Below are 115,343 nucleotides of genomic sequence, written 5' to 3'. Positions count from 1 at the left end.
CAACGCCGCCAGTAACCCCGGTAGCGCGCTGGTGGCGATGGGCGCGCCGATTAAGGATTCGGTTGCCGGATCTGGCCCACCATGTCCAGGACTGAAACGGACCACCAGCCCCACGACAATCCCGGTGAGAGTGAGGATGGCTATTATCCATAGCGGACTATCGGCGGCAATGCCGACATGTGCCGGCAGGTCGCTCCACAAGATGCTCTGCAGAATTGCGGCGATCTTCATCGCCACAATCAATACCAGGCTGGAAGCGATGCCAATAATAATGGCCGGTATTGATAACAACAGCATCGTTCTGGCGCGCGGGTGCAGCATGAAGGGTTCCTTTTAAATGTCCTGAAGCGCTACTTTGCCTGTCTCTGTAAAGAGCTTCGGCGCAAATGGTGCTGAAACGATAAACTTAAGGCCAAACCTGACGTTGCGTGTATGAAATAAGATGCCGTGTTACATAGATTACAGTCTAATTGTGACCAATGTCGCTAAACTACCGGCGGCTGTACGTTGGTCGTTGTTGTTATGTCGCCATGAATTTACAGTGTGCGAAAAGAATTATTTTGACTTTAGCGGAGCCGTAACGGAATGACAAAATTTGCTTTAGTAGGAGACGTCGGTGGAACTAACGCCCGTCTGGCGTTATGTGATATCGCAAGCGGGGAGATTTCCCGCGCTAAAACTTATTCCGGGCTCGATTACCCAAGCCTTGAGGCCGTTGTACGCGTCTATCTCGACGAACAAGCCGTGAAGGTTGATGATGGTTGCATCGCCATTGCTTGCCCCATCACCGGCGACTGGGTGGCGATGACCAACCATACCTGGGCTTTTTCTATTGCCGAGATGAAAAAGAACCTCGGATTCGCGCATCTGGAAATCATTAATGATTTTACCGCGGTGTCGATGGCGATCCCGATGCTCAAAGCCGAGCATCTGATCCAGTTCGGCGGCGCGCAACCGGCGGAAGGTAAACCGATCGCAGTCTACGGCGCAGGCACCGGTCTTGGCGTAGCGCACCTGGTACACGTTGATAAACGCTGGGTGAGCCTGCCGGGCGAGGGCGGCCACGTTGATTTCGCGCCGAACAGTGAAGAAGAGGGCATTATTCTCGAAGAGCTACGCAGCGAGTTGGGCCACGTGTCCGCCGAACGCGTTTTGTCCGGCCCTGGGTTGGTTAATCTGTATCGGGCGATTGTTAAATCCGATGGCCGTTTGCCGGAAAACCTACAGCCGAAGGACGTTACCGAGCGCGCGCTGGCGGATACCTGCATTGATTGTCGCCGCGCGCTGTCGCTATTCTGCGTCATTATGGGGCGCTTTGGCGGTAACCTGGCGCTGACCCTCGGCACATTCGGCGGCGTGTACATCGCAGGCGGTATTGTCCCGCGTTTCCTTGAGTTCTTTAAGGCATCGGGTTTCCGCGGCGGGTTTGAAGATAAAGGGCGCTTTAAAGCCTACGTGCAGGATATTCCGGTTTATCTCATCGTCCATGATAACCCAGGCCTACTGGGCTCCGGCGCGCATCTGCGCCAGACGCTGGGGCATATCCTCTAAACCACTCTCAGCCGGGCGGCGGTGTCTGCCGTCGCCCATCTCATTACAGATTCATCAACTGGCGAAACTCTTTCACCTTACTGCGGCTAACCGGTACCTGAAATTCAAGGTCGCGTAGCCGTAGGACGTAGGTGTTGTTGAACCATGGCTCTATTTCGCGAATTTTATTCAGATTGACGCAGTACGAGCGGTGGCAGCGAAAGAAGTGCGCAGCCGGCAGCTTGCTGCAGAATTCAGTGATGTTCATCGGCATGACGAATGATTCACGGCGCGTATAAACGAAGGTCATTTTTTCATGCGCTTCCGCGTAATAAATATCGTGAATGCTGGTGACGATGATCCGCTCGTCTTTAATCAGATTAATGGTGTCGTTTTCGCGGGTTGGATTGTGCACGGGCGTTCCGCTTACCGCCACCTGCTGCTGTTGCTGCCAGGCGCTGGACAGTTTCTGCAACATATTAATAATCCGCGATTCCTGATAAGGCTTGAGGATGTAGTCAAACGCTTCCAGTTCAAAGGCTTCCACCGCATGTTCTTTCCACGCGGTGATAAAAACGATGAACGGCTTATGCGCGAACTGGCTAATATTTTGCGCCAGCAGCACGCCATCCAGAGAGGGAATATTGATGTCGAGAAAGATGGCATCGACTTTATTGTGCTGCAGGAATTTCAGCACATCGAGACCGTCATCAAAGGTACCGACAATCTCCATCTGGCTGTGAGTATTAATCAACCAGGTGAGTTCCTGCTGCGCCGGGAACTCATCCTCAACAATAATGACTTTCATGTTTTCTCCGCTCATGGCAACAGCGATACCGGTTCAGTCGCCGGGGCGTGCTGGTTGGGGACGTAGAACGCAATCTCCGTTCCCGGCGTTAAGCGGCGGATATGCAGCCCTTCGCCGTAGAGCAGTTTCACCCGATGATGAACATTCAGCAGGCCAATTTTATTGCCCGGCATCTCGTCGGCTTCGACGCGGGCCACCACCGCCGGGTCAATGCCGTTACCGGTATCCCGTACGCTAATGCGCACCCGGTTTCCGCATTCGTTGATGGCGATGGTCACCACGCCCTTGCCCCGACAGGGTTGAATGCCGTGGACAATGGCGTTTTCTACCAGAGGCTGAATCAGCAGGCTGGGGATGACGCAGCTGACCTCTTCGTCAATATCATAAATCACCGTCAGCTTGTCGCCGAAGCGGGCCTGCTCGATCGCGATATAATCCTTAATTTGATACAGCTCGCGCTTGATGTCGATCTGCTCGTCATCTTTTAACTCAATGTTATAGCGTAGATAACGCGACAAATTGAAAATCAACTGCCGCGCGGTATCCGGATTCATGCGGATGGAAGAGGAGATGGCGTTAAGCGCATTAAACAGAAAATGGGGATTAATTTTACTTTGCAGGGCGCGTAGTTCCGCTTTATTGGCCATTTCACGCAGCTGTTCGGCCCGCGAGACCTCAAGCTGGGTGGAGATAATTTGCGACAGGCCGATCGCCATCTCCTGCAGCGAAGAGGTTATACGATGCGCGTGGCAGTAGTAAATTTTCAGCGTGCCGGTCACTACGCCTTTCTCGCGTAGCGGAATCACCAGCATGGAGTGGATCTCCGGCGTTCTGTAGGCTTCATCGTTGTTTTTAATGATGATGGTGTCGCTTTCAATGGCTTTGCGGGTGGTTGGGCTGATATCGTTGTTGCGATCGTTATAGTTATTTTCCCCGTAGCCAACGTAGGCCAGCACCCGGTCAGTGGTGGTAATCGCGACCGCGTCGGCATTGATGTCCCGGCGAATGATATCGCAAACCTGGCGCAGCGATTCGCTGTTGACGTGGCGGAACAGCGGCAGCGTTTTGTTGGCGATATCCAACGCCAGTTTTGCCTGGCGCGCCGCGCTGGCTTCTTTCTCGCCTTCCACGCTTTGGACCAGTAGAACAATAAAACCGATGCAGATGCTGCCAAGGATCATCGGAATACCGATTTTGGAGACAATATCGATCCCCAACGCCAGCGTCGGCGCCCACAGCACCACGAGGATCATGGTTAGCGTTTCGCACAGCATCCCGGCCAGAATCCCCACCTTCCAGCGCTGGGCTTTCGGGATTTTGCGGTTGATAAGCCCGGAAAGTAACCCGGCGACAATACTGGTGATAAAGCAGGGGATGGCGGTCACACCGTCAATATCAATGAGATAGCGGTGTACCCCGGCAATCACGCCGACAATCGCCCCCACCCACGGGCCAAACAGGATCCCGCCGGACATCACCGCGATAATACGTACGTTGACCAGCGAACCTTCTACCGGAACGCCGGACCAGGTGCTAAATAGCGCAAACATGGAGAAAATGGCGGTGACCGCCAGCAACTCGCGAGGCGTATGTGCCGATTTATGCAGCAGTTCGCGGAACAGGCGTAAGCGGATAAGAAAAAAGAGGCAAATGAGCATTAATGCCGCGCGGTCAAAAACCGCCAGCAGCATATTAAATATATCGTGCATGGATGCGCCCAGGATTCGCGGGAAAGCAATATGATAGAAAACCTCACGCCAGAAGGCTAGCAGCAGAGATAAATGAGGAACAAGCATAAAAATTAAAGGGGATAAGTCGCTCACTCCTGCTATCAGGGTGTTGATGAGTAACGATGATACATTTGAGTATTATAAATGATATCAATATGTTGATTGTTTATTTAAGCCGCGCTCGTATTGGGAAAACGTTCTGCCGCACACCGATGCGGGATGACCCGTTTTATGCGTGGGCGATTATTTTTTATCAACCCTCTCGACAGCGTGTTTTTTTTCAGGTTATTTTCTAAGCGAGCCACATCGGTGGCCGCGTCGCTCGGACGGTCCGGGCGCTAACGTTAATCTGAGGAATCTATGGCTGAATTCAGTCCTGAACGCCGTTTTACGCGTATCGATCGTCTCCCTCCGTATGTTTTTAACATCACTGCCGAACTGAAAATGGCTGCGCGTCGGCGCGGCGAAGATATTATCGATTTCAGTATGGGCAACCCGGATGGCGCCACGCCGCCGCATATTGTTGAAAAACTGTGTACCGTCGCCCAGCGTCCGGATACCCACGGTTACTCTACTTCTCGCGGTATTCCTCGTCTGCGCCGCGCGATTTCGCGCTGGTACCAGGAGCGCTATGACGTGGATATCGACCCGGAATCAGAAGCCATCGTGACGATTGGTTCGAAAGAGGGGCTGGCGCATTTGATGCTGGCGACGCTCGATCACGGTGATACGGTGCTGGTGCCAAACCCCAGCTATCCGATTCATATTTACGGCGCGGTTATCGCCGGGGCGCAGGTCCGTTCCGTCCCGCTAGTGGAAGGCGTGGATTTCTTCAATGAACTGGAACGCGCGATCCGCGAGAGTTATCCGAAGCCAAAAATGATGATTCTGGGCTTCCCGTCTAACCCAACCGCGCAGTGCGTCGAGCTCGATTTCTTCGAGAAGGTGGTGGCGCTGGCGAAACGCTATGACGTGCTGGTGGTGCACGATCTGGCCTACGCCGATATCGTCTACGATGGCTGGAAAGCGCCGTCGATTATGCAGGTGCCCGGGGCGCGCGATGTGGCGGTCGAATTCTTCACCCTGTCAAAAAGCTACAACATGGCTGGCTGGCGTATCGGCTTTATGGTGGGGAATAAAACGCTGGTTAACGCGCTGGCCCGCATTAAAAGTTACCATGACTACGGTACCTTCACGCCGTTGCAGGTGGCGGCGATTGCCGCGCTGGAAGGCGATCAGCAGTGCGTGCGTGATATTGCGGAACAATATAAACGTCGCCGTGATGTGCTGGTGAAAGGGCTGCATGAAGCCGGCTGGATGGTTGAATGCCCGAAAGCGTCAATGTACGTGTGGGCCAAAATTCCGCAGCAATATGCGGCGATGGGCTCGCTGGAGTTCGCCAAAAAGCTACTGCAGGAGGCCAAAGTGTGCGTCTCGCCGGGAATCGGCTTTGGCGACTATGGCGATACTCATGTGCGTTTCGCATTGATCGAAAATCGCGATCGTATCCGGCAGGCTATTCGCGGCATCAAATCCATGTTCCGCGCCGATGGACTGCTACCGGCAGCCAGTAAAACGGTAGCTGAACATCACGAATAAAAAATGGGAGCCGTCTGGCTCCCATCTCTTTACTGCATAGCAGGTTAAATCATCAGGGCGAAGGTACCGGCCCAAACGATGACCATAAAAGAAATTCCCATCAAAAAGTATTTCACGACATGTCACTCCGCATTTTGGCGAAACGCCTAAATGAATTTAACTTTAACCCTCGCAGGATTGTCGCAGATAAAACCAGACTATTCTGGCGACTGCGGCAGCCCGAAATTCTGTGCGTCAACTGCTCCAGATGGCGCTAATGTACGCTTAAAAAATGGTGGAAACAAGATCCATTTTTTTATTAATTTTTAGTTACTTACGACTGTCGTGAATAGGCGACACATTAATTTCATTCGGTAATAAATTCAATTACGGCGACGAAGATTTTTAGTAATACCCTGACATTCTGTAGTTATTTGATTTTGGGATTTTTTCTATTGGCGAAGAGGTGCAGAAATCACTTTCTGCACCCTAAACGATGAGGTTAGCGGGCGGTCGTCGGCGCGCGCCATTGATGCGGATAACGTGCGGGAACAAAACGCAAGGTAAGCGCCATTAAGAGGAAAACGCAGATGGCATGGAATTCCCAGTCTAGCTGGTAGTTTCCGCTCAGGCTGCGTAGCAGCCCTGAAAGCCACGGCGATAACCCGGCGATAATAAAACCGATGCCCTGCATAAACGCCACCAGTCTACCGGCGACGGCAGGCTGCGGCGAATGGTCCAGCGCCAGCACCAGACATAGCGGGAAGGCGCCGCCCAGTCCTACGCCGCAGCTCACGGCCCACAACAGCGGCAATTGTTGTGGCCACCAGATGAAACCGCAGAACCCGAACAGTTGTAGCGCAAGCGCCAGCATCAGCAGCTTACGGCGATCTTCATGGCGAGCGAGCATCGGTAGTACCAGCGCGCCGGCGGTCTGGCCGACGGTCATCAACGCCAGATGCGTGCCGCTAAACTGAGCGCTGTGGCCAAGCTGCATATAATAGGGTGGTAACCAGGCAATCAGGCTGGCGTAGCCGCCATTGATCAGCCCGAAATAAAGGCCAAGCGTCCAGGTCCGGTGGTGACGAAAAACCGACGGCGCGGCTTGCGCCGATGCGGCAACCGGCGCGGCGGGCAGCATTTTGCAGAGCGGCAACCAGCCAATGACCGCGGCCAGAGCCGGTAGCGCCCACCACGCCAGCGCGTGGTGCCAGAGCGCGCTATGCTGCGCAAGCCAGGGAGTGATCGCGGCGCCAAGCCCGCCCCCGCCCATCAGCGCCGCCGACCACAATCCCATCACCTGCGGCGTGCGGCGATGAAAAAGACGTTTAATGACGCTGGGTATAATCGCCTGAATCACGCCGATGCCAATCCCGCCGAGCAGCGCGCTGCTAAGCAGCAGGCCGCTTTGCGGCGCCAGCTCGCGCAGGATTGCGCCAATACCTATCGCCAGCAGACTTAACGCGATACTGAGGTTTTCACTAACGTGGCGATTAATCCATCCACCAGCGAGCGCCAGCAGGCCCATCGCGACGACCGGAAGCGCGGTCAACAGTGAAACCAGGGTAAAGCTCATGCCGGTTGCTCGCTGCAGTTGCGGCAGTAATGGACCTATCGAGGTCAGTAGCGGGCGCATATTAATGCCGATCAGCACCAGCACAAATAACGTCAGCATATTGCGTTGCGTCTGGCTCATTACGCTTTACTCGCCCAGCGCTGATACAGGGCCAACCCTTCGGGTTGCGGGCAATGGTGTATGGGGAGTGATTGGTTGTCTAACGGCTGCTGCAATTGCTGATAGATAGCGGCGGTAGAGAGATTGAAGCGCTCGCCATCCTCATTGCTGTTGGCAAAATAGACTTCGCGCACGCCGGTTAAATACATCGCGCTCAGACACATCGGGCAGGGTTGTCCGCTGGCGTAAACCACGCATTCGCGCAATACCTGATTGCCCAGACGTAAGGAAACGTCGCGGATGGCATTGAGTTCAGCGTGCGCGGTAGGATCGCCGCTCTGGTGCAAGGTATTCACCGCTTCGGCAATGACTTCACCGTGGCGCACAACGACGGCGCCGAATGGGCGGCCACCGTTTTCAACATTTTTGGCAGCAAGCGTAATGGCGCGCTGAAGATGGTTAGCATGAGTAGACATGAGCGGCTCCTGTAGAGGTCGGGTAGAAGAACTCAATCGGCGGCAGGCTGGAGATTGAATTCTGCTACAGGGTAGCGAGCTGATGCCATAAGCTAAAAGACTTATTTATAATTGAGTTAATCAGATTAACTTATGGGTTGAGAAATACCCGGGTGTTCTACCAGGTATATCCGACGCCGAGGATGCCATACAGCTCGCCGCTGTGCTGGACAATGGGACTATCGGCGATATCGTCATCATAGCGTTCGTAGTTTGCCGCCACCATACCGACCCAATGCGGGCTAAAGCGGTAGCTGGTTATGATGGCGACCATCGGCGATACCGTCGTGCCGGTATCCCACTGCGGGCGCTCGGGCGTTGCCTCGCCCGCAGAGACGCCGCCAAAATAGTAGTTCGCCATGTTATGACTACGCACCATCAGCCCCATACCGGGCATCACCAGCAGATTGTCTTTAACGATCGGGAAATCGGCCCATAACAGCAGCTCCTGGCCGTTGCTGCGACCGCTAATATCGGAACTGATGCGCGCGCTTATCAGCGCGTATGGCGTGATCCAGGTAGCGCCAATACCGCCCTCCAGCTCGCCTTTACGCTCGTCCATTCCCTTGAATGCCGCATCGTCGCTGGGATCTAAATTACCGAAACGCCAGCGCCCGTAGCCATAAAGCGCGATATTGTCATCAAGATGAAAATAGTAGCGGGCGCGATCGCCCAGATACATTAACTGGTCGCCAAAATACAATCCTCCGGGAATAAAGTGGGTTTCGTTGTCCTGCTTTTGGTAGCGAGCGGTACCGCTAATCGCGGCGCCGCCGAGAACCCATCCTTTAGGCACTGGGCTATTTGGCTTATCGGCGGAAAAAATGTCGATCGAGCCGAGGTCGACCTCAGCGCGAGTGGCACCACAATACAAAGCAAGCGAACCGAGAATGGCTATGGGATATCGGGATAGTTTCAGCATGGGCTCATAGTTGGTACGGGATGATGAAGTCGATGTGAATCGAGCATGATAAACAATAGACGATAGCGAATGCGGTAGGGGGAGATTTTTTGTTTTTTATCGTACTTTTTCTGTTTTGCTTTTGGGGGGAAAGCAGAGTGAGCCAGTATCGACACTATCCATAATGGCGGATTATTCGCGTGAATAATCCGCACAAAAAATGAATGTTATGAATTAAGAATCAGTTCAGAGAGTGAAGCCATCGAATGATTTTCGTTGGTGACGATGCCTTCTTTTTTTAATTTTTCCATAATGGATTTAAAGGCGAGCTGTTTACTGCTTTCTGTCGCGTTAAGCAGGTCGCGGTTAAAGGCGGGATTCGATTGAATGATATAATTAATGAATTCGAGCAGCAGTTTATTCTGTGGCGGCGTTGATGGCTCATTAATGGTTTTTTCATTATATGAATTCATCGCAGCTTCAGAATACTCAAGCGGACGACTGCTGATGGTGTGCTCGTAAATTTTTTCAATTTCTTTGCTGGTAATGTACAGCTTGCTGAGCTCAATCGTTGGCTTATCATCATTATCAGGAATGAAATTGCAGTAGATGACGTTTTTAGCCGGGGAGATAATGCTAAGCGTTTCTTCTTGCTGAATGTTATCCGGATTCTCCAGCACATCCATTAAATTTCTTGAGTGAGTGTGCCATAAACCAGAAACGGAAACGTTGAGCTTAATTTTGGCAATGGCGCTGTCGTGATCGGCATCAATGACCGACACATTTTCATTCAGGGTGATGATATTGTTTATTTTAGAGTGCTGAGACCAGGGCTTATTAGCTTTGGTAATATCATCAAAACCGCCGTAGCCATATGACGAGTCGCCAACCCCCTGATTCCGGGTCAGGGCGCTATTGAGCGTGCCGCGATTCTTTTTCAGTTTCAGGCACAGGCTGATAGCGCCGATATCGTGCCAGTGAAGTAAATCTTCCAGTTCGCACTGCAGGAGTTTTTGCGCACGAGCGATAGAGCAATACTCCAGCGGTGGGAGATTGTTCAACTTCCAAATGTTTCTTTCTATCTTATTCATGGCATTAATTTAATATAAATGTTTTTAATGGTCTGCGTTTCTGATTAACATAACGCGAGCGTTGTTATTTTGCTACACAACCCTTTTCATCAGAAACTATTCATCAGGGGAATGTATGTTCACGGTTTGGAACATTTATACGACGGAGGGTGGTGGTTAAAATACCCTCTGCGGATGATTATAATCACTATTTTATAAATAACAAATAGAGTAATGCTTAATTAACGATAAAGACAATGTAAACCATAATAAATTACTCTAAAACTGAATGCGTTAGATGTTAATGATTGTATTGATAAAAAAAGACGCCGCAGCGCCTTTTTATAATAATCATCGCAGGCTCAAATTAGCGGGCGCTCTTCTGAAGAGTAAAACCGCCATCCCCCACCTGGGCCGTGGCATACCACGCCATTAATTCCTCGGTACCCGGTGCGCCTTCAGCTGGCGCCCATGGCGCGGAATCTTGTTCGGCTACCGGCTGATAGCCTCCGTGCTTGACTTCAAAGATGATACCGCCGCGATCGAGCGACAATACCGCATGCCAGGTGCCGGCCGCCATTTCCAGCGCCGTGCACTCTTCACCTAATACTACACGCTGGGTCACGGTGCCTTGTTCATCGAAGTTCAGCACCACAAAACGGCCGCTTAACGGCAGTAGCAGCTCAAAAGTATGAGGATGACGGTGTGGGCGAATGTAGGTTCCCGGCTCCATGGCAATGGCCAGACGCTGTACCGGATCGCTTAATTCTGGATGAAAATTCCGATGCGCCCGTAGACGGGGAGCCGCGGCTGCTGCTGCGCTCTGCTGCTGCATATCACTGATGGTGATTTGTTTCATATATACCGCCTGCTAAAACTGATAACAAAGGCTTACGCCCGTTGGCACGACTCAGGTATCGGGAGTTTTGCGCGAAACAGCGCAGATTCCTCTCCCGGTTGCCTGATTATGCACATTCAGCGCCATTAGCATAGGGTGATTCATCAATTTCATATTGATGAATATATTTAAGTGATTTCTTATTTTTGCAGTGGTGTTGCTTAATTTTATCTCATCTCAATCATTATTCTTTTCTTGTTGGCGAAGGTGTGTGGCATAAAAAACGGGGAATAAATGATGTATTCCTTCTTCCGTGGTAACGCGGTTTTTTATCTCTAAGATGGTTAAGGGCATAAGTGTCCCTCCTGAAGTTTTAACAGGTAAAGGGTAACAATCAGGGACACTTTTATGTGTGTTTAAGATGCCGTTCCGTAGAAATGCGTATGCATGGAGTTTGGCGTTAAGTCTTATGTGACGTGGGTTTTGAGGGGGGAACTGGCAGAGGGGGAATCGTTAGGATTGTCCCCTGCAGGAATCGAACCTGCAACTAGCCCTTAGGAGGGGCTCGTTATATCCATTTAACTAAGGGGACAAGGCGGCGGGATTATAGCGTTTTTTCCGCCGCCCGTTAAGCGCATTGCGATTAATTGCTTAATTTGCAGCCGTTTAGCCCTTTTTATCTGCTTCGGCCTTCGCTTTGGCTTTCTGTTCCTGGGTCATGTCGTTGCGAATCTGGGCGTGGCTTAGCAGGGCGAAGATAAAGGTGCCGCCGCAAATGTTGCCGGCGAGCGTCGGCAGCGCGAACGGCCAGAAGAACTCCTGCCAGGGCAGGGCGCCGCTGAAAATCAGATAGAAAATTTCCACACTGCCGACGACGATATGCGTGGTATCCGCAAGCGCAATCAGCCAGGTCATCAGGATGATGACGATGACTTTCGCCGAGCCGGCTGCCGGGAACATCCAGACCATTGTCGCCACCAGCCAGCCGGAAATAATCGCGTTGGCAAACATTTCGGTTGGCGTGTTTTCCATGACTTTCTGGCTGATGCTGTGAAACGCCTCACGAGTGGCGTCATCGAAAATCGGCATGATATTAAACGCCCAGGCGGCGATAGCCCCACCCAGTAAATTACCTAATAACACCACGCCCCACAGGCGCAGCAATAGCGCAATATTACCGGCGCTGGGTTTATGCATAATCGGCAGTACGGCGGTGACGGTATTCTCCGTAAAAAGCTGCTGGCGGGCGAGAATGACAATAATAAAGCCAAAGGTGTATCCCAAATTCTCCAACAGATAACCACCGGGCAGGGCGCTGAGGTGAACGTGAAAAATTCCTTTGGCGACCAGCGAGGCGCTTATCGATAAGCCGGCGGCAATCGCTGACCACAGTAGCGCCATAGCATCGCGCTCGAGCTCCTTTTCACCCTCCTGGCGAATCACCTCATGTGTAGCCATTGCCTGTGAAGGCAGACGCTCTTCATCCACTTCTATTTTCTCGCCATGTTGCTTCTCTTCGCTTTCAACTTCTCGTTCATCGCTATCATGTGTGCCGGTGGCGGTATTTTGTCGGGTCATGGCTGCTCTCCCTTTGTATTTGTTACTAAGCGTAGAGAGAAATCAGCGCGGCGGCACAGGATATGCTCCTAAATTCAGCGCAATGGCAAGAATAGCAATACGAATATTGCAAAATATGTATAGAATCGGGAAGCTACATTGATGCCAAAGAAGGCTATGCTGAAAGCAGCTACCCAACGATAAAATGCTAATGGGGGCGCCGTCCCGGATGCCTCCAGCGATAGCCAGAATTAACAGGGAGAAACCTATGAATTATCGCCTGTCGGCGCTTGCGCTTGGCGCCACATTGCTGGTGGGATGCGCCAGTTCCAGCACTGACGATCGGTCGCAGGGGCGTTCAGATCCGCTTGAAGGGTTTAACCGTACCATGTTCAACTTCAACTTTAATGTCGTTGATCCTTATGTACTGCGCCCCGTTGCCGTCGCCTGGCGTGATTATGTGCCGCAACCGGCGCGTAATGGTTTAAGCAACTTCACCAGCAACCTTGAAGAACCGGCGGTAATGGTCAACTCCTTCCTGCAGGGCGATCCCTATAAAGGCATGGTGCATTTCACTCGCTTCTTCCTTAACACCATTCTTGGGATGGGCGGCTTGATCGACGTGGCCGGTATGGCGAACCCGCAGCTGCAGCGCGTTGAACCGCATCGTTTCGGTAGCACGCTGGGCCACTACGGCGTGGGCTACGGCCCGTACGTACAGTTACCGTTCTACGGCAGTTTCACCCTGCGTGATGAGGGCGGCGACATGGCCGATGGTCTGTATCCGGTACTCTCCTGGCTGACCTGGCCGATGTCCATCGGTAAATGGGCGGTAGAAGGGATTGAAACCCGCGCTCAGCTGCTGGATTCCGACGGCCTGCTGCGCCAGTCTTCCGATCCGTACATCCTGATGCGTGAAGCCTATTTCCAGCGGCACGACTTTATCGCCAACGGCGGTAAGCTGACACCGGCAGATAACCCGAACGCGCAGGCGATTCAGGATGAGCTGAAAGATATCGATTCGCAGTAATCCACGCGGGTCAGAAAAGAAAAAGGGTGAACATGATGTTCACCCTTTTTTTATATCGTTTGCTTATCAGAAGCGGTAGTTGAAGTTCGCGCCGTACAGCCAGGCGGTACCTTCAGAACGGAAGGTGTAAGGACCTTCTTTAATTTCTACGTGCTGACCGTGCATGTAAGAGACACCAACATCCACTGAAGCATCTTTATTGAACGCGTAGGTGGTACCGGCGCTCAGCCACAGGCGATCCTGATCCGGGATAGAGATGGAGCGGGTGCCAGCCGGGATCGGGCTATCATCGAAGGCGATACCGGTACGGAAGGTCCAGTTATCGTCATAATAATAGGTGGTACCCAGCGCGATGCGGTAAGCATCTTTAAAGCCTTCATCTTTATAGAACAGCGTCTGGCCATTGCTGCCGGTGGCCTTCAGCTCCTGGAACTGGCTCCAGCTGGTGTAGGTCAGGCTATAGTGAACCGCCCACTGCGGCGCGACGCGGTTATAACCCGACAGCTCCCACATCTCCGGCAGATTGAGGGTCAGCGCGCCGTTAGTGGTACGGCCATCGGTACCGGCCGGTAGACCGAAGTTGCCGAGGATCTGGTTATACGCGGACGGCAGATCGCTCTTATAGTTGCCGTCAAAGTCGATTTTAACTTCAGAGCGGTAGGTGAAACCGTAGCGGTTGTTTTTGTCCAGCTCATACAGGATACCGGCGTTCCAGCCGAAGCCCCATTCGTTGCCGTTCAAATGCGCAATCTGAGTGTCGGCAGGGATCTGCGAGACCCGGCCCGCCAGCGCTGGCGGCAGCTTGCCGGAACCGGCAACGATCTGTCCTAAATCACCGGCGTAGCGTTCGATTTTCGCTTTCGCATACACCGCATCAAACCCTAAACCAAAGCTCCAGTTGCTGTTCAGGCGATAGGCGCCGCTTAAATTGAGGTTAACGGTGGTGAGATCGGTTTTACCACCCATACTGCCGGCAGCATAGTCATCAGCGAATTCAGTCGCGAGACCATAGTTAGAGGTAATAGATGCGCCCCAACCAAACTGATCGTTAATTGGCGAAACAAAGTGGAAGTTTGGTACCCATGCCGTTGGGGCAATATTGTCTGCATTCAGACTTTTACCGGTCGGCGAGGTACCAGAAACATTAACGTCCGGGTCGACGAAGACGGCGCCTGCCGACATCATCGGGCGGTCAAACATCATGATTAACGCGGGGTTACGGCTGGCGTTGCCCGCATCGTCAGCGATTGCCCCTTCACCGGAATAGGCACGACCAAGGCCGGATGCAGAGAATTCATTTAACTGGAATCCTGCGGACCAGGCTTGGGTTGAAACAAGTGCTACAGCCACTGCAAGGGCAGATTGGGTAAAGCGGGTTTTCTGGCTCATGCCCATAACCTCATTGAGTTATTTTTATTTAAACTATGTTACATGCCGTAACAGAAGCGCGAAGTGTAGGGTCTGCTTTACGACAGAGAAATCAGACCAGTGGCCTGAGTATAGGTCTGACCAGATGAGTTGTTGCAAGTTTGTTTATAAGATTTTTCAATTGTGATAACAGAAACGCGATCCAGCTGGCAAAATTGCCCCGGTGCGTCATATCCAATTTGGGGCATTTTTGTTTTGGATCATTTTTAAGTGTGATTTCTGTCACTTAAACGTTTTCCTGCCATTAACAACTGGAGGGCGAACGAGGGCGGGCGTAAAATACGCGCATCATTTGTCTTGCACCGAAGGTGCATATACAGAGGAAATCTACGATGAGTAAATGTAGCGCTGATGAAACCCCGGTTTGCTGCTGTATGGATGTTGGCACCATTGTGGACAACACCGACTGCACCGCCTCATACAGCCGCGTGTTTGCTAACCGCGCTGAAGCGGAAGCGACGCTCGCCGCGCTGAGCGAAAAAGCCCGCAATGTGGAGTCTGAACCGTGCAAAATTAACTCGACGTTCACCGACGTTGACGGCGGCGTGCAGCTGAATATCGATTTTGTTTTTAGCTGCGAAGCGGAATCGCTGATCTTCCAGCTGGGTTTACGTTAATCCTCTCTCGTAACGCCTCTTTCCAGAGGCGTTATCTTTTCTATTCAATGTGTTTTGGCTCCCACTTTTTCTCTTCCCCGATTGGCTTAATGTAAAAAATTAGTTAAGACTAGTTATCAGGTCAGACCACTTGGTTTTATCGGTTAACAGGGGAGAGTTATGAGTCAGGCATTACCGCTTATCACCCGTCAGGGCGATCGCATTGCCATTGTCAGCGGTTTACGTACCCCATTTGCCCGTCAAGCGACGGCGTATCACGGCGTTCCGGCCGTTGATCTGGGAAAAATGGTCGTCGGCGAAATGCTGGCGCGCAGTGAAGTTCCCCCGGAAGTGATTGAACAGCTGGTTTTTGGCCAGGTCGTGCAGATGCCGGAAGCGCCGAATATTGCTCGAGAAATTGTCCTTGGCACCGGAATGAATGTGCATACCGACGCCTATAGCGTCAGCCGCGCTTGCGCCACCAGTTTCCAGGCGGTAGCCAATATTGCCGAAAGCCTGATGGCCGGCACTATCCGCGCGGGCATTGCCGGCGGCGCTGATTCCTCCTCCGTTCTCCCTATTGGCGTGAGTAAAAAACTGGCCCGCACCCTGGTGGATGCCAATAAAGCGCGCACGCTTGGTCAGCGGCTAAAACTCTTTTCCCGCCTGCGTTTGCGCGATCTTTTACCGGTGCCGCCTGCGGTTGCGGAATATTCAACCGGTCTGCGGATGGGCGACACCGCCGAGCAGATGGCGAAAACCTGGGGCATCAGCCGTGAAGATCAGGACGCGCTGGCGCTGCGTTCGCATCAGCTTGCCGCCCGCGCCTGGGAAGAGGGAAAACTGGCCGCCGAGGTGATGACGGCCTATGTGCCGCCTTATCGCGAGCCGCTGGAACAGGACAACAATATTCGTAAAAATTCAACCCTGGCGGATTACCAGAAGTTACGTCCGGCGTTCGATCGTAAACACGGCAGCGTGACGGCAGCAAACAGTACGCCGCTTACCGACGGCGCCGCCGCGGTGATCATGATGACCGAATCCCGGGCCAAAGAGCTGGGGTTAACGCCGCTGGGCTATCTGCGTAGCTATGCTTTCACCGCTATTGATGTCTGGCAGGATATGCTGCTGGGCCCTGCGTGGGCGACTCCGCTGGCGTTGGATAGGGCGGGAATTACCCTTGCAGACCTTACGCTAATTGATATGCATGAAGCTTTCGCCGCGCAGACGCTGGCGAATCTACAATGTTTAGCCAGCAATCGTTTCGCCCGGGAGGTTCTGGGGCGCCCACAGGCGACCGGGGAAGTCGATGCCAGCAAGTTCAACGTGCTGGGTGGTTCCATCGCCTACGGACACCCCTTCGCGGCGACCGGTGCGCGCATGATCACCCAGACGCTGCATGAACTCCGGCGCCGCGGCGGCGGATTTGGTCTGGTTACCGCCTGCGCGGCGGGTGGTTTAGGTTCCGCTATGGTTCTGGAGGCCGAATAATGGAAGCGGCAACAGCTTTTACGCTTGAAATTCGCCCGGATAATATCGCCGTTATCACCATCGACGCGCCCGGCGAAAAGATGAATACCCTGAAAGCCGAGTTCGGCGGCGAAGTGCGGACGATTATCCGTCAGCTCCGTGAGAACAAAGCGCTGCGCGGCGCCGTATTTATCTCCGCTAAACCCGACAACTTTATCGCCGGCGCGGATATCAACATGATTGCTCGTTGTACCAGCGCCTCAGAAGCCGAAGCGCTGGCGCGCCAGGGCCAGCAGATCATGGCCGAGATCAACGCGCTTTCTATCCCGGTGATTGCCGCCATTCACGGCGCCTGCCTTGGCGGCGGCCTGGAGCTGGCGCTGGCCTGTCATGGGCGAGTCTGTAGCGATGATGATAAAACGCGCTTGGGATTGCCGGAAGTACAACTGGGGTTGCTACCGGGCTCCGGCGGCACTCAACGCCTGCCGCGGCTGATTGGCGTCAGTACGGCACTCGAAATGATCCTCACCGGTAAACAATTGCGTCCGCGTCAGGCGTTGAAAGCCGGGCTGGTGGACGATGTTGTCCCGCAATCGATATTGCTGCGGACCGCGGTTGAGCTGGCGCTACAGGGCCGGCCGGCGAGCCGAACTGTACCGGTGCGCGAACGGGTACTTGCCGGGCCTCTGGGGCGTCAGCTGCTGTTCCGCATGGTGGCGAAAAAGACCCGGCAAAAAACGCAGGGTAATTACCCGGCGGCAGAACGTATTTTACAGGTGATAGAAAACGGGCTGGCGCATGGCTGCAGCAGCGGTTACGCCGAAGAGGCGCGAGCGTTTGGCGAACTGGCGATGACGCCGCAATCGCAAGCGTTACGTTCTATTTTCTTTGCCAGTACCGATCTGAAAAAGGATCGTGGCGCCGAGGCTGACCCCGCTGCGCTGAATAGCATCGGTGTGCTAGGCGGCGGTTTAATGGGGGGCGGTATTGCTTACGTCACCGCCTGTAAAGGCGGGCTGCCGGTACGCATAAAAGACATTCAGGCGAAAGGCATCAATCATGCGCTTAAGTACAGCTGGGATCTGCTGGATAAGCAGGTGCGTCGCCGCTATCTGCGCGCCAGTGAACGCGATCGTCAGCTGGCGCTGATTTCCGGCGCTACGGATTATCATGGCTTTGCCCATCGCGATGTGGTCATCGAAGCGGTGTTTGAGGATCTGGCGCTCAAGCAGCGGATGGTGGGCGAGATCGAACAATGCTGCGGGCCGCAGACGATCTTTGCCTCAAATACCTCATCGCTACCGATCGGCGAGATCGCGGCTCAGGCCGCCCGGCCAGAGAAGGTAATTGGTCTGCACTTTTTCAGCCCGGTCGAAAAAATGCCGCTGGTTGAGGTTATCCCGCACGCAACGACCGATGAGCAAACCATCGCCACGGTGGTGAAGCTGGCGAAGTTGCAGGGGAAAACGCCGATCGTGGTTGCCGACCATGCCGGTTTTTATGTTAACCGTATTCTGGCGCCCTATATCAATGAAGCCATGCGCCTGCTGCTGGAAGGTGAGCCGGTCGAACATATTGATAATGCATTGGTAAAATTTGGTTTCCCGGTTGGACCTATTCAGTTGCTGGATGAAGTCGGCATTGATACCGGCACTAAGATTATCCCGGTACTGGAGAGCGCTTTTGGTGAACGTTTTAGCCCGCCTGCAAACATCATTGACGCGATTTTGAAGGACGATCGCAAAGGGAGAAAAAATAATCGCGGTTTCTATCTTTATGAGACAAAAAGGCGTAAAAGCAAAAAACGGGCTGACCCGGCTATTTACCCATTATTGGCAGTAGCAAGTCCGCAGGCGCGTTTGTCTGCTCAGCAGGTCGCTGAACGCTGCGTGATGATGATGCTCAACGAGGCGGCGCGCTGTTTTGATGAACAGATCGTGCGCAGCGCGCGTGATGGCGATATTGGCGCCGTTTTTGGTATAGGTTTTCCGCCGTTTCTCGGCGGCCCGTTCCGCTATATGGATAGCCTCGGCGCGGGTGAAGTCGCCGCAATCTTGCAGCGTCTGGCCGCACAGTACGGCCCTCGTTTTTCTCCGTGCGACACCTTATTGCGCATGGCCGAGCAGGGGGCGACCTTTTGGCCCACTAGTGAACGGACGACCTAAGTTATGGTCAAAAGAAGGTAAATCCAACGTTGGCTGGCGCTGTTGATTGGCGGTTTTGTAAACAAATATTGACTATACTTACGCCATTGAGGTAAAAAACAGCGTTTCATTCGTTGGATGGATCAGGCACAATGCCCGGCCACCGGGTCGCCTGCGTATTGTTTACGCAGAGCGAGTTGCGGTGATTCTGGTTAACAAAAGCGGTGCAATATGCAAGTTTTTATCATGCGTCACGGCGACGCTGCCCTCGATGCAGCCAGTGACTCCGTTCGTCCCTTAACCGTTTGCGGTTGTGACGAATCTCGTCAGATGGCAACCTGGCTGAAAGGTCAAAAAGTGGATATTGAGCGGGTGCTTGTCAGCCCTTACCTGCGTGCAGAGCAAACTCTGGACATAGTAGGGGAGTGCATGAACCTGCCGAAAGATGTCGACGTGATGCCGGAACTCACGCCATGCGGCGATGTTGGGATGGTTAGCGCTTACCTTCAGGCGCTGGCGAATGAAGGCGTGAAAACGGCGCTGGTCGTTTCACACCTGCCGTTGGTGGGGTACCTCGTCTCAGAGCTGTGCCCGGGGGAAACGCCCCCGATGTTTACTACTTCAGCGATTGCCTGCGTCACCCTCGACGCCGACGGCAAGGGCGAATTCACCTGGCAGATGAGCCCCTGCAATTTGAGAATGGCGAAAGCCATCTAAGGCTTTCCCCCCTCGGAGCTTCCGCTTACGGGAGCTCCGGCGGCAACCACTCTTCAACTTCAATCAGTACTAATAGCGCGGCATCGCCTCCGTACTCTTTTGGTGCCTGATGGAACGCCATAATATGCGGATGTTGCGCCAGCCACAGCGGCGTTTGCTGCTTGAGGATATGTTTGCCGTGTCCGTGCATCACGCAGGCGCAGAAGATATGTTCGCGGCGGCAGGCGGCAATCAGCGCGCCTAATTCTTGTTTCGCCTGCTGCTGGGTTAAACCGTGCAGATCGAGAAACAGCTCCGGCGAATAGTCGCCGCGGCGCAGCTTTTTCAGCTCAAAATGGCTGACATCCGCGCGCACGTACTTCATCGCGCCTTCCGTATTGAGCAACGGCTGAAATTCGTCGGAAAAATAGTGGCTGTTATCCACCTGTTCCTGCAGCAATCGCTTAGGCGGAACCTCGCTGAGCTTCTTGCGCTGCGGGCGGTGTACGATAGTGTCCTGTTTAATTTGCCGGGTGCCGGTCATTAGCTGGCGGAACAGCGCCTGATCCTCCGCGCTTAGCGGTGTTTTCTTTTTCATTGCCCAATCTCACTATTTCTTTTCGCTAGTTTACCCGACTCGCCCGCGCTTCAGGCAAGGAAAACCTATTTTTCCCCACTCCGGCTGCGCAAGAATGCTGATTTATCGCCGCCGTCGTGGCAAACTAGCCGCCGAATTTATAGCAGAGCGTGCCCTGGAGGATTGCGTGGATAAAATTTTTGTTGATGAAGCGGTCAATGAGTTGCAGACCATTCAGGACATGCTGCGTTGGGCGGTAAGTCGTTTTAGCGCCGCCAACATCTGGTACGGTCATGGTACCGATAACCCGTGGGATGAGGCCGTACAGCTGGTATTACCCTCGCTGTACCTGCCGTTAGATATACCGGAAGATATGCACACCGCGCGCCTGACTTCCAGCGAAAAACATCGTATCGTCGAGCGCGTGATTCGCCGCGTCAACGAACGTATTCCCGTCGCTTACCTGACCAACAAAGCGTGGTTCTGCGGACATGAATTCTATGTCGATGAGCGCGTGCTGGTACCGCGCTCGCCGATTGGCGAACTGATCAATAACCAGTTCGCCGGGCTGATAAACCATAAACCGCAGCATATTCTCGATATGTGTACCGGGAGCGCCTGCATTGCCATCGCCTGCGCCTATGCCTTCCCGGAAGCCGAAGTCGACGCTGTCGATATCTCCCCGGACGCGCTGGCCGTTGCGGAACATAACGTTGAAGAACATGGCCTGATTAACCAGGTTACGCCGATCCGCTCCGATCTGTTCCGCGATCTGCCAAAGCTGCAGTACGATCTGATCGTGACCAACCCGCCGTACGTTGATGAAGAAGATATGGCCGATCTGCCCGATGAATATGAGCACGAGCCGGTTCTGGGTCTGGCTTCCGGTAGCGATGGCCTGAAGCTGACGCGCCGTATTCTTGGCTGCGCGCCGGATTACCTCAACGATGACGGTATTCTGATTTGTGAAGTCGGTAACAGCATGGTACATCTGATGGAGCAGTACCCGGACGTGCCGTTCACCTGGCTTGAGTTTGATAACGGTGGTGATGGCGTCTTTATGCTGACTAAACAGCAGCTCATTGACGCGCGCGCGCATTTCGGCATTTATAAAGACTAAAAAAACAACACGCAAACATAACGAAAAGAACGGAGCCGTGATGGCAGGAAATACAATTGGACAACTCTTTCGCGTCACCACCTTCGGCGAATCGCACGGCCTGGCGCTGGGCTGCATCGTCGACGGGGTGCCGCCAGGCATTCCGCTGACCGAAGCCGACCTGCAGCACGACCTGGATCGCCGTCGCCCTGGGACATCGCGCTACACCACCCAGCGCCGCGAACCGGACCAGGTGAAAATCCTCTCCGGCGTCTTCGAAGGCGTGACCACCGGCACCAGCATTGGCCTGCTGATTGAGAACACCGATCAGCGTTCCCAGGACTACGGCGCTATCAAAGATGTGTTCCGTCCGGGACATGCGGATTACACCTACGAGCAGAAATATGGCCTGCGCGACTATCGCGGCGGCGGGCGTTCGTCTGCGCGTGAAACCGCGATGCGCGTGGCGGCCGGGGCGATTGCCAAAAAATTCCTCGCGGCCAAATTCGGTATTGTGATCCGCGGCTGCCTGACGCAGATGGGCGATATTCCGCTGGCTATCAAAGACTGGGATCAGGTTGAGCAGAACCCATTCTTCTGCCCGGATCCGGATAAAATCGACGCGCTGGATGAACTGATGCGCGGCCTGAAAAAAGAGGGCGACTCTATCGGCGCGAAGGTGACGGTCGTGGCTGACGGCGTACCGCCGGGTCTCGGCGAGCCGGTATTCGACCGCCTGGATGCCGATATCGCCCACGCGCTGATGAGCATCAACGCGGTGAAAGGGGTAGAAATCGGCGATGGTTTTGAGGTGGTTAAACTGCGCGGCAGCGAAAACCGCGACGAAATCACCAAATCCGGCTTCCAGAGTAACCACGCCGGCGGCATTCTTGGCGGTATCAGCAGCGGCCAGCAAATCGTTGCTAACATCGCGCTGAAGCCGACCTCCAGTATTACCGTTCCCGGTCATACGATTAACCGCTTCGGCGAAGAAGTCGAGATGATCACCAAAGGGCGTCACGATCCGTGCGTCGGCATTCGCGCGGTTCCTATCGCCGAGGCCATGCTGGCTATCGTGTTAATGGATCACTTTATGCGTCAACGCGCGCAGAATGGCGACGTGACGACATCAATTCCACGCTGGTAACCGATGAAAAATACCGTTATCGCACTGCTGGCGCTTTTGGCCAGCACCGCCAGCCTGGCGGCGACGCCGTGGCAGAAAATATCCCAGCCGATTAGCGGCAGCGCCCAGTCTATTGGCGCGTTTGCCAATGGCTGCATCGTCGGCGCCCAGCCGCTACCGCTGAACTCCCCTGATTACCAGGTGATGCGTACCGATCAGCGTCGCTACTTCGGCCACCCGGATCTCGTGCAGTTTATTCAGCGACTGAGTTTGCAGGCGCACAATAAAGGTATGGGGACGGTGCTGATTGGCGATATGGGCATGCCTGCCGGCGGGCGCTTTAACGGCGGCCACGCCAGCCATCAGTCGGGCCTGGATGTTGATATTTTCCTGCAACTGCCGCAGACCCGCTGGACCTCCGCGCAACTGCTGAAACCACAGGCGCTGGACTTAGTCGCCCGCGATGGCAAGCGGGTGGTACCCTCACTGTGGAGCCCGCAAATCAGCAACCTGATTAAAATGGCGGCGGAAGATAACGATGTGACGCGTATTTTCGTCAATCCGGCTATCAAACAGCAATTGTGCCTTGATGCCGGTAACGATCGCCAATGGCTACGCAAAGTCCGCCCGTGGTTCCAGCATCGCGCCCATATGCACGTGCGCCTGCGCTGCCCGGCGGGCAGCCTCGAGTGCGAAGATCAAGCGCCGCCGCCGGCTGGCGATGGCTGCGGCGCCGAGCTGCAAAGCTGGTTTGAACCGCCTAAACCTGGGTCAACCCCACCTGTGAAGAAGACGCCGCCTCCGCTGCCGCCTTCCTGCCAGGCGCTACTGGATGAGCATCTTCTCTAATGGATAGTTTTGCCGAGCTGTTTATGGTGTCGCCAATGGTGCTGGTGGCACTCTTTTTTGTCGCGATTCTTGCCGGATTTATTGATTCCTTAGCCGGCGGCGGCGGGTTGTTAACCGTCCCGGCGCTGATGGCGGCGGGTATGCCGCCCGCTCAGGCGTTGGCGACCAACAAGTTACAGGCCTGCGGCGGTTCCATTTCCGCGACGCTCTATTTTATCCGTCGTAAGGTAGTGAATCTCGCCGATCAGAAACTCAATATTCTGATGACTTTTATCGGCTCGACGGCGGGCGCGCTGCTGGTGCAGCACGTGCAGTCCGATATTTTGAAGCAAATCCTGCCGCTGCTGGTGATTGGCATCGGGCTGTACTTTTTGCTGATGCCTAAGCTCGGGGAGTCCGATCGTCAGCGTCGCCTGTATGGCTTGCCGTTCGCGCTGGTCGCTGGCGGCAGCGTGGGTTTCTACGACGGTTTTTTTGGCCCCGGCGCCGGTTCGTTTTATGCGCTGGCCTTTGTGACGCTCGCCGGGTTTAATCTCGCGAAATCAACCGCTCACGCCAAACTGCTAAACGCCACCTCTAATGTTGGCGGCCTGCTGCTGTTTATTATTGGCGGCAAAGTGATTTGGGCCACCGGTTTTGTGATGATGGCCGGACAGTTTATCGGCGCTCGCGCCGGTTCGCGGCTGGTGCTGAGTAAAGGACAGTCGCTGATTCGGCCGATGATCGTCATCGTCTCCGCGGTGATGAGCGCTAAACTTCTTTACGACAGCCACGGGGCTGAGATTTTGCAGTGGTTGGGAATTCACTAATGCAACAGCAACACCATTATCAGCAGTTGGTCGAGATCTTCGACGGCTGCTTCGCCGATGATTTTAATACCCGTCTGATTAAAGGCGACGACGAACCGATCTATCTTCCTGCAGATAGCGAAGTGCCATACAACCGGATCGTGTTTGCTCACGGCTTTTACGCCAGCGCGCTGCACGAAATATCCCACTGGTGTATCGCCGGCAAGGCGCGGCGCGAGCAGGTGGATTTTGGTTACTGGTACTGCCCGGACGGCCGCGATGCGATGACGCAAAGCAAGTTCGAAGACGTCGAGGTCAAGCCACAGGCTTTTGACTGGTTGTTCTGCACGGCGGCGGGATTTCCGTTTAACGTCAGCTGCGACAACCTCGAAGGCGACTTTGAGCCTGACCGCATCGCCTTTCAACGGCGAGTGCATGCTCAGGTGATGACCTATCTGCAAGAGGGGATCCCTGAGCGTCCGGCACGCTTTATTCGCGCGCTGCAACAGTATTATCAAACGCCGCCGCTGACGGCAGAACAATTTCCGTGGCCGGAAGACCTGCACTAAAGCCACGTTCTACAAATGAAAGAGGAAAGACGATGATCGCGGAGTTTGAATCACGCATTCTGGCGTTAATTGACGATATGGTAGACCACGCCAGTGATGACGAACTGTTTGCTGGCGGTTATCTGCGCGGCCACCTGACGCTGGCGGTGGCTGAGCTGGAAGGGGAAGGGGAGCACTCGGCACAGGCGATTAACGACAAAGTCGCCAGCAGCCTGGAAAAGGCCATCAGCGCAGGCGAACTGTCGCCGCCGGATCAGATTCTGGTGCAAGGGATGTGGAATAACCTGTACCAGCAGGCGAAAAATCAGGCCTGATAAATGATGTCATCCGGATGAGGCGTTAGCCGACATCCGGAAACTCTCCCCGGTGGCGCTGCGCTTACCGGGGCGACTAAACTCTAGCCGGGATAAAGCGCAAGCCGGCGTTATTTTACCGCTTTTCCCTTCAGCAGTTTTCTCACCCATAGCCGATTCGGATTCAGCGCCGCCAGCGTTTCGCTATCCAGCGGCAGCGGTTCTTCACTCATCTGCGCGGCCAGCAGTTCGGCGCTCAATGGCGCGGTGCACAGCCCACGAGATCCCAATGCCGCGAGCATAAACAGATTGTGATAAACCGGCGCGCTGTCGACATTTTCCTGCTGTTCGTGAAGCGTGGCGTACTGCGTCAACGTTTTCTCATAATCCGGAACGTTGCCCACCATCGGCAGGTGATCGCGGGTGGCGCAGCGTACGCCGCAGCGGGCGTCGTTGCCGCTAACATCCACCTCTTTTGCCCATGACGCCTGCGGGAAACAATCAATCAGACGCTGGCGATTTTGCCACTGATCTTCGGCGCTGAAATCGGTATCCGTCTTGCCGCGATGATAGCTGGCGCCAATACAATGTTGCTGATTCGCGGGATTCTGCGGCGTCAGATAGCCGTCATAGCATAACACCTGGCGCAGGGCGGAAAGCCCCGGCGTGGTGGGGATATGGCTAACCTGGCCACCGACCGGATAAGCCGGCAACTGCCCGGTCTGGGCAAAATCAGTCAGGCGATGTCCGTTCGCCAGTACTACCGCCTGATGACGATGCTGCTGATTGAGCAACCAGCCGTCGCCCTCCGCGCTGAGCGTTTCGACGGGATAACCGTAGTGGCTGCGTAGTCCCTGCGTCGCCGCGAGCGACAGCAATTCTGCCGTCAACTGCTGCGGGCACAGCCAGCCGCCGGCCGCATAGGTGATACCGCCGCAGCCGGTATCAACGCCGGTCAGTTCAGCAACCTGCTCCGCCGTCACCGCGCAGGCGATCTCCGCCGGTAAATCTGAAGCCAGCATTTGGGCGATTTTCTGCGTGCTTTTTTCATCCCAGGCGAGTTGGGTTACGCCGCACCATTGATGATCAAATTCCACTGGCAGGGCGTCGTAGAGGCGGCGCGCGAAAGTAAACGCCGCCGGGAAAAAGCGCGCCAGCGAAGGGTCGTGCTGGCTTAATAGCGGATACAGCGCGCCCTGACGATTGCCGGATGCGCCGCTGGCGGGCGCATCGTCAGCGCAGTACAACGTCACCTGCCAGCCGCGGCGCAGCAGCGCCAGCGAGAGCAGGGCGCTGGCGATACCGCCGCCGATCACCGCCGCTTCGCGCGATTGACTACCGCTGCGGGCAAACCATGGCGTCCGCGCGAATGTCGGAACGTCGGCGGTCAATTCACCGATTAGCATTTCGCGCTTGCGACCAAAGCCTTTGCGTTTTTGCATGCTAAAGCCGGCCTCCTGCAGCCCGCGGCGAACGAAGCCAGCGGAGGTGAAGGTCGCCAGCGTGCCGCCGGGGCGGGCCAGACGCGCCATGGCGGAAAACAGACCCGGCGTCCACATATCCGGGTTTTTCGCCGGCGCGAAGCCGTCGAGGAACCAGGCGTCGACCTGGCGGTTGAGTGAATCGTCAAGCTGGTCGGTGAGCGCGTTGATATCGCCAAACCATAAATCCAGCGTGACGCGGCCATCGTCGAGCAGCAGGCGGTGGCAGCCCGCGATTGGCAATGGCCACTGCGCCTGTAGCTGTTCAGCCCATGGCGCCAGTTCCGGCCAGTGCTGGTGCGCCAGGCGCAGGTCGTCGGCCTTCAGGGGAAATTTTTCAAAACTGATGAAATGTAATCTTTGCAGCGTAGCCTGCGGATTATCGCGACGAAAAACAGCAAACGCCTGCCACAGCGTCAGGAAATTGAGCCCGGTGCCGAAGCCGCTCTCCGCGACGATAAACAGCGGGCGCGGGTGGGTTGAAAAACGGCTATCAAGCTGGTTGCCGTTGAGAAAAACGTAGCGCGTCTCTTCCAGACCGTTGTCATTAGAAAAATAAACGTCGTCAAAATCTCGGGAAACAGGTGTACCCTCAGCGTTGAATTCCAGGTTGGCGGGTTGTATGGCGTTTTGTTTCACGTAAGTTACTCGAATCACAAGGCGTAGCGCGATCTTAACGATGTGTGCCAGAAGGCGCAAATTTATACACAAAATGGCTGATCGGACTTGTTCGGCGTACAAGTGTACGCTATTGTGCGACTCGAAACTTAAAATAGTGCGACTTACAGAGGTATTGAATGAAACGTGCAGTGATTACTGGCTTGGGCATCGTTTCCAGCATCGGTAATAACCAGCAGGAAGTCCTGGCATCTCTGCGTGAAGGACGTTCAGGGATCACTTTCTCTCAGGAGCTGAAGGATTCAGGAATGCGTAGCCACGTATGGGGCAACGTCAAACTGGATACCACGGGCCTCATTGACCGCAAAGTAGTGCGCTTTATGAGCGACGCATCCATTTATGCTTATCTGTCCATGGAGCAGGCGGTAGCCGACGCCGGTCTGGCGCCGGAAGCATACCAGAACAACCCGCGTGTCGGCCTGATTGCAGGTTCCGGCGGCGGTTCCCCGAAATTCCAGGTCTTCGGCGCCGATGCCATGCGTAGCCCGCGTGGTCTGAAAGCCGTGGGCCCATACGTTGTGACTAAAGCGATGGCTTCCGGCGTATCCGCCTGCCTCGCCACGCCGTTTAAAATCCACGGCGTCAACTACTCTATCAGCTCCGCTTGCGCCACTTCCGCACACTGCATCGGTAACGCGGTAGAACAGATTCAGCTGGGCAAACAGGACATCGTCTTTGCCGGCGGCGGCGAAGAGCTGTGCTGGGAAATGGCTTGCGAATTCGACGCCATGGGCGCGCTGTCCACTAAATACAACGATTCTCCGGACAAAGCGTCCCGTACCTATGATGCGAACCGCGACGGTTTCGTTATCGCGGGCGGCGGCGGCATGGTCGTGGTTGAAGAGCTGGAACACGCGCTGGCGCGCGGGGCGCATATTTATGCGGAAATCGTCGGTTACGGCGCGACTTCCGATGGCGCGGACATGGTTGCTCCATCTGGCGAAGGCGCAGTGCGCTGCATGCAGATGGCGATGCACGGCGTTGATACTCCGATCGACTACCTGAACTCCCACGGCACTTCTACTCCGGTAGGCGACGTGAAAGAGCTGGGCGCTATCCGCGAAGTCTTCGGCGACAACAGCCCGGCTATCTCCGCCACCAAGGCGATGACCGGCCACTCTCTGGGCGCCGCAGGCGTACAGGAAGCCATCTACTCTCTGCTGATGCTGGAGCACGGTTTTATCGCGCCAAGCATCAACATCGAAGAGATGGACGAGCAGGCTGCCGGCCTTAACATCGTCACCAAACCGACCGATGCTCAGCTGACCACCGTGATGTCCAACAGCTTCGGCTTCGGCGGCACCAACGCGACCCTGGTTATGCGTAAATACAACGCCTAATTGGTAAGAGTCAGCAAAAGGGGAGCCCGAGGCTCCCCTTTTTTTGACGTCTTGACAGCGCCCGGCAAGAGCAGGCAAATTGCTCGCCATCATTCTCATTCCATCTTCTCGCCTTGCTCTGCAAAACTGGGGTAACGCATGTCCGCAGCGACAAAAACGATAAACAACGCTTCAGAGAATCTTTCGCTATTTCGCATTACCTTTGCGGTTTTTCTGACCTATATGACCGTGGGGTTGCCGTTACCGGTTATCCCGCTATTTGTGCACCACGATCTCGGCTTTGGCAACACACTCGTCGGCGTGGCCGTCGGCATCCAGTTTCTCGCCACGGTCTTAACCCGCGGTTATGCCGGGAGACTGGCCGATCAGTACGGCGCGAAACGCTCGGTGCTGCAAGGAATGTTGGCTTGTGCTCTGGCCGGCTGTGCCTGGCTGGCGGCGGCGCTGCTGCCGGTGCCGGTGATGGCCAAATTTGGCCTGCTGGTGCTGGGACGTTTGATTCTCGGTTTTGGTGAAAGCCAACTGCTGACCGGCAACTTAAGCTGGGGACTAGGGCTGGTTGGCCCGCGGCGTTCCGGTAAAGTGATGTCGTGGAACGGCATGGCGATGTACGGGGCGCTGGCGGTGGGTGCGCCGCTGGGGCTGCTGATTTACAGCCGCTTCGGCGTGGCGACGCTGGCCTGCGTTACGATGGCGCTGCCGCTGCTGGCGTGGGCGATTAACGGCACGGTCCGTAAAGTTCCCGCCCACGGCGGCGAACGTCCTTCGCTATGGAGCGTCATCGGTATGATCTGGCGTCCGGGGGTTGGCCTCGGTCTGCAGGGCGTCGGATTTGCGGTGATCGGCACCTTTGTTTCGCTCTATTTCGCCAGCCACGGCTGGGCGATGGCCGGCTTCACGTTGACCGCGTTTGGCGGCGCTTTTGTCCTGATGCGTATTCTGTTCGGCTGGATGCCGGATCGCTTCGGCGGCATTAAGGTGGCGATAGTTTCACTGCTGATTGAAGCTATCGGCCTGACGCTACTGTGGCAAGCGCCGGGCGCCTGGGTGGCGCTGGCGGGCGCGGCTTTGACCGGTTGCGGTTGCTCGCTCATCTTCCCGGCATTGGGCGTTGAGGTAGTCAAACGGGTTCCGGCTCAGGTTCGTGGCACCGCGCTGGGCGGCTATGCCGCGTTTCAGGATATCTCTTACGGCGTCACCGGCCCTCTGGCTGGCCTGCTCGCGACCTCGCTGGGCTATGCTTCCGTGTTCCTGGCCGGGGCGATTTGCGCGGTATTGGGGATTGTGGTCACTCTGTTGACGCTACGTAAATAAATACATAACGGCGGCTATCAGGCCGCCGTTATTGCTTTAGGCTTACAGCACCAGCCACAGCAGAATAATCACTACCAGCAGCGCAATCGCCACCGTCCACGCTTTTTTGCTATACACCGCATGGGGCGAAGGCAGCGGCTCGACCGGGGTAATTGCCATTGTCGCCTGGGCGCGAGCTACGCGTAGCGCAAAGACTTTATTTAATAGCGTTAACACCTGCGGGCTGGTTAAGGTCGTCGTGGGCGTCACCTGCCAGTTGCTTTGCGCGAAATCGGCGATTTTCTGCCACTCCTGCGCCTCCAGCGGTTGCTTAAGCGCTGCCTGCAGTGAATTCATCGTCGGCGCGGTTTGCGCGCTCAGCGTTTGTCGCGCCTGCAGCCAGTATGAGAGCGGGGTGAAGTGGGTGGCGGGGATCAGCTCGCCGGATTTCACGCCGCACAGCTCAAGCATTGATTGCCAGATAAGCTTGCTCGATTCGCCGGTTGCGGCGGCCAGTTTGGTCACTAACTGGTTCAGGGTGTTATGTTCCGCCGGCAGCAAAGGACGCAGCGTTGGCGTTCGCTGCTGCGGTTGCGGGATCGCCAACTGGCCGTTTTGCAGCAGATGCAGCACGTTCTCCAGTTGCGCCTGCGTCAGCGCGTGCAGCACGGTTTGGCCGTAATTCTGGCGGATATAATCGCTCACCGCCTGACGGTTATTCCCCTGGGTCAGCAGTTCGCTAAGCTGAGCGAGAATTTGCCGGTGGTGGTGGTTTTGCTGAGCGATACTTAAGCGCTGATTCAGGTTGCTCTCAGCCGCGCTGAAATGGCTCGCCAGCAGCGGCGTATCGCCTTTCAGACCCAGATCGTGCTTCACGCAGGCCCACACTTCGGCGTTTTGCTGCGATGTCAACGTCACCAGACGCGTTATCAGCCGCTCCAGAACGGTGCGTTGCTGCATGGTGAGCGCGTTTGGGCCCACGGCGGATGCGCCGGATGGGCCAGTCCCCGGAGGGCGATCGGACATACCTGAAACGGGTGGTGTCATGATGAATCCTTACCGTAGTACTGTACTTAAGCCGGGTGATGATGTTCCTGGCGGCCAGATTATGGCACACTTCCCCGGTTTACTCTCGTTCTCAGACAGGTACTGAACCGTGAAAATCCTCGTTGATGAAAATATGCCCTATGCGCGTGAGCTTTTTAGCCGTTTGGGAGACGTACAGGCCGTTCCCGGTCGTCCCATTCCGCAGGAAGCGTTAACCGACGCCGACGCGCTGATGGTGCGTTCCGTCACTAAGGTGAATGAAGCGCTGCTCTCCGGTAAGGCGATTAAGTTTGTCGGCACCGCCACCGCAGGTACCGATCATGTCGATCAAGCGTGGCTGCAGCAGGCGGGGATTGGCTTTTCCGCCGCGCCGGGCTGCAATGCGATCGCGGTGGTGGAGTATGTTTTCTCGGCGCTGCTGATGCTCGCCGAGCGCGACGGATTCGCGCTGGCTGACCGTACCGTCGGTATCGTCGGCGTCGGCAACGTTGGCGGGCGTTTGCAAAAACGTCTGGAAGCGCTGGGAATTAAAACATTACTCTGCGATCCGCCGCGCGCCGATCGTGGCGATGAAGGCGACTTCCGCACCCTGGACGAGCTAGTGCAACAGGCGGATATCCTGACTTTCCACACGCCGTTGTTTAAAGACGGGCAGTATAAAACGCAGCATCTGGCCGATGAAGCGCTGATTAGCCGCCTGCAGCCGGGGGCTATCCTGATTAACGCCTGCCGCGGGCCGGTGGTGGATAATGCGGCGCTGCTCAAGCGCTTGCAGGCCGGGCAGCAGCTGAGCGTGGTGCTCGACGTCTGGGAACCCGAACCGGATCTGAATACCGAGTTGCTGGCGCGTGTCGATATCGGTACCTCGCATATCGCCGGTTATACCCTTGAAGGCAAAGCGCGCGGCACCACTCAGGTGTTTGAAGCCTATAGCGCGTTCATTGGTCATCCGCAGCAGGTGGCGCTGGATACGCTACTGCCGGCGCCGGAATTTGGCCGCATCACTCTGCACGGCCCGCTCGATCAGGCGACGCTGAAAAGGCTGGTTCATTTGGTGTATGATGTGCGCCGCGATGATGCGCCGTTGCGTAAAGTGGCAGGCATTGCCGGCGAATTCGACAAGCTGCGCAAAAATTATCAGGAACGCCGCGAATGGTCGTCCCTGTACGTACAGTGCAGCGATGAAAAAGCAGCGACGCTGCTGCGTCAGCTCGGTTTTAATGCCGTACATCATCCTGTTCGTTAATATCTTCTTAATGCCCCTGTTGGATAATCCGGCAGGGTCGCTATTTTCTGGAGTACACCACCATGTCTGAAGGCTGGAATATTGCCGTACTGGGCGCAACCGGCGCCGTAGGCGAAGCCCTGCTTGAAACCCTTGCTGAACGCCAGTTTCCGGTAGGCGAAATTTATGCGCTGGCGCGCAATGAAAGCGCGGGCGAACATCTGCGTTATGGTGGCAAATCGGTCATCGTGCAGGACGCCGCCGAATTTGACTGGACCCAGGCCCAGTTGGCCTTCTTCGCCGCGGGCGTCGAAGCCAGCGCGGCGTATGTCGAAGAAGCCACCAACGCCGGTTGTCTGGTTATCGATCTTAGCGGCCTGTTTGCGCTGGAGCCGGACGTGCCGCTGGTGGTGCCGGACGTCAACCCGTTCGTGCTCGGCGACTACCGCAACCGTAACGTGATTGCGGTACCAAACAGCCTGACCAGCCAGCTGCTGACGGCGCTGAAACCGCTTATCGATGATGGCGGCCTGTCGCGTATTACCGTTACCAACCTGCTGTCTGCCTCGGCGCAGGGGAAAAAAGCGGTCGATGCGCTGGCGGGGCAGAGCGCGAAACTGCTGAACGGTATTCCGATTGATGAAGACGATTTCTTTGGTCGCCAGCTGGCTTTCAACATGCTGCCGATTCTGCCGGATCGCGAAGGTAGCGTGCGCGAAGAACGACGTATCGTCGATGAAGCGCGCAAAATTCTGCAGGATGACGGCCTGATGATTTCCGCAAGCGTCGTGCAATCGCCGGTCTTCTATGGCCATGCGCAGATGGTGAATTTTGAAGCGCTGCGTCCGCTGGCGGCCGAGGAGGCGCGCGACGCCTTTACCCGCGGCGAGGATATTGAGCTTTCCGAAGAGGGCGAATTCCCGACGCAGGTCGGCGATGCTTCCGGAAACGCGCGTCTGTCCATCGGCTGCGTGCATAACGATTACGGCATGCCCGAGCAGATTCAGTTCTGGTCGGTGGCCGATAACGTCCGCTTTGGCGGCGCGCTGATGGCGGTGAAAATCGCCGAGAAACTGGTTCAGGAGTATTTGTACTGATGTCTGAACCACAGCAGCAGCCGGTGTATAAAATCGCGCTGGGCATCGAGTACGACGGCAGCAAATACTACGGCTGGCAGCGGCAAAACGAAGTGCGCAGCGTGCAGGAAAAGCTGGAAAAGGCGCTGTCGCAGGTAGCGGCCGAACCGGTACACGTATTCTGCGCCGGGCGTACCGACGCCGGCGTTCACGGTACCGGCCAGGTAGTGCACTTTGAAACCCGCGCCCAGCGTAAAGACGCCGCCTGGACGCTGGGCGTAAATGCGAATTTACCTGGTGACATCGCCGTGCGTTGGGTGAAGCATGTTGCGGACGATTTTCACGCCCGCTTCAGCGCGACGGCCCGTCGTTACCGCTACGTCATCTATAATCACCGCCTGCGTCCGGCGGTGTTGAGCCAGGGGGTGACGCATTATTACCACCCTCTGGATGCCGGGCGGATGCATCGCGCCGCGCAGTGTTTGATTGGCGAGAATGACTTCACCTCGTTTCGCGCGGTGCAATGTCAGTCGCGCACGCCGTGGCGTAACGTGATGCATATCAACGTGACCCGTCATGGCGCTTATGTGGTGGTAGATATCAAAGCGAACGCTTTTGTTCATCATATGGTAAGGAACATCGTCGGCAGCCTGATGGAAGTAGGCGCCGGAAACCAGCCAGAGAGCTGGATTGCAGAACTGCTGGCGGCGAAGGACCGGACTCTGGCTGCCGCGACGGCGAAAGCGGAAGGACTGTATCTGGTGTCGGTGGATTATCCGGCCCATTTCGACCTGCCGGTGATGCCGATGGGCCCGCTGTTTTTGGCGGACTAATATCAGCGCCCCTGTAACAGGGGGCGGTTGTCACTAAAGGCTAAGACAAATATGGACCTGATTCATTTTTTGATTGATTTCATCCTGCATATTGATGTGCACCTTGCGGAGCTGGTCGCGCAGTATGGCGTCTGGGTTTACGCCATCCTGTTCTTGATTCTGTTCTGCGAAACCGGCCTGGTGGTGACGCCGTTCCTGCCCGGAGATTCTCTGCTGTTCGTCGCCGGCGCGCTCTCCGCGCTGCCAACGAACGATCTCAACGTACACCTGATGGTTGCGCTGATGGTCATTGCCGCCGTTATTGGCGATGCCCTGAACTACACCATCGGTAGATTGTTCGGCGAAAAGCTGTTCAGCAATCCGAACTCAAAGATTTTCCGTCGCAGCTATCTCGATAAAACCCATACCTTCTATGAACGCCACGGCGGCAAAACCATCATCCTCGCGCGTTTTGTGCCGATCGTCAGAACCTTTGCGCCGTTTGTGGCGGGAATGGGCCACATGTCCTATCGTCATTTTGCGGCGTACAACGTGGTAGGCGCGCTGCTGTGGGTACTACTGTTCACCTACGCCGGCTACCTGTTCGGTGATTTGCCGATCGTGCAGGAAAATCTGAAGCTGCTGATCGTGGCCATTATCGTCCTGTCGGTACTGCCTGGCGTTATCGAAGTGATTCGCCATCGCCGGGCGGCGGCAAAGCAGGCTAAATAGGCCCTTAGCGGCATTTTCGCCGGGCGTTGCTATGACGTCCGGCGCGCAAAGTGTGAGCGGTTCGACCACTTTTTTATCCCATGTTACGGGATGTTATGATTTAATGTGCAACATTCATGGTCTGTGAGGGGCAAAAGTGGCATTATGCGCCCCTTGCGACAAAACTGGCATCGACCAGGTTCAGGTAGAAAGGTTATCAATGAGCTGGATTGAACGAATTAAAAGCAATATAACCCCCACCCGTAAGGCAAGTATTCCTGAAGGTGTATGGACCAAGTGCGACAGCTGCGGTCAGGTACTGTACCGCGCAGAGCTGGAGCGCAACCTGGAGGTTTGCCCTAAGTGCGATCACCACATGCGTATGTCGGCGCGCAACCGCCTGCATAGCCTGCTGGACGAAGGTTCTCTCGTGGAGCTGGGTAGCGAGCTCGAGCCAAAGGATGTGCTGAAGTTCCGCGATTCGAAAAAGTATAAAGACCGTCTGGCCTCTGCACAGAAAGAGACCGGCGAGAAAGACGCGCTGGTGGTGATGAAAGGCACCCTGCACGGCATGCCTGTCGTGGCGGCGGCGTTTGAATTCGCCTTTATGGGCGGTTCGATGGGTTCCGTTGTCGGCGCGCGTTTCGTCCGCGCGGTTGAGCAGGCGCTGGAAGATAACTGCCCGCTGATCTGCTTCTCCGCCTCTGGTGGCGCCCGTATGCAGGAAGCGCTGATGTCGCTGATGCAGATGGCGAAGACCTCCGCGGCGCTGGCGAAAATGCAGGAGCGCGGTTTACCGTACATCTCCGTACTGACCGACCCGACCATGGGCGGCGTCTCCGCGAGTTTCGCGATGCTGGGCGATCTTAATATCGCCGAGCCGAAAGCGCTGATCGGCTTCGCCGGTCCTCGCGTTATCGAGCAGACCGTGCGTGAGAAGCTGCCGCCGGGGTTCCAGCGCAGTGAGTTCCTGATTGAAAAAGGGGCGATCGACATGATTATCCGTCGTCCTGAAATGCGTCTGAAATTAGCCAGCATCCTGGCGAAACTGATGAATCTTCCTTCGCCGCAGGCCGATGCGCCTCACGAAGGCGAGGTGGTACCACCGGTACCGGATCAGGAACCAGAGGCCTGATAATGCAGAGGGCAGGGCCGACAGGCGCTGCCCTTTTTTTTACCGTTAACTCTCGCGGACATCATGGAAAAAGATCCTATTCCTCAGGCCACGTCGCCCCTGGCTACGTGGCTTTCTTATCTGGAGCATCTGCACAGTAAAGCCATCGACCTGGGGCTTTCGCGGGTGAGCGAAGTCGCCGGACGGATGGCGATACTAAAACCGGCGCCGTTTGTCTTTACCGTGGCGGGTACCAATGGCAAAGGCACCACCTGCCGGACGCTGGAATCCGTGCTGATGGCGGCGGGCTATAAAGTTGGCGTGTATAGTTCGCCGCATCTGGTGCGCTATACCGAACGCGTGCGTATCCAGGGCGCCGAGCTGCCGGAAGCGGCGCATACCGCCTCATTTGCCGAAATCGAAGCGGCGCGCGGCGATATCTCGCTGAGCTATTTTGAATTTGGCACGCTGTCCGCGCTATGGCTGTTTAAGCAGGCGCAGCTGGATGTGGTTATCCTGGAGGTGGGCCTCGGTGGGCGCCTGGACGCCACGAATATCGTCGATGCCGACGTGGCGGTGGTCACCAGCATCGCGCTGGATCATACCGACTGGCTGGGGCCGGATCGTGAAAGCATTGGCCGTGAAAAAGCGGGTATCTTCCGCGCCGGTAAACCGGCGGTGGTGGGCGAACCCGATATGCCGCAGACGATTGCCGACGTGGCGAATGAAAAGGGCGCGACGCTGCTGCGCCGCGACCATGACTGGCGCTATAGCGTGACGGACCAGTCATGGAACTTTTCCGATGGTCAGGGCGAGTTGGCAGGGCTACCGTTGCCGCAGGTTCCATTGCCCAACGCCGCGACGGCGCTGGCGGCGCTGCGCGCCAGCGGGCTTAACGTCGATGAACAGGCGCTGCGCGACGGCATTCATCACGCCATGCTCCCGGGCCGCTTTCAGATTATCAGCGACGCGCCGCGGGTGATCCTCGATGTCGCGCATAACCCGCATGCGGCGGCTTATCTCGCCGGGCGTCTCAAAACCTTAGCGAAAACGGGGCGCGTACTGGCGGTTATTGGTATGCTGCATGATAAAGATATCGCCGGAACCCTGGCGAATCTGGCGCCTGAAGTAGATGCGTGGTACTGCGCGCCGCTGGAAGGGCCGCGCGGCGCCACGGCGGACCAGCTGATTACGCATCTGCGTGCGGGCCAACGTTATGACAGCGTAGCGCAGGCGTGGCATGCCGCTATGGCGGATGCCAAAGCCGAAGATACGGTGCTGGTGTGTGGTTCCTTCCACACGGTAGCGCATGTAATGGAAGAGATAGACGCGGGGAGAATCGGTGGCGAGTAAGTTTCAGAACCGTTTAGTCGGGACGATTGTACTGGTAGCGCTGGGGGTAATTATTCTCCCGGGTCTGCTCGACGGTCAGAAAAAACATTATCAGGATGAGTTTGCGGCGATCCCGTTGGTGCCGAAGCCGGGCGATCGCGATGAGCCGGATATGCTGCCGGCGGCTACCCAGGCGCTGCCTTCGCAGCCGCCGGAAGGCGCCGCGGAAGAGGTGAGAGCGGGAGACGCCGCGGCGCCATCGCTGGATCCGTCGCGCATCCCGGTGAACAACAATAGCTTCGATGAAGTTCAGGAGCCGGTGGTGGCCGCCAAGCCGCAGCCGAAACCACAGCCGAAGCCGGTTGAGAAACCGCAGCCGCAGCAGGTCGCGCAGACCCCGCCGCCGGCGAAACCGCAGCCGCAACCACAGCCGCAACAGCAGCAGGCCGCTATTCCGGCGCCGACCGGAAAAGCCTATGTGGTGCAGTTAGGGGCGTTGAAGAATGCCGATAAGGTTAACGAAATCGTAGGTAAGCTGCGTTCCTCGGGCTTTAAAGCCTGGACATCGCCATCCACGCCGGTTCAGGGTAAAATTACCCGTATTCTGGTGGGGCCGGATGCGTCGAAAGACAAGCTGAAGGGGCAACTCGGCGAGCTGCAGCAGATTTCTGGCCTGAGCGGCGTGGTCATGGGGTATAGCCCGAATTAAAAAATGACATCCGCTCTGATTGGGCGAGCTGGCAGGCGGGTTAACCTGCTGAAACCCTTGCCGGATACGCCCTGAAGAGGCGTCAGGCAGTATGGCGTTGAATGTTTTTTCAGCGCCATTTTTATTTCTGTAGGGCACGGAAATCCCTACGCAAACGTTTTCTTTTTCTGTTAGAATGCGCCCCGAACTGGACGACAGGGCGTAAAATCGTGGGATGTATATGGTCTGGATTGATTACGCCATTATTGCGGTAATTGGTTTTTCCTGTTTGGTTAGCCTTATCCGCGGCTTTGTTCGTGAAGCGTTATCGCTGGTGACATGGGGATGTGCCTTCTTTGTCGCCAGTCATTACTACACTTACCTGGCTGTCTGGTTCACGGGCTTTGAAGACGAACTGGTCCGAAATGGGATTGCTATCGCGATATTGTTTATCGCAACGCTTATCGTCGGCGCTATCGTTAACTATGTGATAGGCGCTCTGGTAGAGAAAACCGGTCTGTCAGGAACAGACAGGGTGTTGGGGATCTGTTTTGGCGCCCTGCGCGGCGTGCTTATCGTCTCCGCTATTCTGTTCTTTCTCGATAGCTTCACCGGTATGGCAAAAAGTGAAGACTGGCAAAAGTCTGAGCTTATCCCGCAGTTCAGTTTCGTTATCAGATGGTTCTTTGACTATCTGCAGAGCTCGTCAAGTTTCTTGCCCAAAGCATAAGCGTTGGGATGTAGCTTAACGAGGAAAAGACGTATGTGCGGTATTGTCGGTATCGCCGGTGTTATGCCGGTAAACCAGTCGATTTATGACGCGTTAACGGTGCTTCAGCATCGTGGGCAGGATGCCGCGGGCATCATCACCATTGATGCAAATAACTGCTTCCGTTTGCGTAAAGCCAACGGACTGGTGAGCGATGTGTTCGAAGCGCGCCACATGCAGCGTATGCAGGGAAATATGGGGATTGGCCACGTCCGTTACCCAACGGCAGGCAGTTCCAGCGCTTCTGAAGCGCAGCCTTTTTACGTTAACTCGCCCTACGGCATTACGTTGGCCCATAATGGCAACCTGACCAATGCCCACGAGCTGCGTCAAAAGCTGTTTGAAGAAAAACGCCGCCACATCAACACCACCTCCGATTCCGAAATTCTGCTCAATATCTTCGCCAGCGAGCTGGATAATTTCCGTCATTACCCGCTGGAAGCCGATAACATTTTCGCCGCGATTGCCGCGACGAACCGCCAGATTCGCGGCGCGTACGCCTGCGTGGCGATGATTATCGGCCACGGTATGGTCGCCTTCCGCGACCCGAACGGTATCCGTCCGCTGGTGCTCGGCAAGCGCGATATCGGCGATGGCCGCACCGAGTACATGGTCGCCTCCGAAAGCGTGGCGCTGGATACACTGGGCTTTGAATTTCTGCGTGACGTCGCGCCGGGAGAAGCGGTCTACATCACCGAGAAAGGCCAGCTGTTTACCCGCCAGTGCGCGGAAAACCCGGTCAGCAACCCATGCCTGTTCGAATACGTCTATTTCGCGCGTCCGGACTCCTTTATCGACAAGATTTCCGTCTATAGCGCCCGTGTGAACATGGGTACGAAGCTTGGCGAGAAAATTGCCCGTGAGTGGGAAGATCTGGATATCGATGTCGTTATTCCGATCCCGGAAACCTCCTGCGATATCGCCCTGGAGATTGCTCGTATCCTCGATAAACCCTATCGTCAGGGCTTTGTCAAAAACCGCTATGTTGGCCGTACCTTTATCATGCCGGGCCAGCAGCTGCGCCGTAAATCCGTGCGCCGTAAGCTGAACGCCAACCGCGCCGAATTCCGTGATAAGAACGTGCTGCTGGTGGATGACTCTATCGTTCGCGGCACCACTTCTGAACAGATTATCGAAATGGCGCGCGAAGCCGGCGCGAAGAAAGTGTATCTGGCCTCCGCGGCGCCGGAAATTCGCTTCCCGAACGTTTACGGTATCGATATGCCGACCGCCAACGAGCTTATCGCCCACGGTCGCGAAGTTGACGAGATCCGTCAGATCATCGGCGCTGATGGCCTGATTTTCCAGGATCTGGACGATCTGATCGAAGCGGTACGCGCTGAGAACCCGGACATTCAACAGTTCGAGTGTTCGGTCTTTAACGGCGTGTACGTCACCAAAGACGTTGACCAACAGTATCTCGATTATCTTGATTCTCTGCGTAACGACGATGCCAAAGCGGTCCAACTGCAAACCGAAGTTGAAAACTTAGAGATGCATAACGAAGGCTAATTGGTCCCTTGTCGCTGGCCCGCCGTCTTTCGAAGACCGCGGGCCTTTTTATTTTTACCCGCCAGGTTGCGTCGGGGACTATAATCCGGCAAAGTCTGCGGCATTACGCGCAAGAGGAATACATCGTGAAACGACTCATTATCGGCATTTCCGGCGCCAGCGGCGCGATTTACGGCGTACGCTTGCTACAGGTTCTGCGTGATGTCGCCGGGGTCGAGACCCATCTGATAATGAGCCAGGCTGCACGTCAGACGCTGTCGCTGGAAACCGACTACTCGCTGCGGGAAGTGCAGGCGCTAGCCGATGTGGTACACGACGCGCGCGATATCGCCGCCAGCATCTCCTCCGGCTCGTTTAAAACCAGTGGAATGGTTATTCTACCGTGCTCGATGAAAACGCTCTCTGGCATCGTCAATAGCTATACCGACGGTCTGCTGACCCGCGCGGCGGACGTGGTGTTAAAAGAGCGCCGCCCGCTGGTGCTTTGCGTACGCGAGACGCCGTTCCACCTGGGGCATCTGCGTTTAATGGTGCAGGCGGCGGAAATGGGCGCGGTGATTATGCCGCCGGTGCCGGCCTTCTATCATCGTCCGCAGACGCTGGACGATGTGATTAATCAGACGGTTAATCGGGTTGTCGATCAGTTTGATATTGAGCTGCCGCAGGACCTGTTTACCCGCTGGCAGGGCGGGGCCTGATGCACCTGTTTGGTGCATTTTATTTACCTTTGCCTTCCGCTGGTGCATTTTTGTTGTCCTGATCAAATCCTCGACATTTAATTTGTTTTTTTGCGTTTTGCCGCTGCGGTTTATCCGCCAATGCTGGTATCTTCCCTCTTAAGACAATCTTGCAACTTTATATTAACAAATTTAACCCTATTACCGGCACGCACCGGGAAAATGGCATAAAACCTGCAAGAACCGTCGGCAACATACATAACCAGACAGCGCACAACATAACAACATCACGACACTTAAGGGCTTTCTATGAAGAAGACGATCCTGGCTCTCTCGTTAATCATGGGAATCAGCAGCGCCGCCAGCGTATCTGCGGCGCTGCCGCAAAGTATCCGCATCGGCACCGATACCACCTATGCGCCTTTCTCGTCGAAGGATTCGAAGGGCAACTTTATTGGCTTTGACATCGATCTGGGCAATGAACTGTGCTCGCGCATCAAGGTGAAGTGCACCTGGGTGGGCAGCGATTTTGACGCGCTGATCCCCTCGCTGAAAGCGAAGAAAATCGACGCGATTATCTCGTCGCTGTCGATTACCGAAAAACGCCAGCAGGAGATTGCTTTCTCTGACAAACTGTACGCGGCAGATTCTCGTCTGATCGCGGCAAAAGGCTCGCCGATTCAGCCTACGCTGGAGTCGCTGAAAGGCAAGCATGTTGGCGTACTGCAGGGCTCTACTCAGGAGGCCTATGCCAACGAACGCTGGCGCAGCCAGGGCGTGGATGTTGTCGCCTATGCTAACCAGGATCTCATCTATTCCGACCTCGCCGCAGGGCGCCTTGACGCGGCGCTGCAGGATGAAGTCGCGGCCAGTGAAGGTTTCCTCAAACAACCTGCCGGTAAAGACTACGCGTTTGCCGGTCCTTCCGTTAAAGACAAAAAATACTTCGGCGATGGTACCGGTATCGGCCTGCGCAAAGAAGATGGCGAGCTGAAAGCCGCGTTCGACAAAGCGCTGGGTGAAATGCGTAAAGACGGCACCTACGACAAAATGGCGAAGAAATACTTCAACTTTAACGTCTACGGCGATTAAGACTGTAGCGGTCTGGTTATGCCAGGCCGCTCCATTGCGACGCGGTTATTGTTGCCCTTGATAGGTGCAAGCGGTTGACGGCTTGCACCAGAATGGGGCGATAGCAGTTTTTCTTTGTTCAGAAAATGCATAGTTAAGCGTTTCTGATGCAAAAAAATCTGCTTTCCTGCGCATTTTGCTTTGCCTTGGTAGGGCGAATAATGGCACGATAACTGGCGTAAGTGCTTCTAATAAACCCGTTAGAATGACAGTCTGTTGAGGATAATTATGAAAAAACTGGCGTTGTCTCTTTCTTTGGCGCTGGCCCTTTCCAGCGTTTCCACGGTATTCGCAGCCATTCCACAGAAAATCCGTATTGGTACCGATCCTACTTATGCGCCGTTCGAATCGAAGAATGCGCAGGGGCAATTGATCGGTTTTGACATCGATCTGGCGAAAGAGCTGTGTAAGCGTATTAATACCCAATGTACCTTCGTTGAAAACCCGCTGGATGCGCTGATCCCCTCGTTAAAAGCGAAGAAAATCGATGCGATTATGTCCTCGCTGTCGATTACCGAAAAGCGCCAGCAGGAAATTGCCTTCACCGACAAACTTTATGCCGCTGACTCCCGTCTGGTGGTGAAAAAGGGCAGCGATATTACGCCAGACCTGAGCAAGCTGAAAGGCAAGCGCATTGGCGTACTGCAGGGCACCACTCAGGAAACCTACGGCAACGAGCATTGGGCGCCGAAAGGCATTGAAATTGTCTCCTATCAGGGCCAGGACAATATCTATTCCGACCTGACCGCGGGCCGTATTGACGCTGCGTTCCAGGATGAGGTCGCCGCCAGCGAAGGTTTTCTCAAACAGCCGATTGGCAAAGATTATCAGTTTGGCGGCCCGTCCATTAAGGATGAGAAGTTATTTGGCGTCGGTACCGGCATGGGCCTGCGTAAAGACGACACCGAGCTGCGTGAGGCGCTAAATAAAGCTTTCGCCGAGATGCGTAAAGACGGCACTTACGACAAGCTGGCGAAGAAATATTTCGACTTTAACGTGTACGGCGACTAATCATCGTTAGTACCTCGCCGCACGCGTTTTCACGTGCGGCGATCGATGACAGACAGGGCAGACAGCATGCTGTACGGGTTCTCACAGGTTATTTTTCAGGGCGCGCTGGTCACCCTTGAGCTGGCGCTTAGCTCGGTGGTGCTGGCGGTCCTTATCGGGCTGGTGGGCGCGGGGGCGAAACTATCCGCCAACCGGCCTATGGCGCTGGTGTTTGAAGGCTATACCACGTTGATCCGCGGGGTGCCGGATCTGGTGCTGATGCTGCTGATTTTCTATGGGCTGCAGATCGCCCTTAACAGCATTACCGATGCATTAGGCATGGCGCAATTTGATATTGACCCGATGATTGCCGGTATTATCACCCTCGGCTTTATCTATGGCGCGTACTTCACCGAAACCTTCCGCGGCGCGTTTCTGGCGGTGCCGAAAGGCCATATTGAAGCGGCGACGGCATTTGGCTTCAGCGGCTGGCAGACGTTCCGCCGCATCCTGTTTCCGGCGATGATGCGCTATGCGCTGCCCGGTATCGGCAACAACTGGCAGGTCATTCTCAAAGCCACTGCGCTGGTGTCGCTGCTCGGTCTGGAAGACGTGGTGAAGGCAACGCAGCTGGCGGGCAAAAGTACCTGGCAGCCGTTCTATTTCGCTATCGTCTGCGGGGCGATCTATCTGGTGTTTACCACGATTTCCAATGGTGTGCTGCTGCTGCTTGAACGCCGCTACTCCGTGGGTGTGAAGAGGGCTGACCTGTGATTGAAATTATTCAGGAGTACTGGAAATCCCTGCTGTGGACCGACGGTTACCGTTTTACCGGCGTGGCGATCACCCTGTGGCTGTTGATTGCTTCAGTGGTGATGGGCGGCATCCTCGCGGTGTTTCTCGCCATCGGGCGCGTATCGAGCAATAAATACATTCAGTTTCCGATCTGGCTGTTTACCTATATTTTCCGCGGTACGCCGCTGTACGTGCAGCTGCTGGTGTTTTACTCCGGGATGTATACGCTGGAAATCGTCAAAGGCAGCGATCTATTGAATGCGTTTTTCCGCAGCGGCCTGAACTGTACGGTGTTGGCATTGACCTTAAATACCTGCGCCTACACCACCGAGATTTTTGCCGGGGCGATTCGTTCGGTGGCGCCGGGCGAGATTGAAGCTGCGCGGGCTTACGGCTTTTCGTCAGTTAAGCTGTATCGCTGCATTATTTTGCCCTCTGCGCTACGTATTGCGTTACCCGCGTACAGCAACGAAGTCATTCTGATGCTGCACTCGACGGCGCTGGCGTTTACCGCCACGGTGCCGGATTTGCTGAAAATCGCGCGCGATATTAACTCGGCGACCTATCAGCCGTTTACCGCTTTCGGTATCGCCGCGGTACTGTACTTAATTATTTCGTATGTGCTGATTAGCTTGTTCCGCAAGGCAGAAAAGCGCTGGCTGCAGCATATCAAACCTTCTTCGACGCACTGAGAAAGCCATGACCGACAATAAATTAAGCGTTATCGATCTGCATAAACGTTACGGCGAGCACGAGGTGCTGAAAGGCGTCTCGCTGAAAGCGAAGGCCGGAGACGTGATTAGTATTATCGGCTCATCGGGTTCTGGTAAAAGTACCTTCCTGCGCTGCATTAACTTTCTTGAGAAGCCAAGCGAAGGAACGATTATCGTCAACGGGCAGAATATTGGCCTGGTGCGCGATAAAGACGGCCAGTTGAAGGTAGCGGATAAAAACCAGCTGCGTCTGCTGCGCACGCGACTGACGATGGTGTTCCAGCACTTCAACCTGTGGAGCCACATGACGGTACTGGAAAACGTCATGGAGGCGCCGATTCAGGTGCTCGGCCTTAACAAACAGGAAGCGCGCGAGCGGGCGGTGAAGTATCTGGCGAAAGTCGGCATCGATGAACGCCAGCAGATCAAATATCCGGTACATCTTTCCGGCGGTCAGCAGCAGCGCGTGTCCATCGCGCGGGCGCTGGCGATGGAGCCGGACGTACTGCTGTTTGATGAACCGACATCGGCACTGGATCCGGAGCTGGTGGGCGAAGTGTTGCGTATTATGCAAAAACTGGCGGAAGAGGGGAAAACCATGGTGGTCGTCACCCACGAAATGGGCTTTGCCCGCCACGTCTCTTCACACGTGATTTTCCTACATCAGGGAAGAATCGAAGAAGAGGGGCATCCCGACGAGCTGTTCGGCAACCCGAAAAGCCAGCGCCTGCAGCAGTTCCTTAAAGGTTCACTGAAGTAATCGCCTCTTCCCGGCGGGTTTGCTCGCCGGGAATGACTTAACGCTCCAGCCGGTAGATCCAATCATCGTAATCCACGCCGTTGAGGTGGTAAGCATTTTCCAGCACCTGAATGCGTACAAAACCGTGCTTTTCCAGCAGCCGGGACGATCCCAAATTATTGCCAAGCACCCAGGCATTAATGGCGTTGATGCCAAGGATGGTAAAGCCGTAATCACAAATCGCGCGCAGCGCTTCGCTGGCGTAGCCCTGACCCTGCGCTTGCGGCAGTAGCGCGTAGCCGACGTCTGCCTCGTGGGGGTTTTTCGTACTGATGCGCAGACCAATATCTCCCAGCGGTGTGCCGGCAGAATCGCGCAATACAAAGACGCCGGCATCTTCGCAGCGGCATTCAAACACGCTGCGTAGCGCCGTTTCGCTTAACACCTCACCCATGTAACGCATGACGTCAGGATCCTGACGCAGACGCAGAAAAAAGGGCCAATCGGCCGGAGTGAAGCGGGAAAGCAACAGGCGGGGCGTGGTTATCGTAGTCATAAAGCGGTTAATCAGCTAAAACGAAAGCCTACTTTACCACCATACTGCGCCGGGTAACATGCTCGCCCTCGCGAATCAGCCTGCGGGTGGCGTGGCGCTCAGACTTTGCAGGTAGCGCTGCACGCGGTGATTTTCCGGTGAACGGCGAAGCTGTAGCGCCAGGTTGAGGCTATCCAGCAGTTGGGCGTTAGCCACCATCGGCGAATCGGCGGCGATGCGCTTTTCCGCGACTAACCATTCAACGACCGATTTCCAGCGCCAGAGAGGGGAATTGCCCTTCACGCGCTGTACGGGGCCGGGAAAGCGCCCGCTGCCGCGAGCGCCCTCTTTTAATAGAGCGATCGCCTGGCGGGAGACGCCGATAAGTTCGGCGATATCGCTCAGCCCGACCAGTGTCGAATCGATGGACTCCACGCGGATACTTGGCAGCGCGGCGGTTTCTACATCGCGGATGGCGGATAGCGCCGCCTGCTCCAGCGATTGGCCCTCGCGATCGAACTCAAGGTAGACCGCGGTACCGTAAAAGCAGACCAGCGCGTCGCTACAGCCTGCGGCAAAGAGCGCATCTTCCAGTCCTGGCGTTTGACTGGTGACGCCGGACAGCGTCAGCGTAAAATTAAATATCGGCATCGTTTAGCGTTCCTTATGCATGATGCGCGCGGTAGCCGGGATGGGACACCGTTCGACCATTCTGATTATTTGCCGGGCGTGGTTTTCAGGGACGGCGGGCGTCGACCAAATGCTCATCATATGTTCACGGTGTTCAGCCACGCCGCAGACGAGGCGGCCAAAGCAATGAGCGCTTTTACCTGCAGGCAGCAATATCCACCCCCGCGCCAGCGCCGTGGCAATCGCCTTCCTGATATGTTTGTCCGGATGTTCCTTCATCGTCAAATCCTGCTCAGAATAAAAAGAGTGTTGACGGTTGTCAACGATTTTTGAGGGTATATTCCTCGTCAGGACGTTATGGCAGGAGAATAATTTTGCGGTTGGAATGCGCTTCACAAGAAGCGTAGCAAGGAGAGCGAGGAATTAACGATTTGCGAGGCGGCTTCCGCCCAAGGGAAGAGAACGGGGAGCCGTTGCTCCCCGTTTATCGACTTAGCTCAACACATCCTTCAGAGCCTCTTCCAGATCGTACCAGCGAAAGCTAAAGCCGGCGGCTTCCAGGCGTTTAGGCAGCGCGCGCTGGCCGCCGAGCACCAGTACTGAAGATTCTCCCATCAGCAGGCGAATGGCGGCGGCGGGAACGCGGAAAATCGCCGGGCGATTGAGCGCGTGGCCGAGCGCGTGGGCAAACTGTTCGTTACGTACGGGATAGGGTGAGACCATATTGAACGGGCCGCGCAGATCGTTATCCAGCAGCCACAAGATCCCGTTCACCATATCATCGATATGGATCCACGCCAGATACTGACGACCGTCGCCGATAGGGCCGCCCAGGCCGAGCTTAAACGCTGGCGTCATTTTAGCCAGGATCCCGCCCCGCGGCGCTAATACGACGCCGGTGCGCAACAGGCACACGCGCGTGCGATCGCTTTGCGCCTCACAGGCGATTTGCTCCCAGCGGGCGCAAAGTTTATGGGTAAATTCGTTGTGTGGCGGCTCTTCCTCGGTTACCACGACTTCACCGAGATCGCCGTAATAGCCGGTAGCGGAACCGCTAATCAGCACGGAGGGTGGTGTTTCGCTGGCTTTAAATAACGCGACCAGTTGCCGGGTGATGTCCCAGCGGCTGTGGCACAGGCGCTCTTTTTGCTCTGCCGTCCAGCGCTTATCGGCGATCGGTTCGCCGGCAAGGTTAATGACGGCGTCAAAGCCATCGAGGTTGTTTTGCCCTTCGAAACCGCGCCACAGCGTGACGCGGGGATCGAGACGGGCTTTCGCGCGTTCAGGGTTGCGGGTGGAAACCGTGAGCTGGTGCCCAAGTTCCAGCAGCCTGGTAATAAGATGCCGACCAATGAGCCCGGTACCGCCAGTGAGCAGGATTTTCATACCGCCTCCCTAACAAACGTTTTAGCGCCGCCAGCTCATGGTCATTGATACTGAGTCGGCATAGCGCAGCGCGTGAAGTTTATCGATCTCTACTTCAGCATAAGTGACCCAGTGATGTTCGCATGCGATATTGAGCACATCCTGGGTTAATTTTTCCAGCAGCGAGAAGCGGTTATTCTCGATATGGCTGATGATGCGCTTAGTAATGGTGCGATAGTTCAGGGCATCATTGATGTCTTCGCTGTCGCGAGCCTTATCGGCCGGATAGTGAATCACCACATTCACCAATACATCCTGACGGTTGGCGATCTCTTCCTCTTTGATTCCAATAAAAGTACGCAGGCGCAGGTTCTTAATACGAATAATGGCGTCTGGCTGAGACATTGCAGGCTTCCTCCGTGTAGTAATTTCCGCAATCATACATGAAAGCACGCCCTGCGAGCAGGGGATTAATAATGTTGCGTTTTGAGTAGCGCTTGTTGCGTTGCCGGGCGCTGGCGGATGCGTTCAAACCAGTTATGCACCGCCGGGAACTGGCTAAGATCGATTCGTTGGCGCTGGTGGGCATTAATCCATGGCCAGCAGGCGATATCGGCGATACTGTAGTGCTCGCCGCCCAACCATGGACTGGCTTCAAGACGCCGGTTCATTACGCCATAGAGGCGCTGGCTTTCGACCTGATAGCGTTCAATGGCGTAGGGGACAGCCTGAGGCGCGTGATGATTAAAGTGGTGGTTTTGCCCAAGCATCGGCCCCAAGCCTGCAACCTGCCAGAATAGCCATTGCAGGGTGGTATGCCGTTCGCGCAGCTCGCCGCTCAGTAATTTTCCCGATTTTTCCGCCAGATAGAGCAGGATCTCTCCGGACTCAAACAGGCTTAACGGCGCGCCGCCGTCGACCGGAACGTGGTCAACGATCGCCGGGATCTTATTATTTGGCGAGATAGCCAGAAACTGCGGGCGAAACTGTTCACCTTTGCCGATATCGACGCGTATCAGGCGATAGGCCAGCTGCGCCTCTTCCAGAAAAAGGATGATTTTGTGGCCGTTGGGGGTGGGTGCATAGTAAAGATCGATCATGAGGTCTCCCGCCATCGAAGGTCGCAAACGTTTCGAGTATAGGCGACCTGCGCCATCGCGGGGCAAAGATTATATTGCGAAATCCTCATGCGGCTGCCAGTGACATCTTATAGCAGACCAGCTATGTTGATTTATCTCCCCCTGGCTTCATTGAGGATGTCATGAATCAGCCTGTTATTACCCTGTGGTCCGATGCCGATTTTTTCTCCCCCTATGTGATGTCCGTGTATGTGGCGCTGCAGGAAAAAAGCCTGCCGTTCACCCTTAAAACCGTCAATCTCGACAGCGGCGAGCATCTGCAGCCGGGCTGGAAGGGCTACTCCGCGACACGGCGCGTGCCGCTGCTGGAAGTGGATAATTTTTCGCTAAGCGAATCCTCGGCCATTACCGAATACCTTGACGAACGCTTTGCGCCGCCGGAGTGGGAGCGCTTGTATCCGCACGACCTGCAAAAACGCGCGCGGGCGCGGCAGGTGCAGGCCTGGCTGCGAAGCGATCTGATGCCCATACGCGAAGAACGTTCTACCGACGTGGTGTTTGGCGGCGCGAAGAAGCCCGCGCTTAGCGCGGCGGGGCAAACCAGCGCGGCTAAACTCTTTGCGACCGCCGGCGCGCTTTTGGCGCATGGCGGGCAGAATCTGTTTGGCGAATGGTGTATTGCCGATGCCGATCTTGCGCTGATGCTAAACCGTCTGGTGCTGAACGGCGACGAGGTGCCGGAAGCGCTGGCGGACTACGCGACCTTCCAGTGGCAACGGGCATCTGTTCAGCGTTATGCCGCACTGTCGGCTAAACGTAGCGGCTGATAAGCGCAGGCAGTTCCGTTATCATAGACAGACCGTATTGTCTGGTAAGGGGTTGATATGAAACTGATGTTCGCATCCGATATTCACGGCTCGCTGCCTGCGACCGAACGCGTTCTGGAACGCTTCGCGCAGAGCGGGGCGCAGTGGCTGGTTATCCTCGGCGATGTGCTTAATCACGGGCCGCGCAACGCGCTGCCGGAAGGGTATGCGCCGGCGCAGGTCGCCGAGCGGCTGAACAGCGTCGCGCAGCGGATTATCGCCGTCCGCGGTAACTGTGATAGCGAAGTCGATCAAATGCTGCTGCATTTCCCCATTACCGCCCCCTGGCAGCAGGTGCTTAGCGAACGCTACCGCCTGTTTCTGACCCACGGTCATCTCTATAGTCCGGATAATTTGCCGCCGCTCGCCGCTGGCGATGTACTGGCTTATGGTCATACTCATATTCCGGTTGCCGAGAAACGCGGCGATATTTTCCTCTTCAATCCTGGTTCTGTGAGCATCCCGAAAGGCGGCTTTGCCGCCAGCTACGGCATGCTGGAAGATGATCGGCTGCAGGTTTTCGCACTCAAAGATAATCAGGTTATTGCAGAGGCCGCGATTTACCCGTAATTTACCCCTCAATCGTAAAGACGCGCCGCGAGAGCGCTTAAAAGTAAGGTTTCCTGATGGCGGAACAGAAGCATTTGGCAAGCACAGAATGGGTCGATATTGTTAATGAAAACAATGAGGTGATAGCACAGTCCAGCCGCGAGCAAATGCGCGCGCAGTGTCTGCGTCACCGCGCGACCTATATTGTGGTTCATGATGGGATGGGCAAAATTCTGGTGCAGCGCCGTACCGAGAGCAAAGATTTCATGCCGGGTATGCTGGATGCGACCGCCGGCGGCGTGGTGCAGGCGGATGAACAGCTGCTGGACTCGGCGCGCCGCGAAGCGGAAGAAGAGCTGGGGATTGCGGGCGTGCCTTTTGCCGATCATGGCCAATTCTATTACGAAGATAAACACTGCCGCGTCTGGGGCAGCCTGTTTAGCTGTGTTTCTCATGGCCCGTTCGCCCTGCAGGAAGAAGAGGTTAGCGAAGTATGCTGGCTGACGCCGGAAGAGATCACCGCGCGCTGCGATGAGTTCACCGCCGATTCGCTGAAAGCGCTGGCGCTGTGGATGACCCGTAATGCGGGCAATACCGGCCACGAACGCGACGAGCCGGAAGAAGACGAAGCGTAATTTCCTTTACGCGTTAGCGTCAAAAAAAGGCAGCCATTTGGCTGCCTTTCTTGTCTCAGCGGAAGATTAGTTCTGCTGCTGAGAAGACTGAATCGCCGTCAGTGCGATGGTGTAGACGATATCGTCTACCAGCGCGCCGCGGGACAGGTCGTTTACCGGCTTACGCATACCCTGCAGCATCGGCCCGATGGAGATCAGGTCAGCGGAACGCTGTACGGCTTTGTAAGTGGTGTTACCTGTGTTCAGATCCGGGAAGATGAACACGGTTGCGCGGCCAGCTACCGGAGAGTTCGGCGCTTTGGACTTCGCTACGTCGGCCATTACCGCGGCATCATACTGCAGCGGACCGTCGATCATCAGGTCAGGACGTTTTTCCTGCGCCAGACGAGTCGCTTCGCGTACTTTTTCTACATCGCTACCTGCGCCGGAGGTGCCGGTGGAGTAGGAGAGCATCGCTACGCGCGGTTCGATACCGAAGGCAATCGCGGAATCAGCGGACTGAATTGCGATTTCCGCCAGCTGTTCAGCAGTCGGATCCGGGTTGATCGCGCAGTCGCCGTAAACGTAAACCTGTTCCGGCAGCAGCATGAAGAATACGGAAGAGACCAGCGAGCTGCCCGGCGCCGTTTTGATAAGCTGCAGCGGCGGACGGATGGTATTGGCGGTGGTGTGAACCGCGCCGGATACCAGGCCGTCGACTTCGTCTTGTTCCAGCATCAGGGTGCCGAGAACCACGTTATCTTCCAGCTGTTCGCGCGCAACCGCTTCGGTCATGCCTTTGTTCTTACGCAGTTCGACCAGACGCGCCACGTAGCTTTCGCGAACCACTTCCGGATCGACGATTTCAATACCAGCGCCCAGCTCTACGCCCTGAGAGGCCGCAACGCGGTTGATCTCATCCGGGTTGCCCAGCAGCACGCAGGTGGCAATACCGCGCTCAGCACAGATGGCCGCCGCTTTAACGGTACGCGGTTCGTCGCCTTCCGGCAGAACGACGCGTTTGCCCGCTTTACGCGCCAGCTCGGTCAGCTGGTAGCGGAAGGCTGGCGGAGACAGACGACGGCTGCGCTCGGAGGTCGCGGTCAGCGATTCGATCCAGTCGGCGTTGATATAGTTGGCAACGTATTCCTGTACTTTCTCGATGCGCTCGTGATCGTCAACCGGTACTTCCAGGTTGAAGCTCTGCAGGCTCAGAGAGGTCTGCCAGGTGTTGGTGTTAACCATGAATACCGGCAGGCCGGTGGCGAAAGCACGTTCGCACAGCTTGCTGATGCGCGCGTCCATTTCATAGCCGCCGGTCAGCAGGATAGCGCCGATTTCTACGCCGTTCATCGCCGCCAGGCAGGCAGCGACCAGTACGTCTGGACGGTCTGCGGAAGTCACCAGCAGAGAACCCGGACGGAAGTGTTCCAGCATGTGCGGAATGCTGCGCGCGCAGAAGGTTACAGACTTCACGCGGCGAGTATTGATGTCGCCTTCGTTGATCACGGTCGCATTCAGGTGATGCGCCATGTCGATAGCGCGCGTGGCGATCAGGTCGAAGCTCCATGGCACCGCGCCCAGCACCGGCAGCGGGCTGCCATTCTGCAGTTGAGCCGGGTCGATCTTCACGACTTTCGCTTTAGACGAGTCGTCGAAGATTTCGGACAGGTCAGGGCGTGTACGGCCTTGTTCATCAACCGGAGCATTCAGTTTGTTAACGATAACGCCAGTGATGCTGGTGTTTTTCGCGCCGCCGAAGCTGTTGCGAGTCAGTTCGATACGCTCGTTCAGCTGTTCCGGGGTATCGGTGCCCTGAGACATCACGAAGACGATTTCCGCGTTAAGCGTTTTTGCGATTTCGTAGTTCAGAGACTGAGCGAACTGGTGTTTACGGGTCGGGACCAGGCCTTCAACCAGCACCACTTCAGCATCCTGAGTGTTGGCATGGTAGTTGGCGATGATCTCTTCCATCAGCACGTCTTTCTGGTTGCTGGACAGCAGCGACTCAACGTGGCTCATGTTCATCGGCTCAGCGGCAGTCGTCGTTGAAGAGCTGGCGCGAACGATGGTGGTAGTCTGGTCCGGAGTATCGCCACCGGAACGCGGCTGGGCGATAGGTTTAAAGACGCTCAGGCGAACGCCTTTGCGTTCCATAGCGCGGATAACACCGAGGCTGACGCTGGTCAGGCCTACGCTGGTTCCGGTAGGGATCAGCATGATAGTACGGGACACGATATATCCTCTTTCGTTACCGCCAGTTTTAGGCGGGATACAAAACAGCACCGCCAGCTTACCGTCATGCTTCAAGTGGCAACTCGAAGACGTCAGGGTTATCGCTGGCGGTGTGGAATTAAGCGGTCAGACGGTGTGCGTCTTGAGCGATCACCAGCTCTTCGTTGGTCGGGATAACCACGGCAGGGCGGGTGCCTTCTTTGTTGATGAAGCCAGACTTGCCGAAACGGGCAGCCAGGTTACGCTCGTGATCAACTTCGAAGCCCAGAACGCCCAGTTTACCCAGGGACAGTTCACGAACCATCGCGGCGTTTTCACCGATACCACCGGTGAAGATAACCGCGTCCAGACGACCGTCCATCAGCGCAGTGTAAGAACCGATGTACTTCGCCAGGCGGTGACAGTAAACGTCCATTGCGCGCTTAGCGTCAGCTTTATCCGCGTAGTTGTCTTCAACGTAGCGGCAGTCGCTGGTGACTTCGGTCAGACCCAGCAGGCCGGACTCTTTGGTCAGCATTTTGTTGATAGCATCTACGCTCATACCCAGCGCGTCGTGCAGGTGGAAAATGATTGCCGGGTCGATATCGCCAGAGCGAGTACCCATCACCAGACCTTCCAGCGGGGTCAGACCCATGGAGGTATCAACGCATTTACCGTTACGGATAGCGGAAACGGAACCGCCGTTGCCGAGGTGGCAGGTGATGATGTTCAGTTCTTCAACCGGCTTGTTCAGAACCTTAGCGGCTTCCTGAGTCACATAGTAGTGGCTGGTGCCGTGCGCGCCGTAACGACGTACGCCGTGCTCTTTGTACAGGCTGTACGGCAGGGCATACAGGTAGGACTCTTCCGGCATGGTCTGATGGAACGCGGTGTCGAACACGGCAACGTTCTTGTCTTTCAGGTGCGGGAAGGATTTCAGCGCTTCAGCGATACCGATCAGGTGCGCCGGGTTGTGCAGCGGTGCGAAGGAAGCGGAGTCTTTGATGCCCTGAATAACGGAATCGTCGATGACAACGGAACTGGTGTATTTTTCACCGCCGTGAACGATACGATGGCCAATTGCGGTCAGCTGTGCTGACAGTTCTGGTTTTTGTGCCAGAATAGTGTTAACGATAAAGTTCAGCGCTTCACTGTGAGCGGCGCCTGCGCCTAACTCAGCTTCGTGTTTGCCGCCGTCCATTTTCCATTTGATACGGGCTTCAGGAAGATGGAAACATTCGGCTAAACCGGAGAGATATTCGTCACCGTTAACGGCATCCAGGATAGCAAATTTCAGGGAAGAGCTACCGCAGTTCAGAACCAGTACTAACTTACTCGACATGGAAGTACCTTTTATGATACGTGGCTAAAAAAACATCAGTGTGTCACAAAGCGTAGCGCAGGATGACATCGACATTTATGATTAACATCATGCCTTGTTCTGTTTTCTGGCACGATGAGGGAAGTACATATGATTTTATGTCATTTTGCATAATTTTCCGCCAGCAGCAGAATATGCGATAATTTGACTAACCTGGTAAAAGGGTCTAACCGCCCTCTCAGGTGGGCACAGGATACCTGATTGCCGCACCCATTGCCAAAATCTTTTGAACGTTGTCATGCACAGTTGGTGTTTTGCACGAAAATTTTAAGTTTTATATGTAAAGTTGAGGTATAGCCATGTCGACCCCTGAGAATCGCCCCGTTAGCTTTTTTAGCTTGTTTCGTCGCGGGCAGCACTATGCGAAGACCTGGCCCCTCGATAAACGGCTGGCGCCGGTGTTTATCGAAAACCGCATTATTCGCGCCACTCGCTACGCGATTCGCATCATGCCGCCGGTTGCGGTCTTCACCTTATGCTGGCAGATAGCGCTCGGCGGGCAGCTCGGCCCGGCCGTCGCCACCGCGCTATTTGCCTTAAGCCTGCCGATGCAGGGGCTGTGGTGGTTGGGCAAGCGTTCCGTGACGCCATTACCGCCATCAATATTGAACTGGTTTTATGAAGTGCGCGGCAAATTACAAGAGGCCGGGCAGGCGTTAGCGCCGGTTGACGGCAAGCCGGATTACCAGGCGCTGGCTGACACGCTTAAGCGCGCCTTCAAACAACTGGATAAAACTTTCCTTGATGATTTGTAATTCCATACGGAAAACGCATATAAAAGAAGGCGCATGATTTATGCGCCTTCTTTATTTCACGCCGTAAGTGCTACAGGAGTCAAAAATGGAAATGACCAATGCGCAGCGTCTGATTTTGTCCAATCAGTACAAGATGATGACTATGCTCGACCCGGACAACGCCGAACGTTACCGCCGTCTACAGACCATCATCGAGCGTGGATATGGGCTGCAAATGCGCGAGCTGGACCGCGAATTTGGCCAACTGACGGAAGAAACCTGCCGGACTATTATCGATATCATGGAGATGTACCACGCGCTGCACGTCTCGTGGACCAACCTGAAGGATGCCTCCGCTATTGATGAACGCCGGGTCACCTTCCTTGGCTTTGATGTCGCCACAGAAGCCCGCTATCTCGGCTACGTGCGCTTTATGGTCAATGTAGAAGGGCGCTATAGCCACTTCGACGCAGGAACTCACGGCTTTAACTCGCAGACGCCGATGTGGGAAAAATACCAGCGTATGCTGGCCGCCTGGCACTCCTGTCCGCGCCAGTATCACTTGAGTAGTAACGAAATTAACCAAATTATTAATGCCTGATGGAGGTGCCCGTGCAGTGTAAAGGTTTCCTGTTCGATCTCGACGGGACGCTGGTGGATTCTTTGCCGGTAGTCGAGCGTTCATGGTGTAAATGGGGCGATCGTTTCGGCATTCCGCACGATGAGATTCTCGGTTTCATTCACGGTAAACAGGCCATCACTTCGATTCGTCATTTTATGCCGGGGCGCAGCGAAGAGGATATTCAGGCCGAGTTCCGCTTTCTTGAGCAGATTGAAGCCACTGATATCGAAGGCATTGTCGCACTGCCGGGCGCGTTAAGCTTGCTGAATACGCTTAATGAAGCGGGGATCCCGTGGGCTATCGTGACTTCGGGCTCCATTCCGGTCGCTCACGCCCGCCACCGCGCGGCAGGTCTGCCGATGCCGAAAGTGTTTGTCACCGCCGAGCAGGTGAAGAAGGGGAAACCGGCGCCGGATGCCTATCTGCTTGGCGCTGAACTGCTGGGGATACCGGCGCAACAGTGCGCGGTGGTTGAAGATGCGCCGGCGGGGCTGCTTTCCGGGCTGGCTGCCGGATGCCGCACCATCGCCGTCAACGTTCCGGCGGATGCGCCGCGTCTTGATGAAGCCGATCTGGTGCTGACAACCCTCGAGAGCTTGCGCATTGAGCGGCAGGCGGACGGCAATGTTCAGGTGAATCTTAAAGCATAATCTCATGATTTAGCCCCGCGTCGCCGGGGCTTTTTTATGCCACAATTCCGGCTCCCTCTTCAGACAAGGATAAGTTGTGAACGGTGAATTGATTTGGGTGTTATCGCTACTGGCCATCGCGGTTGTCTTGTTTGCAACCGGCAAGGTGCGCATGGATGCCATCGCGCTGATGATCATTGTTGCGTTTGTGCTTAGCGGTACGTTAACCCTCAGCGAGGCCTTCTCCGGCTTTAGCGATCCGAACGTTATTCTTATTGCTGCGCTATTTATCATTGGCGATGGCCTGGTGCGCACCGGCGTGGCGACTAAAATGGGCTCCTGGCTGGTCAAGGTTGCCGGCAATAGCGAAACCAAAATGCTGGTCTATCTGATGCTCACCGTTGCCGGGCTGGGCGCGTTTATGAGCTCAACCGGTGTCGTGGCGATATTTATTCCGGTGGTGCTCAGCGTCTCGTTGCGCATGAATACCTCGCCATCGCGGCTGATGATGCCGCTAAGCTTCGCCGGGCTGATTAGCGGCATGATGACCCTGGTGGCGACGCCGCCGAACCTGGTGGTCAACAGTGAACTGCTGCGCGAAGGGTTGCATGGATTCAGCTTCTTCAGCGTGACCCCGATTGGCCTGGTGGTGCTGGTGTTGGGTATCGTCTATATGCTGGTGATGCGCTTTATGCTGAAGAGCGAAGATGACAGCGCCGCTCGCGATGTGCGCAAGAAAAGCACCTTTCGTGATTTAATCAAAGAGTACCGCCTTACCGGCAGGGCGCGCCGGTTGGCGATTCGTCCGGGCTCGCCGATGATCGGCCAGCGGCTTGATGATTTAAAGCTGCGTGAACGCTACTGCGCCAACGTTATCGGCGTCGAACGCTGGCGGCGTTTTCGCCGGGTGATTGTCAACGTTAACGGGGTATCGGAGTTTCGCGCCCGTGACGTGTTGCTGATCGATATGTCAGCCTCCGACGTCGATTTGCGACAGTTCTGTGGCGAGCAGATGCTCGAACCGATGGTGCTGCGCGGCGAATACTTTGCCGATCAGGCGCTTGACGTCGGCATGGCTGAAGTCTCGTTAATCCCTGATTCAGAGCTTATCGGTAAAACGGTGCGCGAGATGGCCTTTCGTACCCGTTTTGGTCTGAATATCGTTGGTTTGAAGCGCGATGGTAAAGCGCTCGACGGGGCGGTAGTCGATGAACCTCTCCAGTTAGGCGATATTATGCTGGTGGTCGGCAACTGGCGGCAGATAGCCATGCTGGCGAAACGTGGCCGCGATTTTGTGGTGCTGAATATGCCGGTAGAGGTCAACGATGCTTCGCCAGCGCACAGTCAGGCGCCGCACGCCATATTCTGCCTGGTGTTGATGGTAGCGCTGATGCTTACCGATGAAATCCCCAACCCCATTGCCGCAATCATCGCCTGCCTGTTGATGGGCAAGTTTCGCTGCATCAACGCCGAGAGCGCCTACAAGGCGATTCACTGGCCGAGCATCATTTTGATCGTGGGGATGATGCCGTTTGCCCTGGCATTGCAGAAAACCGGCGGCGTGGATTTGGTGGTGCAGGGGTTAATGGACGTCGCCGGGAGTAAAGGCCCCTATTTGATGCTGGGTTGTCTGTTTGTGATGTGCGCGGCGATTGGTCTGTTTATCTCTAACACCGCGACGGCGGTGCTGATGGCGCCGATTGCTCTGGCGGCGGCGAAATCGATGGGGGTATCGCCGTATCCCTTCGCCATGGTGGTGGCGATGGCGGCTTCGGCGGCCTTCATGACCCCGGTCTCTTCACCGGTTAACACGCTGGTGCTCGGACCCGGTAAATATTCGTTCAGTGATTTTGTCAAAATCGGTGTGCCCTTCACCGTACTGGTGATGGTGGTCTGCGTGCTGCTGATCCCGGTACTCTTTCCGTTTTAATTCATTCAGGCCGGGCAGGGGATGCCCGGCCCGTATATTAAAGCGGTGAATCCTGGCTGATTTCATCAAGCGACAGCTGGAAGCTCGGGACAAACACCTGCATAAAGTAATCCATCTCCGGGCTGCGGCGCGACTCCAGCGTTTTTTCCAGCCGACCTTTAGCCAGCAGGAATTCGTTATTGCCGGCGGAAAGCTCTTCAAGACATTTCAGATAGGCGCACAGGGCGTCGGCCTGCTTCACAATCGACTGTTCTTCTTCACTGTAATGGTGCTCATCAATCAGGGGCTCAAAGATATCGCGCAGCTCATCGGGAACCATATCGACCAGTTTTTGCTGAGCGATTTTCTCAATCGCCTTATATTCCTGGGCAATCTGCGAATTGAAGTATTTCACCGGCGTGGGCAGATCGCCGGTGAGTACCTCGGAGGCATCGTGATACATCGCCAGCAGGGCAATACGTTCGGCGCTGACCTGGCCGCCAAACTTGCGGTTCTTAATCGCCGCCAGCGCGTGGGCGACCATCGCCACCTGCAAACTGTGCTCGGAGACGTTCTCGGTACGCACGTTGCGCATCAATGGCCAGCGGTTAATTAGTTTCAGGCGGGAGAGGTGGGCAAAGAAATGACTCTGACTCATAGGAACCCTTAAGCGGTGACAACATCAGGTTCCATTGTGCGCAGGGATCGCCGCCGGATGCAAATACCGGCGGCGGCGCGATTAAAGCTGATGATAGCCGGAGAGGAAACGGCCAAAGCGGGAAATTGCCATTTCCAGGTCATCTTCACGCGGCAGGGTGACGATACGCACGTGATCCGGCCACGGCCAGTTAAAGGCGGTACCCTGAACCAGCAGCACTTTCTCCTGTAGCAGGAAATCGAGCACCATTTTCTGGTCATCGTGGATATTAAAGCGTTTAGCATCGATTTTCGGGAACATATACAGCGCGCCTTTCGGCTTGACGCAGGAGACGCCCGGGATCTCGTTGATTAACTCCCAGGCGCGGTTGCGCTGCTCATACAAACGCCCGCCCGGAATGATAAATTCGCTAATGCTCTGGTAGCCGCCCAGCGCGGTTTGGATAGCGTGTTGCGCCGGGACATTCGCGCACAGACGCATTGAGGCCAGCATTTCCAGCCCTTCGATATAGCCTTTGGCGTGCTTTTTCGGCCCGTTCAGCACCATCCAGCCCTGGCGGAAACCGGCGACGCGATAGGTCTTCGACAGTCCGTTGAAGGTGACGGTCAGCATATCCGGCGCCAGCGCGGCGATAGAGTGGTGTTCGGCGTCGTCATACAGGATCTTGTCGTAGATTTCGTCGGCGAAAATAATCAGGTTGTGCTGACGGGCGATCTCGACTATCTCCTGCAGCAGCTCTTTGGAATAAACGGCGCCCGTTGGGTTATTCGGATTAATGATGACGATCCCGCGGGTGCGTGGCGTAATTTTGGCGCGGATATCGTCGAGGTCCGGGAACCAGTCTGAAGATTCGTCGCACAGATAGTGCACCGCTTTGCCGCTGGAAAGCGAGACAGCCGCGGTCCACAGCGGGTAGTCCGGGGCCGGAACGAGCATTTCGTCGCCGCTGTTGAGCAGCGCCTGCATGGCCTGGACGATTAGCTCTGAAACGCCGTTACCGATATAGATATCTTCCACGGTAACATCGCGCATTCCGCGCGCCTGGTAGTGCTGCATAATTGCTTTACGGGCGGAATAGAGACCTTTTGAGTCGCTGTAGCCCTGGGCGGTCGGCAGATTGCGGATAACGTCGACGAGGATTTCGTCAGGCGCATCAAAGCCGAACGGCGCCGGGTTGCCGATATTCAGCTTGAGTACCTTGTTGCCTTCTTCTTCAAGGCGTTTTGCTTCTTTTAGAACCGGACCGCGGATGTCGTAACAGACATTCTCTAACTTGCTGGATTTTTCGATAGGGGACATGAACCTTTGACCTTTTAGCTGTTATCGCCACTCCCTGCCGTGGAAGTCAGCACGGAACAATGTACTCCGCATCCCCGCTGTTTTGAAGGGTTAACAGGAGAAGATTTTGCGAATAGTATTTTTTTAGAGTAATGAATTTATCTGTGTAATGGCGTTATTCTTTATATAATGTGCCTGATATGGGTTTTTGAATGGTTTTATGTTGCGCATATTGCGCAATTGTATGGATGTTTATCTGGTTTGTTGCTGAAGGAAAAAGCGGCTTGCCTGAATTTTAACCGCTAAAAGACACTATGCTAATAAGAAAGAGGGCGACGACAACTGTAGCAACTATGTTAATTTTTTTTAATAAAACATGCCAGTTAATGAATCAGGTATATTTGATCGCATCGATTATTTCGGCTTTTGTTAATTTAATTATAGTGCTGCAAAAATGTTTAAAATTACCTTAGATAATACTGATTAGCGCTTATAAATATTGTGGTTTTCGGTTAGGATATGACGGTTAATATCGACGTATAAACCTCTGTTTAACGGCGTGATTTTATTAATATATTGTTATTGCAGACTTTTTTGTTTGTGTTCCAGCAAACGTTGTTATCTGTGTCGGGCTTCCGGTCGTAACGACATTTGTTATTGCAGACTTTGTTTGAGATTCATCACATAACGTAAGTCTCAGTAATTAAAAATGCGTAGAGCTACGAACAAAATATTACTCAAATTTTTCGCACATTTGTCGCGAACGAGTGCTTTCACATGCAATGACGTTCTTCCAGTTGTCATCCGCGGCAATTGTCCGCTCGGCACGAGGCTCATGGAATAGCCGGAAACCTGGATACAGCATCAACAAGGCAGGCCAGCATTAGCGCCTGTAAGTGAAGAAATATGATAAATGCAAATCGTCCGATACTAAATCTCGATCTCGATCTGCTGCGGACCTTCGTCGCCGTCGCCGATCTGAGTACCTTTGCGGCGGCCGCTGCCGCGGTATGTCGTACCCAGTCCGCCGTCAGCCAGCAGATGCAGCGACTGGAGCAACTGGTTGGCAAAGAGCTTTTCGCTCGTCATGGGCGTAATAAATTACTGACCGAGCAGGGGATCCAACTGCTCAGCTACGCGCGCAAAATACTGCGTTTTAATGATGAAGCCTGCATGTCGCTGATGTTTGGCAGTTTGCAGGGGACGTTGACTATCGGCGCCTCCGATGAAACGGCGGATACCATCCTGCCTTATCTGCTCAATCGAATCGGCAGCTTCTATCCCAAACTGACGCTGGAAATTAAGGTCCTGAATTACGCCGATATCGTTGCGAAGTTGGGCAGCGGCGAGATTGACCTGGCGTTAACCACTCATCAAACCGGCGAATTTGATGTCCTGACGCTGCGTACCTCGCCGACGCTGTGGTATTGCGCCGCGGATTACGTACTGGCGCACGGTGAATCTGTTCCGCTGGTGCTGCTCGAAGAGTCCGGGCCGTTTCGCGAAGATATCATCTCGGCGCTGAATGCCGCGCAGGTCCCCTGGCATCTGGCGCATGCCGCCAGTTCTCTGGCCGGGGTGAAGGCGGCGGTGAAAGCGGGGCTTGGCGTCACCGCGCGTCCGGTAGAAATGATGAGTCCGGAACTGCGCGTGCCGGGTAAAAGCGATGGTTTGCCAAGCCTACCGGATACCCACTATGTGCTGAGCTGCAATCCACAGCGGGAAAACGAGCTGGCGCAGGCGATTTTTCAGTCCCTGAGCCAGGACCATAATCCGTGGAACACGGAAACGCTGTATACCCCGGAAGGGGGAGACGGATCTCTGGTTTCATAAAGCGAAATTATCATATATCGATCACAATAATCCGGTAACAAAATGTAAGTGTAAAAAAGAGCCGCCGATCGACAAAATGAGGTCAGTGGCTCTTTTTTTTTATATTTTACAAGGATTTTAAGCAGTTTAATAATTTATTGATATATGAATCAATGAGTTGGATTGAAAGCGACCATTGTTTCCCTGTTTTTAGCTGCAGTTTCAATACTTCCTGCTAATGTTAAAAAACCGGACGGATTGTTGCCGTTTTCCAGATGTAATTAACAAAAGCGTGTCACAGATCAAGAAAATACCCCTACTTGGGGGGAGGAATCGCGGCCAAATCCTGTCAAAATAGATTGGCGAAACTGATTTACGTCTAAAACGGACACGATTCAACAACACTAAATCCGAATGATATGCAAGGTTATTACGCAACAAAGGGCATTTAATGTTAATGAAAAGATTCCAATGTAAATTAATGTAGTTAAAACTTTTGTTAAAGTTGACAAAAGGTTAAAGAAAGGGGTAAAAAGCCACGGCATTTGGGCTTCCTCATCAACCAGGGACGCTTTTTTGCAAGGTCATTTTTTTATTCCTCCCGTGAAACGCTGTGGCGTTCATCTGCCATCAAGAGCAGAGGGTTTTGGCGCTACACTTTTTTGGTTAAGCAATGCGTATGTCAACATCCACTGAAGTCATCGCTCATCATTGGGCATTCGCTATATTTCTCATCATCGCTATCGGTCTGTGCTGCCTGATGCTCGTCGGCGGCTGGTACCTTGGCGGTCGCGCGCGCGCGCGTAGCAAAAACACGCCGTTTGAATCGGGGATCGACTCCGTTGGTTCGGCCCGCTTACGTCTTTCTGCGAAGTTTTATCTGGTCGCCATGTTCTTCGTTATCTTCGACGTGGAAGCCCTGTATCTCTACGCATGGTCAACATCCATTCGCGAAAGCGGCTGGGTTGGCTTTGTGGAAGCCGCAATTTTCATTTTAGTGCTACTGGCTGGTCTGGTTTACCTCGTTCGCATCGGCGCACTGGACTGGACGCCTGCGCGTTCTCGTCGCACGCTGGTTAACCCGGAAACAGACAGTCCCACTAACCGTCATATGCAGTAAAAGCGAGGCAATAAGATGGATTATACGCTCACCCGCATAGATCCTAACGGTGAGAACGACCGTTACCCCCTGCAAAAACAGGAGATCGTAACTGACCCCCTGGAGCAAGAAGTCAATAAAAGCGTGTATATGGGGAAACTCGAACACGCGCTGCATGACATGGTGAACTGGGGCCGTAAGAACTCGATTTGGCCGTACAACTTCGGCCTGTCTTGCTGCTATGTAGAAATGGTGACGTCATTCACTGCGGTGCATGACGTTGCGCGTTTTGGCGCGGAAGTACTGCGTGCCTCTCCGCGTCAGGCCGACCTGATGGTGGTCGCCGGTACCTGCTTCACCAAAATGGCCCCGGTTATTCAGCGCCTGTACGATCAGATGCTGGAGCCGAAGTGGGTTATCTCTATGGGCGCATGCGCTAACTCCGGCGGGATGTACGATATCTACTCCGTCGTCCAGGGCGTGGACAAGTTTATTCCGGTTGATGTTTACATCCCGGGCTGTCCGCCGCGTCCGGAAGCTTATATGCAGGCGCTGATGCTGCTGCAGGAATCCATTGGTAAAGAGCGCCGTCCTCTCTCTTGGGTGGTTGGCGATCAGGGCGTCTATCGCGCCAACATGCAATCCGAGCGCGAGCGTAAACGCGGCGAACGAATTGCGGTGACCAATCTGCGGACTCCGGACGAGATTTAACTTGCGCCTGCGGGCGGGAACCAGACTTCGCAAATCAATCTACAAAAGCAGCGAAGCCTCGCCCGGCAGTCACCACGGACCTTTTGCAATGGTGAACAATATGACTGATTTAACCGCGCATGACGCCGCACCAGCCTGGCAAACCCGCGATCACCTTGATGACCCGGTGATCGGCGAACTGCGCAACCGTTTTGGGCCGGATGCCTTTACCGTTCAGCCTACCCGTACCGGCGTTCCGGTGGTATGGGTGAAGCGCGAACAGCTGCTCGAGGTGGGTGATTTCCTGAAGAGATTGCCTAAACCTTACGTGATGCTGTTTGACCTGCACGGCATGGACGAACGTTTACGTACACACCGCGACGGCTTGCCAGCCGCGGATTTTTCCGTTTTCTACCACCTGATCTCAGTAGACCGCAACCGCGATATCATGCTCAAGGTGGCGTTGTCTGAAAACGATCTGCATCTACCGACCTTCACCAAACTGTTCCCTAACGCCAACTGGTATGAGCGTGAAACCTGGGAAATGTTTGGCGTGGCCTTCGACGGTCACCCGAATCTGCGCCGCATCATGATGCCGCCGACCTGGGAAGGCCACCCGCTGCGTAAAGACTATCCGGCGCGCGCCACCGAATTCGATCCGTTTGAGCTGACCAAGGCCAAGCAGGATCTGGAAATGGAAGCGTTAACCTTCAAGCCGGAAGAGTGGGGGATGAAGCGCGGTACCGAAAACGAGGACTTTATGTTCCTCAACCTCGGCCCGAACCACCCGTCCGCTCACGGCGCATTCCGTATTATTCTGCAGTTGGATGGCGAAGAGATTGTCGACTGCGTGCCGGACATCGGCTACCACCACCGCGGCGCGGAGAAGATGGGTGAACGCCAGTCCTGGCACAGCTACATCCCGTACACCGACCGTATCGAATACCTCGGCGGCTGCGTCAACGAGATGCCGTACGTGCTGGCGGTGGAAAAACTGGCCGGGATCACCGTGCCGGATCGCGTGAACGTGATCCGCGTGATGCTGTCCGAACTGTTCCGCATTAACAGCCACCTGCTGTATATCTCGACCTTTATTCAGGACGTCGGCGCGATGACCCCGGTCTTCTTCGCCTTTACCGACCGTCAGAAAATCTACGATCTGGTCGAAGCGATCACCGGTTTCCGTATGCACCCGGCGTGGTTCCGCATCGGCGGCGTCGCCCACGACCTGCCGCGCGGCTGGGATCGCCTGCTGCGTGAATTCCTTGAGTGGATGCCTAAGCGCCTGGATTCCTATGAGAAAGCCGCGCTGCGCAACACTATTCTGATTGGCCGCTCCAAAGGCGTTGCCGCCTACACCGCGAAAGAAGCGCTGGAGTGGGGTACCACCGGCGCAGGCCTGCGCGCGACCGGTATCGGCTTCGACGTGCGTAAATGGCGTCCTTATTCTGGCTACGAAAACTTCGACTTTGAAATACCGACCGGCGGCGGCGTTTCCGACTGCTACACCCGCGTGATGCTAAAAGTGGAAGAGCTGCGCCAGAGCCTGCGCATTCTCCAGCAGTGCCTCGATAATATGCCGGAAGGCCCGTTCAAAGCGGATCACCCGCTGACCACGCCGCCGCCGAAAGAGCGCACGCTGCAGCACATTGAGACCCTGATTACGCACTTCCTGCAGGTTTCCTGGGGCCCGGTGATGCCGGCCAACGAATCCTTCCAGATGGTTGAAGCGACGAAGGGGATTAACAGTTACTACCTGACCAGCGACGGCAGCACCATGAGCTACCGTACCCGTATTCGTACCCCGAGCTATGCGCACCTGCAGCAGATCCCGGCGGCGATCCGCGGCAGCCTGGTATCCGACCTTATCGTCTATCTGGGTAGTATTGATTTTGTTATGTCAGACGTGGACCGCTAATTATGCACGAGAATCAACAACCACAAACCGAGGCTTTTGAGCTGAGTGCGGCAGAGCGTGAGGCTATTGAGCACGAAAAGCACCACTACGAAGACCCGCGTGCGGCGTCCATCGAAGCGCTGAAAATTGTTCAAAAACAGCGCGGCTGGGTGCCGGATGGCGCGATCTACGCGATCGCCGATGTGCTGGGGATCCCGGCAAGCGACGTCGAAGGCGTGGCGACATTCTACAGCCAGATCTTCCGCCAGCCGGTTGGCCGTCACGTGATCCGCTACTGCGACAGCGTGGTGTGCCATATCACCGGCTTCCAGGGGATCCAGTCCGCTATCGAGAAAAAGCTGGACATCAAACCGGGTCAAACCACCTTTGATGGCCGCTTCACGCTGCTGCCGACCTGTTGCCTTGGCAACTGCGACAAGGGGCCGACCATGATGATTGATGACGACACGCACAGTTATCTGACGCCGGAAGCGATTCCTGACCTCCTGGAGCGGTATAAATGAAAACCATTATTCGTACTGCCGAAACGCATCCATTAACCTGGCGTCTGCGCGATGACAAGCAGCCGGTGTGGCTGGACGAGTATCGCAGTAAAAACGGTTATGAAGGGGCGCGCAAGGCCTTAAGCGGTATGGCGCCGGATGAAATCGTCAATGCGGTAAAAGACGCCGGCCTGAAAGGGCGCGGCGGCGCGGGCTTTTCCACCGGTCTGAAGTGGAGCCTGATGCCGAAAGACGAGTCCATGAACATCCGTTACCTGCTGTGTAACGCCGATGAAATGGAACCGGGTACCTATAAAGACCGTCTGCTGATGGAACAGCTGCCGCACCTGCTGGTGGAAGGCATGCTGATCTCCGCCTTTGCGCTGAAGGCCTATCGCGGTTACATCTTCCTGCGCGGCGAATATATCGAAGCGGCGCAGCATCTGCGTCGTGCGATCGCCGAAGCCACTGAAGCAGGCCTGTTGGGGAAAAATATCCTCGGTACCGGTTTTGACTTCGAGCTGTTCGTGCATACCGGGGCAGGGCGCTATATTTGCGGTGAAGAGACGGCGCTTATCAACTCCCTGGAAGGCCGCCGCGCGAACCCGCGCTCCAAGCCGCCGTTCCCGGCGAGCTCGGGCGTATGGGGCAAACCGACCTGCGTCAACAACGTTGAAACCCTGTGCAACGTGCCTGCCATTCTCGCCAACGGCGTGGAGTGGTATCAGAATATTTCAACCAGCAAAGATGCCGGCACCAAGCTGATGGGCTTCTCCGGGCGCGTGAAGAATCCGGGCGTCTGGGAACTGCCTTTCGGCACCACCGCGCGCGAGATCCTCGAAGATTACGCCGGCGGCATGCGTGATGGCCTGAAGTTTAAAGCCTGGCAGCCGGGCGGCGCCGGTACCGACTTCCTGACCGAAGCGCACCTCGATTTGCCGATGGAGTTTGAAAGCATTGGTAAAGCCGGTAGTCGTCTGGGCACCGCGCTGGCGATGGCCGTCGACCACGAGATCGGCATGGTTCCGCTGGTGCGCAACCTCGAAGAATTTTTTGCCCGCGAATCCTGCGGCTGGTGTACGCCTTGTCGCGACGGCCTGCCGTGGAGCGTGAAGATCCTGCGCGCCCTGGAGCGCGGCGAAGGCCAGCCTGGCGACATCGAAACCCTTGAGCAACTGTGTCGATTCCTCGGGCCGGGTAAAACCTTCTGCGCGCACGCGCCGGGCGCGGTTGAACCGCTGCAGAGCGCTATCAAATATTTCCGCGAAGAATTCGAGGCTGGCATTAAGCAGCAGTTCAGCAATACCCATGCAATTAACGGTATTCAGCCGAACCTGCTTAAGACGCGCTGGTAATCTAAAGGTTTTTTATTTTTGGAAGCACGCAAATGGCTACGATTCATGTAGACGGCAAAGAATACGAGGTCAACGGAGCGGACAACCTGCTAGAGGCTTGTCTCTCTCTTGGTCTTGATATTCCATACTTTTGCTGGCACCCGGCGCTAGGGAGCGTCGGTGCTTGCCGCCAGTGTGCGGTGAAGCAATATCAGAACGCGGAAGACACGCGTGGTCGCCTGGTGATGTCCTGTATGACTCCGGCATCTGACGGCACCTTTATTTCTATTGACGACGGCGAAGCGAAGCAGTTCCGCGAAAGCGTGGTGGAGTGGCTGATGACCAACCACCCGCACGACTGCCCGGTGTGCGAAGAGGGCGGCAACTGCCACCTGCAGGATATGACGGTCATGACCGGTCATAGCTTCCGCCGCTATCGTTTCACCAAGCGTACCCACCGCAACCAGGATCTGGGGCCATTTATTTCTCACGAAATGAACCGCTGCATCGCCTGCTACCGCTGCGTTCGCTACTATAAAGATTATGCCGATGGCACCGATCTGGGCGTTTATGGCGCTCATGACAACGTCTACTTTGGCCGCCCGGAAGATGGCACGCTGGAAAGCGAGTTCTCCGGTAACCTGGTTGAAGTTTGCCCGACCGGCGTCTTCACCGATAAAACGCACTCTGAGCGTTACAACCGTAAGTGGGACATGCAGTTTGCGCCGAGCATCTGCCAGCAGTGTTCCATTGGCTGTAACATCAGCCCTGGCGAACGCTATGGCGAGCTGCGTCGTATCGAAAACCGCTATAACGGTACCGTTAACCGCTACTTCCTCTGCGACCGCGGTCGTTTCGGCTATGGCTACGTAAATCTCAAAGATCGTCCGCGTCAGCCGGTTCAGCGCCGTGGCGACGATCTGATCGCGCTCAACGCCGAACAGGCGATGCAGGGGGCGGCGGATATCCTGCGCCAGTCGAAGAAAGTCATTGGTATCGGTTCTCCGCGCGCCAGCATTGAAAGCAACTTCGCGCTGCGTGAGCTGGTCGGTAGCGAAAACTTCTATACCGGCATCGCTAAAGGCGAACAAGCGCGCCTGCAGATGATGCTCAAAGTGCTGCGTGAAGGCGGGATCCATACCCCGACGCTGCGCGATATCGAATCCTACGATGCAGTACTGGTGCTGGGCGAAGATATTACCCAGACCGGCGCGCGCGTTGCCCTGGCGGTACGCCAGGCGGTGAAAGGGAAAGCTCGCGAAATGGCGGCGGCGCAGAAAGTGGCCGACTGGCAGATTGCGGCAATTCTCAACATCGGACAGCGCGCGAAGCATCCGTTATTTGTCACTAATATCGACGACACTCGCCTGGATGACATCGCGGCGTGGACCTATCGCGCGCCGGTGGAAGATCAGGCGCGTCTGGGCTTTGCTATCGCCCATGCGCTGGACAACAGCGCGCCGGCGGTTGATGGCCTGAGCCATGACCTGCAGGGTAAAGTTGATGTGATCGTTCAGGCGCTGGCCGGGGCGAAAAAACCGCTGATTATCTCCGGCACTAACGCCGGTAGCATGGAAATCATTCAGGCTGCCGCCAACGTGGCGAAAGCGTTGAAAGGCCGCGGCGCCGATGTTGGCGTGACCATGGTCGCCCGCGCGGTGAACAGTGTTGGCCTGGGCATGATCGGCGGCGGCTCACTTGAAGAGGCGCTGGACGAACTGGAAAGCGGTGCCGCAGATGCGGTTATCGTGCTGGAAAACGACCTGCACCGTCATGCTTCCGCCGCGCGCGTCGACGCTGCGCTGGCGAAAGCGCCGCTGGTGATGGTGGTTGATCATCAGCGCACCGCGATTATGGACAATGCTCACCTGGTGCTCTCCGCGGCAAGCTTTGCTGAAAGCGACGGTACCGTGGTGAACAACGAAGGCCGCGCCCAGCGTTTCTTCCAGGTTTACGATCCGGCTTACTACGACGCGAAAACCGTGATGCTGGAAAGCTGGCGCTGGCTGCATTCGCTGCACAGCACCGTCAACAACCGTCAGGTTGACTGGACGCAGCTGGACCACGTCATCGATGCGGCGATTGCGGCGCTGCCGCAGCTGGCGGGCATTAAAGATGCCGCGCCGGATGCGACCTTCCGCATTCGCGGTCAGAAGCTGGCGCGTGAACCGCACCGCTACAGCGGCCGCACGGCGATGCGCGCCAACATCAGCGTGCACGAACCGCGCCAACCGCAGGATAAAGACACCATGTTCGCCTTCTCGATGGAAGGGAACAACCAGCCGTCCGCGCCGCGTTCGCAAATTCCGTTTGCGTGGGCGCCGGGCTGGAACTCCCCGCAGGCATGGAACAAATTCCAGGATGAAGTGGGCGGTAAACTGCGCCACGGCGATCCGGGCGTGCGTCTGATTGAAGCTTCCGCCAGCGGGCTGGAGTACTTCACGGCGGTTCCGGCCAGCTTCCACGCGGAAGAGGGCAAATGGCGTATCGCGCCTTACTACCACCTGTTTGGCAGCGATGAGCTGTCGCAGCGTTCTCCGGTGTTCCAGAGCCGGATGCCTGAGCCGTACATCAAGCTGAACCCGGCGGATGCCGCAAAGCTTGGCGTCAATGCCGGGGCGATGGTTTCCTTCAGCGTTGAAGGCCAGACGCTGAGTCTGCCGCTGGTTATTTCTGAAGGGCTGGCCGCGGGACAGGTTGGCTTACCGATGGGCATGCCGGGCATCGCGCCGGTACTGGCCGGGGCGCGTATTGATTCACTGCAGGAGGCGCAAGCATGAGTTGGTTAACGCCGGATCTTATCGACATTTTGTTAAGCATCCTGAAGGCCGTGGTCATTCTGCTGGTGGTCGTCACCTGCGGCGCGTTCATGAGCTTCGGCGAGCGTCGTCTGCTCGGCCTGTTCCAGAACCGCTACGGACCTAACCGCGTGGGCTGGGGCGGTTCGCTGCAGCTGGTCGCCGACATGATCAAGATGTTCTTCAAAGAGGACTGGATCCCGCGCTTCTCCGATCGCGTGATCTTTACTCTGGCGCCGGTTATCGCCTTTACTTCGCTGCTGCTGGCTTTTGCTATCGTGCCGGTTAGCCCGTCGTGGGTGGTCGCCGACCTGAACATCGGTATTCTGTTCTTCCTGATGATGGCAGGCCTGGCGGTTTACGCGGTCCTGTTCGCCGGTTGGTCGAGCAACAACAAATACTCGCTGCTGGGGGCGATGCGTGCTTCCGCACAAACGTTGAGCTACGAAGTGTTCCTCGGTCTCTCCCTGATGGGCGTGGTGGCGCAGGCGGGGTCATTCAACATGACCGATATCGTCAACAACCAGGCGCATCTGTGGAACGTCATCCCGCAGTTCTTCGGCTTCGTGACTTTCGCCATCGCCGGCGTGGCGGTGTGTCACCGTCACCCGTTCGACCAGCCGGAAGCGGAGCAGGAACTGGCCGATGGTTACCACATTGAATATTCCGGTATGAAATTCGGTCTGTTCTTCGTCGGTGAATACATCGGTATCGTCACCGTCTCAGCGCTGATCGTGACGCTGTTCTTCGGCGGCTGGAATGGCCCGTGGTTACCGCCTTTCATCTGGTTCGCGCTGAAAACCGCGTTCTTCATGATGATGTTCATTTTGATCCGCGCATCATTACCGCGTCCGCGTTATGACCAGGTAATGTCCTTTGGCTGGAAGGTATGCCTGCCGTTAACGCTGGTCAACTTGTTGGTAACGGCGGCTGTCATTCTCTGGCAGGCGCAATAAGGGGTGAATTGAACATGACCTTAAAAGAATTATTGGTAGGGTTCGGCACCCAGGTCCGCAGTATTTGCATGATCGGGATGCACGCCTTCGCCAAACGTGAAACTCAGATGTACCCGGAAGAGCCGGTATATCTGCCGCCGCGCTATCGTGGCCGTATCGTGCTGACGCGCGATCCGGACGGTGAAGAGCGCTGCGTTGCCTGTAACCTGTGTGCGGTAGCCTGCCCGGTTGGCTGTATCTCTCTGCAGAAAGCAGAGACCAAAGACGGCCGCTGGTACCCGGAGTTCTTCCGCATCAACTTCTCACGCTGCATTTTCTGCGGCCTGTGCGAAGAAGCGTGCCCGACCACGGCGATTCAGTTGACCCCGGACTTCGAACTGGGCGAATACAAACGTCAGGATCTGGTGTACGAAAAAGAGGATCTGCTGATTTCCGGTCCGGGCAAATACCCGGAATATAACTTCTACCGGATGGCGGGTATGGCAATCGACGGCAAAGATAAGGGCGAAGCGGAAAACGAAGCTAAGCCAATCGACGTCAAGAGCCTGTTACCGTAAGGAGAGGGGCAATGGAATTCGCTTTTTATATCTGTGGCCTGATAGCCATCCTCGCAACCTTGCGGGTCGTCACCCACACCAATCCGGTGCACGCGCTGCTGTACCTGATCATTTCGCTGTTAGCGATTGCCGGGGTGTTTTTCTCGCTGGGCGCTTACTTCGCCGGTGCGCTGGAAATCATCGTTTACGCCGGGGCCATTATGGTGCTGTTCGTGTTCGTGGTGATGATGCTCAACCTGGGCGGCACCGAGATCGAACAGGAACGCAAATGGCTGCAGCCGGGGATCTGGATTGGCCCGGCCATCCTTTCCGCGGTGCTGCTGGTGGTAATCGTTTACGCCATCCTGGGCATTAATGACCAGGGTATCGACGGCGCGGCGATCAACGCCAAAGAAGTGGGTATTGCGCTGTTTGGGCCGTACGTCCTGGCGGTGGAGCTGGCCTCCATGCTGCTGCTGGCGGGCCTGGTTGTCGCCTTCCACATTGGCCGCGAAGAGCGCGCCGGTGAGGTGCTGAGCAACCGCGTGAATGACAGCGACAAAAGAAAAACGGAGGAACACGCATGATCCCCTTAACACATGGACTGATCCTCGCCGCCATCCTGTTTGTGCTCGGCCTGACTGGTCTTGTGATCCGCCGCAATCTGCTGTTTATGCTGATTAGCCTGGAAATCATGATTAACGCCGCCGCGCTGGCATTCGTGGTCGCGGGAAGCTACTGGGGCCAGACTGATGGTCAGATTATGTATATCCTCGCCATCAGCCTCGCGGCTGCGGAAGCGAGTATCGGTCTGGCGCTGCTGCTGCAGCTCCATCGTCGCCGCCAGAACCTGAACATCGATTCAGTAAGTGAGTTGCGTGGATGAACATGCTTGCCTTAACCATTCTTCTGCCATTGATTGGCTTTGTGCTGCTGGCCTTCTCCCGCGGACGCTGGTCGGAAAATCTTTCCGCTACCGTGGGGATGGGCTCGGTAGGCCTGGCGGCGCTGGTGACGGCGTACGTCGGCGTCGACTTTTTCGCTAACGGCAAACAGGCGGTCAGCGTACCGCTGTGGAACTGGATGTCGGTCGGTGATTTCAACATCGGCTTCAACCTGGTGCTGGATGGCCTGTCTCTGACCATGCTCTCCGTGGTTACCGGCGTCGGCTTCCTGATCCACATGTTCGCCTCCTGGTACATGCGCGGCGAAGAGGGCTACTCTCGCTTCTTCGCTTACACCAACCTGTTTATCGCCAGCATGGTCGTTTTGGTGCTGGCCGATAACCTGCTGTTGATGTACCTGGGTTGGGAAGGCGTGGGTCTCTGTTCTTACCTGCTGATCGGCTTCTACTACACCGATCCGAAGAACAACGCCGCGGCGATGAAAGCGTTCGTGGTCACCCGCGTCGGCGACGTGTTCCTCGCCTTCGCGCTGTTCATTCTTTATAACGAACTGGGCACCCTGAACTTCCGCGAAATGGTTGAGCTGGCGCCGCAGCACTTCGCTAACGGCAGCACCACGCTGCAGTGGGCGACGCTGATGCTGCTCGGCGGCGCGGTCGGTAAATCCGCTCAGCTGCCGCTGCAAACGTGGCTTGCCGATGCGATGGCGGGCCCGACGCCGGTCTCTGCGCTGATCCACGCCGCTACCATGGTGACCGCGGGCGTGTACCTGATTGCCCGTACCCACGGCCTGTTCCTGATGACGCCGGAAGTGCTGCATCTGGTCGGTATCGTTGGCGCAATCACGCTGGTGTTGGCGGGCTTCGCCGCGCTGGTGCAGACCGACATCAAACGCGTGCTGGCTTACTCGACTATGAGCCAGATTGGCTACATGTTCCTCGCGCTGGGCGTCCAGGCCTGGGACGCGGCGATCTTCCACCTGATGACGCATGCGTTCTTTAAAGCGCTGCTGTTCCTGTCGTCCGGTTCGGTGATCCTCGCCTGCCATCACGAACAGAACATCTTCAAGATGGGCGGCCTGCGCAAATCCATTCCGCTGGTTTATGTCTGCTTCCTGGTGGGGGGCGCGGCGCTGTCCGCTCTGCCGCTTATCACCGCAGGCTTCTTCAGTAAGGATGAGATTCTGGCTGGCGCGATGGCCAATGGCCATATCAATCTGATGGTAGCGGGCCTGGTCGGCGCCTTTATGACCTCGCTGTATACCTTCCGTATGATTTTCATCGTGTTCCACGGTAAAGAGCAAATTCACGCGCACGCAGGGAAGGGGATTACCCACCATCTGCCGCTGATTGTGCTGCTGATTCTGTCCACCTTCGTTGGCGCGCTGATTGTGCCGCCGCTGGAAGGCGTACTGCCGCAGACCACCGAGCTCGCCCACGGTAGCGTGATGACGCTGGAAATGACCTCCGGGATTATCGCTATCGCCGGCATCCTGATCGCCGCATGGCTGTGGCTGGGCAAACGTACGCTGGTGACTTCCATCGCCAACAGCGCGCCTGGCCGCTTCTTCGGTACCTGGTGGTTCCATGCCTGGGGCTTCGACTGGTTATACGACAAAGTGTTCGTGAAACCATTCCTCGGTATCGCCTGGCTGCTGAAGAGCGATCCGCTGAACTCGTTGATGAATATCCCGGCGATTCTGTCCCGCTTCGCAGGTAAAGGCCTGCTGGTGAGCGAGAACGGCTATCTGCGCTGGTATGTGGCTTCAATGAGCATTGGCGCGGTGGTAGTGCTGGCTCTGCTGATGGTACTGCGTTGATTTGAGCGCGCGGTTTTGCCCGGTGGCGTTTCGCTTACCGGGCCTACGAAACCGTAGGTCGGGTAAGCGAAACGCCACCCGACACAACAAACCGCCCTCAAACGTGAATGTAGTCGAATTCGTTGAAAATCGGTCCTGAACGGGACTTTAACAAGGAATAAAAATCGCCATGTTATTACCCTGGCTAATATTAATCCCCTTTATTGGCGGCTTCCTGTGCTGGCAGACTGAACGCTTTGGCGTGAAACTGCCGCGCTGGATTGCGCTGATTACCATGGGACTGACGCTGGTGCTTGGCCTGCAGCTGTGGATGCAGGGCGGCTATTCTCTGACGCAATCCGCGGGTATTCCGCAGTGGCAGTCGGAATTCGTGCTGCCGTGGATCCCACGTTTCGGCATTAGCATCCATCTGGCGATTGACGGTCTGTCGCTGCTCATGGTGGTGCTGACCGGCCTGCTCGGCGTGTTGGCGGTGCTCTGTTCCTGGCGCGAAATCGAAAAGTACCAGGGCTTCTTCCACCTCAACCTGATGTGGATCCTGGGCGGCGTCATCGGCGTATTCCTCGCCATCGACATGTTCCTGTTCTTCTTCTTCTGGGAAATGATGTTGGTGCCGATGTACTTCCTGATCGCGCTGTGGGGTCACAAAGCCTCTGACGGTAAAACGCGTATCACGGCGGCCACCAAGTTCTTCATCTATACCCAGGCGAGCGGCCTGGTGATGCTGATCGCCATTCTGGCGCTGGCATTCGTTCACTTCAACGCCACCGGCGTGTGGACCTTCAACTATGAAGAGCTGCTGAAAACCCCGATGTCGCACGGCGTGGAATACATGCTGATGCTCGGCTTCTTCATCGCCTTCGCGGTGAAAATGCCGGTAGTGCCGCTGCACGGCTGGCTACCGGACGCCCACTCCCAGGCGCCGACTGCCGGTTCCGTCGACCTCGCGGGCATCTTGCTGAAAACCGCGGCCTACGGTCTGCTGCGCTTTGCGCTGCCGCTGTTCCCGAACGCCTCCGCCGAGTTTGCGCCAATCGCCATGTGGCTGGGCGTGATCGGTATCTTCTACGGCGCGTGGATGGCCTTCGCCCAGACCGATATCAAACGTCTGATTGCTTACACCTCCGTTTCCCACATGGGCTTCGTGCTGATTGCTATCTACACCGGTAGCCAGCTGGCTTATCAAGGGGCGGTGATTCAGATGATTGCCCACGGTCTGTCCGCGGCGGGTCTGTTCATTCTGTGCGGCCAGCTGTACGAACGTCTGCACACCCGCGATATGCGCCAGATGGGCGGCTTGTGGAGCAAAATTAAATGGCTGCCGGCGATGTCGATGTTCTTCGCTGTCGCCACCCTGGGGATGCCGGGCACCGGTAACTTTGTCGGCGAATTTATGATTCTGTTCGGCAGCTATAAAGTGGTGCCGGTGATTACCGTTATCTCGACCTTTGGTCTGGTATTCGCTTCCGTTTACTCGCTGTCGATGCTGCATCGCGCTTACTTCGGTAAAGCGAAAAGCGAAATCGCGACGAAAGAGCTGCCGGGGATGTCCCTGCGTGAACTGTCTATCATCCTGCTGCTGGTGGTGCTGCTGGTGCTGTTGGGCTTCTTCCCGCAGCCAATTCTCGACACCTCGCATGCTGCGATGAGCAACATTCAGCAGTGGTTTGTTAATTCTGTTTCTACTACAAGGCCGTAATTCGCCATGACAATAACTCCACAACAACTGATCGCACTGCTACCGCTGCTGATCGTCGGCTTGACGGTGGTGGTTGTGATGCTCTCCATTGCGTGGCGACGCAATCATTTTCTCAATGCCACGTTGTCGGTTCTCGGACTTAACGCCGCGCTGGTCTCGCTCTGGTTTGTTGGTCAGAACGGGGCGATGGACGTCACCCCGCTGATCCGCGTTGACGGTTACTCGATGCTCTATACCGGGCTGGTGCTGTTGGCGAGCCTCGCGACCTGTACTTTCGCCTACCCATGGCTTGAGGGTTACAAGGACAATAAAGAAGAGTTCTACCTGCTGGTGCTGATCGCCGCGATGGGTGGCATTCTGCTGGCCGGCGCCAATCACCTGGCCTCGCTGTTCCTCGGTATCGAATTGATTTCGCTGCCGTTGTTCGGCCTGGTCGGTTACGCCTTCCGCCAGAAACGTTCGCTGGAAGCGAGCATCAAATACACCATCCTCTCCGCGGCAGCCTCGTCTTTCCTGCTGTTCGGTATGGCGCTGGTGTATGCGAATTCCGGTAACCTGTCCTTCCTCGCGCTGGGCAAGAGCCTGGCTGACAACGCGCTGCATGAGCCGCTGCTGCTGGCGGGCCTCGGTCTGATGATCGTCGGTCTTGGCTTTAAACTGTCGCTGGTGCCGTTCCACCTGTGGACGCCTGATGTATACCAGGGCGCGCCTGCGCCGGTATCCACCTTCCTGGCGACCGCCAGCAAGATTGCCATCTTCGGCGTGGTGATGCGTCTGTTCCTGTACATGCCGGTGGGCGACAGCGAAGCGGTACGCGTGGTGCTGGGCCTGATCGCCTTCGCCTCTATCATCTTCGGTAACCTGATGGCGCTGAGCCAGACCAACATTAAGCGTCTGCTCGGTTACTCTTCCATCTCACACCTCGGCTATCTGCTGGTGGCGTTAATCGCCCTGCAGAGCGGCGAAATGTCGATGGAAGCCGTTGGCGTCTACCTGGCCGGTTATCTGTTCAGCAGCCTCGGCGCGTTCGGCGTAGTCAGCCTGATGTCCAGCCCGTATCGCGGCCCGGATGCTGACTCGCTGTTCTCCTACCGCGGTCTGTTCTGGCACCGTCCGATCCTGTCGGCGGTAATGACGGTGATGATGCTGTCGCTGGCCGGTATTCCGATGACCCTCGGCTTTATCGGTAAGTTCTACGTGCTGGCCGTCGGTGTGCATGCGCACCTGTGGTGGCTGGTTGCCGCGGTAGTGATCGGCTCGGCGATTGGTCTCTACTACTACCTGCGCGTTGCCGTCAGCCTGTACCTGAGCGCCCCGGAGCAGCTGAACCGCGATGCGCCGTCAAACTGGCAGTACAGCGCCGGTGGTATCGTAGTGCTGATCTCCGCGCTGCTGGTGCTGGTGCTCGGCGTGTGGCCGCAGCCGCTGATTAGCATCGTGCAGCTGGCGACGCCGCTGATGTAATCTGCGCTATAAATAAAAAACCGCCGACTTGTCGGCGGTTTTTTTATGCCCGCGGTTTACGCCAGCCTATAGACCATAAAATCCTCCGCCAGTAGCGTATTGGCGAAAATCTCCCGGCATTCCGCCAGCATGCGCAGGCAGCCTTCGGCATCGTAGCGCGAGCTAAAGTGGGTGGCGATTAGCGTGCCGACCCCCGCTTCTTTGGCAAGCGCCGCGGTTTGCTGACTGGAAGAGTGGCCACGGCTATTGGCTTTCACCGCCATCGCCTGCTCAAGGGTGGTTTCGTGGACCATCACATCCGCGCCGCGCGCCATCTCCAGCGCCTGCGGGCAGGGGGCGGTATCGCCGAAGATGGCCAGCGTTTTACCCGGGGTCGCTGGTCCCAGATAGCGGCTGCCGTCGATGACCCGGCCATCTTCCAGCTCAACGCGCTGGCCGAGCTTGAGCTGATGAAACAGCGGCCCCGGACGCACGCCATCGGCAATCAGTTGGGCGGCATCGAGCGTTCCGGGCTTGTCATGCTGTTCGATGCGGTAGCCGTAGCACTCCACCGGATGACTGAGCGGGTACGCGCTGACCCGATAGCCGTCTTCGTCGAAGACCAGACCTGGGCCGACTTCGATGATAGTGAGCGGATAATCGGTCCATGAGCCGCTCAGGCGCAGCGCGGTTTCGATGAATTCTTTAATCCCTTTTGGCCCGTAAACCGTCAGCGGCAGCGAGTTTCCCTGCATCGAGCGGCTGCACAACAGGCCGGGCAGGCCGAACAGATGATCGCCGTGCAGGTGAGTGATGAAAATTTTATTCAGTTTGCCTGGGTGGTAAGGGGTATGGAGAAACTGATGCTGGGTGCCTTCGCCGCAGTCAAACAACCACATTTCAGCGCTGGTGGGTTGTTGCAAATTCAGTATTATCGACGTCATATTACGCGTACGGGTCGGCACGCCGGCGGATGTCCCCAAAAATGTTAATTCCATCGTCCAGTGTCCTCAGGCGAGTGGTAAAGCATCAGTATATCAATAAGGAGTCACAAATGATGACCTGGCAGGATTTACATCACAGCGAGCTCACCGTTGCTCAACTGTACGCCTTGCTGAAGCTGCGCAGCGCGGTGTTTGTCGTCGAACAACGCTGCGTCTATCAGGATATCGACGGCGATGATTTAGTCGGTGAGAACCGTCATCTGCTCGGCTGGCGCGACGGAGAGCTGGTGGCCTACGCGCGGATCCTCAAAAGCGAAGAGGAGTTCGAACCGGTGGTGATTGGCCGGGTTATCGTTAGCCCGTCCGTGCGCGGCGAGAAGCTGGGCTACCAGTTGATGGAGCAGGCGCTGGCCAGCTGCCGGCAGAACTGGCCGCAGAAGGCGATTTATCTGGGGGCGCAGGCGCATCTGCAGAAATTTTATGCCAGCTTTGGTTTTGTGCCGGTGACAGAGGTATACGATGAGGACGGTATTGCCCATATCGGTATGGCGCGCGACATCACAACTCATTAAGAAGCTAAATAGTAATAGCGTATCGCTATCAATTATCTATACTTTTCCTCCTGTAGCGAATCCAGTGGCTGGCGTTCGCCGGGCCTGTTAAGGTTCGCTCCCTCATGATGGGTACTGCTATTTACCGCAGCTACCCTTTATAATGTGGGGTTTTTAATTTCGTGGAGGTTCGCGTGCTGTCTGTTTCCACCGCGCTGGAAAGCCTGCTGGGCTGCCTGGCTGAAGATTTCCCTCCGTCACCCGGCACGCGAATTTTTGATATCCCATTCCCGTTAAACGACGCCTTCGACCCGTTATTGTGGTGCGCGCATCAGCCGTGCTGGCCGCAATTCTACTGGCAGCAGCGTAACGGCGATGAAGAACTGGCGGCGCTGGGGGCGGTAACCACCTTTGCCTCTTTGTCCGCGGCGCATGATTTTTTATGCGCGCAGGGGCGGGAAAATCTGCGCATCAGCGGGCTGAACGCGTTCGACCCGCAGCAGGGCAATCTGTTTCTGCCGCGGCTGGAGTGGCGCCGCCTGGGCGGCAAAGCGACTTTGCGGCTGGTGGTACACAGTGCGACCTCGCTGCAAGACGACGCGGCCGCCGCGCGGGCGTTTCTCCAATCATTAAATAGCGAGCAGGCGACGGCGGCATCGATGCCGCCGCTGCAAAGCGAGCAGCATGCGCCGGAATACCCGCAGTGGAGCGAGCTGATTACGCAGGCGACGCAGGCAATCGGCGCCGGCGAAATGGATAAGGTTGTGCTGGCGCGGGTCACGGATTTACGCTTTAGCGCGCCGCTGCAGGCGTTTGCCATTATGGCGGCCAGTCGGCGCAGCAATCTTAACTGTTTTCACTTCCTGATGGCTTTTAGCCCGCAGCAGGCGTTTCTCGGCTCCACGCCGGAACGGCTATGGCGGCGACGCGGCGCGCTGCTGCGCACCGAAGCGCTGGCGGGTACCGTCGCTAATCATCCTGATGACGTTCGGGCGCAGCAGTTGGCCGATTGGTTAATGAAAGACGATAAAAACCAGCGGGAAAATATGCTGGTGGTCGAGGATATCTGCCAGCGTTTGCAGGGCGAGTCGCCGACGCTTGACGTTCTGCCGCCGCAGGTCGTACGCCTGCGCAAGGTGCAGCATCTGCGGCGCTGTATCTGGTGCGAACTGGCTGAGCCCGACGACAGCCGCTGCTTGCTGCAGTTGCAGCCTACCGCCGCGGTGGCGGGGCTGCCGCGCCAGGCGGCGCTGGCGTTCATCCGCCGTCATGAGCCTTTCGCCCGCGAATGGTATGCCGGCTCCGCAGGTTATCTTTCTCTGGCGCAAAGCGAGTTTTGCGTGGCGCTGCGCTCGGCAAAAGTCGAGAACGACACCCTGCGGCTGTATGCCGGGGCCGGTATTGTCAGCGGATCTGACCCGCAGCAGGAGTGGCAAGAAATAGAAAATAAAGCGGCGGGATTACGAACGTTATTACTTTCAGAAACGTAGAGAGACGACGTATATCAAAACGGCGCAACTCTGCCTTATCTATACTTAGCATCAATATTTGATACCGGACAATTTCATGTCAGTAAGCGCATTTAACCGACGCTGGGCGGCGGTGATCCTTGAAGCTTTAACCCGCCACGGCGTGCAGCACATTTGCATTGCCCCAGGCTCGCGCTCGACGCCCTTAACCCTGGCGGCGGCGGAAAACCGCGCTTTTATTCATCACACTCATTTTGACGAACGTGGTCTTGGCCACCTGGCGCTGGGACTGGCGAAGGCCAGCCGCCAGCCGGTGGCGGTGATTGTTACCTCCGGAACCGCGACCGCGAATCTCTATCCGGCGCTGATTGAAGCGGGCCTGACGGGTGAAAAACTGATCCTGCTGACCGCCGACCGCCCGCCGGAGCTTATTGACTGCGGCGCCAATCAGGCCATCCGCCAACCGGGAATGTTTGCTTCTCATCCTGCGCAGACCGTTTCTTTACCGCGTCCTTCGCAGGATATTTCCGCCCGCTGGTTAGTCTCGACTATCGATCAGGCGCTGGGCGAGCTGCATGCCGGTGGGGTGCATATCAACTGCCCGTTCGCTGAGCCGCTATATGGCGATATGGACGATACCGGGCTGGAGTGGCAACAGCAGCTCGGCAACTGGTGGCAGAGCGATAAACCCTGGCTACGTCAGGCGCTGCAGATGGAGAGTGAGAAACAGCGCGACTGGTTCTTCTGGCGGCAAAAACGCGGCGTAGTGGTCGCGGGCAGGATGAGCGCCGCGGAAGGTAAAAAAGTGGCCGAATGGGCGCAGACCCTCGGCTGGCCGCTGATTGGCGATGTCCTGTCGCAGACCGGGCAGCCGTTACCGTGCGCCGACCTGTGGCTTGGCAACGGTAAAGCGGTCAGCGAACTGGCGCAGGCGCAAATCGTCGTGCAACTCGGTAGCAGCCTGACCGGCAAACGCGTGCTTCAGTGGCAGGCGACCTGCGAGCCGGATGAATACTGGCTGGTGGATAATCTGCGCGGTCGTCTCGACCCGGCGCAGCACCGCGGTCGCCGTCTGCTCTCAAGCGTTGAGCGCTGGCTCGAACTGCATCCGGCGGAGAAACGTCAGCCGTGGGCGACGGTGATCCCGCAGCTTGCCGGGCAGGCGTGGCAGGCCGCGGTCGCCAGCAACGAGCCTTTTGGCGAAGCGCAGCTGGCGCAGCGCATTCGGCGCTATTTGCCGGATCAGGGACAGCTGTTTGTTGGCAACAGTTTAGTGGTACGCCTGATAGACGCGCTGGGGCAACTGCCGGCGGGTTATCCGGTCTATAGTAATCGCGGCGCCAGCGGCATCGATGGCCTACTGGCGACCGCCGCCGGCGTGCAGCGCGCGAGCGCCCGGCCTACGCTTGCGATCGTCGGCGATCTTTCGGCGTTATACGATCTCAACTCGCTGGCCCTGCTGCGCCAGGCGTCGGCGCCGCTGGTGCTGGTCGTGGTCAATAATAACGGCGGGCAGATTTTCTCTATGCTGCCGACGCCGCAGGACGAGCGGCGCCAGTTCTATTTAATGCCGCAGGACGTGGATTTCAGCCACGCGGCGGCGATGTTCGGCCTGGCTTATCACCGCCCTGATGACTGGCAGTCGCTGGATGAGGCGCTGGCAGGCGCGTGGCGCCGCGCCGGGGCGACGGTGATTGAGCTGGCGGTTAACGAGACCGACGGTACGCACACTCTCCAGCAACTGCTGGCGCAGGTAAGCCGCCTGTGACGCTCAATGCGACGGTTGAAAGCGGCCAGCCGGGTTATCCCTGGCTGGTGTTCCTGCACGGCTTTTCCGGAGACCGCGACGAGTGGCGTACGGTTGGCGAAGCGTTTCCGGCCTGGCCGCGGCTGTATCTCGATCTGCCGGGGCACGGTGGCTCGGCGGATATCGCGGTCGATGGCTTTACCGGGGTCAGCGAATTACTGCAGGCTACGCTAAATAGTTACAACATCCTGGATTACTGGTTGGTTGGCTACTCCCTGGGCGGCCGGGTGGCGATGAACTTCGCCTGCCAGCCGCGCGCGGGCCTGCGCGGCCTGATCGTCGAGGGCGGACATCCGGGCCTGCAGGACGAAGCGTCGCGGCAGGCGCGGCGCGGCAATGATAGCGCCTGGGCGGAACGTTTCCGCCGCGAGCCGTTAGCGCAGGTCTTCGCCGACTGGTATCAGCAGCCGGTCTTCGCTTCGCTGGATGCGGCGCAGCGTGAGTCATTGGTCGCCCTACGTCGCCGCAATAATGGCGCTACGCTGGCGGCGATGCTGGAGGCAACCTCCCTTGCGGAGCAGGCCGATTTGCGCGCGTCTCTGCAGGCTCGCGATTTTCCTTTTCACTACCTGTGCGGCGAACGCGACGCCAAGTTTCGCGCTATCGCGCAAGCGCTCGCCGCCGATACCCATATCATTCACCATGCCGGACACAACGCGCACCGGGACAACCCCGCTGCGGTGATTGCCTGTCTGGCGCAGATTCTGGCAAGTTAACTGAAGGACATTCTATGATCTCTCTTGATGAAGCAATGCTCTACGCCCCCGTTGAATGGCACGATTGCTCAGAAGGCTATACCGATATTCGTTATCAAAAATCGACTGACGGGATTGCTAAAATCACTATCAATCGTCCGCAGGTGCGCAACGCCTTCCGTCCGCTGACCGTCAAAGAGATGATTCAGGCGCTGGCGGATGCCCGCTATGACGACAATATCGGCGTCATCGTGCTGACCGGTGAAGGCGATAAAGCTTTCTGCGCCGGCGGCGACCAGAAAGTCCGCGGCGACTACGGCGGCTATCAGGACGACTCCGGGGTTCACCATCTCAACGTGCTCGACTTCCAGCGCCAGATCCGCACCTGCCCGAAACCAGTAGTGGCGATGGTCGCCGGTTACTCTATCGGTGGCGGCCACGTACTGCACATGATGTGCGACCTGACCATCGCGGCGGATAATGCCATCTTCGGCCAGACCGGGCCAAAAGTCGGCTCCTTTGATGGCGGCTGGGGCGCTTCCTATATGGCGCGTATCGTCGGGCAGAAAAAAGCGCGCGAAATCTGGTTCCTGTGCCGTCAGTACGACGCCCAGCAGGCGCTGGATATGGGGCTGGTGAATACCGTGGTCCCATTGGCGGATCTGGAAAAAGAGACCGTGCGCTGGTGTCGTGAAATGCTGCAAAACAGCCCGATGGCGCTGCGTTGCCTGAAAGCGGCGCTGAACGCCGACTGCGACGGCCAGGCCGGGCTGCAGGAGCTGGCGGGTAACGCCACCATGCTGTTCTACATGACGGAAGAAGGGCAGGAAGGACGTAACGCCTTCAACCAGAAACGTCAGCCGGACTTCAGCAAATTTAAACGGAATCCATAATGCGCGTTTCGCAGGTTTACCGCTGGCAGATACCGATGGACGCGGGCGTGGTTCTGCGCGAACGGCGGTTAAAAACCCGCGATGGGCTGTTCATCCGCCTGCAGGAGGGTGAACGCGAAGGCTGGGGGGAAATTTCTCCCCTGCCGGGATTCAGTGACGAAACGCTGGAAGAGGCGCAAATGGCGCTGCTGGCGTGGGCGCGGGCCTGGCGCGACGGCGCCGAGGCGCCGCTTCCTATGCAGCCCTCCGTCGCTTTTGGTATTAGTTGCGCGCAGGCGGAGCTTGGCGGCGAGCTACCGCAGGCGGCGGATTATCGCGCGGCGCCGCTCTGTTCCGGCGACCCGGATGAACTGTTCGCCAAACTGGCGGCGATGCCCGGCGAGAAAGTCGCTAAGGTGAAAGTAGGGCTGTGGGAGGCGGTACGCGACGGCATGGTGGTGAATCTGCTGCTGGAAGCGATCCCCGACCTGCAGCTGCGGCTGGATGCCAACCGGGCGTGGACGCCGGTCAAAGCGCAGCAGTTCGCCAAATACGTTAATCCGGCGTATCGCCAACGCATTGCCTTTCTCGAAGAACCGTGCAAAAGCCGCGACGATTCGCGTGAATTCAGCCAGCAGACCGGTATTGCTATCGCCTGGGATGAAAGCCTGCGCGAGGCGGATTTCCGCTTTGTCGCCGAGCCTGGCGTGCGCGCGGTGGTGATCAAACCGACGCTGACCGGCAGCTTACAAAAGGTTCAGCAACAGGTCGCCGCGGCGCATGCGCTGGGGCTGAGCGCGGTGATTAGCTCGTCGATCGAGTCCAGCCTGGGGTTAACGCAGCTGGCGCGGGTTGCCGCCTGGCTGACTCCGCAGACTATCCCCGGACTCGACACGCTGGCGCTGATGGGCGCTCAGCTGGTGCGGGCGTGGCCGGAGAGTACGCTGCCAATTTTCAATGCTGATGAGCTGGAGCAACTGCTGTGATGTTTTCCGATTGGCCGTGGCGCCACTGGCGTCAGTTACGCGGCGAGTCGCAGGCGCTACGCCTGAATGACCAGCCGTTGACCTGGCGTGAGCTATGCGCGCGGATTGACGCGCTGGCATCTGGTTTTGCCGCGCAGGGCGTCATGGAGGGTCAGGGCGTGGCGCTTAGGGCCTACAACCAGCCGGAGACGCTACTCGCCTGGCTGGCGCTGCTGCAGTGCGGGGCGCGGGTGCTGCCGCTTAATCCGCAGCTGCCTATGGCCTTGCTGCAGGAACTGCTGCCTGCGTTAACCGTACAGCATCAACTGGTGCTTAACGGTGATTCGCTGCCGGGGAATTTACCGGCGTTAACTCTGCAGGCGGCAGAAGGCGCCTGTGCCGTCTGCTGGTATGGCGAACGGCTGGTGTCGATGACGTTAACCTCCGGCTCAACCGGCCTGCCGAAGGCGGCGGTACATAGCGCCAGCGCCCATCTGGCCAGTGCCGCTGGCGTGCTGGCGCTGATGCCGTTTGCCGCGGAAGACGATTGGCTGCTGTCGCTGCCGTTGTTCCATGTCTCCGGGCAGGGGATCATCTGGCGCTGGCTGCTGGCTGGCGCGCGGCTGACGGTGCGCGATAGACAACCACTGGAGCAGGCGCTGCTGGGCTGTACCCATGCTTCACTGGTACCGACTCAGCTATGGCGCCTGCTAAATGGCGATGCCGATGTTTCACTCAAGGCGGTGCTGCTTGGCGGCGCGGCGATCCCCGTCGAGCTGACCGAAAGGGCGCGAGCGCAGGGGATACGCAGCTTCTGCGGCTACGGCCTCACTGAATTCGCCTCCACGGTTTGCGCCAAAGAGGCCGACGGAGCGGCGGATGTGGGCGAAGCGCTGCCGGGACGGGAGGTAAAAATTGTCGCCGGCGAGATCTGGCTGCGGGCGGCGAGCATGGCCGCGGGCTACTGGCGGAATGGTCAACTGTTGTCATTAACTAACGATGAAGGCTGGTTTGCGACGCGCGATCGCGGGGAGTTATGTGCCGGTCGACTGTCGGTTATTGGGCGACTGGATAATCTCTTTTTTAGCGGCGGCGAAGGCATTCAGCCGGAGGAGGTTGAGCGCGTGATACTCGCCCATCCGCAGGTTCAGCAGGTGTTTATTGTGCCGCAGGATGATATCGAATACGGCCAACGCCCGGTGGCGGTGGTTGAATGCGAGGATGGCTGCGAAATGGCCACGCTGGCGGCATGGAGCGCTGAACGGTTAGCGCGTTTCCAGCAGCCGGTACAGTGGCTACGGCTGCCGGAAACGTTAAAGAACGGCGGGATTAAGATTTCGCGCCGGGCGCTGCGCGAATGGGTCAATTCGCCGGTTTAGCCGATATTCGCCTCGGCGCGGCGCTGGCGCTGTTTACGTCTCAGACGCAGCAGCGGCGGCACCACCAGGACGGCGACAGCCAGCATCAGCAGCGTTTTGGTAACGCCGCTTTCCCAGAGAATAGCCAGATTACCGTTGCTGATTGACAGCGCGCGGCGCAGGTTCTGCTCCAGCATCTCGCCCAGCACAAAACCGAGGATCAGCGGCGACATCGGGAAATGCATTTTACGCATGATGTAGCCGAGCACGCCGAGACCAACCATCAGCAACAGGTCAAAGGTGGTGCTGTGCACCGCATAGACGCCAACAGCGGAAACGGCGGCGATGGCGGGTACCAGGAACCATAGCGGGATCGTCAGCATGCGGGTGAACAGGCCAATCAGCGGAATGTTCATAATAAGCAGCATCACGTTGGCGATAAGCAGCGCGGCGATGAGCCCCCAGACGATATCCGGCTGTTCGGTGAACATCGCCGGGCCGGGCGTAATGTTATACAGCGTCAATGCGCCCATCATGACTGCGGTGGTGCCGGAGCCAGGTACGCCGAGCGTCAGCATCGGGATAAATGAACCGCAGGCGGAGGCGTTATTAGCGGCTTCCGGCGCCGCCACGCCGCGAATATCCCCCTTGCCGAAGTTATCGCTGTTGCCGCTGATTTTTTTCTCCGTCATATAGGTAATGGCGCTGGCGATGGTCGCCCCGGCGCCGGGCAGAATACCGACGAAGAAACCCACGACGGAAGAGCGTAGGGTCGCGCCGACGCACTGCGCGGCCTCTTTGGTGTTAAACAGCATGCGCCCGGTTTTACGCACCAGCGTTTGCCCGCCGCTGGTGCTCTCCAGCATCAACAGGATCTCGGAAACGGAGAACAGGCCGATAACCACCACTATAAACTGAACGCCATCGGAGAGATGGACGCTGTCGAAGGTAAAGCGGTAAACCCCGGTGTTGGCATCCACGCCCACCGTCGCCAGGCCCAAACCGATTAACGCCGCGAGGAACGACTTCAGCGGGTTTTGCGCCATCATGCTGCCGAGGCAGGCGATGGCAAACACCATCAGCGCGAAATATTCCGCCGGGCCGAACGCCAGCGACCACTGGGCGAGGAGCGGCGCGAACAGAATAATGCCGCCGATCGCGATAAGCGAACCGAAGAAAGAGCTGACGGCGGAAATCGACAGCGCGACGCCGCCGCGCCCTTGCTGCGCCATGGGATAGCCATCAAGCGCCGTCATGATGGCGGCGGCATCGCCGGGTACGTTCAGCAGGATAGATGAAATACGCCCGCCATATTCGCAACCGATATAGACCGTCGCCAACAGGATCAGCGCCGATTCCGCAGGCAGGTGCAGGGCAAAGGCCAGCGGCAGCAGAATGGCGACGCCGTTAATCGGCCCGAGGCCGGGCAGCAGCCCGACGATGGTTCCGACAAAGCAGCCGATGAGGGCGATAAGCAGATTTTCCGGCGTCATGGCGACGGCGAAACCCTGCGACAGATAGATCCAGGTATCCATAAGCTTCTCCGTTAATTTAACCAGACGCCAAGCGGCAGGGTCACATCAAGTAAGGTATCGAAGGCGTACCATAACGAGACGCCCATCACCACGCCGGCAATGCCTGCCGCCGGTAGCGTGGCGCCGAACAGCAGGCCAATCACCGCCGTCAGTAGCGCAGTGGCTAGCGGAAAGCCCAGCCATTCAAATCCCCAGGCATAGACCACCAGCACCACGACCATGGTTAACAGCCGTTGCAGTACATGTCGTCCCGGCCACTCGATGGCGTCCGGGCGACGCAGCAGCATCAGCGCCGAACACAGCAGCATCAGGCCGATAATGCCCAATGGGAAAGGGCGCGGGCCGACGGGTTCATACGAGTATTCGCTGTGGATCTGCCAGGCGATAAACAGGCCGCCAATGCATAACAACAGCCAGACTCCGGCAAAGATACGATCGCTCATTAGCGCCTCCGCGGATTATTTAGCCAGGCCAAAGGCTTTCGCCTGTTCGCGATAATCGCTGACCTGCTGTTTTACATAGGTATCGAGTTCCTTGCCGTTCATGTTGAATTCAAACAGGCCGCGCAGTTCACGTTGCTTTTTGAACTCATCGGTTTGCTGCAGTTTAGTGAATTCATCAACCCACCACTGGTAGTCGGCATCGCTTACTTTCGGGCCCATAAAGAAGCCGCGAATAATCGGCCACACCAGGTCATAGCCCTGCTCTTTAGCAGTAGGAACATCAGCCAGCGCGCCCGGCAGACGTTCGTTGGAGAAGACCGCCAGGACGCGGATCTTATTTCCCTGCAGGTACGGCACCATTTCACTCAGATCGCCGGAGACCGCCTGCACATGGTTGCCGAGCAGGGCGGTTACCGGCTCGCCGCCGCCCTCAAAGGCGACGTAGCGCATCTTGTGCGGGTCAACGTTGGCTTTTTGCGCCAGCAGCGCCGCTTTCATCCAGTCCTGGCTGCCGATGGAGGCCCCGGCGCCAATGACGATAGTGGCGGGATTTTTCTCCATTGCGCTCATGAATGACTTCAGGTCTTTCCATGGCGAATCGGCGCGCACGGCAATCATGCCGTAGTCGGTACCGACGCTGGCCAGCCAGCGCACGTCATCAACGCCGTAGCGGCCGAATTTCCCCTGCGACAAATTCAGCAGCGAGCCGCCGGAAAAGGCGACCACGGTTCCGGCTTCTGCCGGGCGCTGGGCGACGATGGCGTTATAGGCCACCGCGCCGACGCCGCCGGGCATATAGGTGACGCGCATCGGTTTTTCGATCGCGCCGGTTTCCATCAGGCTCACCTGAATTAGCTTACAGGTAAGGTCGAAACCACCGCCGGGTTTGGCGGGCGCGATACATTCGGTGCGGGACGGGGCTTGCGCCGCGAAAGCGGTGGTTGTACAGAGGCACAGCGCGATGGCGCTAAGATGGCGGAAAAATGGCGTTTTCATAGGCTTCCTCAGTAGGTACAGGGAATGTTTTTCTGATTATGTGAACCGACATGTGGCGATTCGGTTGCGTGATTGTTAAAACAGTTACCTTTCATTTCCCTTTCAATGCGGCAGCAACTTTACAGGATGTGATATGCGTCTCTTATTAGCCGAGGATAACCGTGAGCTGGCTCACTGGCTGGAAAAAGCGCTGGTGCAGGGCGGTTTTGCCGTGGATTGCGTTTTTGATGGCCGGGCGGCGGATCACCTGCTGCAAAGCGAAAAATATGCGCTGGCGGTGCTGGATATCGGTATGCCGGGCTTAGATGGCCTCGAGGTGGTACAGCGGTTGCGTAAGCGCGGACAAACGCTGCCGGTGCTGCTGTTGACCGCGCGCAGCGCGGTAGCGGATCGGGTGAAAGGGCTGAATGTCGGCGCCGACGATTACCTACCTAAACCTTTTGAGCTGGAGGAGCTCGATGCCCGGCTGCGGGCGTTGCTGCGACGCAGCGAAGGGCAGGTGCATGAGGTACAGCAGCTTGGGGATCTGGAATATCGCGATGAAGGCTATTTTCTGCTGCGTGGTGAGATGTTGTCCCTGACGCCGCGCGAGCTGGCGCTGTTGAAAGTGCTGATGTTTCGCCGTACCCGTCCGGTTTCCCGCCAGCAGCTATTTGAACAGGTGTTTAGCCTCAGCGACGACGTCAGTCCGGAAAGCATCGAACTTTATATTCACCGCCTGCGCAAGAAGCTCCAGCAAAGCAACGTGCGTATTACTACGCTACGTGGGCTGGGTTATCTGCTGGAGCGTGAGCCGCATGAGCTGGGGTAAACCGCAATCGCTGTATGCCCAACTGCTGCTGTTTCTTGGCCTGCCGCTGGCGCTGTTGTGGGGGCTATCGGCATTCAATAGCTACGTGAGCGCGCTGCAGGCGGCGACGCAGGCCTACGATCGTACGCTGCTCTCCTCGGCGCGTACCGTGGCGGAGCGGCTGGTAGTGCGTGGCGGCCATCTGGAGGTCAATGTGCCCTGGGTGGTGCTGGACAGCTTTGAACTCAACATGAACGACCGGCTGTATTACAAGGTGGTCGATCCGCAGGGGAAAGTGATTTCCGGCTTTGACGATCTGCCGGCGATGCCGCCGGCCACTTCAAGAACTCAACTCTATCCGGCGCTGGCATGGTTTTATCATACCGAATACCGCGGTCAGGCAATCCGCGTGGCGCGCCTGCTGCAGCCGGTCAATGAAGGCGGCATCGTCGGAATGGCGGAGATTTATATTGCCGAGACGCTGCAGTCGCGGCGCTGGCTGGCCGGGCAACTGCTGTTTTCATCCTGGGTGTCACAAGGCTTATTAGTGCTGTTGACGTTGGTACTGGCGGGGTGGTTACTGCGCCGCGTTCTGCGGCCAATGCGTCAACTCTCGGCGCTGATGGTGCGCCGCGAACCCGGCCTGCTGACGCCGTTACCGGAATTGCTGCCGTGGTCGGAAACGCGGCTGCTGATCGTGGCTTTTAACCGCTATATCGACCGCCTGCGGGTGATGATCTCCCGGCAGGAACGCTTTAGCGCCGACGCTTCTCATCAGTTGAAAACGCCGCTGGCGGTCCTGAAAACTCAGGCTTCGGTGGCGCTGGCCAGCGACGATCCGCGTCTGTGGCGCGAGAGTTTGCAAGCCATGCGCGCGACGCTGGATGATACAATTTTACTCACCGAACGTTTGTTGCAACTGGCGACGGTGAAACGCCGGGAGCAGGGCGAGCAGGCGTTTACCGCGGTCGATCTGCAGGAGGTCGTGCACCATAGCTGTTTTTCGCGTATTGCTCAGGCGCGCAGTAAAAACATCGATCTGGGCTATGAGGGCGAACAGTCGCCGGTGTACGTTTTGGGTGATGGCGTTTTGTTGGGCGAACTGTGCGCCAACCTGCTCGATAATGCGATTCGCTACACCCCGGCATGCGGAACGGTGACGCTGAGCCTGCATCGCGATGGCGAAGCCGTCACGCTGAGCGTGGAGGATAGCGGCCCGGGCATCGAGGAAAACCTGATTAATCAGGCGCTGACGCCGTTTCGACGGCTGGAGAATGGCGGCGGCCTACCCGGCGCCGGGCTGGGCCTGGCGCTGGTAAACGATATCGCGCGTCTACATCGTAGCCGGCCTCAGCTGTCGCGTAGCGAAAGCCTGGGAGGACTAAAGGTGACGCTGCGTCTGCTGACCGTAGCTTAAAGTAGCCCTTTCTGGCTGAGGGTAAGGCGAGTCGCGGCATTAAGATCGTAGTGTTGCAGATCTTCGCCCTTCACCCAGGCGTAATCGTCGAATTCCTCGTTGATCGTCACGTCACGGTTGGCGCTTATGCAATCGAAAATCAAATAGATCATGTAGATCTCTTCCTGGCGACCATCGGCATAGGTTTTCACACGGGTATCATCGCGGAAGCTCCATGGCGTGATACGGGTCAACTGCAGTTTTTCGCCAAGCTCCTCGCGGACTTCACGTCGCAGCGCCTCTTCAATACTTTCCCCCGGCTCCACGCCGCCGCCGGACAGCGCCCACTGTCCGGGAAAAACCCCGCGGTCGGCAGCCATCTTGCACAACAGGTAATGGCCATCATTTTGGATTAGCGGGCAAACAATCGTCCTTTGACGCATGATTTTTCTCCTTCGCAGTGAGTCGGGCCGGGAATCGAGGAAACAGTTTGCGAGGCGCCTCGGCAAACCGCAAGGGAAATACGGCGCTGGCTCTACAGAGTGCTAAGTTAAGCGAAATTATCTTATGGAGAGCCACCATGGAAAGGACCACCCATTCCCCACATGACGCCGTGTTTAAACACCTGCTGTCGCATCGGGCGACGGCGCGGGATTTTCTGGACATTCACCTTCCTGAACATTTGCGAGAATTATGCAATCTGCAAACGCTGCAGTTGGAGTCCGGAAGTTTTATCGATGAAGACCTGCGCGCCAGCCATTCCGATATTCTTTACTCGCTGCAAACCCAAGCGGGAGACGGATATATCTATCTGCTTATCGAACATCAAAGCTCTGTGGACCGTCATATGGCATTTCGCCTGATGCGTTATGCGATAGCAGCGATGCAGCGGCATCTGGATAAAGGACATACGCAACTGCCATTGGTGATCCCGCTGCTTTTTTATCATGGGCAAGTCTCGCCCTGGCCGTATCCCATGTGCTGGCTGGAAGGATTTGCTCATCCGCAAACCGCGCGGCAGGTATACAATCAGGATTTTCACTTAATCGATATCACGGTGCTTCCTGACGATACAATAATGCAGCACCGACGGGTCGCGATGCTTGAGTTGCTGCAAAAGCATATCCGGCAACGCGATATGATGGAACTGCAGGAGCAACTAGCCAGCCTGTTGGCGCTGGGATACACTAGCCGCAGGCAGCTCAGGACGCTGCTTCACTATTTATTGCAGGCAGGAAATGCCGCCGATCCGGTCGCCTTTTTACGTAATCTTGCGCAAAATGTCCCCAGACGGCCGCATAAGGAGACGCTAATGAACATTGCCCAGTTTCTGGAACAACGCGGCCATCAGCAAGGCCATCAGCAAGGCCTTGAGCAGGGCCTGCAACAAGGTCTTGAACAGGGAGAACAATTGGCTGCGCAACGTATTGCCCAGGCGATGCTGGAAAACGGGCTTGACCTGGCGCTGGTGGCGAAGCTGACGGGGCTTGCGCCGGAGCGTCTGGCTCTACTCGCCCATTAATTTCTCTGCTTCCTTCAAACGGCCTGCGCGACGGCGATCGCGCAGGTTAATATAGATTTATTTAATCAATACAACTCAATTCAATATAATTCTGATGAATTTAAATTCGGCAGAATTTGCATTCTTTCGCAACTGCGCGTCAGTATTGATGTAAAAAGACGCAACTGGTTACACTCTTGTGAAAAATCATTTCGCCAGGTCATTGATTCCTGACGGGTGCGCAGTAGAATTTTCTGGTTTTTTCGGGACTTCTTTGATTCTTCTTTTCTGGATAGAGTAAATAATGAAAAAGAGCATTTTTATGGCCCTGGCCGGGGTAATGATGGTTTCCTCGGCGGCCCATGCTATTAGCGTTACTGGCGAAGCCGGCGAGCACTATACCAACCTCGGCGTTGGCTTCGGTACCGAATCCACCGGCCTTGCTATTTCCGGCAACTGGTTGCATAGCGATAACGACGGCGACGCCGCGGGTTTAGGTCTGGGTCTGAATATTCCGCTGGGACCATTCCTGGCGACCGTGGGCGGCAAAGGCATCTACACCAATCCGAAGCAGGGCGATGAAGGTTACGCGGCCGCGGTCGGCGGCGGCCTGCAGTGGAAAATTGGCGATAGCTTCCGTCTGTACGGCGACTATTACTACTCGCCTGATTCCCTCTCCAGCGGCATCGAGAGCTATGAAGAAGCGAACGTCGGCGCCAGCTGGACCATCATGCGTCCGATTAGCATCCAGGCAGGTTATCGTTACCTGAACCTGGCGGGCAAAGACGGCAACCGTGATAACACCATCGCCGACGGTCCGTACATCGGCGCCAGCGCCAGCTTCTAATCCTCCGGCGCGGCCATCCGCCGCGCCAAATTTCTTCGTCGCCAGCCCGCGCCTTTGCGCTATAGTAATTCGACTTATCAGGCTGGAGTTCATAATGCTACAAGTGGAAATGCTGTCCACCGGCGATGAAGTGCTGCATGGGCAGATTGTCGATACCAATGCCGCCTGGCTGGCGGATTACTTTTTTAATCAGGGTTTACCGTTAACGCGCCGCAATACCGTCGGCGATGACCTCGACGCGCTGGTGGCTATTCTGCGCGAACGCAGCGAACAGGCGGATGTGCTGATCGTGAATGGCGGTCTGGGGCCGACCAGCGACGATCTTAGTGCGCTGGCGGCGGCGGCGGCGAAAGGCGAAGGTTTGGTCCTCAACGCTGAATGGCTGGAGACGATGACGCGATTCTTTGCCGAGCGCGGTCGGCCAATGGCGCAAAGCAATCGCAAGCAGGCGGAAATCCCCGCCAGCGCCGAAATGATCAATAATCCGGTGGGCACCGCCTGCGGGTTCGCCGTACAGCTCAACCGCTGCCTGATGTTTTTCACCCCCGGCGTGCCGTCTGAATTCAAAGTTATGGTCGAGCAGGAGATCGTACCGCGCTTACGTGCGCGCTTCACGCTTCCGTCGCCGCCTGTCTGTCTGCGTTTAACCACCTTCGGACGTTCGGAAAGCGAGTTGGCGCAAAGCCTCAATCACCTGCAGCTCCCCCCAGGTGTGGTGATGGGCTATCGCTCGTCAATGCCGATTATCGAGCTAAAACTAACCGGTCCTGCCGAGCAGCGCGATGCCATGCTGGCGCTGTGGCCAGAAGTGCGTAAGGTAGCCGGAGAGAGCCTTATCTTCGAGGGCACGGAAGGGTTACCGGCGCAGATCGCGCGCTGCCTGCAGGAGCGTCAGCTTAGCCTGACCTTGAGCGAACAGTTCACCAGCGGTCTGCTGGCGCTGCAGCTGAGGCGGGCGAACGCGCCGCTTCTCGCCAGCGAAGTGGTGCCGGCGCAGGAGGAGACGTTAGCGCAATCGGCGCGCTGGGCAGCCGAGCGGCGCGTTAACCATTTTGCCGGGCTGGCGTTGTCGGTCAGCGGTCAGGAGGCCGATTACCTGAACTTTGTGCTGGCGACGCCGGAAGGTACGCACGCGCTGCGGGTCAAGTTCAGCGCTAATCGCCACGGGCTGCCGGTACGGCAAGAAGTCTGCGCCATGATGGCGCTGAATATGCTGCGCCGCTGGCTCAACGGTAAGCCGGTCAGCGGCGAGCATGGCTGGATTAACGTCGTCGAGACGCTGTTTATCGACTGATTCAGGCAGTCGCCCCCAGCGCCTGCGCCAGCAGAGTAATGGGATGTTCGCAGCGCTTGCTGGTGGACATCTCTATCTGCCATTTGCAGGTTTCGCAATCGGTAATCACTACGTCCGCGCCGCTCTCCTCAATCTGGCGAAATAATGGCGCGCCAATGGCCTGCGCCGACGAATAGTTTTCCGACTTAAAGCCGAAGGTGCCGGCGATACCGCAGCACTGCGAATCCAGTACTTCCAGCTGTAGGCCCGGGATTTGGCGCAAAAGCTCAAGGGTGTATAGCGACCAGCCCATTTTTTCCATATGACATGGGGTGTGATAGACCACCTTCAGCGGCAGCGGGCGCAATGGAAGGGTTTTGCCGGCATCGAGCTGTTTCCAAATCCAGCGGGTCGCTAACTCCACCCGATCCCGCAGATCGCTGTTTTCGATATCCAGGAGATGGGGATATTCATCGCGCAGGGTAAAAGTACAGGTTGAAGAGGTGGCGATGATCGGCAACGCGTTTTCGCGCATGGCGGCGACGTTGCTGTGCGCTTGCTTGCGTGCTTTGTCAAAAAAGCCGTTGGCGATAAGCGGGACGCCGCAGCATTTTTCTTTCGATAAGAGCTGCACGCCGGTACCCAGCGCGTTGACGACGCGAATCAGATCCTTACCCAATTGCGGGTGGTTATAGTTGACGTAGCAGCCATGGAAGAAAGCCACCTGCTCGCTGTACTGCGCCTGTTTGGCGGCGAGCTGGCGATAAGCGCGGCGGAAGGTGCCGAAGCCATATTTCGGCAGCGTGCGGCGATGGTCGATTCTCAGCGCGGTGTCGAGCAGGCGGCGCACCGGTTTTAACCCCGTTGTGGCGTTGACCAGCGGCGCAAAAGGCGTGGAAAGGGTGCCCATCAGATCGGTATGGCTGAGGATGGCATCGCGCAGGGTTGGTGTTTGCTGGCTGTACTGCGCACGCGCGCGTTGAATGATATCGCCGATTTTCACATCAGACGGACAGGCCACCTCGCAGCGTTTGCAATTAATACAATATTTCAGCGCATCGTCGTACAGCGCGCCATCTTTCAGACGCAGACGTTCGCCGTCCGGCCCCGCCTGTTTCGGGCCGGGATAGCGCGGATTTACCCGGCTCACCGGGCAGGCGGTGGTACAGACCGTGCATTTTATGCAGCTTTCAAAGCGGGTATCGTTCATGACCGGCCTCCTGCAAGGGCGTGGATCTGTCTGGCGGCATGCAGCGCGGTGACGGCGCAAACGCCGCCGCCGCAGCCGAGTTGAATGGCATCGAAACCGCCGAGCAGCGAGCCGATAGCGAAAAGATTACTCAGCGGCTGGCCGAGCAGGTGTGGGCGCAGCATAGGGTCGGTCTTCAAACCAAAGCGTTGCCACGGTTGTGACGCGAAGAAATCACGCTGATACCAGCTATCGCGCGCCAGCGTTTGCTGCAGATCGAGGCCGAGGATCGGTTCGCGCACGCTATCACGCGTGGCGACGAGACCATTACTGAAAAAGCTACCGCTCGCCAGCACGGTAAAGCGCGGGCGCAGCGCGATATCGCCGTGATTTCGCGTCCATACGGCCTCGACGGCGCCCTGCTGATGGCTGATTTTCACCACTTCGTCACCGGCAAGCCAGGTACCACCGGTGCGGATGAACTGACGCTGAAGCTGGCTATGCAGGCGCATCCCCGGCACCGAAGGCGGCAGCGTCGGCAGCAGGCGCAGCGGGCAGGGCAGATGTTCCTGTAGCCAATGCCAGAGGCGATTATCCGCGAGCCCAAAACAGGCGGGCATTATCAGCAGTTCGTACTCTTGCGCTAGCGGCAGCAGCGCGGACTGCAGGGCAGGCCACAGGTTTTCATCATCAAGCACGCGGGCGATGTTAGCGGCACGGAACTCCGTAGGGTTGTCGCGCAGCACATCAAGCAGCGGTAAATCAATCTCCGCCGCAGCGGCGTCCACTCCGCTCTGTCCGAGGGCGGCGGCGGCCAGATGCGGCTGAAAATCGGCAAAACCGCTAATCCCCACCATGCATACGCGTTGCTGCGCGATGGGTGCCAGCGGAACCTCTTCCGGCGACAGCCACGCCGGGCGCAACGTCCCCAGCGGCGTTACCCGCAGGTGCGGTCGGCGCGCTTCGCCTTGCATGTTCGCGCCGCAGGCGGCCAGCAGCGCTTCGGCCTGCCTGGCGTATTCGAACACCGCGTCGGCACCGAGACGGGAGTAGGGGTGTTCAGGAAGCTGAACGGCCAGTTGCTGAAGACCTTGTGCGACATCAGTGACGGTATCGCCGTTCGGCAGCGCCGAGAGCAGGTCTAATGAAGCAGAGGAAAAGTGCAGTGCGCTTTGCCCGCGGCTGATTATCACGCAGCGTAGGCCGTACTGATTCAGCGCCAGTCCGCACAGTAGCCCGGCCAGCCCGCCGCCGACGATGGCGCAATCAAATTTCATCCTGATGTTCCTTTTGCAGTCCGCATAAGCCGAGGTAGACCCAGCGGGTAAATTCACTTTCGCGCAGCGCGTCACCCCAGGCGATGGGCTGAACGCCTTTCCAGCGTTCATTGAGAAATTCCGACAGCTGAGTTAACGACTGCGCCGGTGTGGCGACGTTGAAGCGCTGTAGCAGCCCGGCGGCGCGGCAGGCGCACAGTTCCCCCTGGCAGGTGCCCATACCGACTCGGGTACGACGGCGCAGGTCGAGCAGATTCTTCACCGCCAGATTCTCTACCGCGTACTGCACTTCCCCGGCGGTGACCGCTTCACATTCACAGACCAGGCTGCGGTGCTGGCGGCTGTCGCCGAGCCATGCCGGGGTGCGGTCGCCGTGGCGATAGACCGCCGACCCGCGCAGCGGCGTCGGTAGCGAGATAATCTTTTTCAGCGTGGTTTCTGTGGCTTCCTGCGAGCCCGGCAGCGGACGCTCCGCGGTGCGGCACGGCTCAGTATTGCCGAGTTTGCGGCAGACGGCGTCGCTGGCCCATTCCGCCATCAGACGGTAGGTCATCAACTTACCGCCGGTGATGGTGATAAAGCCTTCCATACCGTCGCGCGCGGCGTGGTCGAGCAGCACAATACCGCGGCTGACGCTGCGCCCACTGGGGTCGTCATCGCTGGCGACCAGCGGACGGACGCCGGAGTAAGCGCGTAGCACCCGGGTGCGCCCCATGATCGGCGCCAGTTTTTCCCCTTCGCGCAGCAGCGTATCGACCTCTTCCGTCGTCACCCGGTTATCGTCAATTTCGTCATAAGGAATATGCGTCGAGGTGGTGCCAATCAGCGAGATGGTATCGCCGGGCACCAGAATATCGGCATCCGCCGGCTTGCGGCAGCGGTTAATCACCTGATTATTAATACGATGGTCGAGGATCAACAGCGAGCCTTTTGCCGGGAACATGGAGATGCGCAGATCGGCGTATTCCGCGATGCGTTGGCCCCAGATCCCGGCGGCGTTGACGACCACCTGTGCGCGAATGCTGCGCGCTTCGCGGCGTTGATGATCGTAGAGCTGAACGCCGTACACACGATCGCCCTGACGCAGCAGGCCGGTGACTTCGCAGCCGGTGAGGATCTGCGCGCCGTGTTCGCGGGCGTCGAGCATATTAGCGGCCGTCAGGCGGAACGGATCGACGGTGCCGTCCGGTACCTGCACGGCGCCAAGCAGCGTCGGGTTGACCGCGGGTTCCAGACGCAAAGCTTCAGCGGGGGTAAGCGGTTTGGCATCGATACCGGCCTGCTGACAGGCGTTGATAAAGGTTTGCTGCCAGGCGATGTCATCTTCGGGTAGGGTGATAAACAGCCCGTTGGTGGGTTCAATGCAGTGGCGGGCGATGCGGCGTAAAATGCGATTCTCGCTGATACATTCGCGCGCGGATTCGCTATCGGTAACCGCATAACGCGCGCCGCTGTGCAACAGACCATGATTCCGGCCGGTTGCGCCGGTGGCGATATCGTGCCGCTCAATCAACGCTACGCGTAATCCTCGCAGGGCGCAGTCGCGGGCGATTCCCGCGCCGGTGGCGCCGCCGCCAATAATCAGCGCATCAAATTCTTGCGTCTCGGCCATCTTCCGGTCCTCTACTTTCGTTTTACACCATTTAGCCATACCAATAGTGTGGAATGTTTGATTTCGAGCATATTTGCGCGCAATTCGAGCGTTTGCTGTGATTTTGTGCTCACATTGGAAAATTTTGTCATATATCTGTAACAAAATGTGCGATATTTCACAGTATTAGTTCTACGCTTTGCCTACCATCGCGACCTAATTAGAAGTGCGTGAATAAATTAGATTTTTTGCGTCGATGTCAGTGAAACAGCAATGGCCACGGAGGCTGATATGTTAAGTATTTTTAAACCCGCAGCGCATAAAGCGCGTTTGCCGGCGGCGGAAATCGACCCTTTATATCGTCGATTACGTTGGCAGATCTTTATTGGCATCTTCTTCGGTTATGCCGCTTACTATCTGGTTCGTAAGAACTTTGCGCTGGCGATGCCTTATCTGATTGAGCAGGGGTTCTCTCGTGGCGACCTCGGCTTCGCGCTTTCCGGTATCTCCATCGCCTACGGATTTTCGAAATTCATCATGGGATCGGTCTCCGACCGCTCGAATCCGCGCATTTTCCTTCCTGCAGGGTTAATTCTGGCGGCGCTGGTGATGCTGGTGATGGGCTTCGTGCCGTGGGCGACTTCCAGCATCATGATCATGTTCGTATTGCTGTTCCTTTGCGGATGGTTCCAGGGGATGGGCTGGCCGCCGTGTGGTCGTACCATGGTGCACTGGTGGTCGCAGAAAGAACGCGGCGGGATTGTCTCAGTGTGGAACTGTGCGCATAACGTCGGCGGCGGCATTCCGCCGCTGCTGTTCCTGCTGGGGATGGCGTGGTTTAACGACTGGCACGCGGCGCTGTATATGCCGGCTTTCGGCGCGATCCTACTGGCGATTTTTGCCTTCGCGATGATGCGCGATACCCCGCAGTCCTGCGGTCTACCGCCGATTGAAGAGTATAAAAACGACTATCCGGATGACTATAGCGAAAAGCACGAAGAAGAGCTGACGGCGAAGCAGATCTTTATGCAGTACATTCTGCCGAACAAACTGCTGTGGTACATCGCTATCGCTAACGTCTTCGTTTACCTGCTGCGCTACGGCATTCTGGACTGGTCGCCGACCTACCTGAAAGAAGTCAAACACTTCGCGCTGGATAAATCCTCCTGGGCCTACTTCCTGTATGAGTACGCGGGCATTCCGGGCACCCTGTTGTGCGGCTGGATGTCGGACAAAGTATTTAAAGGCAACCGCGGCGCGACCGGCGTGTTCTTTATGACCCTGGTGACGATTGCCACCGTCGTTTACTGGCTGAACCCTCCGGGTAATCCGGGCGTCGATATGGCCTGTATGATCGTCATTGGCTTCCTGATTTACGGCCCGGTAATGCTGATCGGTCTGCATGCGCTGGAACTGGCGCCGAAAAAAGCTGCCGGCACCGCCGCGGGCTTCACCGGTCTGTTCGGTTATCTCGGCGGTTCCGTAGCCGCGAGCGCCATTGTTGGCTATACCGTCGATTTCTTCGGCTGGGACGGCGGCTTCATGGTAATGATTGGCGGTAGCGTACTGGCGGTTCTGCTGCTGATTATCGTCATGCTTGGCGAGCGTCGTCATCATCAACAACTGAAACAAGCCTAAGGAGCGGCGATGAAAATGAAACTTACCGCGCTAATGAGCGGAATGATTTTGGCCAGTTCAGCGCTGTGCTTCAGCGCGACAGCCGCTGATAAAATTGTCATCGCCCACCGCGGCGCCAGCGGGTATCTGCCGGAACATACCCTGCCGGCGAAAGCGATGGCTTACGCTCAGGGGGCGGATTACCTTGAGCAAGACCTGGTCATGACCAAAGACGACCGGCTGGTGGTGTTGCATGACCACTATCTCGATCGGGTGACTGATGTTGCGCAGCGTTTCCCGCAGCGGGCGCGTAAAGATGGCCGTTTTTACGCTATCGACTTTACCCTGGCCGAGATTAAGTCGCTGAAGTTCACCGAAGGTTTTGAGCCGAAAGATGGTAAGAACGTGCAGACCTATCCCGGGCGTTTCCCGATGGGTAAATCCGATTTCCGCATTCATACCTTTGAAGAAGAGATTGAGTTTGTGCAGGGGCTGAATCATTCGACGGGGAAAAATATCGGTATCTACCCGGAAATCAAAGCGCCGTGGTTCCACCATCAGGAAGGCAAAGATATTGCCGCCAGCACGCTGAAGGTGCTGAAAGAATATGGCTACACCAGCAAGCAGGATAAGGTTTATCTGCAGTGTTTTGACGCCAACGAGCTCAAACGCATTAAGAATGAGCTGGAGCCGAAGATGGGTATGGATCTCAATCTGGTGCAGCTCATCGCCTATACCGACTGGAATGAAACGCAGCAGAAACAGGCCGATGGTAAATGGGTGAACTACAGCTATGACTGGATGTTCAAGCCGGGGGCGATGACGCAGATTGCGCAGTACGCCGACGGTATCGGCCCGGATTACCATATGCTGGTAGCGGAAGGCTCGAAGCCGGGCGCGGTGAAGCTGACGGCGATGGTAAAAGAGGCGCACGCCAGCCATCTGCAGGTGCATCCGTACACCGTGCGCGCGGATCAGTTGCCGGAGTACGCCACTAACGTTAACCAGCTCTATGACGTGCTGTATAACCAGGCGGGCGTCGACGGCTTGTTTACCGATTTCCCGGATAAAGCAGTGCAGTTCCTGGACGCGAAACACTAAAAAGCCGGGTGGCGGCTACGCCTTACCCGGCCTACGGTCTGTGCGGCCTGCCTTTAATTTATCCACCATGCTGGCTGAAACTGCCGGTGTTGGTGGCCTCAAAATCGCTGAGACGTTCCCGGAAGGCCGGGGCAGCCCGCATGGATGCGGGCTGAGGGCCGTGATTTGCAGGGACGCAGCCTCGGCCCGACCCGAAGCCTGCAGGGATAAGTCGAAGGAACCACGAAGTGGCGATTTTGGCGGCCAAAGCCCGGGAGTACAGAGGGCGGCGGCGACTGGCCGCCCTTTGTGCGCTCCCTGCGCCACGGAAAACATATTGCAGAAAAATTAAACGGGAGCGCAATATCCTCTGAAGCGACATGCGGTAAACGTTTTTCTCAAGCGAAAAAGTTGCAAACCGATAACAGTATCTACGAACTGCGGTTTTGTAGGTCAGGTAAGCGTAGCGCCACCTGACAACACTTACATCTCGATCTCAATATCGCCTTTCGCCCGGCAGCAGCAGGGCAAAATTTCTCCCGGCTGGATAAACGCCAGCGGTTCTGTCAACCAGTCAACCTGGCCTGACACCAGACGCGTGCGGCAGGAACCGCAATAGCCTTCGCGGCACTGATACTCCACGTCGATGTTATGCGATTCAAGAGCGGCCAACAGGGAAGGATGTTCATCCTGACACTCAAGGCGAGTGTCAGAAATCCTCAAGAAAATCCGCTTCATTACAGCTGGAAGTTGCTCAGATCGTCGGCATCGACTTCAGAATCGATCTGGCCGACGAGATAAGAGCTGACTTCCACTTCCTGCGGCGCGACCTGAACGTTGTCGGAAACCAGCCAGGTGTTGATCCATGGGATCGGGTTGGAGCGGGTCTGGAACGGTAGATCGAGGCCCACCGCCTGCATGCGGATATTGGTGATGTACTCGACGTACTGGCAGAGAATATCTTTGTTCAGGCCGATCATCGAGCCGTCGCGGAAAAGATAGTCCGCCCACTCTTTTTCCTGCTGCGCCGCCAGTACAAACAGGTCATAGCACTCTTGTTTGCACTCTTCGGCGATTTCCGCCATTTCCGGATCGTCGCTGCCGGAGCGCAGCAGGTTCAGCATATGCTGAGTGCCGGTCAGGTGCAGCGCTTCATCTCGGGCGATCAGGCGAATAATTTTGGCGTTACCTTCCATCAGCTTGCGTTCGGCAAAGGCGAAGGAACAGGCGAAACTGACGTAGAAGCGGATTGCTTCCAGCGCGTTGACGCTCATCAGGCATAGATACAGTTTCTTTTTCAGCTCGCGCAGATTCACGGTCACGGTTTTGCCGTTGACGGTGTGGGTGCCTTCGCCCAGCAGATGCCAGTAGCTGGTCATTTCGATCAAAGAATCGTAATAGTGAGAGATGCCTTCGGCGCGTTTCTGGATCTGCTCATTGGTCACGATATCGTCGAACACCGTCGCCGGGTCGTTGACGATGTTGCGGATAATGTGGGTGTAGGAACGCGAGTGGATCGTCTCTGAAAAGGCCCAGGTTTCCACCCAAGTTTCCAGTTCCGGGATGGAAATCAGCGGCAGCAGCGCGACGTTCGGGCTACGGCCCTGGATGGAGTCGAGCAGCGTCTGATATTTCAGGTTGCTGATAAAAATATGCTTTTCATGTTCCGGCAGCGCCTGATAGTCGATGCGATCGCGCGAAACGTCGACTTCTTCCGGGCGCCAGAAGAAGGAGAGCTGCTTTTCAATCAGTTTTTCAAAGATGTCATATTTTTGCTGATCGTAGCGGGCCACGTTAACCGGCTGGCCAAAAAACATCGGCTCAAGCAGTTGATTGTTTTTCGTCTGTGAAAAAGTGGTGTATGCCATGAGTGGGTCCTGTTGAGATTGTATCGCCCGGCAACACTGCGTTTGCCGGGCCTACAAAACCGTAGGCCGGGTAAGCATCGCGCCACCCGGCAAAAATACCTTAGATCTTACATGCGCCGCTTTCGCAGCCGTCGTCCTGAATTGACGGCGCCAGGTCATCCTGGGCGTCTTCCGCGCCATCACGGGTGTTGTGATAGTACAGCGTTTTCACGCCGAATTTATAGGCGTTAAGCAGGTCTTTCAGCAACTGTTGCATCGGCACTTTTCCGGAAGGGAAACGCGTCGGGTCGTAGTTGGTGTTGGCGGAAATCGACTGATCGATGAACTTCTGCATGATGCCGACCAGCTGCAGATAACCGTCGTTATTCGGCATTTCCCACAGCAGTTCGTAGGCGTTCTGCAGATTTTCGTAATCCGGAACGACCTGGCGCAGGATCCCGTCTTTCGACGCTTTGATGCTCACGTGGCCGCGCGGTGGTTCGATGCCGTTGGTGGCGTTGGAGATCTGCGAAGAGGTCTCAGACGGCATCAACGCGGAGAGCGTGGAGTTACGCAGGCCGTGGGTTTTGATGGATTCACGCAGCTGCTCCCAGTCGAAATGCAGAGATTCGCTCACGATCGCATCCAGGTCTTTCTTGTAGGTATCGATCGGCAGAATACCCTGCGCGTAGGTAGTTTCATTGAACCACGGGCAGGCGCCTTGTTCGATAGCCAGTTCGTTGGAGGCCTTCAGCAGATAGTACTGAATGGCTTCGAACGTTTTGTGCGTCAGATTGTTGGCGCTGCCGTCGGAGTAGCGCTTGCCATGTTTCGCCAGATAGTAAGCGAAGTTGATAACGCCGATGCCCAGCGTACGACGACCCATCGCGCCGCGTTTGGCCGCCGGGATTGGGTAATCCTGATAATCCAGCAGGGCATCCAGCGCGCGCACCGCCAGTACCGCCAGGTCTTCCAGCTCGTCGAGGCTATCGATGGCGCCAAGGTTGAACGCCGACAGCGTGCACAGCGCGATTTCGCCATTTTCGTCGTTCACATCGTCCAGCGGTTTGGTCGGGAGGGCGATTTCCAGGCACAGGTTAGACTGGCGCACCGGCGCGACAACCGGGTCGAACGGGCTGTGGGTGTTGCAGTGGTCAACGTTCTGGATATAGATACGGCCGGTAGACGCGCGTTCCTGCATCATCAGCGAGAACAGCTCAACGGCTTTAATACGCTGTTTACGGATGCTGTCGTCTTTTTCGTATTTAGTGTACAGACGTTCGAACTCATCCTGATCGGCGAAGAACGCATCGTACAGGCCAGGAACGTCGGATGGGCTGAACAGGGTGATGTCCTCGCCTTTCAGCAGGCGGGTGTACATCAGCTTGTTGATCTGCACGCCGTAGTCCATGTGGCGAACGCGGTTGGCGTCGGTGCCGCGGTTGTTTTTCAACACCAGCAGGCTTTCGACTTCCAGATGCCACATCGGATAGAAGAGGGTGGCCGCGCCGCCGCGAACGCCGCCCTGCGAGCAGGATTTCACCGCGGTCTGGAAGTGCTTATAGAACGGGATGCAGCCGGTGTGGAAGGCTTCGCCGCCGCGGATCGGGCTACCCAGCGCACGAATGCGGCCGGCGTTGATACCGATACCGGCGCGCTGGGAAACGTATTTCACAATCGCGCTGGAGGTGGCGTTGATCGAATCCAGGCTATCGCCGCACTCAATCAGCACGCAGGAGCTGAACTGACGAGTTGGGGTACGCACGCCGGACATGATCGGCGTCGGCAGCGAAATTTTAAAGGTGGACACCGCGTCATAGAAACGCTTGATGTAGTCCAGACGGGTCTCACGCGGATAGTTAGAGAACAGGCAAGCCGCGACCAGAATATAGAGGAACTGGGCGCTTTCATAGATTTCGCCACTGACGCGGTTCTGCACCAGGTATTTACCTTCCAGCTGCTTAACGGCGGCATAGGAGAAGTTCATATCGCGCCAGTGGTCGATAAAACCGTCCATCTGCTGGAACTCTTCTTCCGTGTAGTCTTCCAGCAGATGATGATCGTATTTACCTTTTTCGACCATGTTTACCACATGGGTGTACAGCGCTGGCGGTTCAAACTGGCCAAACGCTTTCTTGCGCAGGTGGAAAATCGCCAGTCGCGCGGCAAGGTACTGGTAGTCCGGCGCATCGCGGGAGATCAGGTCCGCTGCGGCCTTAATAATAGTCTCGTGGATGTCGGCGGTTTTGATGCCGTCATAGAACTGAATATGTGAACGCAGTTCTACCTGAGAAATCGAAACGTTATTCAGTCCTTCTGCCGCCCAATCTAGTACGCGATGGATTTTGTCGAGATTGATACGCTCGGTGCTACCGTCGCGCTTTGTCACCAGCAGACTCTGATTCATGTGGTTTTTACCTGTCCGTGAGAAAAAATATCCCCCCATTTATCCACAGCAAGTTGTTGTGACTAACTCTGTGGATAAATACTATATGTAGGGGGTTGTCGATAAAAAGAACGCTATATGGTGAGTTATTTTAGTAAGGATTCTTTTGAGTACAAGGGTTGATTTTGACGTTAATTTGAGGTTGCGCAGGCGTAATAATCGCTAAGTCCACGCCGTATAAGGCCTGGAGAAGAAGTCAATAAAACAGAAAAAAAAATCAAAATTTGATCGAGTGCTGATTTCTTCGTCGGAAGGGAAAATTGCGCAGCTTGATGCCGCGCAATCATCATCATAAAAACGTATGACGTTATGCTTTTTTCGCCGTTGTATGCAACATATAGTTAACATCAACCCCCGGCGCCAGCTTGAAGGTATTGGTGAGCGGATTGTAATGCAGGCCGGTGATGTGCTGCTCTTTCAGAGAAGTCTGATCGATCCAGCCGATGAGCTCCGCCGGCTTGATAAACTTCTTCACGTCATGCGTACCTTTTGGCACCATTTTCATCACGTATTCCGCGCCGACCACGGCCATCAGCCAGGCTTTGCCGTTGCGGTTAATGGTCGAGAAGAAGACCTGCCCGCCGGGCTTCACCAGCCGCGCGCAGGCGTGCACTACCGACTGTGGGTCAGGGACGTGCTCGAGCATCTCCATACAGGTGACGACGTCGTACTGTTGGGCGTGCTTCGCCGCGTGCTCTTCGACGGTCTCCTGCACATACTCCACCTGAACGCCGCTCTCCAGCGCGTGCAGTTTTGCGACCTGCAGCGGCTCGAAGCCCATATCCAGACCGGTGACCGTCGCACCTTCACGCGCCATGCTTTCGGCGAGGATGCCGCCCCCGCAGCCGACATCAAGCACTTTTTTGCCGAACAGGCCGCCGGAGCGTTCGGCAATATAGCCTAGGCGCAACGGGTTGATGCGATGCAGCGGTTTGAACTCGCCTTCTAAATCCCACCAGCGCGAGGCGACGGCTTCAAATTTGGCGATTTCATTGTGATCAACGTTGGGGGCCACCGACGGTTTTTCGGCATTCATGGGCGCTTTTACTCCTTTTCTGTTCTGACCTGCGAGTATATCAGCAGACTGCCACGAATAAACCGTATTGCTTTACCTCTATTACGACGGCTGTGTTATAATTTGCGACCTTTGAATCCGGGACACAGTAGAGGGATAGCGGTTAGATGAGCGACCTTGCGAGAGAAATTACACCGGTCAACATTGAGGAAGAGCTGAAAAGCTCGTATCTGGATTATGCGATGTCGGTCATTGTTGGCCGTGCGCTGCCGGATGTCCGAGATGGCCTGAAGCCGGTACACCGTCGCGTACTATACGCCATGAACGTATTGGGCAATGACTGGAACAAAGCCTATAAAAAATCAGCCCGTGTCGTTGGCGACGTAATCGGTAAATACCACCCGCATGGTGATACCGCCGTTTATGACACCATCGTACGTATGGCGCAGCCGTTCTCCTTGCGTTATATGCTGGTCGATGGCCAGGGTAACTTTGGTTCTGTCGATGGCGACTCCGCCGCAGCGATGCGTTATACGGAAATCCGTATGTCGAAGATCGCTCATGAGCTGATGGCCGATCTCGAAAAAGAGACGGTTGATTTCGTCGACAACTATGACGGCACGGAGAAAATCCCTGACGTCATGCCGACAAAAATCCCTAACCTGCTGGTGAACGGTTCTTCCGGTATCGCCGTAGGTATGGCGACCAACATTCCGCCGCATAACCTGACGGAAGTGATCAACGGCTGCCTGGCGTACGTTGATAACGAAGACATCAGCATTGAAGGGCTGATGGAACACATTCCGGGCCCGGACTTCCCGACCGCCGCTATCATTAACGGCCGTCGCGGTATTGAAGAGGCCTATCGTACCGGTCGCGGTAAAGTTTACATTCGCGCGCGCGCGGAAGTCGAAGCTGACGCGAAAACCGGTCGTGAAACCATCATCGTGCACGAAATTCCGTATCAGGTGAACAAAGCGCGCCTGATTGAGAAAATCGCCGAGCTGGTGAAAGAAAAACGCGTTGAAGGCATCAGCGCGCTGCGCGACGAATCTGACAAAGACGGTATGCGTATCGTTATCGAAGTGAAACGCGACGCGGTGGGTGAAGTGGTTCTTAACAACCTCTACTCCCAGACCCAACTGCAGGTTTCTTTCGGTATCAACATGGTTGCGCTGCACCACGGTCAGCCGAAGATCATGAACCTGAAAGACATCATTGCGGCGTTTGTTCGTCACCGCCGCGAAGTTGTCACTCGTCGTACTATTTTCGAACTGCGTAAAGCGCGCGACCGTGCGCATATCCTTGAAGCGCTGGCGATTGCGCTGGCTAACATCGATCCGATCATTGAGCTGATTCGCCGTGCGCCGACGCCGGCGGAAGCAAAAGCGGGTTTAATCGCGCGTTCATGGGATCTGGGCAATGTCTCCGCGATGCTGGAGCGCGCTGGCGATAACGCTGCGCGCCCGGAATGGCTGGAGCCGGAGTTCGGCGTGCGTGACGGCCAGTACTATCTGACCGAACAGCAGGCCCAGGCGATTCTGGATCTGCGTCTGCAGAAACTGACCGGTCTGGAGCATGAAAAACTGCTCGACGAGTACAAAGAGCTGCTGGATCAGATTGCCGAGCTGCTGCACATTCTGGGCAGCGCCGATCGTCTGATGGAAGTTATTCGCGAAGAGCTGGAGCTGGTCAAAGAACAGTTTGGCGATGCGCGTCGTACTGAAATCACCGCCAACAGCGCTGATATCAATATCGAAGACCTGATTAACCAGGAAGATGTTGTCGTGACCCTGTCGCACCAGGGTTATGTGAAGTATCAGCCGTTAACCGACTACGAAGCGCAGCGTCGTGGCGGTAAAGGCAAATCGGCAGCGCGTATTAAAGAAGAAGACTTTATCGACCGCCTGCTGGTGGCCAACACCCATGACACGATCCTCTGCTTCTCCAGCCGCGGTCGTTTGTACTGGATGAAGGTTTATCAACTGCCGGAAGCAAGCCGCGGCGCGCGTGGTCGGCCGATCGTCAACCTGCTGCCGCTGGAAGCTGACGAGCGTATCACCGCAATCCTGCCGGTTCGCGAGTACGAAGAGGGCGTTAACGTCTTTATGGCGACCGCCAGCGGTACCGTGAAGAAAACGGCATTGACCGAGTTCAGCCGTCCGCGTTCTGCCGGTATCATCGCCGTCAATCTGAACGAAGGGGACGAACTGATCGGCGTCGATCTGACTTCTGGTCAGGACGAAGTGATGCTGTTCTCCGCCGCCGGTAAAGTGGTGCGCTTTAAAGAAGACGCCGTTCGCGCGATGGGTCGTACCGCAACCGGCGTACGCGGCATCAAGCTGGCGGGCGAAGATAGCGTGGTCTCGCTGATTATTCCTCGCGGCGAAGGCGCTATCCTGACCGTGACGCAAAACGGTTACGGCAAGCGTACTGCGGCAGCAGAGTATCCGACCAAGTCACGTGCGACGCAGGGCGTTATCTCTATTAAGGTCACCGAACGTAACGGTTCAGTGGTCGGCGCCGTGCAGGTCGATGATTGCGACCAGATCATGATGATCACCGATGCGGGCACCCTGGTGCGTACTCGCGTTTCTGAAGTGAGCATCGTGGGTCGTAATACTCAGGGCGTGATTCTGATCCGTACCGCGGAAGATGAAAACGTTGTTGGCCTGCAGCGCGTGGCTGAACCGGTTGACGACGAAGAACTGGATGCCATCGACGGCAGCGTAGCGGAAGGCGATGATGATATCGCGCCGGAAAACGATGCTGACGACGACATCGCCGAAGACGAAGAGTAATCGTCGCAGGTAAATGTTCTGAAAGGGCCGGGTATTATCCCGGCCCTTTTTGCATTAACATTGCGGCAAAGCCCATTTACCGCTACTTTAACCCCATTCTGTTGAGCCCCTGACGACCGAGCATTGCCCCATTGAAATATCTTGCCTCGTTTCATACGACCTTAAAGGTTTCTCGTTATCTGTTCAGAGCGCTGGCGGTTCTGCTATGGATGCTGATTGCTTTTGTCTCCGTGTTTTATATCGTTAACGCGCTGCATGAACGGGAATCGGAAATTCGTCAGGAGCTGAATCTTAACGCCGACCAGGCGCAGCGCTATATCCAGCGGACTGCGGATGTCATTAAAGAGCTGAAGTACGTCGCAGGCAACCGCGCGGCGACCGGGAGCGAGGGCAGCGCGGCGCTTGCCAACAGCGGTAATATCACTATCCCAAATTTTGAACCGCTGTATCCGGATTCCGACTGCAGCGCAATGAGCGGCGCCTGGCGTAATTCGCTGCAATCGCTGGCGTGGTTCATGCGCTACTGGCGCGATAATTTCTCCGCCGCCTACGACCTGAACCGTATTTTTTTAATTGGCAGCGACAACCTCTGCATGGCTAATTTTGGCCTGCGCGATATGCCGCTGGAGCGCGATCAGGCGCTGAAGGTGCTGCATCAGCGTATCGAACAATATCGCGATGCGCCGCAAAACGAGCGCGGCAATAACCTGTTCTGGATTAGCCAGGGCGTGCGTCCGGGCGTCGGCTATTTCTATGCGCTGACGCCTATTTATATGGCCAACCGCCTGCAGGCGATGCTCGGCGTTGAGCAGACTATCCGCATGGAGAGCTTCTTTACGCCAGGCAGCCTGCCGATGAGCGTGACGATTCTCGATGATAACGGCCAGCAGCTCATTTCTCTTGCCGGGCCGGATAACAGCATTAAACCGGAAACCCGCTGGATGCAGGAGCGGATGTGGTTTGGCTATAGCTCTGGTTTCCGCGAACTGGTGCTGAAAAAGAGCCTGCTGCCGTCATCGCTGAGTATTGTCTATTCGGTTTCCGTCGATCAGGTGCTGGAGCGTATTAGGATGCTGATCCTCAACGCTATCGTATTGAATATCCTGACCGGCGCGATCCTGTTCGCGCTGGCGCGCATGTATGAACGGCGGATATTTATTCCGGCGGAAAACGACGCCCAGCGTCTGGAAGAGCATGAGCAGTTCAACCGTAAAATCGTCGCCTCCGCGCCGGTTGGGATCTGTATTCTGCGTACTCAGGACGGCACTAACATACTGAGTAACGAACTGGCGCATAACTATCTGAATATGCTGACTCACGAAGACCGCCAGCGGCTCACGCAGATTATCTGCGGCCAGCAGGTCAATTTCGTCGACGTGTTAACCAGCAACAACACCAACCTGCAGATTAGCTTTGTGCACTCGCGCTATCGTAATGAAAACGTAGCGATATGTGTGCTGGTGGATGTTTCCGCCCGTGTGAAAATGGAAGAGTCGCTGCAGGAGATGGCCCAGGCGGCGGAGCAGGCCAGCCAGTCGAAATCGATGTTCCTCGCCACCGTCAGCCACGAACTGCGTACGCCGCTGTACGGCATTATTGGCAACCTCGATCTGCTGCAGACCAAAGCGTTGCCGAAAGGGGTCGATCGGCTGGTGACGGCGATGAATAACTCCTCCAGCCTGCTATTGAAGATTATCAGCGATATTCTCGACTTCTCGAAGATTGAGTCTGAGCAGCTCAAAATCGAGCCACGAGAGTTTTCGCCGCGCGAGGTTATGAATCATATTTCGGCGAACTATCTACCGCTGGTGGTGCGCAAGCAGCTTGGGCTGTACTGCTTCATCGAGCCGGATGTTCCGCAAACGATGATAGGCGACCCGATGCGCCTGCAGCAGGTCATCTCCAACCTGCTGAGTAACGCCATTAAATTTACCGATACCGGCTGTATCGTGTTGCACGTCCAGCGCGCCGGCGACTATCTGCAAATTAGCGTACGTGACACCGGAGAGGGGATCCCGGCGAAAGAAGTTGTGCGCCTGTTCGACCCGTTCTTCCAGGTCGGTACCGGGGTGCAGCGTAATTTCCAGGGCACCGGCTTGGGGCTGGCTATCTGTGAAAAACTCATCAGCATGATGGATGGCGACATTGCCGTGGAAACTGAACCCGGCATGGGCAGCCGTTTCACCATCCGCATTCCGCTATATGGCATGCAGCCGATGCCGGCGCTGTTGGCCGATCGGCACAGCAACAGCACCTGCTGGCTGGCGATTCATAACACCTCACTGGCGCTGTTTATCGAATCGCTGCTGCAATATCATGGCCTGACGGTACGGCAATTTGCTGGCCAGACACCGGCCGCTGACGATATTTTATTAACCGATGATGAACTTAGCGAGCGTTGGTCGGGAAGCGCAGCGGTGATCTTCTGCCGTCGCCATATCGGCATCCCCGTTGAGCGCGCGCCTGGGGAGTGGTTGCATAGCGTAACCACGCCGCATGAGCTCCTGCCGTTGCTGGGACGCCTGCTGCATCTGGCGCTGGCGGCGGAAGAGAATGGTCCGGCGCTATCGGCCCACGACGCGCCAACGGTCAGCAATGACGACATGATGATTCTGGTGGTCGACGATCATCCGATTAACCGCCGCCTGTTGGCTGACCAGCTTGGCTCACTGGGTTATCAATGCGTGACGGCCAATGATGGCGTCGATGCGCTTAACGTCCTCAGTAAACAACATATTGATATTGTTCTCAGCGATGTGAACATGCCGAATATGGATGGCTACCGTCTGACGCAGCGGATCCGGCAACTGGAGATGACTCTGCCGGTCATTGGCGTGACGGCTAACGCACTGGCGGAAGAAAAGCAGCGCTGCCTTGAGTCGGGAATGGATAGTTGTCTGTCAAAACCGGTGACGCTGGATATCCTCAAGCACACGCTGGCCACCTATGCCGCACAGGTACGTAAGGCCAGAACAACAAGCTGAAGTCGCACTCCATGGCGTTGAGATCTCCCCGGAGCGCGATGCTTTCCGGGGTGGGGACATAAAGCTTCAGAATGGCCCGGAAACGGCGGCTTGCCGCCATCCGGGAAAAGTGAATTACTCTTTATCCGTTGAGGTGAGAGAGACGGAAGAGAGATAGTTCAGCAGCGCGATATCATTTTCGACGCCCAGCTTCATCATTGCCGATTTCTTCTGGCTACTGATGGTCTTGATGCTGCGGTTCAGCTTTTTGGCGATCTCGGTGACCAGGAAGCCTTCAGCGAACAAACGCAAAACTTCACTCTCTTTTGGCGACAGGCGTTTGTCGCCATAACCGCCGGCGCTGATTTTTTCCAGCAGGCGGGAGACGCTTTCCGGAGTAAACTTTTTGCCTTTCTGCAGCGCGGCCAGCGCTTTCGGCAGGTCGGTCGGGGCACCCTGTTTCAGCACGATCCCTTCAATGTCGAGATCCAGCACTGCGCTGAGAATAGCCGGGTTGTTGTTCATGGTCAGAACGATAATCGACAGCTCAGGGAAATGGCGTTTGATGTATTTGATCAGAGTGATCCCATCGCCATATTTGTCGCCAGGCATCGACAAGTCGGTAATCAGGACGTGCGCGTCAAGCTTAGGAAGATTGTTAATCAGAGCTGTGGAATCTTCAAATTCGCCAACAACATTCACCCACTCGATCTGCTCAAGTGACTTGCGAATGCCGAACAGTACGATCGGATGGTCATCGGCAATAATTACGTTCATATTGTTCATGTATTAGGCTACCTTGCTACAGCAAGCTCTTGACGTAACCGTCAATGTCGCTGATGTATTTTTCTATACCTTGGGCATCTCTTTCATGAATCAGATGCTCAAGCGCTTCACATAACTGCTTGCCGGGTATCAGATTAAGCATCGCAAACGCCCCTTTGAGGCGGTGAGCGGTCTGCGCCAGCGCAGCGAAATCGCTGATGGTGAATTCAGTATACAATCTCTGAACATCATCCGGAACAGTGTCGGCAAACAGCGCGTAATAACCGCTGGCATGGAGTTCAGCATTTCCTTCATTTCCAGTTGAGGAGGGCTGAATCTCTTCTTGCGCCAGCTGTTGCTCAATCAGCTGCAGGATAGCTTCCTGCATGGCAGTGCTGATATTAAAATTGACGCTCAACTGACCTGGGCCAATTTTGCGTATCCCAACCTCATCATCGCTTAAAAGCAAGCCTGAAGCAGTAAGATTAGACGGATTATCAGTTAAAAAGAGATCGTACTCTTGACTTGCGAGTCTTTCGTCCGGGGTGATGCAACTTGCGCCCCAGCTCTCTAACTGGCGCGTCACGATGCGGCGTACTTCATTGGCGGTAATGTCAATCATCACGACCACATCGTCCAGCAGGTGTTCGCCGGAGTCGCTCTCTTCCTCGCTTGCCGCCATTTTAAGGTGTAGCGAGTAGCGGGTGCCGAGCGATTCTCGCGCCTTAATATTAAGCTGCCCGCCAAGCTTGCGGGTTAAACGGTCGCATAACCAGAAGGTGAGGGCATTGGCCTTGCCGTACTGGTCGGCTTGCGTCTCGTTAAGGAACGGGAAGTGCATATTATCGATTTCATTAGCGCTCACGCCGTTGCCGGTATCAAGGATACGGAAGGTCAGACGATCGTCGGCCGATTCATCTTTGCTCACCTCAAGCGTAACTTTTCCTATTTGCGTCGTGGTAATGGCGTATTGGATCAGCAGTAACAGCGTACGACGCAGCGCATCGCGGTCGCCATAGCGCTGTTCGTTAGCAGGCAGCGCGTTATTGATTAACAGCTGAAGTCCTTTGCGTTTGATCATCGGCAGAACTTCAGGAACCACTTCATCTATTAAGCCCTGGATAGAGAACAAACCGGGAGTGGTTTTCCAGGCGTCGCTTTCCAGTAAGTTCGCCAACTGAATCTCATCGATAAGATGAACCAGTTCATCGGCATGCTGCGCCAGTTTTCGGCTTTCATGAATGCCAATTGCCGCCGCTTCCTGCGCCAGAGTCTGCGCGGGGTCTTTGAGTGCGGCGCCAATATTTTGCATAAAAGCGATGCGCCCCTGCTGATTTTTTTCATACAGCCGCTGGGCTTGCTTAAGCTTTTTATTCACCAGTACTTCTCTATCCTGATCGCGAATAATCAGGATCTGCGTACGAGGAGCTACCTGGCTTCGGTACTGGCGGATTTCATAAAGTTCATTATTGATCGTCGCCTGAATGACCCCTTGATGCTGATCGGCCATGTTGGTGATGTTCTGCAGGTTCAGATGAGGCAACAGATGATCGGCGATCGGGTTGCTGATAATAGTGCGATTGGCTTCCTGATCGTGCACCAACAGGCCCAGCGGCAGCAAAGAGACAATCTCTTCATTAATTGCGCGCTGAGCGCGAAGTTCGCTGTTGGCGGCGGTGGGTGCCGCGCTAACGCTGCCGGGGCTACGGCGACCGCTATAGTTGCGGAAAGTAGTAAAGCCAAACAGGGTTAATGCCAGCAGACCA

At 56.3% G+C, this 115,343-nt stretch carries 105 protein-coding genes, 1 tRNA gene and 1 pseudogene (2 of these 107 only partly in view); 67 read left to right on the top strand and 40 right to left on the bottom strand.

Features of this window, described 5'->3' with window-relative positions; genetic code table 11:
* Window positions 1-321 carry the start of an ion channel protein gene (locus PGR10_RS09095; protein ID WP_430923377.1) on the bottom strand. 915 nt of this gene lie to the left of the window's left edge, so only the first 321 of its 1,236 coding nucleotides appear in the window; the start codon lies at window positions 319-321; its stop codon lies off the left edge, out of view.
* Between the two features lie 264 nt (window positions 322-585).
* Between PGR10_RS09095 and glk the strand changes: the two genes are divergently transcribed.
* Window positions 586-1,551, top strand: coding sequence for a glucokinase (glk, locus tag PGR10_RS09090; RefSeq protein ID WP_113374457.1), 966 nt, complete (start codon window positions 586-588; stop codon window positions 1,549-1,551).
* A 43-nt stretch (window positions 1,552-1,594) separates the two neighbouring features.
* On the opposite strand, the gene PGR10_RS09085 is transcribed toward glk, so the two are convergent.
* The gene (locus PGR10_RS09085; RefSeq protein ID WP_087860079.1) at window positions 1,595-2,338 is read right to left on the bottom strand and encodes a LytR/AlgR family response regulator transcription factor; all 744 of its coding nucleotides are present in this window, start codon (window positions 2,336-2,338) and stop codon (window positions 1,595-1,597) included.
* Window positions 2,339-2,349: 11 nt separating this feature from the next.
* Entirely contained in the window at window positions 2,350-4,047 is a 1,698-nt protein-coding gene (locus PGR10_RS09080) for a sensor histidine kinase (RefSeq protein ID WP_045391561.1), read from the bottom strand.
* 381 nt (window positions 4,048-4,428) lie between these two features.
* Here PGR10_RS09080 and alaC point away from each other — a divergent pair, with 381 nt between their 5' ends.
* Window positions 4,429-5,667 (top strand): alanine transaminase, encoded by a 1,239-nt coding sequence (alaC, locus tag PGR10_RS09075; protein ID WP_087860080.1) that lies wholly within the window; start codon window positions 4,429-4,431, stop codon window positions 5,665-5,667.
* A gap of 44 nt (window positions 5,668-5,711) precedes the next feature.
* Here alaC and ypdK read toward each other — a convergent pair whose 3' ends face one another.
* The 8 genes from ypdK to PGR10_RS09035 form a co-directional block, all read right to left on the bottom strand.
* Complete coding sequence (gene ypdK / locus PGR10_RS09070; protein ID WP_077777854.1) at window positions 5,712-5,783, bottom strand: membrane protein YpdK; 72 nt, start codon at window positions 5,781-5,783, stop codon at window positions 5,712-5,714.
* Between the two features lie 365 nt (window positions 5,784-6,148).
* Complete coding sequence (locus tag PGR10_RS09065; RefSeq protein WP_430923376.1) at window positions 6,149-7,342, bottom strand: cyanate transporter; 1,194 nt, start codon at window positions 7,340-7,342, stop codon at window positions 6,149-6,151.
* Window positions 7,342-7,797 (bottom strand): nucleoside deaminase, encoded by a 456-nt coding sequence (locus PGR10_RS09060; protein WP_213317959.1) that lies wholly within the window; start codon window positions 7,795-7,797, stop codon window positions 7,342-7,344. Before PGR10_RS09060 ends, PGR10_RS09065 begins: the two co-directional genes overlap by 1 nt.
* Before the next feature lie 157 nt (window positions 7,798-7,954).
* Window positions 7,955-8,632 carry a MipA/OmpV family protein gene (locus PGR10_RS09055; RefSeq protein WP_430923423.1) on the bottom strand — a complete coding sequence of 226 codons (678 nt, stop codon included), beginning with the start codon at window positions 8,630-8,632 and terminating at the stop codon, window positions 7,955-7,957.
* Window positions 8,633-8,964: 332 nt separating this feature from the next.
* Complete coding sequence (locus PGR10_RS09050; RefSeq protein ID WP_183269103.1) at window positions 8,965-9,828, bottom strand: hypothetical protein; 864 nt, start codon at window positions 9,826-9,828, stop codon at window positions 8,965-8,967.
* Window positions 9,829-10,174: 346 nt separating this feature from the next.
* Window positions 10,175-10,666, bottom strand: a complete 492-nt coding sequence (locus PGR10_RS09045; RefSeq protein ID WP_087860085.1) for a WbuC family cupin fold metalloprotein — start codon at window positions 10,664-10,666, stop codon at window positions 10,175-10,177.
* 499 nt (window positions 10,667-11,165) lie between these two features.
* A tRNA-Arg gene (locus PGR10_RS09040) sits at window positions 11,166-11,237 on the bottom strand.
* Window positions 11,238-11,311: 74 nt separating this feature from the next.
* Complete coding sequence (locus tag PGR10_RS09035; RefSeq protein WP_087860086.1) at window positions 11,312-12,223, bottom strand: formate/nitrite transporter family protein; 912 nt, start codon at window positions 12,221-12,223, stop codon at window positions 11,312-11,314.
* Between the two features lie 247 nt (window positions 12,224-12,470).
* Between PGR10_RS09035 and mlaA the strand changes: the two genes are divergently transcribed.
* Window positions 12,471-13,232 (top strand): phospholipid-binding lipoprotein MlaA, encoded by a 762-nt coding sequence (mlaA, locus tag PGR10_RS09030; protein WP_045376992.1) that lies wholly within the window; start codon window positions 12,471-12,473, stop codon window positions 13,230-13,232.
* A gap of 66 nt (window positions 13,233-13,298) precedes the next feature.
* Here the strand turns inward: mlaA and fadL are convergent, their stop codons facing one another.
* Window positions 13,299-14,621: a long-chain fatty acid transporter FadL gene (gene fadL / locus PGR10_RS09025; RefSeq protein WP_045376989.1), complete on the bottom strand. Its 1,323-nt coding sequence runs from the start codon at window positions 14,619-14,621 to the stop codon at window positions 13,299-13,301.
* A gap of 371 nt (window positions 14,622-14,992) precedes the next feature.
* Between fadL and PGR10_RS09020 the strand changes: the two genes are divergently transcribed.
* From PGR10_RS09020 to sixA, 4 genes are all read left to right on the top strand, one after another.
* Window positions 14,993-15,277, top strand: coding sequence for a YfcZ/YiiS family protein (locus PGR10_RS09020; protein ID WP_015706185.1), 285 nt, complete (start codon window positions 14,993-14,995; stop codon window positions 15,275-15,277).
* Window positions 15,278-15,436: 159 nt separating this feature from the next.
* Complete coding sequence (gene fadI / locus PGR10_RS09015) at window positions 15,437-16,747, top strand: acetyl-CoA C-acyltransferase FadI (RefSeq protein ID WP_316424293.1); 1,311 nt, start codon at window positions 15,437-15,439, stop codon at window positions 16,745-16,747.
* Window positions 16,747-18,891 (top strand): fatty acid oxidation complex subunit alpha FadJ, encoded by a 2,145-nt coding sequence (fadJ, locus tag PGR10_RS09010; protein ID WP_430923375.1) that lies wholly within the window; start codon window positions 16,747-16,749, stop codon window positions 18,889-18,891. Before fadI ends, fadJ begins: the two co-directional genes overlap by 1 nt.
* A gap of 210 nt (window positions 18,892-19,101) precedes the next feature.
* The gene (sixA, locus tag PGR10_RS09005) at window positions 19,102-19,587 is read left to right on the top strand and encodes a phosphohistidine phosphatase SixA (RefSeq protein ID WP_045391518.1); all 486 of its coding nucleotides are present in this window, start codon (window positions 19,102-19,104) and stop codon (window positions 19,585-19,587) included.
* A gap of 25 nt (window positions 19,588-19,612) precedes the next feature.
* Here the strand turns inward: sixA and smrB are convergent, their stop codons facing one another.
* Window positions 19,613-20,164 (bottom strand): endonuclease SmrB, encoded by a 552-nt coding sequence (gene smrB / locus PGR10_RS09000; protein ID WP_101705203.1) that lies wholly within the window; start codon window positions 20,162-20,164, stop codon window positions 19,613-19,615.
* A gap of 166 nt (window positions 20,165-20,330) precedes the next feature.
* Between smrB and prmB the strand changes: the two genes are divergently transcribed.
* Genes prmB through PGR10_RS08970 form a run of 6 tightly spaced genes read left to right on the top strand, consistent with a single transcriptional unit; the run spans window position 20,331 to window position 24,888 of the window.
* A complete protein-coding gene (prmB, locus tag PGR10_RS08995; protein WP_430923374.1) occupies window positions 20,331-21,263 on the top strand; it encodes a 50S ribosomal protein L3 N(5)-glutamine methyltransferase in 933 nt (310 codons plus the stop codon).
* A gap of 40 nt (window positions 21,264-21,303) precedes the next feature.
* Window positions 21,304-22,389, top strand: coding sequence for a chorismate synthase (aroC, locus tag PGR10_RS08990; RefSeq protein ID WP_430923373.1), 1,086 nt, complete (start codon window positions 21,304-21,306; stop codon window positions 22,387-22,389).
* 3 nt (window positions 22,390-22,392) lie between these two features.
* The gene (gene mepA / locus PGR10_RS08985) at window positions 22,393-23,217 is read left to right on the top strand and encodes a penicillin-insensitive murein endopeptidase (protein WP_015706180.1); all 825 of its coding nucleotides are present in this window, start codon (window positions 22,393-22,395) and stop codon (window positions 23,215-23,217) included.
* Window positions 23,217-24,026, top strand: coding sequence for a sulfite exporter TauE/SafE family protein (locus PGR10_RS08980; protein ID WP_087860092.1), 810 nt, complete (start codon window positions 23,217-23,219; stop codon window positions 24,024-24,026). Before mepA ends, PGR10_RS08980 begins: the two co-directional genes overlap by 1 nt.
* Complete coding sequence (locus tag PGR10_RS08975; protein WP_063422045.1) at window positions 24,026-24,574, top strand: elongation factor P hydroxylase; 549 nt, start codon at window positions 24,026-24,028, stop codon at window positions 24,572-24,574. Before PGR10_RS08980 ends, PGR10_RS08975 begins: the two co-directional genes overlap by 1 nt.
* 32 nt (window positions 24,575-24,606) lie before the next feature.
* Window positions 24,607-24,888 (top strand): YfcL family protein, encoded by a 282-nt coding sequence (locus PGR10_RS08970; RefSeq protein WP_045391507.1) that lies wholly within the window; start codon window positions 24,607-24,609, stop codon window positions 24,886-24,888.
* Between the two features lie 110 nt (window positions 24,889-24,998).
* Here the strand turns inward: PGR10_RS08970 and mnmC are convergent, their stop codons facing one another.
* A complete protein-coding gene (gene mnmC, locus PGR10_RS08965) occupies window positions 24,999-26,987 on the bottom strand; it encodes a bifunctional tRNA (5-methylaminomethyl-2-thiouridine)(34)-methyltransferase MnmD/FAD-dependent 5-carboxymethylaminomethyl-2-thiouridine(34) oxidoreductase MnmC (RefSeq protein WP_430923372.1) in 1,989 nt (662 codons plus the stop codon).
* Between the two features lie 158 nt (window positions 26,988-27,145).
* Between mnmC and fabB the strand changes: the two genes are divergently transcribed.
* Window positions 27,146-28,366: a beta-ketoacyl-ACP synthase I gene (gene fabB, locus PGR10_RS08960; protein ID WP_015706178.1), complete on the top strand. Its 1,221-nt coding sequence runs from the start codon at window positions 27,146-27,148 to the stop codon at window positions 28,364-28,366.
* A 138-nt stretch (window positions 28,367-28,504) separates the two neighbouring features.
* Window positions 28,505-29,680: an MFS transporter gene (locus PGR10_RS08955; protein ID WP_113374314.1), complete on the top strand. Its 1,176-nt coding sequence runs from the start codon at window positions 28,505-28,507 to the stop codon at window positions 29,678-29,680.
* A gap of 42 nt (window positions 29,681-29,722) precedes the next feature.
* On the opposite strand, the gene flk is transcribed toward PGR10_RS08955, so the two are convergent.
* On the bottom strand, window positions 29,723-30,706 hold the full coding sequence (gene flk, locus PGR10_RS08950; protein WP_183269105.1) for a flagella biosynthesis regulator Flk: 984 nt from the start codon (window positions 30,704-30,706) through the stop codon (window positions 29,723-29,725).
* A 109-nt stretch (window positions 30,707-30,815) separates the two neighbouring features.
* On the opposite strand from flk, the gene pdxB reads away from it, so the two are divergent.
* From pdxB to PGR10_RS08900, 10 genes are all read left to right on the top strand, one after another.
* The gene (gene pdxB / locus PGR10_RS08945) at window positions 30,816-31,952 is read left to right on the top strand and encodes a 4-phosphoerythronate dehydrogenase PdxB (protein WP_430923371.1); all 1,137 of its coding nucleotides are present in this window, start codon (window positions 30,816-30,818) and stop codon (window positions 31,950-31,952) included.
* Window positions 31,953-32,014: 62 nt separating this feature from the next.
* Window positions 32,015-33,028 carry an aspartate-semialdehyde dehydrogenase gene (locus tag PGR10_RS08940; protein WP_045364476.1) on the top strand — a complete coding sequence of 338 codons (1,014 nt, stop codon included), beginning with the start codon at window positions 32,015-32,017 and terminating at the stop codon, window positions 33,026-33,028.
* A complete protein-coding gene (gene truA / locus PGR10_RS08935; RefSeq protein ID WP_015365552.1) occupies window positions 33,028-33,840 on the top strand; it encodes a tRNA pseudouridine(38-40) synthase TruA in 813 nt (270 codons plus the stop codon). Before PGR10_RS08940 ends, truA begins: the two co-directional genes overlap by 1 nt.
* A 51-nt stretch (window positions 33,841-33,891) precedes the next feature.
* Window positions 33,892-34,551, top strand: coding sequence for a DedA family protein (locus tag PGR10_RS08930; protein ID WP_087860098.1), 660 nt, complete (start codon window positions 33,892-33,894; stop codon window positions 34,549-34,551).
* Window positions 34,552-34,750: 199 nt separating this feature from the next.
* Window positions 34,751-35,665, top strand: coding sequence for an acetyl-CoA carboxylase, carboxyltransferase subunit beta (accD, locus tag PGR10_RS08925; protein WP_015365554.1), 915 nt, complete (start codon window positions 34,751-34,753; stop codon window positions 35,663-35,665).
* A gap of 63 nt (window positions 35,666-35,728) precedes the next feature.
* Window positions 35,729-36,997, top strand: a complete 1,269-nt coding sequence (gene folC / locus PGR10_RS08920) for a bifunctional tetrahydrofolate synthase/dihydrofolate synthase (RefSeq protein WP_087860099.1) — start codon at window positions 35,729-35,731, stop codon at window positions 36,995-36,997.
* Window positions 36,987-37,685: a cell division protein DedD gene (gene dedD, locus PGR10_RS08915; protein ID WP_045391498.1), complete on the top strand. Its 699-nt coding sequence runs from the start codon at window positions 36,987-36,989 to the stop codon at window positions 37,683-37,685. Before folC ends, dedD begins: the two co-directional genes overlap by 11 nt.
* Before the next feature lie 220 nt (window positions 37,686-37,905).
* Window positions 37,906-38,394 (top strand): colicin V production protein, encoded by a 489-nt coding sequence (gene cvpA, locus PGR10_RS08910; RefSeq protein ID WP_015706172.1) that lies wholly within the window; start codon window positions 37,906-37,908, stop codon window positions 38,392-38,394.
* A gap of 33 nt (window positions 38,395-38,427) precedes the next feature.
* Window positions 38,428-39,945 (top strand): amidophosphoribosyltransferase, encoded by a 1,518-nt coding sequence (purF, locus tag PGR10_RS08905; protein WP_047043320.1) that lies wholly within the window; start codon window positions 38,428-38,430, stop codon window positions 39,943-39,945.
* Between the two features lie 125 nt (window positions 39,946-40,070).
* Entirely contained in the window at window positions 40,071-40,643 is a 573-nt protein-coding gene (locus PGR10_RS08900) for a UbiX family flavin prenyltransferase (protein ID WP_087860198.1), read from the top strand.
* A gap of 110 nt (window positions 40,644-40,753) precedes the next feature.
* On the opposite strand, the gene PGR10_RS08895 is transcribed toward PGR10_RS08900, so the two are convergent.
* Window positions 40,754-40,882 carry a hypothetical protein gene (locus tag PGR10_RS08895; protein ID WP_162750213.1) on the bottom strand — a complete coding sequence of 43 codons (129 nt, stop codon included), beginning with the start codon at window positions 40,880-40,882 and terminating at the stop codon, window positions 40,754-40,756.
* A 49-nt stretch (window positions 40,883-40,931) separates the two neighbouring features.
* Between PGR10_RS08895 and argT the strand changes: the two genes are divergently transcribed.
* The 5 genes from argT to hisP all read left to right on the top strand — a co-directional run bounded on the left by argT (window position 40,932) and on the right by hisP (window position 45,011).
* Window positions 40,932-41,714, top strand: a complete 783-nt coding sequence (gene argT / locus PGR10_RS08890) for a lysine/arginine/ornithine ABC transporter substrate-binding protein ArgT (protein ID WP_015365561.1) — start codon at window positions 40,932-40,934, stop codon at window positions 41,712-41,714.
* 267 nt (window positions 41,715-41,981) lie between these two features.
* Window positions 41,982-42,764 carry a histidine ABC transporter substrate-binding protein HisJ gene (gene hisJ, locus PGR10_RS08885; RefSeq protein WP_015365563.1) on the top strand — a complete coding sequence of 261 codons (783 nt, stop codon included), beginning with the start codon at window positions 41,982-41,984 and terminating at the stop codon, window positions 42,762-42,764.
* Window positions 42,765-42,830: 66 nt separating this feature from the next.
* Window positions 42,831-43,517, top strand: a complete 687-nt coding sequence (locus PGR10_RS08880; RefSeq protein ID WP_015365564.1) for a histidine ABC transporter permease HisQ — start codon at window positions 42,831-42,833, stop codon at window positions 43,515-43,517.
* Entirely contained in the window at window positions 43,514-44,230 is a 717-nt protein-coding gene (locus PGR10_RS08875; protein ID WP_015365565.1) for an ABC transporter permease, read from the top strand. Before PGR10_RS08880 ends, PGR10_RS08875 begins: the two co-directional genes overlap by 4 nt.
* A gap of 7 nt (window positions 44,231-44,237) precedes the next feature.
* The gene (gene hisP, locus PGR10_RS08870) at window positions 44,238-45,011 is read left to right on the top strand and encodes a histidine ABC transporter ATP-binding protein HisP (RefSeq protein WP_015365566.1); all 774 of its coding nucleotides are present in this window, start codon (window positions 44,238-44,240) and stop codon (window positions 45,009-45,011) included.
* On the opposite strand, the pseudogene PGR10_RS08865 reads toward hisP, so the two are convergent.
* The 6 genes and pseudogenes from PGR10_RS08865 to yfcG form a co-directional block, all read right to left on the bottom strand.
* A pseudogene (locus PGR10_RS08865) lies at window positions 45,000-45,546 on the bottom strand (GNAT family N-acetyltransferase). The gene hisP and the pseudogene PGR10_RS08865 overlap by 12 nt on opposite strands.
* 75 nt (window positions 45,547-45,621) lie before the next feature.
* Entirely contained in the window at window positions 45,622-46,176 is a 555-nt protein-coding gene (locus PGR10_RS08860) for a DNA-binding protein (RefSeq protein WP_113374318.1), read from the bottom strand.
* Window positions 46,177-46,179: 3 nt separating this feature from the next.
* Window positions 46,180-46,434, bottom strand: a complete 255-nt coding sequence (locus PGR10_RS08855; RefSeq protein ID WP_045376936.1) for a hypothetical protein — start codon at window positions 46,432-46,434, stop codon at window positions 46,180-46,182.
* A gap of 213 nt (window positions 46,435-46,647) precedes the next feature.
* Window positions 46,648-47,541: a TIGR01777 family oxidoreductase gene (locus PGR10_RS08850; protein ID WP_032708789.1), complete on the bottom strand. Its 894-nt coding sequence runs from the start codon at window positions 47,539-47,541 to the stop codon at window positions 46,648-46,650.
* Window positions 47,542-47,562: 21 nt separating this feature from the next.
* Window positions 47,563-47,925, bottom strand: a complete 363-nt coding sequence (gene folX, locus PGR10_RS08845; RefSeq protein ID WP_015365570.1) for a dihydroneopterin triphosphate 2'-epimerase — start codon at window positions 47,923-47,925, stop codon at window positions 47,563-47,565.
* A gap of 65 nt (window positions 47,926-47,990) precedes the next feature.
* A complete protein-coding gene (gene yfcG, locus PGR10_RS08840) occupies window positions 47,991-48,620 on the bottom strand; it encodes a GSH-dependent disulfide bond oxidoreductase (protein ID WP_087860104.1) in 630 nt (209 codons plus the stop codon).
* A gap of 161 nt (window positions 48,621-48,781) precedes the next feature.
* On the opposite strand from yfcG, the gene yfcF reads away from it, so the two are divergent.
* The 3 genes from yfcF to yfcD are packed head-to-tail and all read left to right on the top strand — an operon-like array spanning window position 48,782 to window position 50,649.
* Entirely contained in the window at window positions 48,782-49,426 is a 645-nt protein-coding gene (gene yfcF, locus PGR10_RS08835; RefSeq protein ID WP_015365572.1) for a glutathione transferase, read from the top strand.
* A 57-nt stretch (window positions 49,427-49,483) separates the two neighbouring features.
* Window positions 49,484-50,035 (top strand): phosphodiesterase, encoded by a 552-nt coding sequence (gene yfcE / locus PGR10_RS08830; protein ID WP_047043293.1) that lies wholly within the window; start codon window positions 49,484-49,486, stop codon window positions 50,033-50,035.
* A gap of 56 nt (window positions 50,036-50,091) precedes the next feature.
* Window positions 50,092-50,649 carry an NUDIX hydrolase YfcD gene (gene yfcD, locus PGR10_RS08825; RefSeq protein ID WP_087860105.1) on the top strand — a complete coding sequence of 186 codons (558 nt, stop codon included), beginning with the start codon at window positions 50,092-50,094 and terminating at the stop codon, window positions 50,647-50,649.
* Between the two features lie 66 nt (window positions 50,650-50,715).
* Here yfcD and pta read toward each other — a convergent pair whose 3' ends face one another.
* Window positions 50,716-52,863, bottom strand: a complete 2,148-nt coding sequence (pta, locus tag PGR10_RS08820) for a phosphate acetyltransferase (RefSeq protein ID WP_015706164.1) — start codon at window positions 52,861-52,863, stop codon at window positions 50,716-50,718.
* A gap of 118 nt (window positions 52,864-52,981) precedes the next feature.
* Window positions 52,982-54,184 (bottom strand): acetate kinase, encoded by a 1,203-nt coding sequence (gene ackA, locus PGR10_RS08815; RefSeq protein ID WP_045391478.1) that lies wholly within the window; start codon window positions 54,182-54,184, stop codon window positions 52,982-52,984.
* 338 nt (window positions 54,185-54,522) lie between these two features.
* Here ackA and yfbV point away from each other — a divergent pair, with 338 nt between their 5' ends.
* The 4 genes from yfbV (at window position 54,523) to PGR10_RS08795 (ending at window position 58,138) form a co-directional block, all read left to right on the top strand.
* The gene (gene yfbV, locus PGR10_RS08810; RefSeq protein WP_015365578.1) at window positions 54,523-54,978 is read left to right on the top strand and encodes a terminus macrodomain insulation protein YfbV; all 456 of its coding nucleotides are present in this window, start codon (window positions 54,523-54,525) and stop codon (window positions 54,976-54,978) included.
* A gap of 85 nt (window positions 54,979-55,063) precedes the next feature.
* A complete protein-coding gene (locus tag PGR10_RS08805; RefSeq protein WP_045391472.1) occupies window positions 55,064-55,558 on the top strand; it encodes a YfbU family protein in 495 nt (164 codons plus the stop codon).
* Window positions 55,559-55,569: 11 nt separating this feature from the next.
* Complete coding sequence (locus PGR10_RS08800) at window positions 55,570-56,229, top strand: sugar phosphatase (RefSeq protein WP_087860199.1); 660 nt, start codon at window positions 55,570-55,572, stop codon at window positions 56,227-56,229.
* 76 nt (window positions 56,230-56,305) lie between these two features.
* Window positions 56,306-58,138 carry an SLC13 family permease gene (locus tag PGR10_RS08795; RefSeq protein ID WP_015365581.1) on the top strand — a complete coding sequence of 611 codons (1,833 nt, stop codon included), beginning with the start codon at window positions 56,306-56,308 and terminating at the stop codon, window positions 58,136-58,138.
* 37 nt (window positions 58,139-58,175) lie between these two features.
* On the opposite strand, the gene yfbR is transcribed toward PGR10_RS08795, so the two are convergent.
* Both yfbR and alaA read right to left on the bottom strand, forming a co-directional pair.
* Window positions 58,176-58,775: a 5'-deoxynucleotidase gene (gene yfbR, locus PGR10_RS08790; RefSeq protein WP_430923370.1), complete on the bottom strand. Its 600-nt coding sequence runs from the start codon at window positions 58,773-58,775 to the stop codon at window positions 58,176-58,178.
* An 81-nt stretch (window positions 58,776-58,856) separates the two neighbouring features.
* On the bottom strand, window positions 58,857-60,074 hold the full coding sequence (alaA, locus tag PGR10_RS08785) for an alanine transaminase AlaA (RefSeq protein ID WP_015365583.1): 1,218 nt from the start codon (window positions 60,072-60,074) through the stop codon (window positions 58,857-58,859).
* Between the two features lie 885 nt (window positions 60,075-60,959).
* Here alaA and PGR10_RS08780 point away from each other — a divergent pair.
* The 14 genes from PGR10_RS08780 to nuoN all read left to right on the top strand — a co-directional run bounded on the left by PGR10_RS08780 (window position 60,960) and on the right by nuoN (window position 77,565).
* Complete coding sequence (locus PGR10_RS08780; RefSeq protein WP_087860107.1) at window positions 60,960-61,886, top strand: LysR family transcriptional regulator; 927 nt, start codon at window positions 60,960-60,962, stop codon at window positions 61,884-61,886.
* Window positions 61,887-62,538: 652 nt separating this feature from the next.
* Window positions 62,539-62,985, top strand: a complete 447-nt coding sequence (gene nuoA, locus PGR10_RS08775) for an NADH-quinone oxidoreductase subunit NuoA (protein WP_002913181.1) — start codon at window positions 62,539-62,541, stop codon at window positions 62,983-62,985.
* A 15-nt stretch (window positions 62,986-63,000) separates the two neighbouring features.
* Window positions 63,001-63,675, top strand: coding sequence for an NADH-quinone oxidoreductase subunit NuoB (gene nuoB, locus PGR10_RS08770; RefSeq protein ID WP_002913178.1), 675 nt, complete (start codon window positions 63,001-63,003; stop codon window positions 63,673-63,675).
* Window positions 63,676-63,763: 88 nt separating this feature from the next.
* Window positions 63,764-65,572, top strand: a complete 1,809-nt coding sequence (gene nuoC, locus PGR10_RS08765) for an NADH-quinone oxidoreductase subunit C/D (RefSeq protein ID WP_113374322.1) — start codon at window positions 63,764-63,766, stop codon at window positions 65,570-65,572.
* A gap of 2 nt (window positions 65,573-65,574) precedes the next feature.
* Window positions 65,575-66,075: an NADH-quinone oxidoreductase subunit NuoE gene (gene nuoE / locus PGR10_RS08760; protein ID WP_015365586.1), complete on the top strand. Its 501-nt coding sequence runs from the start codon at window positions 65,575-65,577 to the stop codon at window positions 66,073-66,075.
* Window positions 66,072-67,409 (top strand): NADH-quinone oxidoreductase subunit NuoF, encoded by a 1,338-nt coding sequence (nuoF, locus tag PGR10_RS08755; RefSeq protein WP_015365587.1) that lies wholly within the window; start codon window positions 66,072-66,074, stop codon window positions 67,407-67,409. The genes nuoE and nuoF overlap by 4 nt, the downstream gene beginning before the upstream one ends.
* 32 nt (window positions 67,410-67,441) lie before the next feature.
* Complete coding sequence (gene nuoG, locus PGR10_RS08750) at window positions 67,442-70,168, top strand: NADH-quinone oxidoreductase subunit NuoG (RefSeq protein ID WP_020078241.1); 2,727 nt, start codon at window positions 67,442-67,444, stop codon at window positions 70,166-70,168.
* Window positions 70,165-71,142 carry an NADH-quinone oxidoreductase subunit NuoH gene (gene nuoH, locus PGR10_RS08745; protein WP_015365589.1) on the top strand — a complete coding sequence of 326 codons (978 nt, stop codon included), beginning with the start codon at window positions 70,165-70,167 and terminating at the stop codon, window positions 71,140-71,142. Before nuoG ends, nuoH begins: the two co-directional genes overlap by 4 nt.
* A gap of 14 nt (window positions 71,143-71,156) precedes the next feature.
* A complete protein-coding gene (gene nuoI / locus PGR10_RS08740; RefSeq protein ID WP_015365590.1) occupies window positions 71,157-71,699 on the top strand; it encodes an NADH-quinone oxidoreductase subunit NuoI in 543 nt (180 codons plus the stop codon).
* An 11-nt stretch (window positions 71,700-71,710) separates the two neighbouring features.
* A complete protein-coding gene (gene nuoJ, locus PGR10_RS08735) occupies window positions 71,711-72,265 on the top strand; it encodes an NADH-quinone oxidoreductase subunit J (RefSeq protein ID WP_015365591.1) in 555 nt (184 codons plus the stop codon).
* Entirely contained in the window at window positions 72,262-72,564 is a 303-nt protein-coding gene (nuoK, locus tag PGR10_RS08730; RefSeq protein WP_004865088.1) for an NADH-quinone oxidoreductase subunit NuoK, read from the top strand. Before nuoJ ends, nuoK begins: the two co-directional genes overlap by 4 nt.
* On the top strand, window positions 72,561-74,402 hold the full coding sequence (gene nuoL, locus PGR10_RS08725; RefSeq protein WP_015706160.1) for an NADH-quinone oxidoreductase subunit L: 1,842 nt from the start codon (window positions 72,561-72,563) through the stop codon (window positions 74,400-74,402). Before nuoK ends, nuoL begins: the two co-directional genes overlap by 4 nt.
* Window positions 74,403-74,571: 169 nt before the next feature.
* Window positions 74,572-76,101: an NADH-quinone oxidoreductase subunit M gene (gene nuoM, locus PGR10_RS08720; protein ID WP_015365593.1), complete on the top strand. Its 1,530-nt coding sequence runs from the start codon at window positions 74,572-74,574 to the stop codon at window positions 76,099-76,101.
* A gap of 6 nt (window positions 76,102-76,107) precedes the next feature.
* On the top strand, window positions 76,108-77,565 hold the full coding sequence (gene nuoN, locus PGR10_RS08715) for an NADH-quinone oxidoreductase subunit NuoN (protein ID WP_430923369.1): 1,458 nt from the start codon (window positions 76,108-76,110) through the stop codon (window positions 77,563-77,565).
* Window positions 77,566-77,621: 56 nt separating this feature from the next.
* Here the strand turns inward: nuoN and rnz are convergent, their stop codons facing one another.
* On the bottom strand, window positions 77,622-78,542 hold the full coding sequence (gene rnz, locus PGR10_RS08710; RefSeq protein ID WP_430923368.1) for a ribonuclease Z: 921 nt from the start codon (window positions 78,540-78,542) through the stop codon (window positions 77,622-77,624).
* Between the two features lie 56 nt (window positions 78,543-78,598).
* Between rnz and PGR10_RS08705 the strand changes: the two genes are divergently transcribed.
* The 7 genes from PGR10_RS08705 (at window position 78,599) to menE (ending at window position 86,226) form a co-directional block, all read left to right on the top strand.
* The gene (locus tag PGR10_RS08705) at window positions 78,599-79,060 is read left to right on the top strand and encodes a GNAT family N-acetyltransferase (protein ID WP_015365596.1); all 462 of its coding nucleotides are present in this window, start codon (window positions 78,599-78,601) and stop codon (window positions 79,058-79,060) included.
* A gap of 173 nt (window positions 79,061-79,233) precedes the next feature.
* On the top strand, window positions 79,234-80,529 hold the full coding sequence (menF, locus tag PGR10_RS08700) for an isochorismate synthase MenF (protein WP_430923367.1): 1,296 nt from the start codon (window positions 79,234-79,236) through the stop codon (window positions 80,527-80,529).
* A gap of 76 nt (window positions 80,530-80,605) precedes the next feature.
* Window positions 80,606-82,276 (top strand): 2-succinyl-5-enolpyruvyl-6-hydroxy-3-cyclohexene-1-carboxylic-acid synthase, encoded by a 1,671-nt coding sequence (gene menD, locus PGR10_RS08695; RefSeq protein WP_113374325.1) that lies wholly within the window; start codon window positions 80,606-80,608, stop codon window positions 82,274-82,276.
* Window positions 82,273-83,031, top strand: a complete 759-nt coding sequence (gene menH, locus PGR10_RS08690) for a 2-succinyl-6-hydroxy-2,4-cyclohexadiene-1-carboxylate synthase (protein ID WP_430923366.1) — start codon at window positions 82,273-82,275, stop codon at window positions 83,029-83,031. The genes menD and menH overlap by 4 nt, the downstream gene beginning before the upstream one ends.
* Window positions 83,032-83,045: 14 nt before the next feature.
* Window positions 83,046-83,903: a 1,4-dihydroxy-2-naphthoyl-CoA synthase gene (menB, locus tag PGR10_RS08685; protein WP_015365600.1), complete on the top strand. Its 858-nt coding sequence runs from the start codon at window positions 83,046-83,048 to the stop codon at window positions 83,901-83,903.
* Entirely contained in the window at window positions 83,903-84,868 is a 966-nt protein-coding gene (gene menC, locus PGR10_RS08680) for an o-succinylbenzoate synthase (protein ID WP_348854049.1), read from the top strand. The genes menB and menC overlap by 1 nt, the downstream gene beginning before the upstream one ends.
* The gene (menE, locus tag PGR10_RS08675) at window positions 84,865-86,226 is read left to right on the top strand and encodes an o-succinylbenzoate--CoA ligase (protein ID WP_430923365.1); all 1,362 of its coding nucleotides are present in this window, start codon (window positions 84,865-84,867) and stop codon (window positions 86,224-86,226) included. The genes menC and menE overlap by 4 nt, the downstream gene beginning before the upstream one ends.
* On the opposite strand, the gene PGR10_RS08670 is transcribed toward menE, so the two are convergent.
* Genes PGR10_RS08670 through PGR10_RS08660 form a run of 3 tightly spaced genes read right to left on the bottom strand, consistent with a single transcriptional unit; the run spans window position 86,223 to window position 89,179 of the window.
* Window positions 86,223-87,740, bottom strand: coding sequence for a tripartite tricarboxylate transporter permease (locus PGR10_RS08670; protein WP_015365603.1), 1,518 nt, complete (start codon window positions 87,738-87,740; stop codon window positions 86,223-86,225). The two genes, menE and PGR10_RS08670, sit on opposite strands and share 4 nt — an antisense overlap.
* An 11-nt stretch (window positions 87,741-87,751) precedes the next feature.
* On the bottom strand, window positions 87,752-88,183 hold the full coding sequence (locus PGR10_RS08665) for a tripartite tricarboxylate transporter TctB family protein (RefSeq protein WP_015365604.1): 432 nt from the start codon (window positions 88,181-88,183) through the stop codon (window positions 87,752-87,754).
* Between the two features lie 15 nt (window positions 88,184-88,198).
* Window positions 88,199-89,179 carry a Bug family tripartite tricarboxylate transporter substrate binding protein gene (locus tag PGR10_RS08660; RefSeq protein ID WP_015365605.1) on the bottom strand — a complete coding sequence of 327 codons (981 nt, stop codon included), beginning with the start codon at window positions 89,177-89,179 and terminating at the stop codon, window positions 88,199-88,201.
* Between the two features lie 133 nt (window positions 89,180-89,312).
* On the opposite strand from PGR10_RS08660, the gene tctD reads away from it, so the two are divergent.
* Window positions 89,313-89,990, top strand: coding sequence for a transcriptional regulator TctD (tctD, locus tag PGR10_RS08655; RefSeq protein ID WP_087860117.1), 678 nt, complete (start codon window positions 89,313-89,315; stop codon window positions 89,988-89,990).
* The gene (locus tag PGR10_RS08650; RefSeq protein ID WP_430923364.1) at window positions 89,977-91,386 is read left to right on the top strand and encodes a sensor histidine kinase; all 1,410 of its coding nucleotides are present in this window, start codon (window positions 89,977-89,979) and stop codon (window positions 91,384-91,386) included. The genes tctD and PGR10_RS08650 overlap by 14 nt, the downstream gene beginning before the upstream one ends.
* Here PGR10_RS08650 and nudI read toward each other — a convergent pair.
* Entirely contained in the window at window positions 91,383-91,808 is a 426-nt protein-coding gene (gene nudI / locus PGR10_RS08645; protein WP_430923363.1) for a nucleoside triphosphatase NudI, read from the bottom strand. The genes PGR10_RS08650 and nudI overlap by 4 nt on opposite strands.
* Window positions 91,809-91,945: 137 nt before the next feature.
* Between nudI and PGR10_RS08640 the strand changes: the two genes are divergently transcribed.
* From PGR10_RS08640 to PGR10_RS08630, 3 genes are all read left to right on the top strand, one after another.
* The gene (locus tag PGR10_RS08640; protein ID WP_430923362.1) at window positions 91,946-92,887 is read left to right on the top strand and encodes an Rpn family recombination-promoting nuclease/putative transposase; all 942 of its coding nucleotides are present in this window, start codon (window positions 91,946-91,948) and stop codon (window positions 92,885-92,887) included.
* Window positions 92,888-93,170: 283 nt separating this feature from the next.
* A complete protein-coding gene (locus PGR10_RS08635; RefSeq protein ID WP_113374332.1) occupies window positions 93,171-93,713 on the top strand; it encodes a YfaZ family outer membrane protein in 543 nt (180 codons plus the stop codon).
* Window positions 93,714-93,807: 94 nt separating this feature from the next.
* Window positions 93,808-95,007, top strand: a complete 1,200-nt coding sequence (locus tag PGR10_RS08630) for a nicotinamide mononucleotide deamidase-related protein YfaY (protein WP_430923361.1) — start codon at window positions 93,808-93,810, stop codon at window positions 95,005-95,007.
* A 1-nt stretch (window position 95,008) separates the two neighbouring features.
* Here the strand turns inward: PGR10_RS08630 and glpC are convergent, their stop codons facing one another.
* From glpC to glpA, 3 genes are read right to left on the bottom strand one after another with little or no spacing between them, the layout of a single operon-like run.
* Complete coding sequence (glpC, locus tag PGR10_RS08625; RefSeq protein ID WP_430923359.1) at window positions 95,009-96,196, bottom strand: anaerobic glycerol-3-phosphate dehydrogenase subunit GlpC; 1,188 nt, start codon at window positions 96,194-96,196, stop codon at window positions 95,009-95,011.
* The gene (gene glpB / locus PGR10_RS08620) at window positions 96,193-97,452 is read right to left on the bottom strand and encodes a glycerol-3-phosphate dehydrogenase subunit GlpB (protein WP_430923358.1); all 1,260 of its coding nucleotides are present in this window, start codon (window positions 97,450-97,452) and stop codon (window positions 96,193-96,195) included. Before glpB ends, glpC begins: the two co-directional genes overlap by 4 nt.
* Entirely contained in the window at window positions 97,442-99,064 is a 1,623-nt protein-coding gene (glpA, locus tag PGR10_RS08615) for an anaerobic glycerol-3-phosphate dehydrogenase subunit A (protein ID WP_430923357.1), read from the bottom strand. Before glpA ends, glpB begins: the two co-directional genes overlap by 11 nt.
* Before the next feature lie 270 nt (window positions 99,065-99,334).
* Here glpA and glpT point away from each other — a divergent pair, with 270 nt between their 5' ends.
* Window positions 99,335-100,681, top strand: a complete 1,347-nt coding sequence (gene glpT, locus PGR10_RS08610; protein ID WP_047066187.1) for a glycerol-3-phosphate transporter — start codon at window positions 99,335-99,337, stop codon at window positions 100,679-100,681.
* Between the two features lie 9 nt (window positions 100,682-100,690).
* Complete coding sequence (gene glpQ / locus PGR10_RS08605; protein ID WP_430923356.1) at window positions 100,691-101,761, top strand: glycerophosphodiester phosphodiesterase; 1,071 nt, start codon at window positions 100,691-100,693, stop codon at window positions 101,759-101,761.
* A 462-nt stretch (window positions 101,762-102,223) separates the two neighbouring features.
* On the opposite strand, the gene yfaE is transcribed toward glpQ, so the two are convergent.
* From yfaE to ubiG, 4 genes are all read right to left on the bottom strand, one after another.
* The gene (gene yfaE / locus PGR10_RS08600; RefSeq protein ID WP_015365617.1) at window positions 102,224-102,478 is read right to left on the bottom strand and encodes a class I ribonucleotide reductase maintenance protein YfaE; all 255 of its coding nucleotides are present in this window, start codon (window positions 102,476-102,478) and stop codon (window positions 102,224-102,226) included.
* On the bottom strand, window positions 102,478-103,608 hold the full coding sequence (nrdB, locus tag PGR10_RS08595) for a class Ia ribonucleoside-diphosphate reductase subunit beta (RefSeq protein ID WP_015365618.1): 1,131 nt from the start codon (window positions 103,606-103,608) through the stop codon (window positions 102,478-102,480). The genes yfaE and nrdB overlap by 1 nt, the downstream gene beginning before the upstream one ends.
* A 100-nt stretch (window positions 103,609-103,708) precedes the next feature.
* Window positions 103,709-105,994: a class 1a ribonucleoside-diphosphate reductase subunit alpha gene (nrdA, locus tag PGR10_RS08590; RefSeq protein WP_015365619.1), complete on the bottom strand. Its 2,286-nt coding sequence runs from the start codon at window positions 105,992-105,994 to the stop codon at window positions 103,709-103,711.
* A 346-nt stretch (window positions 105,995-106,340) separates the two neighbouring features.
* Complete coding sequence (ubiG, locus tag PGR10_RS08585) at window positions 106,341-107,069, bottom strand: bifunctional 2-polyprenyl-6-hydroxyphenol methylase/3-demethylubiquinol 3-O-methyltransferase UbiG (RefSeq protein ID WP_045391407.1); 729 nt, start codon at window positions 107,067-107,069, stop codon at window positions 106,341-106,343.
* Between the two features lie 146 nt (window positions 107,070-107,215).
* Between ubiG and gyrA the strand changes: the two genes are divergently transcribed.
* Window positions 107,216-109,849: a DNA topoisomerase (ATP-hydrolyzing) subunit A gene (gene gyrA, locus PGR10_RS08580; RefSeq protein WP_045391405.1), complete on the top strand. Its 2,634-nt coding sequence runs from the start codon at window positions 107,216-107,218 to the stop codon at window positions 109,847-109,849.
* A 131-nt stretch (window positions 109,850-109,980) separates the two neighbouring features.
* Window positions 109,981-112,833, top strand: coding sequence for a two-component system sensor histidine kinase RcsC (gene rcsC / locus PGR10_RS08575; RefSeq protein WP_430923355.1), 2,853 nt, complete (start codon window positions 109,981-109,983; stop codon window positions 112,831-112,833).
* A gap of 114 nt (window positions 112,834-112,947) precedes the next feature.
* Here the strand turns inward: rcsC and rcsB are convergent, their stop codons facing one another.
* Together rcsB and rcsD are read right to left on the bottom strand one after the other, a co-directional pair.
* Complete coding sequence (rcsB, locus tag PGR10_RS08570) at window positions 112,948-113,598, bottom strand: response regulator transcription factor RcsB (protein WP_015365624.1); 651 nt, start codon at window positions 113,596-113,598, stop codon at window positions 112,948-112,950.
* Window positions 113,599-113,614: 16 nt separating this feature from the next.
* A protein-coding gene (gene rcsD / locus PGR10_RS08565) for a phosphotransferase RcsD (protein ID WP_087860128.1) crosses the window boundary here: on the bottom strand, window positions 113,615-115,343 show its 3' portion. It continues 932 nt past the right edge of the window; 1,729 of the gene's 2,661 nt are visible here — the last part of the coding sequence; the start codon falls outside the window, past its right edge; the stop codon is at window positions 113,615-113,617.

Source organism: Klebsiella sp. 141198 (assembly GCF_050600785.1).
GTDB lineage: Bacteria > Pseudomonadota > Gammaproteobacteria > Enterobacterales > Enterobacteriaceae > Klebsiella > Klebsiella aerogenes.
Note: the sequence above shows the minus strand (reverse complement) of the source record. Positions and strands in the feature narration are given on the sequence as shown.

Excerpts from the sequence above, each read along its gene's own strand:
- glk (WP_113374457.1), top strand. The coding sequence starts at position 586 with ATGACAAAATTTGCTTTAGTAGGAGACGTCGGTGGAACTAACGCCCGT.
- PGR10_RS09085 (WP_087860079.1), bottom strand. The coding sequence starts at position 2,338 with ATGAAAGTCATTATTGTTGAGGATGAGTTCCCGGCGCAGCAGGAACTC.
- PGR10_RS09080 (WP_045391561.1), bottom strand. The coding sequence starts at position 4,047 with ATGCACGATATATTTAATATGCTGCTGGCGGTTTTTGACCGCGCGGCA.
- alaC (WP_087860080.1), top strand. The coding sequence starts at position 4,429 with ATGGCTGAATTCAGTCCTGAACGCCGTTTTACGCGTATCGATCGTCTC.
- PGR10_RS09065 (WP_430923376.1), bottom strand. The coding sequence starts at position 7,342 with ATGAGCCAGACGCAACGCAATATGCTGACGTTATTTGTGCTGGTGCTG.
- PGR10_RS09060 (WP_213317959.1), bottom strand. The coding sequence starts at position 7,797 with ATGTCTACTCATGCTAACCATCTTCAGCGCGCCATTACGCTTGCTGCC.
- PGR10_RS09050 (WP_183269103.1), bottom strand. The coding sequence starts at position 9,828 with ATGAATAAGATAGAAAGAAACATTTGGAAGTTGAACAATCTCCCACCG.
- PGR10_RS09045 (WP_087860085.1), bottom strand. The coding sequence starts at position 10,666 with ATGAAACAAATCACCATCAGTGATATGCAGCAGCAGAGCGCAGCAGCA.
- PGR10_RS09035 (WP_087860086.1), bottom strand. The coding sequence starts at position 12,223 with ATGACCCGACAAAATACCGCCACCGGCACACATGATAGCGATGAACGA.
- mlaA (WP_045376992.1), top strand. The coding sequence starts at position 12,471 with ATGAATTATCGCCTGTCGGCGCTTGCGCTTGGCGCCACATTGCTGGTG.
- fadL (WP_045376989.1), bottom strand. The coding sequence starts at position 14,621 with ATGAGCCAGAAAACCCGCTTTACCCAATCTGCCCTTGCAGTGGCTGTA.
- PGR10_RS09020 (WP_015706185.1), top strand. The coding sequence starts at position 14,993 with ATGAGTAAATGTAGCGCTGATGAAACCCCGGTTTGCTGCTGTATGGAT.
- fadI (WP_316424293.1), top strand. The coding sequence starts at position 15,437 with ATGAGTCAGGCATTACCGCTTATCACCCGTCAGGGCGATCGCATTGCC.
- fadJ (WP_430923375.1), top strand. The coding sequence starts at position 16,747 with ATGGAAGCGGCAACAGCTTTTACGCTTGAAATTCGCCCGGATAATATC.
- sixA (WP_045391518.1), top strand. The coding sequence starts at position 19,102 with ATGCAAGTTTTTATCATGCGTCACGGCGACGCTGCCCTCGATGCAGCC.
- smrB (WP_101705203.1), bottom strand. The coding sequence starts at position 20,164 with ATGAAAAAGAAAACACCGCTAAGCGCGGAGGATCAGGCGCTGTTCCGC.
- aroC (WP_430923373.1), top strand. The coding sequence starts at position 21,304 with ATGGCAGGAAATACAATTGGACAACTCTTTCGCGTCACCACCTTCGGC.
- mepA (WP_015706180.1), top strand. The coding sequence starts at position 22,393 with ATGAAAAATACCGTTATCGCACTGCTGGCGCTTTTGGCCAGCACCGCC.
- PGR10_RS08980 (WP_087860092.1), top strand. The coding sequence starts at position 23,217 with ATGGATAGTTTTGCCGAGCTGTTTATGGTGTCGCCAATGGTGCTGGTG.
- PGR10_RS08975 (WP_063422045.1), top strand. The coding sequence starts at position 24,026 with ATGCAACAGCAACACCATTATCAGCAGTTGGTCGAGATCTTCGACGGC.
- PGR10_RS08970 (WP_045391507.1), top strand. The coding sequence starts at position 24,607 with ATGATCGCGGAGTTTGAATCACGCATTCTGGCGTTAATTGACGATATG.
- fabB (WP_015706178.1), top strand. The coding sequence starts at position 27,146 with ATGAAACGTGCAGTGATTACTGGCTTGGGCATCGTTTCCAGCATCGGT.
- PGR10_RS08955 (WP_113374314.1), top strand. The coding sequence starts at position 28,505 with ATGTCCGCAGCGACAAAAACGATAAACAACGCTTCAGAGAATCTTTCG.
- flk (WP_183269105.1), bottom strand. The coding sequence starts at position 30,706 with ATGACACCACCCGTTTCAGGTATGTCCGATCGCCCTCCGGGGACTGGC.
- PGR10_RS08940 (WP_045364476.1), top strand. The coding sequence starts at position 32,015 with ATGTCTGAAGGCTGGAATATTGCCGTACTGGGCGCAACCGGCGCCGTA.
- truA (WP_015365552.1), top strand. The coding sequence starts at position 33,028 with ATGTCTGAACCACAGCAGCAGCCGGTGTATAAAATCGCGCTGGGCATC.
- PGR10_RS08930 (WP_087860098.1), top strand. The coding sequence starts at position 33,892 with ATGGACCTGATTCATTTTTTGATTGATTTCATCCTGCATATTGATGTG.
- accD (WP_015365554.1), top strand. The coding sequence starts at position 34,751 with ATGAGCTGGATTGAACGAATTAAAAGCAATATAACCCCCACCCGTAAG.
- folC (WP_087860099.1), top strand. The coding sequence starts at position 35,729 with ATGGAAAAAGATCCTATTCCTCAGGCCACGTCGCCCCTGGCTACGTGG.
- cvpA (WP_015706172.1), top strand. The coding sequence starts at position 37,906 with ATGGTCTGGATTGATTACGCCATTATTGCGGTAATTGGTTTTTCCTGT.
- purF (WP_047043320.1), top strand. The coding sequence starts at position 38,428 with ATGTGCGGTATTGTCGGTATCGCCGGTGTTATGCCGGTAAACCAGTCG.
- PGR10_RS08895 (WP_162750213.1), bottom strand. The coding sequence starts at position 40,882 with ATGTATGTTGCCGACGGTTCTTGCAGGTTTTATGCCATTTTCCCGGTG.
- argT (WP_015365561.1), top strand. The coding sequence starts at position 40,932 with ATGAAGAAGACGATCCTGGCTCTCTCGTTAATCATGGGAATCAGCAGC.
- hisJ (WP_015365563.1), top strand. The coding sequence starts at position 41,982 with ATGAAAAAACTGGCGTTGTCTCTTTCTTTGGCGCTGGCCCTTTCCAGC.
- PGR10_RS08880 (WP_015365564.1), top strand. The coding sequence starts at position 42,831 with ATGCTGTACGGGTTCTCACAGGTTATTTTTCAGGGCGCGCTGGTCACC.
- hisP (WP_015365566.1), top strand. The coding sequence starts at position 44,238 with ATGACCGACAATAAATTAAGCGTTATCGATCTGCATAAACGTTACGGC.
- PGR10_RS08860 (WP_113374318.1), bottom strand. The coding sequence starts at position 46,176 with ATGCCGATATTTAATTTTACGCTGACGCTGTCCGGCGTCACCAGTCAA.
- PGR10_RS08855 (WP_045376936.1), bottom strand. The coding sequence starts at position 46,434 with ATGAAGGAACATCCGGACAAACATATCAGGAAGGCGATTGCCACGGCG.
- PGR10_RS08850 (WP_032708789.1), bottom strand. The coding sequence starts at position 47,541 with ATGAAAATCCTGCTCACTGGCGGTACCGGGCTCATTGGTCGGCATCTT.
- folX (WP_015365570.1), bottom strand. The coding sequence starts at position 47,925 with ATGTCTCAGCCAGACGCCATTATTCGTATTAAGAACCTGCGCCTGCGT.
- yfcG (WP_087860104.1), bottom strand. The coding sequence starts at position 48,620 with ATGATCGATCTTTACTATGCACCCACCCCCAACGGCCACAAAATCATC.
- yfcF (WP_015365572.1), top strand. The coding sequence starts at position 48,782 with ATGAATCAGCCTGTTATTACCCTGTGGTCCGATGCCGATTTTTTCTCC.
- yfcE (WP_047043293.1), top strand. The coding sequence starts at position 49,484 with ATGAAACTGATGTTCGCATCCGATATTCACGGCTCGCTGCCTGCGACC.
- yfcD (WP_087860105.1), top strand. The coding sequence starts at position 50,092 with ATGGCGGAACAGAAGCATTTGGCAAGCACAGAATGGGTCGATATTGTT.
- ackA (WP_045391478.1), bottom strand. The coding sequence starts at position 54,184 with ATGTCGAGTAAGTTAGTACTGGTTCTGAACTGCGGTAGCTCTTCCCTG.
- yfbV (WP_015365578.1), top strand. The coding sequence starts at position 54,523 with ATGTCGACCCCTGAGAATCGCCCCGTTAGCTTTTTTAGCTTGTTTCGT.
- PGR10_RS08805 (WP_045391472.1), top strand. The coding sequence starts at position 55,064 with ATGGAAATGACCAATGCGCAGCGTCTGATTTTGTCCAATCAGTACAAG.
- yfbR (WP_430923370.1), bottom strand. The coding sequence starts at position 58,775 with ATGAGTCAGAGTCATTTCTTTGCCCACCTCTCCCGCCTGAAACTAATT.
- alaA (WP_015365583.1), bottom strand. The coding sequence starts at position 60,074 with ATGTCCCCTATCGAAAAATCCAGCAAGTTAGAGAATGTCTGTTACGAC.
- PGR10_RS08780 (WP_087860107.1), top strand. The coding sequence starts at position 60,960 with ATGATAAATGCAAATCGTCCGATACTAAATCTCGATCTCGATCTGCTG.
- nuoA (WP_002913181.1), top strand. The coding sequence starts at position 62,539 with ATGCGTATGTCAACATCCACTGAAGTCATCGCTCATCATTGGGCATTC.
- nuoB (WP_002913178.1), top strand. The coding sequence starts at position 63,001 with ATGGATTATACGCTCACCCGCATAGATCCTAACGGTGAGAACGACCGT.
- nuoC (WP_113374322.1), top strand. The coding sequence starts at position 63,764 with ATGGTGAACAATATGACTGATTTAACCGCGCATGACGCCGCACCAGCC.
- nuoE (WP_015365586.1), top strand. The coding sequence starts at position 65,575 with ATGCACGAGAATCAACAACCACAAACCGAGGCTTTTGAGCTGAGTGCG.
- nuoF (WP_015365587.1), top strand. The coding sequence starts at position 66,072 with ATGAAAACCATTATTCGTACTGCCGAAACGCATCCATTAACCTGGCGT.
- nuoG (WP_020078241.1), top strand. The coding sequence starts at position 67,442 with ATGGCTACGATTCATGTAGACGGCAAAGAATACGAGGTCAACGGAGCG.
- nuoH (WP_015365589.1), top strand. The coding sequence starts at position 70,165 with ATGAGTTGGTTAACGCCGGATCTTATCGACATTTTGTTAAGCATCCTG.
- nuoI (WP_015365590.1), top strand. The coding sequence starts at position 71,157 with ATGACCTTAAAAGAATTATTGGTAGGGTTCGGCACCCAGGTCCGCAGT.
- nuoJ (WP_015365591.1), top strand. The coding sequence starts at position 71,711 with ATGGAATTCGCTTTTTATATCTGTGGCCTGATAGCCATCCTCGCAACC.
- nuoK (WP_004865088.1), top strand. The coding sequence starts at position 72,262 with ATGATCCCCTTAACACATGGACTGATCCTCGCCGCCATCCTGTTTGTG.
- nuoL (WP_015706160.1), top strand. The coding sequence starts at position 72,561 with ATGAACATGCTTGCCTTAACCATTCTTCTGCCATTGATTGGCTTTGTG.
- nuoM (WP_015365593.1), top strand. The coding sequence starts at position 74,572 with ATGTTATTACCCTGGCTAATATTAATCCCCTTTATTGGCGGCTTCCTG.
- nuoN (WP_430923369.1), top strand. The coding sequence starts at position 76,108 with ATGACAATAACTCCACAACAACTGATCGCACTGCTACCGCTGCTGATC.
- rnz (WP_430923368.1), bottom strand. The coding sequence starts at position 78,542 with ATGGAATTAACATTTTTGGGGACATCCGCCGGCGTGCCGACCCGTACG.
- PGR10_RS08705 (WP_015365596.1), top strand. The coding sequence starts at position 78,599 with ATGATGACCTGGCAGGATTTACATCACAGCGAGCTCACCGTTGCTCAA.
- menD (WP_113374325.1), top strand. The coding sequence starts at position 80,606 with ATGTCAGTAAGCGCATTTAACCGACGCTGGGCGGCGGTGATCCTTGAA.
- menB (WP_015365600.1), top strand. The coding sequence starts at position 83,046 with ATGATCTCTCTTGATGAAGCAATGCTCTACGCCCCCGTTGAATGGCAC.
- menC (WP_348854049.1), top strand. The coding sequence starts at position 83,903 with ATGCGCGTTTCGCAGGTTTACCGCTGGCAGATACCGATGGACGCGGGC.
- PGR10_RS08670 (WP_015365603.1), bottom strand. The coding sequence starts at position 87,740 with ATGGATACCTGGATCTATCTGTCGCAGGGTTTCGCCGTCGCCATGACG.
- PGR10_RS08665 (WP_015365604.1), bottom strand. The coding sequence starts at position 88,183 with ATGAGCGATCGTATCTTTGCCGGAGTCTGGCTGTTGTTATGCATTGGC.
- PGR10_RS08660 (WP_015365605.1), bottom strand. The coding sequence starts at position 89,179 with ATGAAAACGCCATTTTTCCGCCATCTTAGCGCCATCGCGCTGTGCCTC.
- tctD (WP_087860117.1), top strand. The coding sequence starts at position 89,313 with ATGCGTCTCTTATTAGCCGAGGATAACCGTGAGCTGGCTCACTGGCTG.
- PGR10_RS08650 (WP_430923364.1), top strand. The coding sequence starts at position 89,977 with ATGAGCTGGGGTAAACCGCAATCGCTGTATGCCCAACTGCTGCTGTTT.
- nudI (WP_430923363.1), bottom strand. The coding sequence starts at position 91,808 with ATGCGTCAAAGGACGATTGTTTGCCCGCTAATCCAAAATGATGGCCAT.
- PGR10_RS08640 (WP_430923362.1), top strand. The coding sequence starts at position 91,946 with ATGGAAAGGACCACCCATTCCCCACATGACGCCGTGTTTAAACACCTG.
- PGR10_RS08635 (WP_113374332.1), top strand. The coding sequence starts at position 93,171 with ATGAAAAAGAGCATTTTTATGGCCCTGGCCGGGGTAATGATGGTTTCC.
- PGR10_RS08630 (WP_430923361.1), top strand. The coding sequence starts at position 93,808 with ATGCTACAAGTGGAAATGCTGTCCACCGGCGATGAAGTGCTGCATGGG.
- glpC (WP_430923359.1), bottom strand. The coding sequence starts at position 96,196 with ATGAACGATACCCGCTTTGAAAGCTGCATAAAATGCACGGTCTGTACC.
- glpB (WP_430923358.1), bottom strand. The coding sequence starts at position 97,452 with ATGAAATTTGATTGCGCCATCGTCGGCGGCGGGCTGGCCGGGCTACTG.
- glpA (WP_430923357.1), bottom strand. The coding sequence starts at position 99,064 with ATGGCCGAGACGCAAGAATTTGATGCGCTGATTATTGGCGGCGGCGCC.
- glpT (WP_047066187.1), top strand. The coding sequence starts at position 99,335 with ATGTTAAGTATTTTTAAACCCGCAGCGCATAAAGCGCGTTTGCCGGCG.
- glpQ (WP_430923356.1), top strand. The coding sequence starts at position 100,691 with ATGAAAATGAAACTTACCGCGCTAATGAGCGGAATGATTTTGGCCAGT.
- yfaE (WP_015365617.1), bottom strand. The coding sequence starts at position 102,478 with ATGAAGCGGATTTTCTTGAGGATTTCTGACACTCGCCTTGAGTGTCAG.
- nrdB (WP_015365618.1), bottom strand. The coding sequence starts at position 103,608 with ATGGCATACACCACTTTTTCACAGACGAAAAACAATCAACTGCTTGAG.
- nrdA (WP_015365619.1), bottom strand. The coding sequence starts at position 105,994 with ATGAATCAGAGTCTGCTGGTGACAAAGCGCGACGGTAGCACCGAGCGT.
- ubiG (WP_045391407.1), bottom strand. The coding sequence starts at position 107,069 with ATGAATGCCGAAAAACCGTCGGTGGCCCCCAACGTTGATCACAATGAA.
- gyrA (WP_045391405.1), top strand. The coding sequence starts at position 107,216 with ATGAGCGACCTTGCGAGAGAAATTACACCGGTCAACATTGAGGAAGAG.
- rcsB (WP_015365624.1), bottom strand. The coding sequence starts at position 113,598 with ATGAACAATATGAACGTAATTATTGCCGATGACCATCCGATCGTACTG.